Genomic DNA, 113,724 nt, shown 5'->3' with positions numbered 1-113,724 from the left:
CGCGAACTTCTCCAGCGAGCCCCACACGGGGAAGTTGAAGGCGTTGATCTGCACCGCCACCCCGGGCAGCCGGGTGTAGATGTGCCGACCGAGGAAGGAGCCGTCTCGCGAGAGGTTCTCCACGGCGCCGTCGACGTAGACCTTCGCGTTCGGCAGCTCCCGGCGGCCCTTGCTGGAGTACGCGAAGAGCACGCCGATGCCGCCGTCGATGTCGACCCAGGAGTCCTGCGCGGTGGCGCCGGTGCGGCTGGAGAGCGCGTACAGCTCCTCTTTGCGGGCGGTCAACGCGAGCGCGAGCTGCTTGAGCAGCACGGCGCGCTGGTGGAACGTGAGCTCCCCGAGGGACGCCTGACCGGTGGTGCGGGCGAAGTCGAGCGCCGCGCCGAGGTCGAGGCCGGTCGTGGAGACGCGGGCGACCGTCTCTCCGGTCGAGGCGTCGCGCACCTCGGTGGCGTCCGCATCGGAGGCGGGCGTCCACCAGGAGCCCTGCACGTAGCTGGGGAGGATCTCGGTCATCGGGGTTCCCTTCATCAGTCGTCCCATTCGTAGAAGCCGCGTCCGCTCTTGCGGCCGAGGTGTCCCTCGGCGACGAGGCGGCGCAGCAGGGTCGGGGGTTCGAAGCGCGGCCCGAGCTGTGCCGCGAGGTACTCGGCGATGCCGAGCCGGACGTCCAGCCCGACGATGTCGGTGAGCCGGAGCGGCCCGACCGGGTGTTTGTAGCCGAGGGTCATGGCGGCGTCGATGTCGGCGGCGGAGGCGACGCCGTCCTCGAGCATCCGGATCGCCTCGAGGCCGAGGGCGACGCCGAGGCGGGAGGACGCGAAACCCGGGGCGTCGGCGACGACGATGGGCGTCTTGCCCAGCGCGCGGACCCAGGAGGCCGCGCCCGCGATGAGGGACGGTGCGGTCGCGCCGCCGCGGACGACCTCCACGAGCGTGGAAGCGGGCACGGGGTTGAAGAAGTGCATCCCGAGGAAGCGTCCGGGGCGGTCGAGCACGGCTGCGAGCTCGTCGATCGAGATGGACGAGGTGTTGGACGCGAGCGCCGCATCGTCCGCGAGGTGCTGCTCGACACGGGTGAGCGCCTCGATCTTGAGCGACAGCTCCTCCGGGACGGCTTCGACGACGAGGGTGCAGTCCGCGAGCAGTGCGGTGTCGGTCCCGGTCGCGAAGCGGGCGCGATACGCCTCGGCGGTCTCGACGGCCGTGCCGCGGGAGAGCGAGGCGTCGATCGACGCGTGCACGCGGGCGGCGGCGGCCGCGGCGGCGTCGTCGTCCCGCTCGACGACGGTCACGGGGGATCCGGCGAGGAGGAAGGCGTGGGCGATACCGGCGCCCATGCGTCCGCCACCCAGCACGCCGACGCGGGCCGGGACTGCGGCCTCGGGGGAGGAGGGCGTGCTCATCGGTCTCTCCGTTCCAGGAAGGCGGTCATGCGACGGTGCTTCTCCGGGCTCTCGAACAGCGCGGCCTGCTCCTCGAGGTCGGCTGCGGGGTGCTGGTCGCGCGGCGCCCGGAAGACCCGCTTGGTCGCGATGGTCGCCGCGGGGTCGTTGCGGGCGATGCGGTCGGCGACCGCGTGGGCGGCGGCGAGGAGATCGGCGGGTTCGTGCAGCGAGGAGACGAGCCCGATGCGGAAGGCCTCCTCGGCGTGCACGGTGCGTCCCGTGAGCAGCAGTTCGATGGCACGGGCGTCGCCCACGATCTCCTTGAGCCGCCAGCTCGCTCCGGCGGCGGCGAGGATGCCCAGGCCGGTCTCCGGGTTGCCGATCTTCAGGGTCGGCGTCGCGAGGCGGATGTCGGCGGCATACGCGAGTTCCGCGCCACCGCCGAGCGCGTAGCCGTCGATCGCGGCGATCACCGGCATTGGCAGCTCCGCGACGCGGACGAACGCGTGGGCGTTGATGCCGCGACGGGCGTCGTCGGCGCGACGGTCCCGGAGCTCCGCGATGTCGGCGCCCGCCGCGAACACCCCGTCGGCGCCGGTGAGGATGAGCGTGCGCGGCATCTCCTCCAGCTCGGCGCACAGCGCGTGCAGGGCGTCGATCGTGGCCTGGTCGATCGCGTTGCGCTTGTGCGGACGGTTCAGGGTCGCGACGACGCGGTCCGCGGTCCGGGTGACGAGCAGCGGCTCGTCCGCGCCCCTCACACCTTCTCCAGGATCACGGCCGCGCCCTGGCCGACGCCGACGCACATCGTGGCGAGGCCGTAGCGGGAGTCCTCGCGCTCCATGCGTCCCATCAGCGTCACGAGCAGGCGTGAGCCGGATGAGCCGAGAGGGTGGCCGAGGGCGATGGCTCCGCCGTCGGCGTTCACGCGGTCCTCGTCGAGGCCGAGCCGCCGGATGCAGGCGAGCGACTGCGAGGCGAACGCCTCGTTGAGCTCCACCGCGCCGATGTCGTCGAGGGAGAGCCCCGAACGGCGCAGCGCCTTCTCCGTCGCGGGGACCGGTCCGAGTCCCATGATCTCCGGAGCCAGGGCGGCGGACGTGCCGACGACGATCCGCGCGCGGGGCGTCAGTCCGTCGCGCTCGACGGCTTCGGCGCTCGCCACGAGCACGGCCGAGGCGCCGTCGTTGAGGGCGCTGGAATTGCCGGCCGTGACGACCTCTCCGCCGGCCACGACGGGGCGGAGGCGCGCGAGCACCTCGAGGGTCGTGTCCGGACGCGGGCCCTCGTCGACGAGCACCTCGCCGTCGCGGACCGGCACGCCGACGATCTCCGGGGCGAAGCGGCCCGCGGCGATCGCGGCGGCGGCGCGCTGCTGGGAGCGGACGGCGAAGGCGTCGGCCTCGGCGCGCGTGATGCCGTCGACGCGGGCCACCTCCTCCGCCGTCTCCGGCATGGTGAAGGTGGCCTTGTCCCGCGCGGCGAGCCGCGGGTTCGGGAAGCGCCAGCCGATGGAGGTGTCGAAGGCGGCTCCGGGCTTCGCCCACGCCTTCTCCGGCTTGGCCTGCACCCAGGGGGCGCGGGTCATGGACTCGACGCCGCCGGCGACGAGGAGATCGGCGTCGCCCGCGCGGATCGCCTGCGCGGCCATGGTCACGGCGGACATCCCGGAGGCGCACAGGCGGTTGACCGTGATGCCCGGCACGGTGTCGGGGAGACCGGCGAGGAGCACGGCCATCCGGGCCACGTTCCGGTTGTCCTCTCCGGCCTGGTTGGCGGCGCCGAGGATGACCTCGTCCAGCTCGGTACGCGCCGGGTCGAGCCCGGCGCGGCGCACGGCCTCGCCGACCACGAGCGCCGCGAGGTCGTCGGGACGGACGGCGGAGAGGGTGCCGCCGTAGCGGCCCACCGGGGTGCGGACCCCTCCGACGAGGTAGGCCTCTGGCATGCGGATCTCCTGACTTCGTCGTCCTGGTGTGGTCCGGGAGCGGCCGGTCGTGAATTACTGACCGATCGTAAGGTAATTATGGCACAGGCGCACGGCCGGCCGCGATCCCGGACCGGGAGTCAGACGCTGAGATCCACGCCCTTCGTCTCCTTCACCAGCGAGACGCCGATGAGCGAGATGAGCGACGCGACCGCGATGTAGACGCCGATCGTCCACGCGGCGTGGAACTGGTTCAGCAGCGCCTCCGCGATCATCGGTGCGAATGCGCCGCCGAGGATGGCGCCGAGGGCGTAGCCGATCGAGACGCCCGAGTAGCGCACGTTCGCGGGGAACATCTCGGCGTACAGCGCCGCCTGCGGCCCGTACGAGAGTCCGAGCGCGAACGTCATGACGAACAGGGCGACGAAGTACCAGACGATGTTCGCGGTGTCGATGAGGAACCACATCGGGATGGCCCACACCGCGAGGGCGACGTACCCGATCTGGAACGTGCGGATCCGGCCGAGACGGTCGGAGAGCGCCCCGCCCCAGAGGGTGAAGATCAGCCACCCGAACGAGGCCAGCGTCGTCGCCAGCAGCACCGGCGGGCGCTCCATGCCGAGGCCCGTGACCGCGTACGTCGCGAAGAAGGCGATCAGCAGGTAGCCCGCGGCGTTGTTCGCGATGAAGATGACGGCCGTGAGCACGACCTTCTTCGTGTGCGCGCGGAAGAGCTGTCCGAGCGGGGCCGAGGCCTCCTTGCGGCGGCGGCGGAGGTCTTCGAACACGGGGCTCTCGTCGACGGCGCGGCGGATGACGTAGCCGACCGCGATGAGCACGATGGAGAGCAGGAACGGGATACGCCAGCCCCACTCGAGGAAGGCCTCGGGAGACATCGAACTCGTGAGCGCCCACAGGGTGAAGGTGGCGAGGATCATGCCGACCGGCACGCCGATCTGCGGGAACGCGCCGAACAGGCCGCGTCGCGCCGACGGGGCGTGCTCGACGGCCATCAGGGCTGCGCCGCCCCATTCGCCGCCGGCCGAGAAGCCCTGCAGGATGCGCAGGAGGATCAGGAGGATCGGGGCGGCGACGCCGATGGCGGCGTACGTCGGCAGCAGGCCGATGAGGGACGTGGACAGTCCCATCATCACGAGGGTGAAGACGAGCATCTTCTTCCGGCCGAGCTTGTCGCCGAGGTGCCCGGCGACGATCGCACCGAGCGGGCGGAAGAGGAACGAGATGCCGATGGTCGCGAACGAGAGCACCTGGGCGAGCCCGGGGCTCGACTCCGCGATGGGAGCGAGGAAGAGCGGGGCGAGCACGAGGCCCGCCGCCTGGGCGTAGATGAAGAAGTCGTACCATTCGATCGACGTCCCCACGAGGGTGCCGGCGAGGACGCGCCGCTCCTCTGCGGGCATCCTTCCGGTCGACGAGGCGGCTGCGGTGGCTGAGGTCATGCGAACTCCGTTGTTCTGCGAGGGGGGAGCACCGACGCGGGTACGTCGGCGATGACTTACCGAATGATCGGTCAGTAATCGCCGAGCGTAGCGTATCGGCGCTCCGCCCACGAGGGTTCGCCGGCCGGATCGACCTCAGACCCTCCCGAAGGCGCGGAGCGGATGCTCGATGAGCTCCACCACGCGGCGGAGGAATCCCGCCGCGTACCCGCCGTCGCAGACCCGGTGATCGAACACGAGGGAGAGCTGGACGATGCGACGCGGCACGATCGCCCCGTCCACGACCCAGGGGCGCTCGATGATCCGGCCGATGCCGAGGATCGCGACGTCGGGGTGGTTGATGATCGCCGCCGAGCCGTCGACCCCGAGCCCGCCGTAATTGTTGAGGGTGAAGGTGGATCCGCGGAGCCGCTCGGGCGGCAGGGTGCCGGCGCGCGCGGTGGCCGCGAGCTCGCGCAGGGCGGCGTCGAGGTCGGTGACAGTGAGCCGGTGCGCGTGCGGGACGACCGGGACGAGGAGGCCGCGTTCGGTGTCGGCGGCGACGCCGAGGTTCACGCCCTCGAACGAGATCAGCTCGGAGCCGTCGTCGCTGAGCCGCGAGGCGAGCACGGGGTAGTCCTCAAGCGCGAGCAGCACGAACCGCGCGAGCAGCGCCGTGATCGACGGGGCCTTCCCGCCGTCGGGAGCCATCTGAGCGCGGAGATTCCAGAGATCGGTGGCGTCGACGTCGACCCACACGGTGGCCTCGGGGATCTCGGACCGGCTGCGGGCGAGCCGGGCGCTCACGGTGCGACGCAGCGGGGAGAGGCGCTCCCTGCTGCGGACCGGGAGGCCGTCGATCTCGCCGGTGGGAGCGGTCGCGGAGGTCGGCGTCGGGCCCGCGGCGACGCCGTCCACGGCGTGGTCCACAGCGGCGCGGAGCACGTCGGCGCGGGTGATCGCCCCGTCCGCTCCGGTGGGGGAGATCGCGTGCACGTCGAGGCCCAGATCGCGGGCGAGGCGCCGCACGAGCGGCGAGCGTACGGCGACCGGCGCGGGTCGTGCGGCGTCGCGGGCGACCGGTGCGGCTGACTCCGGAGCGGTCGAGGCGGGTGCTGCGGGTGCGGGCGCTGTCGAGACCGGCGCCGGCGTGGGGCGTGACGCCGCGGGGCGCCGTCGCCGACCCGTCGAGGCGGACGCGGAGGTTCCGTACCCGATGAGGACGTTGCCCGACCCCGCACGCTCCTCCTGCCGGTACGCCTCGTGCTCGGGCTGTGTGGCGGGGGCCTGCGGCGCGGACGCGGTCTCCTCGCTGCCGGGGTCGGCGACTTCCAGCACCGGGGCTCCGACGTCGATGGTGTCGCCGGGCGTGCCGTGCAGCGCCGTCACGACACCCGCGAACGGCGAGGGCAGTTCGACGACGCTCTTCGCGGTCTCGACCTCGGCGATGGCCTGGTCGGTCGTGATCGTGTCGCCGACGGCCACCAGCCACTGCACGAGGCCGGCCTCGGTCAGTCCCTCGCCGAGGTCGGGCAGGCGGAACACGCGGGCGGCGGTCTTCACAGGCGTGCTCATGCGTCGTCCTCCCAGTGCAGCGAGTCGATCGCGTCGAGCACGCGGTCGACGTCGGGCAGGTACCAGTGCTCGAACTTGGGGGGCGCGTAGGGGGTGTCGAACCCGGTCACCCGCCGCACGGGGGCCTCCAGGTACTCGAAGCAGCGCTCGAACACCCGGGCCTGGATCTCGGAGGCGACGCTGACGAAGCCCGGGGCCTCGGCGATCACGACCGCGCGTCCCGTGGACCGCACCGCCGCGGTGACCGTCTCGTCGTCGAAGGGGGAGAGGGAGCGCACGTCGACCACCTGCACGCTGCGCCCTTCGCCCGCGGCGACCTCCGCCGCCTCCAGCGCGAGCGGCACGGAGGCCCCGTACGCGAGAAGGGTCACATCGGAGCCGTCCCTGGCGATGCGCGCCGAGCCGATCTCCGCGGTCACCGCGGTGTCGACCTCGCCCTTCGACCAGTAGAGCTTCTTCGGTTCCAGGAAGACCACCGGGTCCGGCGAGGCGATGGCCGCGCGGAGCAGCGAGTAGGCGTCCTGCGGGGTGGACGGGCTCACGACCGTGAGGCCGGGCGTGTGCGCGTAGTACGCCTCGGACGAGTCGCAGTGGTGCTCGACGCCCCCGATGCCGCCGCCGAAGGGGATGCGGATCACGAGCGGCATGCGCATCCCGCCGCGGGTGCGGTTGCCGAGCTTCGCGACGTGGCTGACGATCTGCTCGAACGCGGGGAGGGCGAAGGCGTCGAACTGCATCTCGACCACAGGGCGCATCCCGTTCATCGCCATGCCGACGGCGGTGCCGATGATGCCGGACTCCGCGAGCGGGGTGTCGAAGCAGCGGTCCTCACCGAAGCGGGCGGTGAGCCCGTCGGTGATGCGGAACACGCCGCCCAGGGCTCCCACGTCCTCTCCGAACACGACCACGTCGGGGTCGGCGGCGAGGGCGTCCGCGAGGGCGCGGTTGAGGGCGGCGGCCATGGTCATGGTCGTGGTGGTGCCGACGGTCGTCGCGACCGGCGTCTCGTGCTCGGCGATGGTCATCGGGCGCCTCCGGTCGTCATCGTCTCGGCGGGGTGGGAGCGGGCGATCTCGTCGCGGAGGAGCTGCCACTGCTCCTCCCGCTGGGGCGAGCGGGTCGCTGTCACGAAGCGGAAGAGGTCTTCCGGGTCGAGCTCCGCATCGGTGTTCAGGGCGGTGCGCATGGCGGCGGCGATCTCCTCCGCGCCCGCGGCGAAGCGCGTCTCGGCCTCGTCGTCCAGCGTCCCCGTCGCGGTGAGGTGCGCGCGCAGGCGGACCAGCGGATCGCGGGCGAGCCAGGCCTGCACCTCCTCGCGTTCGCGGTAGCGGGTGTCGTCGTCGGCGTTGGTGTGCGCCTGCATGCGGTACGTGTGGGCCTCGATGAGGGAGGGGCCGCCGCCGGCGCGGGCGCGGTCGACGGCCTCCGTGAGCACCGCGAGGACCGCGGCCACGTCGTTGCCGTCGACGCGCTGCCCCGGCATGCCGTAGCCGACCGCCTTGTGGGCGAGGGAGGGGGCGGCGGTCTGCCGGGAGAGAGGGACCGAGATCGCGAACTCGTTGTTCTGCACGAAGAACACGACCGGGACGTGGAAGACGGCGGCGAAGTTCATCGCCTCGTGGAAGTCGCCCTCGCTCGTCGCGCCGTCGCCGCAGAGCGCGAGCACCACGGTGTCCTCGCCGCGGTGCTTCGCCGCCTGCGCGAAGCCGACCGCGTGCAGGAGCTGGGTCGCGAGCGGGGTCGCCTGCGGGGCGACGCGGTGCGCGCGGACGTCGTAGCCCGAGTGCCAGTCGCCCTTGAGGAGCACCATCGCCTCCGCAGGCGCGACGCCGCGGGCGATCACGGCGACCGAGTCGCGGTAGGTGGGGAAGAGCCAGTCGGTGTCGCCGAGCACCATCGCCGCCGCCACCTGGCAGGCCTCCTGGCCGTGCGACGACGGGTAGACCGCGAGGCGGCCCTGGCGCACGAGCGCGCCGGCCTGATCGTTGATACGACGGCCTTCGACGAGGCCGCGGTAGGCCGCCAGCAGGACGTCGGCGGCGGGGAGCGCGTAGATCTCGTCGGGGAGGGTGGTCCCGTCCTCGGCGATCAGTCGTACCGCGGTGTCGCGCGGGAGCATGTCGTGGGGCTGCATCCGTCCGCCTTCCTTGCCGAACTCGATGAGGACAGCATGCCGCGCATGCGACACTCATCCAAGATCCGTCGGGTGATCGTGGACGAGTGCGCTCCACATGTCAGAATGGCGTCCGAAGTGTCAGGATTTCCCGGACGCGAGAGGGGTGTCATGGCGGCGCTGGACGAGACGGATCGCGCGATCCTCGCGGAGCTGCGGCGGGATGCGCGGGCGTCCATGACCGCGATCGCCGAGGCGGTGCACATCTCGCGGGCGGGGGCGCATGCGCGGATCAAGCGCCTCACCGACGCCGGGGTGATCACGGGATACACCGTGCGCACCGACCCCGTGCTGCTGGGTCATCACGCGAGTGCATATGTCACGCTCGCGATCGAGCAGGCCACCTGGCAGGAGGTGAGCGCGCGGCTCCGGGCGATCCCGGAGATCGAGCACATGGCGCTCGTCGGCGGCGACTTCGACGTGCTGCTGCTCGTGCGCGCGAACGACGCCCGCGACCTGCGCCGCATCGTGCTGGAGGACATCCAGGCGATCCCGTCGATCCGCTCGACGCGGACGATCCTGATCTTCGAGGACTCCGACCGGGCGTGACGTTCTCTCCCGCGGTCGAGGGTACGGGCTTCTCACTGGGGTGCGGCGGGCGCCGGTGAGGTGCGGGGGTTTCGGCGGCGGCGGGCGGTGTGGATGCTGCGGTGCTGGGGAATGTCGATCGCGGGTCTCCGTGGATGCAGGAAGAGTCCCTCGCGCGTATCGGAATATTGCGCTGAACGGGGATTATCGGGCCTCGCAATGTCGGTGGCCCTCTGTTGAATCGTCGTATGGAAAGCACCCCGGCAGCGGTTCTCGACGACACGGTCGTCGCTCTCGACGCCGTGCTGCGATCCGGCACGGTGGGCGCTCTCGACGCGCGGGAGATGATGGACCTGCTGCGGGTCGCGGGCGAGATCCAGCGACGCGTGGAGGCTGTGATCGTGGACGCGGTGGCGAGCGCCGATCCGCGTCCGGCAGGGTCCGGGGAACCGGCGTTCTGCGGACGTTTCGGCTGCCGCTCGAGGAACGAGCTGCTGCAGCGTGTGCTCCGCACTGACGGCGCGTCCGCCGCGCGCCTCGTGAAGAGCGCGCGGTTGGTGCGGCGCGAGGTCGACCTCTCCTCCGGGGAGTGGCTGCCGGCGCGGTGGCCGGCGCTGCGCGAGGCCCTCCTCGACGGGGCGATCGGCGTGACCGGGTTGCTGGCCGCCACCGGGCCGATCGAGCAGGCCGGCCCTCGCGTGCGCCTCGCCGACCGCTGGGAGGCCGACGCGTATCTGGCGGAGGTCGCGCGGGGCGAGGAGAGTTGCGGCGGCGCCGAGAACAGTGATGATGACGAGAACGAGACCGGGCCGGCACCGACGCCCGAGGACCTGAGGGTGCGGGCGCAGATGATCGTGCAGTACCTCGATCCGGACGGCGCGGAGCCGGCGGAAGACATCGCGCTGCGGGCCCGGGGCGTCGTGCTGGGCCGCGTCAAGGACGGCGTGATCCCGATCCGCGGCGCGCTGTTGCCCGAGGTCGCGGGGCAGCTGCAACGGATCTGGGACGCGTATCTGAACCCGAAGGTCGACGGTCCGCCGCTTCCCGGCGTCCACTTCGTGCCGTCGGAAGTGCGTGACGACGCTGCTGGGGAGCAGCAGGCACCGGTCTCCCCGGATGACGATGTGCTCCCGGCCGGCGACGTCGGCGGGATGGTGGATGGGCGCACACGCGCGCAGAAGCAGCACGACGCGCTCGCGGCGGCCCTGGGGATCGCGGCCCGTCATGACGACATGCCGCGGCTGGGCGGTGCCGCGCCGACGCTCGTGGTCACGGTCGCCGCCGAGGACTATGCCACGGGGCACGGCTGGGCGCGGGTCGAGGGCGTCGAGACGCCGGTGTCGACGCGGGTGGCCGCGCACACGGCGTGCGGAGGGACGGTCCAGCGCGTCGTGCTCGGTGCCGGTGGAAGGATCGTCGGGCTCGGGTCGAGCGACCGGATCTTCACCCCCGCACAGCGCCGGGCGATCGGCGTGCGGGACGGCGAGTGTCTGATCCCCGGCTGTCACGTCCCGGCCGCCTGGTGCGAGATCCACCACGTCACGGAGCACGCTCGCGGGGGTCCGACCCACACCGACAACGGCGTCGCGCTGTGCTGGCACCATCACCGCACGTTGGACACCTCGGGCTGGCAGATCCGCATGCGAGGGGGAGTGCCGCAGGTGCGAGGGCCGGCCTGGTGGGATCCGAGACGACGATGGCGCACGCCGCGCCCGGCTCTTCCCGGCTCTCCGGACCGGACGGGGGCCCGATTCGCTCACGCGGGACCGGTCCGCGGACGCATCCTTCGCGCGGGGACATCTCCGGCGCGCTCCGCGACAAGTGCGGCGGGAAGGGCCGACCGAGAATGAGAAGAAGACCGGCGTCCGCGCCGTGACCCGCTCGAAGGAGAGACACCGATGTCCGATTCCGCCGTTCCCGTAGCCGTCGACTCCGGATCCACCGATGCTGCGGCGTCCGCCGCCGCGGCGCTGCTCGACCGTATCCAGCCCCCGCGCGGCGAGGGTCGCGAGATCCCCGATGCCGCGACGCGGGAGGTCATCGGACGCGCGCCCGTGGCCACGGTCGCGGACCTCGACGATGCCATCGCCCGCGCGAAGGCCGCGCAGCCCGCGTGGGAGGCGCTGGGACACGAGAGGCGGAGCGCACTCCTCCTGGCCGCGGCCGACGCCATCGACGCGAACGCCGAAGGGCTCGCCTACCTTCTGTCGCGGGAGCAGGGGAAGCCGCTGAACGGCCCCAACGCGCGGTTCGAGCTCGGCGCCTGCTCGGCCTGGCTGCGCACCAACGCCACCACCGTCCTCGAGCCGCAGGTGCTCGTCGACGACGAGACGCTGCACGCCGAACTCGTCTACAAGGCCGCCGGCGTGGTCGGGGCCATCGGGCCGTGGAACTGGCCGCTCATGATCACGATCTGGCAGATCGGCCCGTCGCTGCGCATGGGCAACACGGTCGTCGCGAAGCCCAGCGAGTACACGCCGCTGAGCGTCCTGGCGATGCTCGCCGTCATGAACGACGTGCTGCCCGCCGACGTCCTCATCGGGGTCTCCGGAGACCGTGAGGTGGGTGCGCGCCTCGCCTCGCACCCCGACATCGCCAAGATCATGTTCACCGGCTCCACCGCGACCGGGCGCCGCATCATCGAGAGCTCCGCGGGCAACCTCGCCCGCCTCACGCTGGAGCTGGGCGGCAACGACGCGGGCATCGTGCTCCCGGGCACCGATCCCGCCGCGATCGCGGAAGACCTCTTCTGGGGCGCGTTCATCAACACCGGGCAGACCTGCGCCGCCATGAAGCGCCTCTACGTGCACGACTCCGTGTACGACGAGGTCGTGGACGCTCTCGCCGCGATTGCCGAGCAGGTGCCGATGGGCAACGGCCTCGACGAGGGCAACGTGCTCGGACCGCTGCAGAACCGCCCGCAGTTCGACATCGTCAGCCGCCTCGTCGACGACGCGAAGAGCCGCGGCGCCCGGATCGTCACGGGTGGCGAGCCGGCCTCCGACCTCGGCGAGCTGTTCTACCGGCCGACCATCGTCGCCGACATCGACAACGATGCGGCGCTCGTCCAGGAGGAGCAGTTCGGCCCGGCCCTCCCCGTCATCCGGTACAGCGACGTCGACGAGGCCTTCGCGCTGGCGAACGCCCTCGATGTGGGCCTCGGAGCCTCGGTGTGGGCGAGCGACCCGGAGGAGGCCCGCGCCGTCGCCGCGCGTATGCAGTCCGGCACGGTGTGGATCAACTCGCACGGCGGGCTGCACCCGATGGTGCCGTTCGGCGGGGTGAAGAGCTCGGGTTACGGGCTGGAGTTCGGCGTCGAGGGGCTCAAGTCCGTCGCGGTCACCCAGGTCGTCTCCGGACCCGGCCGGAAGGCCTGAGCGTGGCCGCGACGAACAGCGGCGCGGTGCGCTCCGCGATTGTCGTCGGAGCCGGTACGTCGGGCGCCATCGTCGCGCGGCGTCTCACCGACGCCGGTGTCGCGGTGACGCTCGTCGAGGCGGGTGGTTACGACACGAACCCGGCCATCCACGACCCCTCGCGGGCGGGCGAGCTCTGGCACTCCGCCGAGGACTGGGACTTCTTCACCGTGCCGCAGCCGCACGCGGCCGGTCGTCGTCTGCATCTGCCTCGCGGGAAGGTCACCGGCGGTTCGCACGCGCTGAACGCCATGATCTGGGTGCGCGGCGCGGCCTCCGACTACGACGCGTGGGAGGCGGCAGGGGCGACCGGATGGGGGTGGGCCGAGGTCGAGCCGATCTACGACGCGATCGAGAACGACCTGCTGCCCGTGACCGACGACTACGCGCTCTCGCCCATCCAGGCCTCGATCATCGACGCCGCGGTCGAAGAGGGGCTGCCGCGCAACCCGAACTACAACGGCGGCACGCTCGACGGGGTGTCGCAGGAGCAGGTCACGATCAGGGACGGCCGCCGCGTCAACACCTGGACCGCCTATGCGCAGCCCGTCGCCGACCGGATGACGATCCTCACCGGACGCGCCGTCCATTCCGTGATCGTGCGCGACGGGCGCGCGGTCGGCATCCGGCTCGGGGAGGGCGATGACACCGAGGAGGTGTTCGCGGACGAGGTCATCCTCTCCGCGGGAGCACTCGGCACGCCCGTCATCCTGCTCCGCTCGGGCATCGGTCCCGCTGCCGAGCTGAGTGCCCTCGGCATCCCCGTCGTGCTCGATGCCCCCGCCGTCGGCAAGAATCTGCACGACCACCTCTTGTCACCCGTGATCTTCGCGACCGAGAAGAAGCCCGTCGGCCCGCCGCAGCCGGGAGTGTCCGTCACGCAGAGCCACCTGTTCTGGCGCAGCCGCGACGGCCTCGCGCAGCCGGACACGCAGCCCATCCACTTCTCCGTGCCCATGTGGGGCGAGCTGGAGCCGCGCGGCACCGACGGGTTCACGCTCATGGCGGGCCTGGTGACGCCGTACAGCCGCGGCGAACTGCGCCTCACCGGCCCCGGCGTCGACGACCTGCCGCACATCGACCTGGCGGCGCTGGAGGATCAGCGCGACGCCGACGCCCTCGCGGCCTCCGTGCGCCAGTGCCGCCGCATCGGCACGCAGCCTGCGCTCGCCGAGGAGTGGGGAGCGGTCGAGGTCTACCCCGGCCTGGACGTGGCGGACGACGACGTGGAGGAGTGGGTGCGCCGCACGGCCATCACCTATCACCACCAGGTCGGCACCTGCCGCATGGGCTCCGACCCGGAGTCCGTGGTCGACCCGCAGCTCCGGGTGCGCGGGATCGAGGGGCTCCGGGTGATCGACGCCTCGGTCATGCCGACCGTGCCCACCGGCAACACCAACGCGCCCGCGGCCATGATCGGCGAACGCGGCGCGCGATTCATCCTCGCGGACTGAGGGAGGGCGGCGAGGGGACGCGGGGCGATCACGGCATCTGTCGCGATCGCCTCGCGCTCCTGCGCGTCAGCGCGTGAGCAGCGTCACGGCCACGAGCGCGAGGGCGACGATCCCGAACCCGGTCGCGAACACCGTCAGCGCGAGCGGGAGACCGCCGCCCGGCAGCGGGCCGCGCGCCCGCGCGGTGAGCACCGCGGTCGTCCGACGCTGCCGACGGCGCGCGGCGATCCAGAGCAGTGCCGCCGTGCCGACGCCCAGCACGCCAGGCACGAGGCCCCACCCCTCGGCGCCGCTCGGCAGCACGAGAGGGAAGACCCGCAGCGACAGCAGCGAGCCGACCGCGATCGCGAGGGCCGTGCGCCGCCAGGCCAGCTCCGTCCGCTCCGGCTGCAGCCCGGGGTCGTACAGATCGGGGGCAGGGGTGGCGGGCACCGGAGTATCGGGGGCGGTCATCGGCAGGCCTCGCTCAGCGCCACAGCACCCCGGCGAGGACGAGCAGCCCCGTCGTCACCACGACCACCGCGAGCACCACCGCCGACAGCGCGCCGGGCAGCGGTCGTCCCTGCCGGAGGGCGCGCTCCGCCCGCATCCACTCGAACCACGCGAGCGGCGCCACGGCCGTGCCGGCGATCATCAGCAGCAGCGAGGCCGCCAGCCGGAACCCGGGGTGCAGGTCGAGGCCGAGGACCTCGAGAGCGACGCCGCCCGCGATCAGCGCCAGGCCGGTCCGGGTCCAGGCCAGGAACGTGCGTTCGTTGGCGAGGGAGAACCGGGGGTCGGGCTCGTCCCCGACCCGATAGACGGAGGCGGGGAAGCGGCGCATGCGCCCATCGTACGGCGCGGCGCGGTCAGCGCTCGTGCACCGGGCGCCCGGCGAACCACGTCGAGACGACCTCGGTGTGCACGATCTCCTCCGCCGGTCCGCCGATCGCATCCCGTTCCAGGATCACGAAGTCGGCCGATTTGCCGGGGGTCAGGGACCCGGTCTCGGCGCCGAGCCCCATCGCCGTCGCGGCGTTGATCGTGAAGACCTCCAGCGCTTCCTCGGCCGAGATCGCCTGCTCCGGCCAGAGCGTGCCCGCGGCCCGACCGAGCGGATCGGCCCGTGTCACGAGCCCCTGCAGGCCCTCGAGCGTGTTCGGCGACTCGCTCACCGGCCAGTCCGAGCCGCCGGCCACGAGGGCCCCGGCGTCGAGGAGTGCGCGGTTGGGCTGCGAGTGCTCGGCACGCTCTCCCAGCACGTCCGCCAGCGCCTGGGGGATGACGCCCGGGTACCAGATGAACGGGGAGATGTCGGCGGAGACGTCCAGCGCCGCGAGTCGGGGGATGTCGCTCTCCGCGAGGAACTGCCCGTGCGCGATCTGCACCGGCGTCGTGAAGCCCTCCGCGCGCAGGCGCTCGGCGGCGTCCAGGACGAGGCGTGCCGACCCGTCGCCGGTGCAGTGCACCTTGGCCCCGAGACCGCGGGCGGCGACGGCCCGCAGCCAGTCGGTGAGCTCGTCGAGGGTCATGGTCGTCTCGCCGTGGAAGTGCGCCCCGTGCACCGGATCCGCCGGATACGGGTCGAGGAACGAGGCGGTGCGGGCGGGCGGGACGCCGTCGAGGAAGATCTTCACGAAGTCGGGACGGTGGTGCGGCGTGCGGAACTCCTCGCCGCGGTCGAGCAGGGGAGCGCCGATGGGGTCGAACCCGAAGATCTCGTCGTTGATGAGGAGCGAGGAGACCACCCAGGCGTGCAGCTCGTCGGCGCGGTCGAGTCCGGCGAGCGCGGCGAGGATGTCGACGGAGACCCCCGCGTCCTGGAACGCCGTGATCCCGAACGAGTTCAGCAGCTCGATCCCGCGACGGGAGGCGGCCGCGTGCTGCTCCGCGGTGAGTCCGCCGCTGCGGTCGTACGCCTCCTGCACCGGGATGCCGGCGGCTTCCAGGAGTACGCCGGTGGGGGTGCCGTCGTCGGGGTCGAGCAGCGTCACCCCGGAGGTCGGGATGCTGTCCGCCGTGATGCCGGCCAGCTCCAGCGCCCGGGTGCTGGCCCACCGGTTGTGGCGGGAGTCCTCCATGAGCGCCACCGGCCGTCCGCCCGCTGCCTCGTCGAGACGCAACCGCGTGGCGGTGTTGGCGAGGGTGGGAAGCAGGGTCGTGGCCACGGCGCCGCCGACGATCCAGGCGTCCTCGGGCAGGGTCTGTGCCTTCTCCCGCACCCGGTCCAGGATCTCGTCGAGCGTGAGCGAGGGGGCGAGCGACAGCTCGAACAGCTCGGTCCGTCCGGCGAGCGCGTGGTGGTTGTGCACGTCGACGAACCCGGGATAGACCGCCGCGTCGCCGACCTCGACCAGCCGCGTGCGACGGCCGCGGAACGCCTCCACGTCGGCGCGGTCGCCGACGGCGAGGATCCGTCCGTCTCGTACGGCGAAGGCCTCGGCACGCGGACGGGCGCGGTCCGACGTGCGGATCACGGAACCGGTGACGATGAGGTCGGCGACGTCGGTCATGTCAGGCATCTCCGAAGGTCGCGGGCTCGAGCGACGGCGTGTGGTGGGTGGTCGACAGCAGGCGGCCGTGTGCGCCGAACGTGAAGTGCGTCGGCACCTCACCGCTCTCGTCCAGTCCGAACAGCACGCCGTGGGAGCGGATCGCGTTCACGTCGCGGTGGTCGGCGATCGTCACCGAGGCGCACGGGATCACCTTCTCGCGCCACGCGAAGACGTAGATCCCGGGCCGCACCTCCCACACGCTGTTCTCGTCGGTGTCGGCGAGCCCGCGCTCGGGACCGGCGAGGCACTGCCACGAGTACCAGCGCGGGGAGAGGTACACGTGCTCGTAGGCGTGCTCCTCGCTGTAGACCCACTCCACGCGGCGGCCGATGAGCGTGGTCGTGGGGGCGGCCTCGGCACCGGTGACCGCGGCGCCCTCGATGGTGCCGGGGGCGAAGTGGTGCTGCACGCGGGTGCGGCCCTGCTCGGGCGCGGGGAGGATCTCGGAGATCACCGCGAGGGAGCGTCCGTGCCGCAGATCGAGCACGAGCGAGACCGCCTCGTTCGGGAGGTAGCGGTGGTGGAACTGCACGAAGTAGAGCTCGTCGTCGACCTCGAACGCCTCGTAGTCGTCGGTGTCGGACGCGGCCTCCGTGGGGTCCTCGGCGCCGGGCTGGTACTCCCAGGCGACCGTCGAGTCGTCGAAGCGGTGGACGATGCGGGTGCCGCGGGCGTCGACGACAGCGATCTCGCGACCGCTGAGCGCGGTGCTGTGCGGGGCCTTGTTGGCGTCGAAACCGGGCGCGAGGCCTTCCAGTGGCAGCCAGGTGGAGGTGTCGGCGGGGTTGAGGGTCGTCATGGGGATTCCTTCCTTCGGGGAACGGGGTCGGCGCGGGCGTCAGCGGTCGCTGAACCGCTCCAGGTCGGTGGCGAGGCCGTCGTAGACGGCGGGCTTGGCGCGGCGGAGGTAGGCGGCGTAGACGATGCCGCCGATCAGCGCGAGCACGAGCAGGAGCGGCATCAGGCGGATCGCGAGCTCCTCGGAGCCGGCCACGATGTTGAAGTTCACGATCGCCAGGATCGAGATGGCCGCGATGCCGAGGAAGCCGATGCCCGGCGCGATGAACGTGCTCCACCACCGCGGGTCGTTCCGGCGCCGGAAGTACACGACGATCGAGATCGCCGCGAGCCCCTGCAGGATCAGCACGCTGAGGGTGCCGAAGCCGAGCATCGCGGGCACGAGCGTGACGATGGGGTCGGCGCCGGCGAGGGCGAACAGGATCGCCACGATCGCTGCGAAGCTGGCCTGCACGATGCCCGCGAGCTGCGGGGCACCGTTCGGGCGGGTGCGAGCGAGGGCCTGGGGGAGGATCTTCGCGCGACCCAGCGAGTACAGGTAGCGGGTGGCCGAGTTGTGGAACGCGAGCATCGCCGCGAACAGGCTCACCAGGAGCAGCACCATCATCACGGTCGTGAGCGGACCGCCCAGGTACTGCTGCGAGAGCGAGAAGATGAGGTCGCCCGTGGGCAGGTGCTCCAGCGCCGTGGCCTGCGCCTGCGCGACGCCGGTCGCGCTCACCACGGCCCAGGTCGTGACGCCGAGGATCACGCCGATCGCGATGATCGAGGTGTAGGTCGCCCGCGGGATCGTGCGCAGCGGCTGCTTGGCCTCCTCGCTGAAGAGCGCAGTGGCCTCGAACCCGAGGAAGCCGGTCGCCGCGAGCAGCAGGCCGATGGGCAGCGAGCCGGAGAACACGGCCTCCGGGCTGAACGCGGCGACGTCGTACCCCGTCTGCACGAGGACGGAGACGTCGAACACGACGAGCATGAGCACCTCGAGCACGAGGCACACGCCGAGGATCTTCGAGCTGAAGTCGACGCCGATCCGGGCGAGGACGAAGCAGACGACGATCGACAGCAGGCCCCAGACGAGCCAGTGCACGTCGAGACCGGTGAGGTCGCGGATGATCGTCTGCATGAAGAAGCCGCTGGTGCCGATCGTGCCGACGACGAAGAAGTTGTAGCCGAGCGTCGCGATGAGGCCCGCGACGAGTCCGCCGGTGCGGCCGAGGCCCTTCACGACGAAGGCGTAGAAGCCTCCCGCGTTCACGAGCTGCTTCGACATCTGGGCGTAGCCGATCGCGAACAGCAGCAGGATCGCTGCGACGAGGAAGAACGACATCGGGGTGCCGCCGCCGTTGCCCAGGGCGATGGCGAGGGAGGCGACGACGACGATCCCGGTCAGCGGCGCGACGGCGGCCAGGACGAGGAAGACGATGCCGGCGACGCCGAGGGCGCCGGGGCGGAGGGAGGTGTGGTGCGGCGTCGTGGGTGCGGAGATCTGCTCTGCCACGTCGGCTCCTTTGCTCGGGTGACGGCCGTGCGGACACGGCATCGACGACGAGGGGAATCGTCGATAGAGCGAGTCTGCTCGCCGCCTCGATCCGGCGCTTGACCGTGAGCGAAGGACGATGGTGCCACCGCGCACACCCCGCCGGTGGGCGTGCGGCCCCTTCGCCCCGCGGAGCAGGATGACCGGGACGACACCGCTGTCTCGTCGGCGCCGCGCGGCGCCGGGCCGCGGTCGGAGGACGCGATGGACCTGCAGCTCGACGGCACGACGGCCCTCGTCACGGGGGCCGCCAGCGGCATCGGCCGTGCCGTCGTCCGGGCGCTCGCCGGCGAAGGGGTGCGGGTCGCGCTGCTCGACCGGGACGCGGCTGCGCTCCGGGACGCCGCCGCGGTCGCCGGCGCCGATCCGGTGCTGCTCGCCGCCGACGTCACGGACGAACAGCAGGTGGCCGCCGCGGTCGACGCCGGTATCCGCGCGCTGGGCGGTATCGATGCGGTGGTCTGCTGCGCCGGGATCTCGGGCCCGGTCGGCACGCCGATCGAGGAGACCGCACTGGAGGAGTGGAACCGCGTCCTCGCCGTCAACGTCACCGGCGCGTTCCTCGTGCTCAAGCATGCGATCCCGGCCCTCCGGGAGTCCGCCGCGGGGTCCGTCGTGCTGCTCGCGAGCGACTCGGCCGTCGTGGCCTCGCCGGGCATGGCTCCCTACGCCGCATCGAAGGCGGCGCTCGTGCAGTTCGGGCGGGCGCTCTCGGTCGACCTCGCCGGCACCGGGGTGCGGGTGAACGCGGTGGCACCGTCCATCGTCGACACTCCGATGAGCCGCGGGGATCTCGGTTCGGAGGCCTTCGCCGACCCCGCCTTCCCCGTGCAGAGCGCCGACGAGGTCGCCGGGCACGTGGCGTACCTCCTCTCCCCGCGGAGCCGGACCGTGAACGGCACCACCCTCCTCAGCGACTTCGGGTACACCGCCCGGTCGGGATTCCCCGCCTGACGCGACCGCGTCCGGCCCCACAGCGCACGCGCGCAGAACACACAGGAGCACACATGGCAACCGTGGTCGGATCAAGCGTCTCCGGACGCGTCGTCGTCATCACCGGAGGCGGCACGGGCATCGGCGCAGCGGTCGCGGAGCGGTTCGCGGCCGAGGGGGCGCACGTCGTCGTGGTGGGCCGCAGGCCGGAGCCGCTGCACGAGGTCGAGCGCGCGGTCGGAGCCCTGCCCGTCGTCGCCGATGCGGCGGACACCGCGTCGGCGCAGGCCGCGATCGCCGAGATCCTCGCGCGGTTCGGCCGGATCGACGTCCTCGTCGCGAACGCCGGGGGACACGGGTTCTCGCCGGTCGCCGAGACCGACGACGCGAGCTGGGACGCGGCGATCCGCGCCAACCTCACCACCGCGTTCGTGATGGCACGCGAGGCGCTGCCGGCGCTGATCGAGGCCAAGGGGCAGGTGGTGATCGTCTCGTCGCTGGCCGGACTCTTCGCGGGGCCGTCGGTGGCCGGATACACGGTCGGCAAGCACGCGCTCATCGGCCTCACGCGGACGCTCGCGCGCGACTACGGGCGCCACGGCGTCCGCGTCAACGCGATCTGCCCCGGATGGGTGCAGACGCCGATGGCCGACGAGGAGATGGACGAGTTCGCCGCGCATGCCGGCCTCGGCTCCCGGGAGGAGGGGTACGCGACGGTCACCGCCGATGTGCCGCTGCGCCGCCCCGCGCGTCCCGCCGAGATCGCCTCGGTCGTCCGCTTCCTCGGGTCGGGGGAGTCGTCGTACATCACCGGCGCCGTGATCGTGGCGGACGGCGGTTCGCACGTGGTCGACGTGCCGACCATCGCCTTCGACCACGCCGGGATGTAGCGCGGGGTCAGGGTCGAGCGGCGGTTCCGGCCCCGCGCCTCAGTCGATGCGGAGCTCGAAGCCGTCGTCGGTCGCGACCACGGCGACGTGCGTGAGGTCGTCGACGTGCGCGGTCGGGGCGTGGGCTGCGGCGTGCGGGCCGATGCCGATCACGCGCATGCCCGCGGCGTGGGCGGCCTGGATCCCGGCGCCGGAGTCCTCGAACACGACGCAGTCCGCGGGGTCGATGCCGAGCGTGCGGGCGGCGAGGAGGAAGCCCTCCGGATCGGGCTTCGAGGCGGAGACGTTCTCCGCCGTGACGGCGAGCCCGGGGACCGTGAGCCCGGCCTGGCCCATCCGCGCGGTCATGAGGGCGACGTTGGCCGAGGTGACCACGGCGTGCGGGAACGGCTGCAGCGCGGCGAGCAGGTCCTCGGCACCCGGGATGCCGATCACACCGTCCACGTCGGAGGCCTCGGTCGCGAGCATGACCTCGTTCTCGCGGAGGTTGATCGCGTGGTCGCGCTCGGGGAGCAGGATCGCCATGCTCTGATGTCCCTGCCGCCCGTGGACAGTGCGGAGCACGGTCTTCGGATCGATCCCGTGCGGCTCCGCCCAGGCGAGCCAGAGGCGCTCCACGACGGCGGTCGAGTCGACGAGGGTCCCGTCCATGTCGAGGAGGGCGGCGCGGGCGTGGAGGATCTCGGTCACTCCCTCAGGCTAACCCCCACGCCGCCGACCCACCCCCTTTCGCGCGCCCCGGCCCCCTGCGCACGTACGCACGGGGCCGGGAGGAACGCAACGGGGTGGGTCGACGGGGAAGTCAGCCCCCCAGGTAGGCGCGGTGGAGGAGGGCGGGGTCGTCTTGGAGGGCCTGCGGGGCGCCCTGGAACGACACGCGGCCGCCGGCGACGACCACCGCCTCCTGCGCGAGACCGAGCGCGAGCTGCGTGAACTGCTCCACCAGCAGCACCGCCACCCCGGACTCCGCGATCGACGACACGATCGGCATCAGACGCAAGAACACCACCGGCGCGAGGCCCAGGGACATCTCGTCGATGAGCAGCACCCGGGGTTTCGCCGCGAACGCCCGTGCCAGCACCACCATCTGCTGCTCCCCACCCGACAGCAGCGCCGTGGGGGAGTCGATGCGCTTCTCGAGCTCCGGGAACTGCGCCAGCACGGCCTCGATCTCCCCGGCGGTGCGTGCCGTGATGGAGAGGTTCTCGCGCACGGTCAGCGACGGGAACACGGCCCGCCCCTGCTCGATGTGCACGATGCCGCGCCGGGCTCGCGTCACCCGGGAGAGCCGGTCGATCGGCTCCCCGTCGAGGAGGATCGACCCGGCCGAGTGCGGTGTCACGCCGGACACCGCCTCGATCAGACTCGTCTTGCCGGCGCCGTTCGGGCCGACCAGCGCCAGGACCTCGCCGCCTGTCACCCGCAGCGAGACGTCCGAGATGACCGGCCCGGCGCCGCGGCTCACCGTCACCCCGTCGAGCACCAGTTCGCTCATTTCAGCAGCTCCGTCTCTCCCATGTACGCCTTGACGACGTCGGGGTTCGCGAGGACCTCGGCCTGCGGGCCGCTCGCCAGGACGCGGCCGAAGTCGAGGACCGTGAGGGTCGGGCACACCGAGCGGACGAGGTCCAGATCGTGCTCGATGATGATGAGGGCCACACCGTAGCGCCCGGGGAGCTCGCGGAGGCGAGCCGCGAGCGCCAGATGCTCCTCGTGGGAGAGGCCGGCGGCGGGTTCGTCGAGGATGAGCAGGCGCGGGCGGGCGGCGACGTTCGCCGCGACCTCCACGAGCCGCCGGGTGCCGACGTCGACGCTCGAGAGGCGCGCCCGGGCCGGCGGGCACCCGAAGAACGCGAGGACCTCGTCGATGTCCGCCGCGGCGAGGCGCCGCCGGGCCACGAAGCGCACATAGCCGCCCACCGTGAGCGCCGGCGGGACGCGGTCCTGCTGGAAGGTCCGTCGCAGTCCGAGGCGGGCGCGCCGGGTGGGGGAGAGCCCGGCGAGGTCGCGGTCGCCGAGGAGCACGCGGCCCTCGTGCTGGGGGAGGAACCCGCTGATGGCGTCGACGAAGGTCGACTTCCCGGCACCGTTCGGACCGATGAGCCCCATGATCGAGGCGGCGGGCACGGTGAACGAGACGTCGTCGAGGGCCTTGAGCGCCCCGAACTGCACGGTCAGCCCGTCGACCGTGAGCACCGGGGCGCCGTCGAGGGCGGCCTCGTCGACGGTGGCCGTCGTGGTCGTGGTGATCGCCGTCGCATCGGTTCCCGCGTCCGGCGGGAGCGCCGTGAGCTCCGCGGTGGCCGTGCGCCGGTCGGCCCGCCGGTACAGGAGGTTGCGGATGCCCTGGCCGAGGTTCGTGCCGCTCGTGAGGGCCTGGACGCCCAGCACGCCGAACACCACGAAGCCCCAGTCCTGCGGCACGCCCCAGCGCTTGAGCAGCTCCGGCACGAGCACCCAGAGCAGTCCGCCGAAGATGGCCATGTCGATGAGGTGCGCGCCGGACATGATCGCCAGCACGTACAGGGCGAGGGACTGCAGTGGTGTGAAGCTCGAGGCGAAGGGGAGCTGCACCTGTCCGGCGAGCAGCCCGCCGGAGACGCCGCCGAGGGCCGCCGACACCGCGAACGCCGTGAGCTTCGCGGTGCGCACGCTCTGCCCGGCCGCGGCCGTGCCCCGCTCGGAGAATGCGACGGCCTTCCAGCTGGCGCCCCAGCGTCCGCGCTGCAGGAAGAACACCGCCAGGCCGCAGACGGCGAGCACGACGATGGAGAGGAAGAAGAACTCCCGGTCACTGCCGAACAGCGCGGGCCGCTCGATCGCGATGCCGTCCGCGGAGCCGGGGAACTGGATCTGCACGAGCGTGACGTCCGCCGCGGCCGCGAATCCGAGCGTCACGACGGCGAGGTTCACGCCACGCAGCCGCAGGGCGGGGAGGCCGACGAGGATGCCGACGAGACCGGCCGCTACACCGCCGAGCGCGAGCCAGACGAGGAAGCCGCCGGGCGCCTGCATCACGTTCAGCAGGGAGACGATCCACGCCCCGACCGCGGCGAAGGTGAGCTGGCACAGGGCGATCATCCCGGCCGATCCGGTGACGATGCCCAGGCCGAGGATCGCGATCGCGGCCGTGACGGCGCTGATCGCGAGGAAGACGAAGTAGCCGGGAAGGGCGGCGCTGAGGAGCGCGCCCACGCCGATGCCGACGACGGCGACGGCGAACGGCCAGGTGATCCGGAACCAGGGGCGGTCAGCGAGCGGCATCCCACACCTCCTTGCGTTGCGTCCAGAGCAGCAGGACGACGATGAACAGGAACGGCAGGAAGTTGCGCACGAGCGCCACTTCGTCGATCTGCGCGACGAGTCCGCCGAGGACGCCGAGGAGCAGCCCGCCGACGACGGCGAGGTCGAGCCGGCGGAAGCCGCCCAGGAGCGCGGCCGCCGCAGCGGGGACGATGAGCATGGACAGGCTCGTGGCGTCGTTCGACTGGGAGGGCGCGACGATGATGATCGCGATGGCGCTGATGATCCCGGTGACGAACCAGACGGCGATCGACAGCGGCCGGGAGCGGATGCCGAGCAGCTCCGCCGTGGTCGGCCGCTCCGACAGCGCGCGCAGCTGGGTGCCGACCCTGGTGCGGCGCAGCACGATGCGGACGGCGACGGCGGTGACGACGGCCATCGCCACCGTCGCGACGGTGACCTGGCTGATGACCACGCCGCCGAAGGAGAACGCGGGCCCGGCGATGATCGGGGTGAACGGCTGCGGCTTGTTGCCGAACAGGATGAACGACAGCGAGATGAGCAGCAGGAGCGGGCCGACCGTCATGGCGGAGCGGGTCGTCGTCGAGGTCTCCGACAGCCACGTCGCGGCGATGAAGCCGATGGCCGCGGCGAGCAGGCCTGCGACGAGGACGCCGAGGATCGAGCCGAGCCAGATGGGCAGTCCGATCTCGCGCACGAACCACACGGCGGTGAACGCGCCGAACATGCCGGTCGCGGCCTGGGCGAAGTTCACGACGCGCACGAGGCGTGACATGAGGGTGAGGCAGACGCCGAGGACGGCGTAGAGGCCGCCGGCGGCGAGTCCGGCGATGGCGCCTTGGAGCATCAGGCGTCCTTTCTGGTGAGGGCCTTCGACAGGCTCAGGGACCCGGAGTGGGTCGCTGAGCCTGTCGAAGCGCGGGGACCCGGCGTGGGTCGCTGAGCCTGTCGAAGCGCGGGGACCCGGCGTGGGTCGCTGAGCCTGTCGAAGCGCGGGGACCCGGCGTGGGTCGCTGAGCCTGTCGAAGCGCGGGGACTATTCGCCGATCCGCAGCCAGTCGTCGGCGACCTTTTCCCAGGCGTTCGTGCCCGACTTCAGGATGATCGGCCAGCCCGCGGTGTTCTGCGTGCCGAAGGCGTAGGGCGTGCCCACCATCGGGTTCTCGATCGGGTCCATGCCCTTCAGCGCCTCGGAGACGCTCTCCCGGGTGATGTCGCCGTCGATGCTCTTCAGCACCTCGATGAAGTACGTCGCCGCGAGGTAGCCACCCTGGCTGAACGAGGTGAGGGGGATGTCGTTCTCCTCCATCAGCGTCCGCCAGTCCGCGTTGATGTCGCTGTCGTCCGTGAACGGGTAGAACTCGGCAGGAACGTAGATGCCGGCGCCCGCATCGTCGATCGCGTCGGCGAAGTTCTCGCTGTAGACGCTCGTGAGGTAGAGCCAGGTCACGTCGTCCCAGCCCTGCGCGTTCGCGGCCTTGACCTGTCCGATCGCGTCGGGCTCGACCGGGTTGATCGCGAGGGCCTTGCAGCCCTGGTCCCGCGCCTTGACGATGTAGGGCGTGTAGTCGGAGGCGCCGTACGGCACGGTGTCGTCGACGTACTTCGGCTCCTTGCCCGTGATCTCGGTCCATTTGTCGATCGCGGCCTGGTAGGTCGGGCGAGTGGAGCCGGCGATCTCCAGCAGGATGCAGATGTCGTCGAGTCCGAGCACCTCGGAGCCGTACTGCAGGGTGAGGGTCATGTCGTTGAACGGACCGACGTTGGCCGGCGAGATGTTCTCGCTGTCGAAGCAGCCCGTGTCGACGCCGATGCCGGGCACCGAGAGGATGCCCTCCTGCTCGTAGTATTTCGCGTTGATCTCGCACTCGATGAGGCTCGCGGAGCCCACGAGTGCGACGGCTTCGTCGCTGCCCACGATCTCCCGCGCCGAGGCGGTGGCCGTGGCCGGGTCGCCCTTGTCGTCGAGCATCTTGTACTCGATCGTGCGGCCGTCCAGGCCGCCCTCCTCGTTGAACGCGTCGAAGACGGCGGCAGCCGCCTGCGAGGCCTCCGGGAACGTCGCCGGGCCGCTGATCGTGTTCACGGAGCCGACGACGATGGGGGCACCGTCGCCCCCGGCTCCGTCGCCGCCGGCGCAGCCGGCGAGAGCGAGGGCGGCCACGGCGATGATCGCCGCGGCGCCGGATGCTCGTCTGTTCATGTGCTTCCTGCCTCTCCTGTTCGGGTCGTGCTGTCAGCTCGAAGGCTGGGTGTCGGTGCTCGTCGACGGCGCGCGCAGGGCGCGGTTCACGAGCTCCGTGTCGGTGAACTGCTCGAAGGCGACGATCTCGCCGCCCGCCACGCGCCAGACGTGGGCCACCCGGGCGGCGAAGAACCGACCGGTGCGCTTGTAGGTGCCGGAGTAGGTGCCGATGCCGACCACGACGTCGCCGCCGTCGACGACCTCGTCGATCGCGACGGTGTAGTCGTCCCACTCCTCCTGGATGCGGCCGAAGACGTTCTCGGCGACCGCGTCCGGGCCGATGTACGTTCCGGCGTAGGGGAATCCGGCGGACTCGGTCCATTCGATGTCGGCCGCGAAGGGCGCGAGCATGCCGTCCAGGTCGCCGCGGTCGTTGGCGGCGTAGTGGTCGCGGATCAGGTCTGCGTTGCTCATGTGCTCTCTTTCCGTGGTGGGTCGCTGCGCCCGTCTGGGTCCCTGAGCCCGTCTGGGTCCCTGAGCCTGTCGAAGGGTCGAAGGGTCGAAGGGTCGAAGGGTCAGGCGGGCTGTGCGTCGGGGTAGGCGACGGCGCCCAGCGGGTAGATGTGTCCGCCGGCGCGGGAGTGCTCCGACTCGCCGTCGCCGTTGAGTCCGAGGAAGATCCCCGTCGTCATGAGCTGGTAGCCGAGGTCGTGGAGCCAGACGCTCGCCACCGCGATCCGGAACTCGCGGAAGCAGAACAGGTAGAGGCCGTCCGCGAACTTCCACACCGTGGAGAGGTCCATGTCGCCGTGACCGCGCTGGACGCCCTCCAGGCACTGCCACGCGTAGCGCTGGCTGGAGACGTAGACGTGCTCGTACAGGTGGTGGGGGCTGTAGCGGTAGATGTTCCGCTTGCCGATGAGGTCACGGCTCGGACCGGGGACCTCGCCGGTCGCGGGTCCGGCGTCAGTGGTCGCGGCCCAGAAGTCCTGCCCCACCTGCGGGGTGCCCTCGACGGCCTCGGCGGCGATGCGGGAGCGGATGACGGTGGCGCGGTGGGTCGTGGTGGAGAACACGACGGTGAGGGCTTCGCGCTCGCGGGTCTCGAAGGGGATGTTCACGAAGACGACGTCGTCACGGACGCGGACGGCGTCGTACGGGTCGCGACCGGAGGAGCCCAGGCCCTCCCAGACCACGGAGTCCTCGTCGAAGCTCAGCGCGAGCGTGGTGTCGTCGTCGAGGGTGAGCGTGAGTGCGGTTCCGGCGAGCATCGTGTTCGGCAGGCGGAACGTGTCGATGCCCGCGGCGAACTCGTCGTACGTGCGCCATTCGTCCAGAGCGGGGTCGGCGGAGATGTCGGTCATGAGGGTCCTGACGTCGCACACGGCGGGGCCTCGTCGCCCCGGGCACCGCGTCGTCGCGATGCGCTTGCCTCATGCTCCGGCCGCACCGGGGGACCCCTCAAGCGCGCGGAGTCCATCCCGCACCGAGAGTCAACCGGCGTGCCCTCCCGGGCAAGCCCCGTCCCCGCGCAGCTCCGTCCCCGCGGTTCCGTCCCTGGATCCGCCCCTGGCCCCCGTGCGGGATCAAAACCGCCCCTGCCGGACGCGAGTGGGGTGCCTTCCTGATCCCGCACGGGCGTCCCGCCTGCGGCCGCCCCGGCGCGGGACGGAAACCGCCCCTGCCGGACGCGTGTGGGGTGCGTTCCTGATCCCGCACGCGGGCGCGGTGCCCTCTGGGGCGCGGGAGTCGTGTCCTCCCGCGCACGGCGTGCCGCTCGTCGGTGCGGGATCGAAAGTGCCCCTGCCCGACGGGAGTGAGGTGCGTTCTTGATCCCGCACAGGGGCGGGGGTGGAGGTGCGGGATCAGGAACGAGCGCGGGGCGAGCGCTGGCGGGGCGGTTTTAATCCCGCGCGCGACGGGGAGAATGGGAACAACAGGGTCAGTGGGTGGCGCGGTACTCGCTGGGGGAGACGCCGAAGGCGGTCTTGAAGGCGCGGCTGAAATGCGCCGCGTCGACGAAGCCCCAGCGGGCGGCGATGGCGGCGACGGGGCGGTCGGCGAGCATCGGGTCGAGGAGGTCGCGACGGCACTGCTCCAGGCGGCGGGTGCGGATCCACGTCGACACGGTCACCCCCTGCTCCTGGAACAGTCCGTGCAGGTGGCGGGTGGAGATGAAGTGCGCGGCGGCGATGGAGGCCGGTCCGAGGTCCGTGGAGGCGAGGTTGCGGTCGATGTGCGAGCGGATCCGCTGCATGAGGGCACGGTGCGGGTCGGCGGAGACCTGGTCGAGACCGAGCTCCCGCGTGAAGACGGTGGTCACGAGGTCGAGGGCGCTGTGCGCGAGCCGGGCTCCCGTCGTGCCGGCGAGTTCATCGAGGTTGCCGGCGAGCTGCGTCAGGTACGGCACGACCATGCCGCCGAGCCCTTCCTGACCCGAGATGCGGACGGCCGTGAGCTGCCCGATCATGTCCGGCGGGAGGCTGATCAGGTGCTTCGGGAACATGACGACCATGGTGCGGAAGTCCTGGTCGAAGACGAGGGAGTACGGCCGATCGGTGTCGTAGACGGCGAGGTCGCCGGGCTGCAGCACGGCCTCGCGGTCGTCCTGGATGAGCAGGCCCGTCCCGGCGAGCATCAGGCTCACCTTGAAGTACGAGCGGTCCCCGCGGGCGATGAGCTCGGTGGTGCGCTCGACGACGTGCGAGGTCGCGCGGATGTCGTTGACGTGCACCTCGTCGACGGCGGCGCCGCGGATCACGCCGCGGAACTGGTCGGCGCCCGCGGTGGACACCTGCAGCGGGACGAACGACTCGGAGACGGCGGCGCGGAACTCGCTGATGTTGCGCGCGACGAGCGTGGACACCGATTCGGCGGGGGTGGTGAGGGCACCGTTCATGACTGATCACCTCGGGCTGGTGGGAACGACGACGTTGTATACGATCCGTTCCGTGATGCTACCACCGGCGACGATCCTGCGGGGGTGCCGTCTAGGATGTGGTCCGTGAACGGCGGGATGATGTCGACGGTGACGCAGCGGATCCGGCAGGTGCTCCGCCAGGTGCGCGGACCCGCCACCTCCGACGCGGTGTTCGAGGCGACGGCGCTGATCGTCGGTGCGGCGTTCCTCCTCGTCGGGTTCCTCGGGGCGTTGCCGGTGTTCTGGGGGCGGGAGCTCTCGATCAGCGGCACCGGCTCGATCGGTATGTTCGCGGCCTACGGCGGCGCGATCGCGGCGGCGCTCGCCTTCGCCCTGGGGCGGCTCGCTGTGCGGGTTCCGGAGCCCGACCCCACCCGCGCCAGGGACGGATTCGCGGTACCCGGCGACCGCCTGCGCTGGTACGACCTCGCCGCCATCGCCTTCGCGCACGCCGCGATCGCCTACCTCGGCTGGTTGGGGATCGCGCAGCTGCTGGAGCAGAGCTTCGTGGACGCCCCCGTCTTCGCGTTCCCCGGAGCGATCCTGGTCGCCGTGGCGTTCGCGCTCACGGGCTACGTCGCCTTCCTCAGCGCCGTCGCTCTGACGCCGACCGTGCTGTCGCTGGTCCTGGCGGTGTTCCTCGTCGTCGGGGCGTTCGCGGCGATGCTGGCCTCCAGTGACGTGCACTGGTGGCGCGACAATCTGTCGGCGCTGGGCATGAGCAGCAACAGCGCCTCGGTGGCCTTCAACGTGACCCTCGTCATCGCGGGGATCATGGTGACGACCATCTCGCGCTATGCGACGGCGGGGCTGCCTGTCGACGACCCGGTCGACCGCCGTGGCCGGACCATCGTGCGCGGCGGGCTCATCCTGATGGGCATCTTCCTCGCGTGCGTCGGGATCTTCCCCGTCGACGAGTGCTTCGGTCTGCACAACACCGTCGCGACGGGCATGGTGGTGGTGTTCGCGGTGGTCGTCGTCGGTCTGCCGTGGTTCGTGCGCAGCATCCCGCGCGTCTTCGTCGGCCTCGGCTGGACGTACGTGCTGGTCATCGTGCTGCTCGGGGCGTTCTTCGCTGTCGGCTACTACAACCTCACGGCGGTCGAGCTCATCGCGGCCGTGCTGATCTTCAGCTGGATCATCGTGTTCCTGCGCACGGCGGGGACGATGGGCGGTCACGCGCCGCGGGCCGACGCCCTGACCGCTCCCGATGCCGCGGTCCGCTGACGCACCGGCGCTCGGCGGCGACGTCAGTCGCGGAGGAGGCGCGTCGCCTGACGCGTGCGCTGCAGGGCGTCGACGGTCTCGGCGTACCGCCGCTTGGCGACGCCGATGAACAGGCAGTCCACGAGGGCGAGCTGCGCGATCCGGCTCACCATCGCCCCGGCACGGAAGGTCGACTCGCGCACCTCGGTGAACAGGGCGTGGTCGGCGACCTGGGCGAGAGGGGAGTCCTTCACGGAGGTGACGGCGACGGTCGTCGCACCGTTGGCGACGGCGGCTTCGAGGAACCGCACCGTCTCGATCGTCGACCCCGCGTGCGAGAACCCGATGGCGACGGTGGTCCTGACGGGCAGGACCGCGGCGGCGATCGCCTCGTGGGGGTCGGCGAGGACGTGGGCGTTGCGGCCGACGCGGAGGAGCTTGTGCGCGAGGTCCTCCGCGACGAACTGACTGGCGCCGATGCCGTAGAGCAGGATCCGGTCGGCGCCGTCGATGGCCGCGACAGCCGCCGCCAGCACAGCGAAGTCGAGCTGGCCGACGGTCTCCTCGATGGCGAGGAGCTCCAGGGCCGCGAGCTTGGAGACCGCCTCCTCCAGAGAGTCCTCGTCGGAGATCTCCGAGCCGTAGGCGCCGCGGGCGGAGAACTGCGCGGCCTCCTTGCCGAGCTCGGTGGCCAGGGCCATCCGCAGCGGCGCGTATCCGGTGAAGCCGATCGCGCGGCAGAACCGCACGACGGAGGCGACCGAGGTGCGGCACTCCTCGGCGAGCTCGCTGATCGTCTTGTCGATCACGAGGGTCGGGTTCTCCCGCACGGCGGCCGCGACGCGCGCCAGCGACGGGGGCAGGGTCGCAGCGGCGGCTTCGATCGTGGACTGGATGCTCACGGTATCCTCCGGAACGGCGGAACGGGATGGTAAATTCTTTTCAGCGAGTCTACGTGTTGTGTAGTCGCTTTTCTTTCTTTCCGCCGGATCCGAGGAGTGCCGATGAGCGAGACGACCGCCACCGTCGACCTCGGCAAGTCCCGCTGCCGCCTCGTCGTGCACGGCGCGACGGCCGGGGAGCGCTCCGGGATCGGAGCGCCGGGCCTCGCCGCGGCGGGCGGAGTGGAGGCGGCGCTCACCGCGATTCTCCCGCTGCTCGACGGTGTCGAGCGCATCGACACGCTCGGCGTGGGGGCGGCCGGCGCCTGGTTCGCCCCGGAGGCGGCCGCGGAACTCGCCGCCGCGCTCGCCGCACGGACCGGAGCGCGCGTGGCCGTGGCGTCGGACGTGGTCACCGCCCATGCGGGCGCTCTCGACGGCGCGGCCGGCGTGCTGCTCATCGCCGGCACCGGAGCCGTGGCGCTGGGCGTCGACCCTTCCGGTGCGCGTCTGGTCGACGGCTGGGGTCCCGAGCTGGGCGACTTCGGCAGCGGATCCTGGCTCGGCCGCGAGGCGTTGCGCGCCGTGCTCCGTGCCCACGACGGGCTGGCCGCGCCCACCGCTCTCACCACGGCGCTCGCCGCCCCCGTCGGCCCGCCCTCGGCCGTGCAGGCCTGGCTCGCCGCCGACGGAGCTCTCGCCCGCCGCCTCGCGACCCTCGCGCCCCTCGTGCTCGCCGCCGCCGCAGACGACGACCCCGTCGCCCGCGGGATCGTCGAGGAGGCCGTCCGGCTCCTCGCTGCGACGACCGCTGCGGCCGCCGGGCCGACCGCGGACGTCGCACTGCACGGCGGCCTCACCGACCACGACGGATTCCGCGCCGCCCTCGCACGCGCGCTCGAAGGGAGCGGCCGTCGGGTCGTCCCCGCGCGAGGCGGCGCCATGGACGGGGCCCTGCTGCTGACCCGTCGCCTCGACCTCCCCCATGAAAGGTTCGTGCACCGTGCCGAATGACCCCCGTCTGACCACCCTTCTCGCCGAGCTCGCGGGCCTGGACACCGAGGCCTCGTCCACCGAGCGGGGCGATCTCGACCTGCTGAGCACCACTGAGCTCGTCGAGCGCATGAACGCCGAGGACCGTCGCGTGCCCGAGGCCGTGGCCGGTCGCACGCCGGAGATCGCGGCGGCGGTGGACGGCATCACGGAGCGCTTCCGACGCGGCGGTCGCCTCATCTACATCGGTGCGGGCACGGCAGGTCGCATCGGCGTGCTCGACGCGAGCGAGTGCCCGCCCACCTTCGGCACCGACCCGTCGATGGTGGTCGGACTCATCGCCGGCGGGGAGACGGCCATCCGCTCGGCGGTGGAGAACGCGGAGGACGATGATGAGGCCGCGGCCCTCGCCCTGCGCGACCTCGACCTCACCGAGCGGGACACGGTGGTGGGCATCTCGGCATCCGGCCGTACGCCCTACGTCATCGGCGGGCTGCGGTACGCCCGGGGCCTCGGCGCCCTCACGGTGGCGATCGCCTCGAACGCGGGGTCGGCGATCGGCGCGGAGGCCGACATCGCGATCGAGGTCGTCACGGGGCCGGAGTTCATCTCGGGCTCCACGCGGCTGAAGTCCGGCACGGCGCAGAAGCTCGTCGTGAACATGCTGACGACGCTCTCGATGATCAAGCTCGGCAAGACGTACCGCGGGGTCATGGTCGACCTGCTGGCCACGAACGAGAAGCTGCACGCGCGCTCGATCCGCACGGTGTCGCAGCTCGCGGATGTGGACGTCGACGCCGCGTCCGCCGCGCTGCAGGCCGCGGACGGTTCCGTCAAGCTCGCGCTGCTCCTGCTCGCGACGGGCGCCTCCGCCGAGACCGCCGCTGAGGCGCTGGCCGCGGCCGACGGCATCCTCCGCGACGCGATCGCCGCCCTCGCCTGACCCGCTCTCCCCTCGGCAGGGATGAGAATCGCGCCTGACGGGAGCGATCGGGGCACCTTTTCGCACCCGCGACGGGCTGCCCGCTAGCGTGAGGGCATGCCCCTCGCTCTCGTCACCGGCGCCGCGCGCGCGAACAGCATCGCCGCGGGTATCGTCCCGCGGCTCCGTGCCGACGGCTGGACCGTCGTCACCAGCGACCTCGACGACGCCGATCACCCCGCCGACCTCTCCACCGCCGACGGGCCGGAGCGCCTGATCGCCGAGGTCGCGGAGGCGCACGGCCCGATCTCCGCGCTCGTCCTCAGCCACGCGCACGACGTCGAGTCCGGCGTGCTGGACACGACGGCGGAGAGCTTCGACCGGCACGTCGCCGTGAACGCGCGGGCGAGCCTGCTCCTCATCGCGGCCTTCGCCCGGCAGGCCGATACGGGTGGCGCGATCGTGGCGCTCACGAGCGATCACGTGACCGGGAACCTGCCCTACGGGGCCTCCAAGGGCGCGCTCGACCGGCTCGTCATCTCCGCCGCGCGCGAGCTCGGTCCGCGCGGCATCTCCGCCAACGTCCTGAACCCCGGCCCCATCGACACCGGATGGATGGACGACGAGACGCGCGTCGGCCTCGCCGGGATGACACCGCTCGGTCGCCTCGGCACGCCGGGCGACATCGCCGCGGTCGTCTCGTTCCTCGTCTCGGATGAGGGACGCTGGATCTCCGGTCAGCTCCTCCACGCCGACGGGGCCTTCTCCGCCCGCTACTGATCGCGCGGCGGAGCGTCCCCGGGTGCGCTCAGTGGCCGCAGGCGCAGGAGTCGCCGCCGCAGCAGGAGTCCGTCGCCGTCGCGCCGCCGTGCGCCTGGGAGGACTCCGGCACGTCCATGGCGGGGTTCTGGTCGAGGAAGCCGTAGGGCTTGAACCAGAATCCCGCGTAATCCACGGGCATGATCGGCCAGTCCTCCGGGCGGGGGAAGTGCGTGAGCCCGAAGGTGTGCCACAGCACCATGTCCTCGCCGTCGATCCGGCGGTCGTCGGCCGTGTACTCCGGGAGGCCGGCGCCGCCCTGGTGCGCGTTGGGGTAGCGCCCGGCCGGCCAGATCTGCCCGTGCTCGTACCGGGTCGCCCAGAGGTGCTTCGTGGCGAAGGCCGCGCGCGCGGCGACGGAGGAGGCGGGGTCGGCCATCAGCAGGGCGGTCGACTCCGGGACGAGGTGGTAGGCGGTCGGGCGGCCGACGTGGTTGGTCCGCGAGGCGCTCTGCACCTCCCACACCCGGGCGGCGGAGGAGTCGGCCTCACGCTGGGCGGCGTGCTCGGTCTCGAGCACCGTCTCCGACCAGGTGAACGCGTTGCCGAACGGGTTGTCCGGCCCCATCGGCACCCGCTGCGCGTCGACCTCCACGAGGCGGTTGTCCTGGCCGTCGATAGCCACGTCGAGCCGCGCGCAGAACAGATGCTGGTGGACCGGGGCGAAGACGCCGGGGGCGAGCTCGGTGGCGTGCTTCTGACGGACGCCCGGCTCCCCGGCGCCGGCGAACACGATGCCCGTGGCCTTGGCGACGACCTCGATGGAGCCGTCCAGTCCGAAGTTCCAGTAGAAGCCGTAGTCGTAGTTGCCGATCGTGGAGAAGTACGAGACCACGAAGCGCCGTGAGCGCCGCACGTCGGACCGTCCCGAGAGGTCGGTGTGCTTCCAGAGGATGCCGAAGTCCTCCTCGTGCATGCAGATCACATTCGGGATGCGCACCGGGTGACCGTGGTCGTCGGCGACGTAGCCGTCGAGATACCGGATCACGCCGAGGCAGTCGCAGCCGAGCTCCAGGTGGTTGGCGTTCTTGCCGAGGAGGTACTCGCCCGCGTCGAAGTAGCTGATCCAGAAGCGCCCGGGGGCGGTGTCACCGTACGGCACGACCATCTCCGGCACGCTCGCCCGGTGCAGCACGGAGCGCCCCTGGAACGACACGTCGTGCAGGACGAGGCCTTCGCGGGCGTTGAAGCCCACGCGCATGGACCAGCCCTCCCACTCGACGAGCGATCCGGACACGGCGAAGCTCGGCCCGTCCGGCTGGGTGATCTCGATGGGCCGCAGCGTCGTCCGTGCCGCGCCCTGCACCTCCGGGTAGTAGTTGCCGTGCCCGGCGGGCACCGGCACGTCGCCCTCGTCCTCGACGCGGATCACGCTGTCCGTGGTGAGGTCGATGTGCACGATCAGCCCCTCGACGGGGTGGGCCCACGGGGAATCCTGCTCGTCGTATCGGAGGAAGGTGAGGGACCGGATCACGCGGCGGCCCACCTCGTCGGCCCGGCCGGTGTAGCCCGGGGCCAGGGGGGAGCAGAAGGCGAGGGCCATGTGGTCCGCCAGGCCCCGCCGCCGCATGGCCGCCTGCCAGTCCGGGGATGCCTTGGCGATGGCCTCTGCCCGCTCGTACTCCTCGAACAGGTACTGCGGCTGGCCGTACGGCGGGGCGTCGTTCGGCACTCGCTCCTGCCGCACGACCTCGCCACGGGTGATCGAGACGATCAGCTCGGTCGCGACGCCGGTGGCGGTGTCGAGCAGCGTCACGTCGACACGGCGGTCGATGGGAGAGCCGGGACGCCAGCCCGCGAGCTCCTCCTTCGTGGCTTCGTCGGGGAGCACCATCGGCACGCGGGTGGTCGCCGTCAGCAGGCCGGCTGCGTCGAGCACGGCGCGGGCGGCGGCGATCTCGGCACCGGTGAGCGGGTCGAGCGGGTGCGGGACGGCGATCGGCTCGAGGGAGACGGGCTGGGGGGAGTGCGGGGACATCGTTGACCTCACTATTTTCGAGCAAGTGCTCAAGAAACGGGTTGGCACGATGATACGACGGCATGCACGGGCGCACAACCGTGGCGTGTGGGCGATGTCGAGGTCAGCGACGCCAGGGGGCGAGGATGCTGTCGAGGACCGCGAAGTGCGCCGCCGCCGTCTGCGGTTCGGTGACCTCGACGACCTGCTGGCCGTACGTGATCGAGCGCAGGAGGGCGAGGAGGTCGCCGGTGGGGGTGTCCGGGCGCAGCTCTCGGTCGCTCACCGCCTCCTCCAGTGCCTCGCGGATGCTGCCCTGCCACGTCGCGAGGGTCGGCGCTCCGGCGTCAGGAGTCGGGGCGAGGGTGGCCAGGCGCCCCCAGAAGCCGACGACGACGTGCGCCTCGGTGCGAGTGCGCTCGTCGACGGGGAGCACCTCGCCCATCAGGGCCCGCAGGCGCGCCAGGCCGCGGAGTCCGTCCGTCGCCGCGGCGATGCGCTCGTCGGTGCGACGGGTGACCTCGGCCGCGGCGGCCCGGACGACGTCGTCGAAGCCGTCGAAGTAGTGCCAGAGCGAACCGGTCGCGACGCCGAGCTCCTTGGCGACCGCCCGTGAGGACACGCTCTCATGACCGTCTCTGGCGGCGACGACGAGCAGCGCGTCGGCGATCTGACGGCGACGCTCATCATGGTCGACGATGCGGGGCACGTGCTCATTGTGTCGTATGACGAGGGGTCTCGCTTTTTTGAGCGAACGATCAATATACTTCGGCTGTGGACCTCCTGCTCCCGGCAGCATCGTGGCTGATGGCGGCGGCGGCGCTCGTGTCGGCCGGCGCCTGCCTCGCTGCGCGGCGCGCTGTGCCGTGGCAGGGACGCCAGGCCGCGGTGGTGATGGCGGCGGGGATGCTGCTGATGGCGACGGGCGGGACCGGGCCGCTGGGTGCCCTGCTGATCGGTGCCCTGCTGCTCGTGTCCGGCATGATCGGCACGATGGGCGTTCGCGGGGCGACGTCCGCGGCCCCCTGCTGTCACCGCGCTCTCGGATCGCTCGTGATGGCGATCTGCGCCTTCCACGGCGCGGCGGGATCGGTCGGTCAAGGCGTGGTGACGTCCGCGGGGCACGGGGGTCATGGACTCGGCGGCGCGCTCGGCGCGCTCGTCCTCCTCGGCACTCTCAGCGTCGTCGCCTGGACGATCGCCGCAGGGTGGCGGACGACGGCGCATCGGGGCCGCGCCGCCCGGCTGCTCGCGGTGGAGTCCTGGGCGATGGCGATCGGGGTCGTCGCGATGAGCATCGCGGGCTGACCGTCCGGTGCGAGGGTCTCACTCCCGCGCCGCGGGGCGGACGAAGGCCCAGGCCGCGATCGCCGCGACGGCGGCGGCCAGGGTCATGGTGACCGCCATCGTGACGGCGTTCGTGCCCCCGATCCCGGCGGCGACCGGGGCGAGCACCGGGCCGAACAGGAACGACGACATGCCGAGCAGCGCGGACGCCGTCCCCGCCCTGGCGCCGTGATGCGCGAGGGCGAGTGTCTGGCCGTTCGGGCCGCCGAGGCCCGCGCACAGCATGAACCCGACGAGTGCCGCCACCACGCCCGCCACCCCCGTCCCGCTCAGTGCCAGGACGAGGAAGGTCGTGGTCGCGACGAGCGTCGCCGTGACCCCGCCGAGGTAGACGCGGAGGGGGCCGAAGCGGCGCACGACCAGGCGGCTCGACTGGCTGCCGACGATGCTCGCGAGGGCGCCGGCGGCGAAGGCGAGACTGAAGCTCTGCGGGCTGAGGCCGAACTCGTCCTGCAGGACGAAGGACGACATCGAGAGATAGGTGAAGAACGCCACGCCCGCACCGGCGGAGGCGCACAGGACCGCGGCGAAGAGCCGGTCGCCCAGCACGGCGCCGGCATGCGCCCGCAGCACGCGGAGGCCTCCGCCGTGGCGCGCCTCCGGTCGCAGCGTCTCCGGCAGGAGGAAGACGACCACGAGCAGCAGGATGACGCCGATCCCGCTGAGCACCCCGAAGATCCCGCGCCAGTCCATGATGCGGGCGAGCTGGCCGCCCACCACCGGCGCGATGATCGGCGCGGTGCCCGAGACGAGGAACAGCAGCGAGAGCATGCGGGAGAGCTCGATGCCCTCGAACTGGTCGCGGGCGATCGCCAGGCAGATCACGATGCCCGCCGATCCCGCCAGCCCCTGCAGGAAGCGGGCGACGAGCAGCAGCTCGATGGTCGGGGCGACCGCGCACACCGCGGAGAGCACCGCGAACGCCGCGACGCCGACCAGCAGCGGCAGACGTCTGCCCAGCCGGTCGCTGAGGGGACCGGCCACGAGCTGCCCCAGGCCGAGGCCGATCATGCACGCCGACATGGTCACCTGCGCCAGGGCCTCGGTCGTGCCGAGCGACGCCGCGAGCTGGGGGAGCTGGGGCAGGTAGAGGTCCATCGACAGCGGACCGAAGGCTTCCAGCATGCCGAGCACCAGCATCGCCCGCAGCGTGCCCATCCGCGCGGGCTCACCGCGCGCCGGGAGACTCATCCGCCCAGGCGCAGCACGCGGCGCAGCCAGCTCTCCCGCGCGGCCACCGCGGCCTGCGAGACCTCGGCCTCGGGGGAGAACCCGGAGAAGCCGTGGTAGCCGCCCGCCCAGACGTGCAGTTCGGCCTGACCGCCCGTGGCCCAGATCCGCGACGCGTAGTCGACGGCCTCATCGCGGAAGGTCTCCGCGGCACCCACCTCGATGAACGCCGGAGCGAGTCCCGACAGATCCGTGGCCCGGGCCGGCGCCGTGTACGGCGACACGCGGTCGGTGAACCGGTCGGCTCCGGCGATCGCGTCCCACGCGGTGTCGTTGTTGTTCCGGTCCCAGGCGCCGAAGCCGTCGTACTGCCGGCTCGACGGGGTCTCGTTGCGGTCGTCGAGCATCGGGCAGCCGAGGAGCTGCCCGGCCAGCCGTGGTCCGCCGCGGTCGCGGGAGAGCAGCGCGACCGCCGCCGAGAGTCCGCCGCCGGCGCTCTGCCCGGACGCGATGACGCGGGAGGTGTCGATGCCGAGCTCGTCGGCGTGGGCGACCATCCACTCCAGTGCCGCGTAGCAGTCCTCCGCCTGCGCCGGTCCGGGGTGCTCCGGGGCGAGACGGTACTCGACCGCGACGCCGACGACACCGTGCCGCTCGGCGAGGTCGATGAGCTCGGCGGTGCCGAAGAAACGCGTGCCGAGCACCATGCCGCCGCCGTGGATCGACAGCACCGCCGGTGCCGGGTCTGCGGGCGCCTGCGCCGGGCGCACGATGGTGATCTCGAGGTCCGGAGCCCCGACGGGGCCGGGGATGACCCGGTCCTCCCAGGTCACGGCGCGACCCTCCGCCTGCACGGCCATCGGCGGGATGATCGTGGCGAAGTGATCGCGGTTGGCGTGGATGGTGTCCGCGCGCAGCGGGATGACCTCGACGAGGTCGACGAAGGCGTCGAGTCCGGCGACGAGCTCCGGGTCGTAGGGCACCGGTTCGGGCGTGCTCATGCGGCGGTCCGCCAGATCCGTCGCAGCCAGGAGGCACGTGCGGCGAGGGCAGCGCGGGTGATCTCGGCGTCCGGCATGTACATGTCGAAGCCGTGGGCGCCGCCGCCCCACACGTGCAGCTCGGCCTGACCGCCGGTCTCCCAGATCCGGAGGGCGTACACGGTGTCCTCGTCGCGGAACATCTCCGCCTCGCCGACCTCGATGTAGGCGGGCGGAAGGCCGGAGACGTCTGTCGCCCGGCTCGGCGCGGCGTAGGCGGGAGCCTCGACGCTGAAGGCGAGCTCCTCGCCGAGGACGCACGACCAGGCGAGGAGGTTCATGTCGCGCTGCCAGGTGCCGATGCCGTCGTACTGCCGACTGGCCACCGTGGTGTTGGTGTTGTCGATCATGGGACACAGCAGCAGCTGCCCGGCCATGACGGGGCCCCGCCGATCACGCGCCAGCAGGGCGACGGCCGCGGTGAGGCCCCCGCCCGCGCTGCCGCCGCCCACGACGATGCGCGCGGGGTCGATGCCGAGCTCCGTGGCGTGGGTGTGCGTCCACACGAAGGCCGCGTAGCAGTCCTCCACGCCCGCGGGGTACGGGTCCTCCGGGGCGAGGCGGTACTCGACGTTCACGGCCACGACGCCGTGCTCCGCGACGATGTCGACGACTCGAGCCGTCTCCCAGGAGCGGTGGCCGACGATCATGCCGCCGCCGTGGATGTTCACGAAGCCGGGGAGCGTCGAGGTCTCCGAGCCGGCGGGGCGGAAGATCGTGACCTCGATGTCCGGTGCTCCGGGCGGGCCGGGGATGACGCGGTCCTCCCAGGTGATGTCCCGGCCGGCGATCACGGCGTCGTTGTCCGGGAACATCCGGTTGACGCCGTCGCGCGGCAGGGTCTCGCGGGTGAGGGCGGGCTGCGGGTTCTTCGCGATCTCGTCGAGCACGGCCTGCACGTCGGGATCGAAGGGGACGGGGATGGTCATGGTTCTCCTCGGGTGGGACGGCGTCAGGGGCCTTCGGGGTCGACGACCCCGCGGTCGGCCCAGAAGGGCTCGACGAGACGGCGCAGCTCGGCGGCGCCGACGCGGTCGACGAGGGCGGCCGCGTCGAGGTTCGCCCGCAGCTGCGCGACGCGGGAGGCGCCGAACAGCGTCGTCGTCAGGGCGGGGTGGGTGAGGGTGAACGCGATGCCGAGCTGGGCGGGGGTCACGTCGAGGTCGTCGGCGACCGCCGTGAACGCGGGGACGTCGGCGATGATCCGTTCGCGGATGCCGCCGGGGTCGCGCCCGATCTGCCGGTCGCCGTTCACCTTCCCGGCGAGGATCCCGCCCTCCAGGCAGTCCGAGGCCTGCAGCGTGAGGCCCTGCTCCCAGAGGCGCGCGAAGGGTTCGCCGTCCGGGATCGACCGCCGCGAGACGCTGTACTTGAGCTGCGCGATCTGCGGACCGGGAACGCCTTCCGCGGCGGCGAGGTCGATCAGGGCCTGGATGCTCGCCGCCGACCAGTTGTTCACGCCCCACGCGCGGATGAGGCCGGCGTCGGCGAGCGCGGCGAGGTCGAGCACGAGATCGCGCAGCTCGAGGTCGTCGCGGCGGAGGTCGCCGAGGATCACGAGGTCGGCGTGCTCGACTCCCACCCGCATCAGCGCGTTCTCGAGCTGTGGACGGAAGCCGTCGGCGCCGAAGGCCTCGAGCCAGAGCTTCGACGACAGCAGCCACTCCTCTCGGCGCAGCCCGGCCGCGCGCACCATCGCCGAGAAGATCACGTCGGTGAAGACGGGCGGGGCGCCAGGCGCGGAGTACACGCCCACGTCGAAGAGGTTCACGCCGCGGTCGGTGGCCTCGCGGAGGAGCGCCACCGCGTCGGCGAAGTCCATGCGGTCGTAGGTGTGCCAGGAGCCGAGGGAGAACAGGGAGGCGTGCAGGCCGCTGCGGCCGATCTCGCGGAGGGGGAGGGGAGTGGTCATGGTGCTCCTCAGAGGCTCGGGTCGATGACGGCCTTGACCTCATCGAGGTGGTGCATGTGGGCGATCTTCGCGGAGGCGTCGGCGAGCCCGACCGGGGCGCTGAACAGGTCGTCCCAGGGGAAGCGGTCGGCGAACGCCATGAAGAAGTCGATCGCACGGGCGTAGTCGGAGATGTCGCCGTTGAGCGAGCCGACGACCGTGAGCTCCTTGCCCATGATCGTGCTGAGGGCGAAGCCGTCTCCGGCCGGACCGGTCGAGCCCACGATCGCCACGGTGCCGCGTTGGGCGGCCATGCCGACGGCGTCCGGGCCGACGCTCGGGGCTCCGGCGAAGTCGAACACGTGGTCCGCCCCCTCGCCTCCGGTGAGCGCCAGGACCTGGTCGACGACGGGCCCGTCGCGGAAGTCCACGACGGCGTCGGCGCCGAAGCGGGCGGCGAGCTCCAGACGAGCCGCGGGTGCGCCGACGGTGATGACCTGCCCGGCACCCGCGATCCTCGCGACTGCGGTGGCGAAGATGCCGAGGGCGCCGGAGCCCTGCACCACCACGCGGGAGCCGGGACGGATCCGGCCGGCCCGCTCGAACGCGCGGAGGACGGTCTTCGCGGCGCAGCCCGCCATGGAGGCCCAGGTGTCTTTGACGGTCGCCGGGAGCAGGAGCGTGGCGGCACCCGGGGTCACGTACGCGTACTCGGAGAGCCCGGCCGTCGCGAACGGCGGAACGTCGGCGCGCTGGAGGAAGCCGTAGCCGCGGCGGGAGCACGCGACCGGCTCGCGCAGCACGACGCAGCCGTGGCACTCGCCGCAGGTGGACTCCGACCAGCCGATCCGGTCGCCGGGGGAGAGCGGGCGGCCGAGCGCGTCGCGGGTGTCCGGCCCGGTGGCCACGATCTCGCCGACCATCTCGTGACCGAGGACCATGGGCAGCATGCCGGGGAACGACATCTTCCCCTCCCAGATCTCGATGTCCGTGCCGCACAGCGTCGTGCAGGCGATGCGGACGAGGGCGGCGCCGGGTTCGATCTCGGTGGGCAGCGGAAGCTCTTGCAGGGTAAGCGGCTCGCCGTGCGCGGTGAGCACCGCGGCGCGGGTGGTGGTGGGGAGGGTCATGGTTCTCCAGTCGCGGGGCGGGTGGCGGGATCGAAAACGGTCCTCCGCGGTGCCAGGGAGGGGCGGAATCGATCCCGCACGGAGGGGGACGGGGATCAGACCAGGAGCTGGCCGCCGTCGACGGGGACCGAGACCCCGGTGATGTGGCTGGCGGCCTCGCTCGCGAGGAAGAGCACGAGCGGGGTGACCTGGTCGACCTCGGCGATGGTGCCGAGCGGGATGCGCGATTCCCAGGCGGCGCGGGCATCGGGGTTCGAGGCGAAGTCGGCGGTCAGGGGCGTGAGCACGGGACCGGGGGCGACGGCGTTGACGCGCACCCCGGAGCTGGCGAGCTCGATGGCGGCCGTCCGGGTGAGCGCGTCGACCGCGGCCTTCGTGGCCTCGTAGTGTCCGAGGCCCGGGGTGGGCTGCCGGGCGCCGATGGAGGAGATGTTGACGATGGCCCCGTGGCCGGCGGCCGCGAGCAGCCCGCCGAAGACCCGCAGCATGAGGAACGTGCCGCGGACGTTGACGCGCAGGGCCGCGTCGACCGCGTCGACCGCGACCTCCTGGAGTGTGCCTCCGCCGGCGACGACGCCGGCGTTGTTGACGAGGACGTCGAGCCCGCCGGCGTCCGCGAGCTGCGCGGCGGCGGTGGTGACCGCGCCCTCGTCGGCGATGTCGAGGGGGAGGGCGGTGGCGCCGATCTCGGCGGCGACGGCCCGGGCGGCCTCGAGGTTCACATCGCCGAGGAACACCTCGTCCCCGGCGGCGCGGAAGGCGCTGGCGATGCCGCGGCCGAGCCCGGAGGCTCCTCCGGTGACGAGGATGCGGCGCGGGGAAGCGGTCATGGTCGTCCTCACTGACGGTGTTCCGATGGGATTCCTCCGTTATATTCTACAAACATAGAAAAACGCAACCCCGTGCCCCGAGACGGCGAAGGAGCCCTCATGCCCGATGTGACATACCCCCGCAAGCCGCTGTCTCCTCGGGGTGCGACGGTGCCGCCGCTCGCCCTCGGATCGTGGAACACCTGGGACCGCATGGGCTTCGACGATGCCGTGCAGCTCATCCAGCGGGCGGTCGACCTCGATGCCGGATTCTTCGACATCGCGTACTACAACATGGGGCCGCATGCCGAGAACTCCCGGACCGACATCCTCTTCGGAGAGGCCTTCCGGGCGAGCGGGGTGGACCGTGTCGACGTCGTGCTCTGCGGCAAGCTCTGGCTCTGGGACTGGCCGCACCAGGGCTTCCGCGGGCAGATCGAGGAGTCGCTCGAGCGGGCCGGCCTCGACCGCTTCGACACCCTCGTGGTGGGGGACTACCTCGACGCCCCGGACATGCCGCGACTCGTCGCCGACGTGAACGCCCTCATCGCCGACGACCTGGTCGACTCGTGGGGGATCAACAACTGGCGGATCGCGGACACCGGGGCGGCGCTCGCCGAGGCAACCGCTCAGGGGGCGGTCGGCCCCGCGTTCGCGCAGCTCAAGTACGGCATCGCGCGCCGGGCCATGGCGGAGGGCGACGCCTATGGACCCCTGTTCGCCGACGGAACCCTCGCGCTGCAGGCCTCCGACGTGTTCGAGGGCGGAATCCTCGCCACGGGATGGATGCCCCAGCGCAAGATCGGTGCCGATGTCGGGGGTATCCGTGAGCGGATCCTCGCCGTGTACCCCCAGGTCGCGCGGGTCGCGGGGGAGTTCGGGGTGACGCCGGCTGCCCTCGGCATCGCCTTCTGTCTGGCGAACCCCGCGACGGCCAACGTACTCTTCGGTGCCTCTCGCGTCGCGCAGCTCGAGGACAACCACGCCGCCCTCGCCCTCGCCCGAGACTACGGCGCCGAGGTCCGCGCCGCCCTCGCCGACTGCCGCGTCGACCACGCCGTCCGCCCCGACGGCACCTGGTGACCTTTCGTATCTCCCACGGCTTCCCCGGCGTCCGCCCCGCCCCCGGCGTCCGCCCCGCCCCCGGCCGCCGGTCTCCGGGATCACTTCCGCACCTCCCGCGCGCCCCGCAGGCACGTTCCTGATCCCGCCTCGCTCCGCCCCCGCGTCCCACTCCGCGTGCGGGATCAGTTCCGCACCTCGCAGGCGCCCAGCAGGCACGTTCCTGATCCCGCACTCGCTTGGCCCGCGTCCCACTCCGCCCCCGCGTCCCACTCCGGGCGCGGGATCAGTTCCGCACCTCGCGCGCGCCCCACGGGCACGTTTCTGATCCCGCAGGACGTGACGTTCTGCGTGCCGATTCGAGAACGCGCCGAGTAGGGAGGGCGTGCGGCCGATTCTGATCCCGCTTCTGGTGGCGGCTGTGTGGCGGTCGCCGGGCCCGCCGCTCGTGCGCGACCGGACCGCTCTCCGGAGCCCCGGATCAGAAGTGCTCCTCGTGTTCGCAGCAGATCGTAAGCGCTCCTCGCCTCCGTGCTGGATCGGAAGTGCCCCGCGCACGCTCCGGATCAGAAGTGCTCCTCGGATCCGGGTGGGAGGTGCGTTCTTGATCCCGGGAAGGGGTGCGGTGGCCCTCGGGAGCGGCAGTGTGGCCCGTTCGCGCCGTCGTTCACCCCGGTGCGGGATGAGAAGGGTGCCGAAAAGGCGTCGCCGAGGGGTGTTTCTGATCCGGTCGGACGGGTGGGCGCAGTGGCGGGATCAGAAGTGGGCCGCGCGGGGAGGGCAGGGGTGCGTTATTGATCCCGGTACCCGCACCTGCACCCGCGGGGTGCGGGCGGGTGGGGTACGGGATGCGCCGGGGTGTGCGCGGGGGAGCAAGGCGGGTGCGCGCTGAGGCATCGGTCCGCGCGGCCAGAGGGCGAAACGCGCTTGCGCTCTTTTTCCACGCATGTAGACTAACCAGCACGACACATCGAAGTGGCGTCGGTCCCGGTCTCCGGTCAGCGGCTCTTCGAACCTTCTTCACCACCCCCTGCACCCGAGAGAAGGAACCATGAAACGAATGCCCCTCGCGGTCGCCGCCGCCGTCGCCGCGACCCTCGCGCTCGCCGGCTGCAGCGGCGGCGGAACGCCCTCGCCGTCCGAGGGCGGTGGCGCCGAAGGCCCCGACGCCCTCAACATCGGCAACTTCCTCGACGTCACCTCGTGGGACCCGTCCCTCGCCGACATCGGCTTCGACGGCCCCTACCTGTCCGCGGTGTACGACGCCCTCATCGCCCTCGACAGCGACGGCACCCCGATCCCGTCGCTCGCGACGAAGTGGACCGTGGCCGACGACGACCTCAGCATCGACCTCGACATCCGCACCGACGCCGTGTTCAGCGACGGCACCCCGGTCGACGCCGACGCCGTCGTCGCGAGCCTCGAGTACCTCAAGGCCGGCGCCCGGTCCGGTGAGGCCTACGTCAAGGCGAAGGGCTTCGAGAAGGTCGATGACGACACCGTCCGCATCGCCCTTACGCAGCGCGACGACACGATCCTCTACCTGATGGGCCTCGGCCGCAGCTACGTCATGCCCCCGGCGTCCATCGAGGCGGGCACGGTCGGCAGCGACCCGATCGGCTCCGGCCCGTACGTGCTCGACAGCGACACCAGCGTCGCGGGCGCCGAGTACCACTTCACCAAGACCGAGGACCACTGGGACGCGAAGACGTACCCGTTCGCCGAACTCGCGATCTACCCGATCACCGACGCGACCGCCCGGCACAACGCGATGCTCAGCGGACAGATCAACGTGCAGTACGGCGACGTGGCCAACCTCGACCAGGCCGAGCAGCAGGGCTGGAACACCGCCCAGCGCGTCTCCGGGTGGGCGGGCCTCGTCATCACCGACCACACCGGCGCGAAGAGCGAGCCCCTCGGCACGCTCGAGGTCCGCCAGGCGCTGAACTACGCGTTCGACGGTGCGGCCGTCCTCGCGGCGGTCGGCAGCGGTGCGGGCGTGGCCACCAACCAGGTCTTCCCCGACGGCGGCGACATCAACGACCCCGAGCTCAACGATGCCTACGCGTTCAACATGGATAAGGCGAAGGAGCTCCTGGCCGACGCCGGCTACCCGGACGGCTTCGACATCTCGATGCCGATGTCCCCGATCTTCGAGATGTGGAAGCCGTCGGCCGAGCAGGCCCTCAACGAGCTCGGCATCACCGTCACCTGGGACAACATGCAGATGCCGGACTACCAGCTCAACGCCCCGAACTACCCGATGTTCATCTCCTTCCTCGCGATGGACGGCAACGACGTGGCCACCGTCTCCCGGCAGCTGACGAGCGTGCAGTGGTTCAACCCGGAGCCCGACTACGCGAAGAACGAGGTCATCGCCCCGCTCGTCGAGAAGGTGCAGACGGAGCGCGGCGACGCGCAGACCGCCGCCATCAAGGAGCTCAACGAGGCCCTCGTCGACCAGGCCTGGTGGTCGGTCTGGTACCAGGCGAACAACATCTACTACACGGCGCCCGGCATCCAGCTGCAGCCCGTCGTGGGGATGATGTTCCCGACGCTGCGGTACATCACGCAGGGCTGAACGCCCGCCGGGGCGGTCGCCACGCGGCCGCCCCGGCACCCCTTCCCTCCTCCTCACCCTCGAGAGGCCCCCATGCTCCTCTTCACGGCGAAGCGGGTGCTGTCCGGCATCCTCCTGCTCGTCGCGGTCTCGATCGGCACGTTCTTCCTCGCCCACCTCGCGATCAGCGACCCGACCGCCTCGCTCCTCGGGACCACGGCGAGTCCCGCGCAGCAAGAGGCGCTGGCGGCGAAGATCGGACTCGACCGCCCCCTGATCGTCCAGTTCTGGGACTGGTTCTCCCACGCGGTCCTGCTCGACTTCGGCGTCTCGTGGCGCAACTTCCAGCCGGTCGGCGCGCAGCTCGCGGTGAAGGTCCCCGTCACTCTCTCCGTCGTGACCCTCGCGACCCTCATCACGGCGGTCATCGGCGTCGCCTTCGGCATGATCACCGGACTCCGCCCCGGCACCTGGTTCGACCGCATCATCAAGGGGATCTCCGTCGTCCTCTTCGCACTTCCCGGGTTCTGGGTGAGCCTGGTCCTGGTGATGTGGCTGGCGGTGCAACTCAAGTGGTTCCCCGCCGTGGGCTACGTCCCGCCGACGCAGTCCGTCGAAGGCTGGCTGCGCTCGATCACGCTGCCGGCGATCTCCCTCGCCCTGGGCGGCATCGTCGCCGTGTCGGAGCAGCTGCGCAATGCCGTGATCGCCCAGAGCCGCCAGGACTGGGTGCGCACCCTCCGCAGCCGCGGCCTGTCCGCCGCCCGGGTGAACCTGCACATCCTCCGCAACGCCTCGCCCGCCGCGCTCACGGTGATCGCCCTGATGTTCGTGGGCCTGCTCTCCGGGGCGATCGTGGTGGAGCAGATCTTCAGCCTCCCCGGTCTGGGGCAGCTCACGAACCAGTCGTCGCAGAACGGCGACATCCCGATGCTGCTCGGGATCACGGTGGTCTCCATCGTCTTCGTCGTCCTCATCAACCTCCTGCTCGACCTCGTGCTCGGCTGGATCAACCCGAAGGTGCGCGTCGCATGACCACGACAGACATCCGCGTCGCCTTCGACCGGGCCGCCCAGAAGCGCCGGTCGAGCCTGTTTCGACGCTTCCTCCGTCACCCCGGCGGCTACATCCCGCTCGCGATCTTCGTGCTCATCGTGCTCGTCGGGGTGTTCGCGCCGTTGCTGGCGCCGATGGACCCGAACCTCGTCGACCTCGCGGCAGCCAAGGCCCCGCCCTCGCCGGAGCACCTGCTCGGCGGCGACTCCACCGGCCGCGACATCCTCAGCCGCCTCATCTACGGGACGAGGACGACACTGTGGGGTGCGCTCATCACGATCGTCACCGCGCTCGTCGTCGGGGTCCCGTCGGGTGTCGCAGCCGGGTACTTCGGCGGCGTCTTCGACCGGGTCGCGACCTGGATCAGCGACGCCCTCCAGTCGATCCCCGGGATGATCATCCTCCTCGTGGTCGCCGCCGGCAGCCGCAACAACTTCGAGCTGCTGATGGTCACCGTCGGTGTCTTCATGGTGCCGGGGTACTTCCGCATCGCGCGGTCGCAGACGCTCGCCGTCCGCGGCGAGGCGTACATCGACGCCGCCCGCGTGTCGGGCCTGTCGGACGCGCGCATCATCTTCCGGCACGTCATCACGGCCGTCTACCCGCCCGTCATCATCCAGACCGCGCTCACGGCCGGCATCGCGATGGGCATTCAGGCGGGGCTCCAGTTCCTCGGCATCGGCGACTCGAACGTGCCGAGCTGGGGCGCGATGATGCTCGAGGGCTTCCGGCTCATGCTCACCTACCCCCTCATGCTCCTGTGGCCCTCCGCCGCGCTCGGTCTCACGATCGCCGTCCTCGCGATCATGGGCTCCACGCTCGCCGAGCTCGTGCAGGTGCGCACGCCGCGGGCGGCCCGACGGCGGCGGCGCGGTGTGCTCGAGACCGGCGACGAGGTCGCCGCGGCTCCCGCCACGGGCAGCGTCCGCCACGAGGCGCCGGCGTCGGCCCTCCGCGTCGAGAACCTGCACGTCGTCCACGCGACGCCGACGGGGGAGACCGAGGTCGTGCATGGCGTGACCCTCGACGTCGCGCCAGGCGAGGTCGTCGGGATCGTCGGCGAGTCCGGGTCGGGCAAGTCGCAGACAGTGTTCTCGGTGCTCGACCTGCTCCCCGCGACCGGCCGGGCGACCGCCGACGCGATCTGGGTCGGCGGCGCGGAGGTCACCCACGCGACGCCGAAGGAGCGCCAGGCCCTGCTCGGACGCACGATCGGGTACGTGCCGCAGGAGCCGATGAGCAACCTCGACCCCTCGTACACGATCGGGCATCAGCTCATCGAGCCGCTGCGCCGGACGCACGGGCTCGCGAAGGCCGCCGCCCGGCAGCGCGCGCGGGAGGTGCTCCTGCGGGTCGGGCTGTCCGATCCCGATCGCGTGATGCGCAGCTACCCGCATCAGGTGTCCGGCGGCATGGCCCAGCGCGTGCTCATCGCCGGCGCGATCGCCGGTCGACCGTCGCTCCTCGTGGCGGACGAGCCCACCACCGCCCTCGACGTCACCGTGCAGGCCGAGGTGCTCGAGCTGCTGCGGGAGCTGCAGGCCGAGTACGGGATGGCGCTGCTCATCGTGACGCACAATTTCGGCGTCGTCGCCGACATCTGCGACCGCGTGATCGTCATGCGCGGCGGCGACATCGTGGAGTCGGGGCCCGTGGACGAGCTTTTCGCCGCGCCCACCCAGGAGTACACGCGCGAGCTCATCGCCGCGTCGCTCGATGATGCCGAAGGGCGCGCCGCGCTCGACAGCCGCCGGACGGAGGTCCCCGCATGAACGCCGTTCCGGTGAACCCCCTGCTGCAGGTCGACGACCTCGTGGTCGAGTACGGCCGCGGAAGACACGCCTTCCGCGCGCTGCACGGCGTCTCCCTCGACATCGCCCCCGGTGAGTGCCTCGGCCTGGTCGGCGAGTCCGGATCGGGAAAGTCGACCCTCGGCAAGGCCATCCTCGGCCTCGCCCCGGTGACCGCGGGCCGCATCCGCTTCGACGGCCGGGACATCGGCGGCCTCGGCCGCAAGGCCCGACGGGAACTCGCCGATGATGTGCAGGTCGTGTTCCAGGACCCGTACGGTTCCCTCAACCCGGCACTGACCATCGGCGACATCCTCGCCGAGCCGCTGCTGACGACGGGCATCGGAGCGAAGGCAGCCGACACGCGCGTGCGCGACATGCTCGACCGCGTGCGGCTGCCTTCCACGAGCATGGACCGGTATCCGAGCGAGTTCTCCGGCGGGCAGCGGCAGCGCATCGCGATCGCCCGCGCCCTGGTCCGCGGACCCCGGCTGATCGTGTGCGACGAGCCGGTCAGTGCACTCGACCTCACCACGCAGGCGACCATCCTCGACCTCTTCATCGAGTTGCAGCGCGACACCGGCGTGGCCTACCTCTTCGTCTCGCACGACCTCGGCGTCGTCCGGCGGGTCTGTCACCGGGTCGCCGTGATGTACCGGGGGGAGATCGTGGAGATCGGGGACGGCGAGCAGGTCACCCGCGCGCCGCGTCACCCGTACGCCGAGCGCCTGCGACTGGCCTCACCCGTCGCCGACCCGGTGGCGCAGCGGGAACGCCGGGCGCAATGGCTCGCTCTGCGGGAGGTGCCCGATGCGGCGGTACGGTAGCTCCAGGCCGGAACACGCCACACCCCGGACTCGGCCGGAAGGACGCCATGCCGAAGATCATCGACCACGACCAGCGGCGACGGGACATCGTCGAGGTGGCCAAGAGCATCATCCTGAAGGGTGGGTTCGAGGCGGCGACCATGCGCAGCATCGCCGCGGAGGCGGGCTTCGCGAACGGCGCGCTGAAGCACTACTTCCCCGGGAAGGAGAGCATCGTCGCGGCGACGTTCGAGACGATCCTGCAGCAGATGTCCGAGGGCGTGGAGGCCGCGGGGCAGGAACCGGTGGCGGCGGACGACGCGCTGCGGGGCTTCCTGCAGGCCACCGTGCCGCGCGACCCGGAGCAGATCGCCGCGGGCCGGGTGCTCCTGGCGCTCTGGGAGTACGCGATGGCGAACGAGTCGCTGGCCGAGCTCTACCGCGGACACCTGGGTTCGTGGCGATCCTCGCTCATCGCGCGCATGGAGGCGGCCCGCGACGAGGGATCGATCCGCGATCAGGACTACGGCCCGCTCGCCGACGAGTACATCTCCGCGGCGGTCGGGGCGACGGTCATCAACCTCATGTACCCGGACGGCGACCGCATCGCCGACTACGAGAACTACATCGACCGGTTCCTCGCGCGGCTGCGCTGAGGGCGAGGGGCCGGTCCCGAGAGGACGGCCCGTCATGACCCTTCCCCCTGAACGACCCGTGGTGTTCTTGCACGGCCTCGCCTCGCGCGGCACGCAGGACTGGCCGGAGAGCGAGTGGGCGGCGGTGCTCGGCGACCGACCGCGCCGCGTCCTCGACCTGCCGGCGCACGGCGACGCCCCCGGGCTCGGAGCCGTGCCGACCTCCGCGGTGCTCGACGCGCTCGCCGCAGCGATCGGCCCGGACGAGGTCGACCTCGTCGGCTACTCGCTCGGTGCCCGGCTCGCGTGGGACCTCGCCCGGCACGCGGGTGTCGCGGTGCGGCGTCTCGTGCTCGGCGGCCTCAGTGCGGGGGAGCCCTTCGCGCTCGTCGACCTCTCCGCCGCTCGGGCCGCGATCGCCGGCGGACCGGCTCCCGTCGATCCGCTGTCCGGGATGATCGTGCACATGGTGAGCCTGCCCGGGAACCGCCCGGACGATCTGCTCGACCTCATCGAGGGGCTCGCGACCGAGCCGTTCGCGCCCGAGGCTGCTGCCCCGGCGATGCCCGTGCTGCTCCTGGGCGGTACCGATGACCCGATGGCCGCGGGCATCGACGAGCTCGCCGCGCGGCTGCTCGACGTCCGGGTGCGACGCGTCCCCGGGGATCATCTCGCGGCGCTGCACACCGCCGCGTTCCGCGACGCTGTGCGCGGGTTCCTCGCGGACTGACCCGCCCGATCGACGCCCAGCCCCCTCCTGTCCTTTATTTCCAACATTCGTAGACATATCGAAAGGCATCCGCCATGACCGACACCCCCACTCCCGACACCCCCACTCCCGACGCCGCCCGCATCCTCGACATCGCCACCGGCTACATGGCCGCGAAGCAGCTCTTCCAGGCCAGCCGCATCGGTCTGTTCGCCGCCGTCGCCGCCGGCGCCGACACGGCCGTGGCGATCGCCGAGCGCTGCGGGGTCAGCGAGCGGATCGCCCGGCTGCTCGCCGACGCCCTCGCCGCGAAGGGTCTCCTCGTCCGCACCGAGGGGCGCTACGCGCTGGCCCCCGACGCGTCCGCCTACCTCACCGGGGAGGACGCGGTGATCGACCTCGCCCCCTTCCTCACCTTCCTCGACGAGATCAGCTACCCGCACTGGCTGCAGTTCGCCCACACGGTGGACACCACCCAACCGGGCGACCTGCAGATGGACGACGCGCGGTGGGGCACGTTCATGGCCGGCGTCATGACGTACAACCGCCTGCACGCGCAGGAGTTCGGCCGGCTCGTCGACCTCGCCGGCGCGACGAAGGCCCTCGATTTCGGCGGTCTGTCCGCCGAGTTCGCCCTCGCCGTCATGGCACGCAACCCGCAGCTGCACACGACCTTCGTCTACGCTCCCGGGTTCGAGGACGGCGTGGCCGAGGCGGTCGCGGCGGCGGGCGTCGCCGACCGGGTCGCCATCGAGGTCGGGGACACGGCGACCACGGCTCCCGAGGGCGCGTACGACGCGGTGTTCGCCAACCACGTCATCCACCGGTTCTCCGCGGAGGAGAACGCGCAGATCTTCCGCCGACTCCGTGCGGCGGCGGCCGACGGGGCGACGCTGACGGTGCTCGACTTCTTCCTCGACGACGACGACGAGCAGCGCGCCCTGGATGCCCTGCACGCGGGGGAGTATCTCGTGATCGACGGCACCGTGGTGTACCCCGAGTCCGAGGTGCGCGGTTGGCTGTCGGATGCCGGGTGGGCGGTGCGCGACACCGTCGCCCTGCCGGGGAGCCCGCGCGTGCTCCTGGCCACCGCGGTCTGACGACCGCGGTCCGAGACTGGTCCGAGGGGGATCAGAGGCGGGCGGCATGCGTGAACATGCCGCCCGCCGTTTTCGTGGGCGCGGGTGGTCAGTCCCGGGTGAACACCGTGCGACCGTCGACGATCGTCCGCTCGACCTGGAGGGCGGCGAACGGGCGCCCCGGGGTGCACGGATCCTCGTCGAGCACCGTGACGTCCGCGACCCTGCCGAGTTCGAGGGTTCCCTTCCAGGTCGCGGCACCGTCCTGGATCGCGGCGTCCGCCGTCATGGTGCGCAGCAGCCGGCGCCGAGTCGCGGCGTCGTCCGCTCGACCGTCGGCGGCGAGGAGGGCGAGGGAGGCGTCGAGGCTGGGTCGCCAGTCCGGCGTGGCGATCGGCGCGTCGCTGGTCACGGTGGTCAGCGCCCCCGAGCAGAGCATCTCGGCCAGCGGCCAGGCGGCGGCGACCCGGGCCTCTCCGAGCTGCACGGCCGCCCAGGAGTGCGTGTGCGCGGCGATGAGGGGCTGCACGGCGAACCCGACGCCGAGACGCTCCGCGCGGCGGATCTGCGCCGGCGTCGCGAGGTCGCCGTGCACGACGTGGTGGGGTGCCGGCGGCGGGGGAGTCTCGCCGGCGCGTTCCAGTGCGGTGAGGAACTCTTCGATCGAGCGATCGCCGGTGGCGTGCACGGCGATCTGGAGTCCGCGACCGGCGGCCAGGGCGATCATCTGCTGGAAGGCGCTGAGCGGATCGGCGTCGCCGCGGGTGAGCAGGTGCCCGGTCGTCCCGTCGGGGTACGGGTCGGACGTCCATGCGGTGGCCATCGGCGGGATGCCGTCGGCGAAGATCTTCACGCCGGGGATCGCGAGCCAGCGCGGGTCGGTCGTCGGCGGCGGCACCGGGAGTCCGGCGGCGAAGTCCTTTAGGGAGCTCTCTCCGTCGATCGTCCCGAACAGGCGCAGCAGCGTGACGCGCGAGGTCTGGGCCCCCTCGCGGTGCAGCTCCACATACGACTCGAGCATGTCGGTGCCGAAGCAGCCGGTCTCCCCGTCGTCCTCCCCGGGGCCGATGCCCGGCTCCGTGTAGCTCGTGATGCCGAGCTCCGCGAGCAGAGCCCAGGCGCGGCGCAGGGCGCTGCGTCGCTCACCGGCCGTGGTCACGAGGCGGCCGGTCGGCTGCTCCTCGGGCGGGGTGTCGGAGAAGAAGAGGTGCGGCCAGCGTGCGCCCAGCCACGCGGCGTGGAGGTGCGCGTCGTTGAGGCCGGGGATCGCGGTGCGGCCGTCGAGCTGCACGATCTCGCGGGCTGGGAGGGCTTCGGCCGCGGCATCGGTGGCGACGATCATCCCGTCGCGGACGGCGATCGCGGTGGCGACGGAATCGGTGGCGTCGAAGGTGTGGATGCGGCCACCGCGGAGGAGGAGGTCGGCGTCGTCGCCGAGGAGTGCGCTGCTCATTATTCCACCAGTGTAGACGTAAAACTCGCGCACTCGGGATGTCCCGCGCCGACCGATTCGGCGCGCGGTTCCGCGGCTTGTACCCTGGAGTCATCCCCCGAACACCCCGGCAACCTCGCGCGCGCCGGCGACCTCGGCGCGCGCTCACACATGCAAGGACGCAGATGAACGATTCCGCGGCACACCGCGACGAATGGACGGCGAGCGAAGAGCTGGCGGAGCGGATGATCCCGCTCATCGGGGCTCTCAAGCGCGAGCGCGACGTGGTCACCTCGCTGCACGGCCACCGCCTGCTCGGCCTCTCGGCCACCGGCCTCGTCGAGGTGCACGAGCGCGTGGCCCAGCTCGGCCACGAGCGCCTCGAGGTCGAGGACAGCCTGGCGGTGCTCGAAGGCATCCACGCTCTCGCCCCCGGCGCCTCGTCGATCGACGTGGCCCGCCTCGTGGAGGGGCATGCGGAGAGCGGCCGCCCGCTGGAGGAGTACCTGGCCGAGACCCTGGCCCCGGCCGTCGGCGCGGTCCCGGCGCCGCCGACCGACGTGGTGCTCTACGGCTTCGGGCGCATCGGCCGGCTGCTGGCCCGCATCCTCATCGCGCACACCGGCGGCGGGAGCGGACTCCGGCTCCGCGCCATCGTCGTGCGCCGCGGCTCCGAGAACGACCTCGTCAAGCGCGCGTCGCTGCTGCTGCGCGACTCGGTGCACGGCCGCTTCGCGGGCTCGGTCACGGTGGATGAAGAGGCCGAGCAGATCATCGCGAACGGCACGCGCATCCAGGTCATCTACTCCGACGACCCGGCGGCGGTCGACTACACCGCCTACGGCATCGATGACGCGATCGTCGTCGACAACACGGGCCGCTGGCGCGACGAGGCCGGACTCTCCCAGCACCTCCGTGCGAAGGGCGTCGCCCGCGTGCTGCTGACCGCCCCCGGTAAGGGCCCGCTGAAGAACATCGTGCAGGGCATCAATGACGACACGATCACCGACGAGGACCGCATCGTCTCCGCGGCGTCGTGCACGACCAACGCCATCACCCCGGTGCTCGCCGCGATCGACGAGGCCTTCGGTGTGGTGAAAGGCCACGTCGAGACCGTGCACTCGTTCACGAACGACCAGAACCTCATCGACAACTTCCACAAGGGCGACCGTCGCGGCCGCTCCGCCGTGCTGAACATGGTGATCACCGAGACCGGCGCGGCGAAGGCCGTGGCCAAGGCCCTGCCCCAGCTCGAGGGACGGCTCACGGGCAGCGCGATCCGCGTCCCCACGCCGGATGTCTCGCTCGCGGTCCTGCACCTCACGCTGGAGCGCCCCGCCACCAAGGATCAGGTCAACGACTACCTGCGTCGTGTCTCGCTGCACTCGAAGCTCCGTCAGCAGATTGACTACGTGGAGAGCCCCGAGGTGGTCTCGACGGACTTCGTCGGCTCGCACCGCGCCGGCATCGTCGACGGTCTGGCCACGATCGCCGACGAGGACACCCTCATCCTCTACGTCTGGTACGACAACGAGTTCGGATACTCCTGCCAGGTCATCCGGGTGCTGGAGACCATGGCGGGTTCGCACCCCGTCGTCCTCCCCACCCGCCGCGAAGTCACCCTCTGACCTCTCCCGTCGACCCACCCCCTTCCGCTCGACCCGGCCCCCTGCGTCCGCACGCACGGGGCCGGGGCACGCGAAAGGGGGTGGGTCGCGGCATGATGAGGGGCATGAAGACCTCACAGTGGCGGGAGGAGCGGCTGCGGTGGCAGGGGCTGACGGCGCCGGAGGCGGACGTGGCGGGGGCGGCGGCGCGGCTGCTCGCGGTGCAGAGCCAGGACTTCACGGCCGGACGGTGGGCGCTGGCTGTGCGGACGAAGGGCGACGTACGCCTCCGCGACGTCGATGCCGCGTTCGACCGCGGGGACCTCGTCCGGGCCTGGACCATGCGGGGGACGCTCCACACGATCCCCGCGCGGGATCTCGGGTGGGTGCTGGAGGTCACGGCCGCGCGACAGCAGCAGCAGGCGGCCTCCCGACAGCGGCAGCTCGGCATCGACGACGCCATGATCGACGCGGTCGTCCGGGAGCTCACGCCGCGGCTCCGTGACGGCGGCCTCACCCGGAGCGAGATCTTCGCGGTGCTCGAGGGCATCGGCATCGACCCCTCGGGGCAGCGCGGCATCCACCTGCTGTTCGCGATGACAGTCTCCGGCGTGCTCGTGCAGGGGCCGGTCGTGCCGCGGGAGGGCATCACGCGGGAGCAGCGGTTCGTGCTCGCGGCGGACCACATCCGCGACCACGCCCGCCCGGACGACCCGCTGGCCGAGCTGTTCGTCCGCTATGTCGAGGGGCACGGGCCCGCCGGGGTCGCGGACTTCGCGTGGTGGTCGGGGCTGACGCTCGGGCGGTCCCGGGAGGCGGCGGAGCGGGCGGCACCCCGGGTGACCGAGGTCGAGGAGGGGGTCTTCGTCGGGAGCACCCCGCCCCGGCGCGCGGCGGGCCGGCCGTCCGTGTTCGCCCTCGGTGCCTTCGACGAGTACTACATCTCTTATGCCGACCGCACCGTCGTGTGCGCTCCGGAATACCTCGCCGCCGTCGGGCCGGGGAAGAACGGGATGGTCCGGGCGACCGTGGTGGAGCACGGCCGCGTGATCGGCTGCTGGACCCACGCCGCCGCCGCGCACACCACCCCTCCGACTCTCTTCGAGCCCCCCGAGGACCCCGCCGCCGTCACCGCCGCACTCGCCCGCTTCGCGGCCTTCATCGCCTGAGCCCCTCGTCGACCCACCCCTTTCCGTGCCTCCCGGCCCCCTACGGCAGCGCGTAACGGGCCGGGGTGGACGCAAGGGGGTGGGTCGGCGGGTCACTCACTCGCGTGGCGGCCGAGGAAGTTGTAGACCTCGTTGTCGTCCACGCCGGGGAACATGCCGCGGGGGAGCGGCGAGAACATGTGGGTGTGCACGCGGGCGCTCGGCCACGCCCGTCCCTTCCAGCGCTCCGTGAGCTCGGCCGACGGGCGGCGGCAGCACGCCTCGTCGGGGCAGGTCGACACCGCCCTGTCGTTCGTCTCGCGTCCCCGCCACCACCGGGCGTCGTCGAACGGCACGCCGACCGTGACGGAGAACTCGCCCTCGCTCGACGACCCGGTCTGCGTGGAGCACCAGAACGTGCCGGACGGGGTGTCCGTGTACTGGTGGTGCTCGACGGTGCGGTTCTGCTCCGTGAAGGCGGAGCGGGCCTGGAACTTCCGGCACACGCGCTGCCCCTCCACCGCTCCCGTCACGTCCATCGGCAGGGGCAGGTCGTCGTTCTCGTAGACGCGAGTGATGGCTCCGGTCGAGTCGACGCGCAGGAAGTGCAGCGACATGCCGAGGTGCTGCGTGAGCAGGTTCGTCATGCGCATGCCGGCCGCTTCGTGCGTCACGCCGAACCCGTCGCGGAAGTCCTCCACCGCGAGGTTGCGGTCCTTCTTCGCCTGCTGCAGGAAGGCCACCGCGGCGGTCTCCGGCATCAGGCAGCACGCGGCGAAGTAGTTGATCTCCAACCGCTGCTGCAGGAAGTCGGCGTAGTCCGTCGGCGGGGTGTGCCCGAGCAGTCGATGCGCCATGGCCTGCAGTGCCATCGACCGCAGGCCGTGTCCACCGGGGATCGAGGCGGGGGGCAGGTAGATGCGGCCGTTCTCGAGATCGGTGACCGAGCGCGTCGAGTGCGGCAGATCGTTGACGTAGATGAGTTCGAAGCCGAGCTTCTCGGCCATGATGCTCACGGTGCGGTGGGTCAGAGCGCCCTGCGAATGGCCGGCGGCCTTGAGCTGCTTCTCCGCGAGCTTCTCGATGTCCGGGAGGTAGTTGTTCTGCGCGCGCATCCGCAGTCGCAGCTCCGTGTTGGCGCGGCGGGCCTCCTCCGGGGTGGCGATGGCCTCGCGCTCGCGGCGCTGCAGCTCGCGGTGGAGGCCGAGGATGGACTCGATGGTCTCGTCGCTCATGCCCTTCGTGACGCGGACCGGGGAGACACCGAGCTGACGGAACACCGGGCTCTCCTGGGCCCGCTCCAGCTCGATCTCCAGAGCGGCACGCCGGTTCGGCGGCTCGCCGGAGATGAGGTCGGTCACTTCGGTGCCGGTGGCCTGGGCGATCGCCTGGAGGAGGGAGAGCTTGGGCTCGCGCTTGCCGTTCTCGATGAGGCTGAGCTGGGAGCCGGCGACGCCGACGAGGGCGCCGAGCTCGTCGAGGGTGTACCCCTTCTCCAGGCGGCGGTGCCGGATGCGGTGGCCGAGGGTCGTGAGGTGGATGCCGGAGGACGCCATTGTTTGAGTCTAGCGAAAGAACAGCGATTCTTATCGTTCGGTTTGGCCGAAAGTCCGCGTCAAGGGCGAAGAAGATGGAAGCAACGCCCCACACTTCGAAGGAGCAGTCATGGCCATGGCCGAAGTCCTCACCCCTCGCACGTCCCCTGTCGCCCCGACGCGCACGTTCGGCACCGCCCCTTCCTACGACACCCCCGCAATGGCCGAGCTCGCCGCCTGGGTGGAAGAGATCCGCGCGCTCACGCAGCCGGACGCCGTGCACTGGGTGGACGGCTCGCGCGCCGAGAACGACTGGCTGCTGCGCGGACTCGTCGACGAGGGCAAGCTCATCAAGCTGAACCCCGAGTGGCGCCCCGGCTCGTACCTGGCGCGCTCGCACCCCAGCGACGTCGCCCGCACCGAAGCCCGCACCTTCATCGCCTCGGAGCGCGAGGAGGACGCCGGGCCCACCAACAACTGGGCCGACCCGGAAGAGATGCACGCGAAGATGGACGAGATCTTCGAGGGCTCGATGCGCGGCCGCACGATGTACGTCGTGCCGTTCTCGATGGGTCGCGTCGGCGGACCCCTGTCGCACATCGGCGTGCAGATCACCGACAGCGCCTACGCCGTCGCATCGATCGGCATCATGACCCGCGTGGGCGACGAGGTCACCCGCCAGATCGCCGAGGGCGCGCCGTGGGTCAAGACGGTGCACTCCGTCGGTGCTCCGCTGGAGGCCGGCGAACCGGACGTCGAGTGGCCCTGCAACGACGACAAGTACATCGTGCACTTCCCGGAGACGCTCGAGGTCTACTCGTACGGCTCGGGCTACGGTGGCAACGCCATCCTGGCGAAGAAGTGCTTCGCGCTGCGCATCGCCTCGGTGATCGCGCGTGATGAGGGCTGGCTCGCCGAGCACATGCTCCTCATCCGCGTGATCGACCCGCAGGGCAAGGCCTACCACGTGGCTGCGGCCTTCCCTTCGGCCTGCGGCAAGACGAACCTCGCGATGCTCCGCCCGACGATCCCGGGCTGGAAGGTCGAGACCCTCGGCGACGACATCGCCTGGATCCGTCCCGGCGAGGACGGCCGCCTGTGGGCCATCAACCCCGAGGCCGGCTTCTTCGGCGTCGCGCCCGGAACGGGTGAGTCGACCAACGTCACCGCGGTCGAGACGCTGTGGGGCAACACGATCTTCACCAACGTCGCGCTCCGCCCCGACGGCGACGTGTGGTGGGAGGGCCTGACCGACGAGGCGCCCGCGAACCTCATCGACTGGGAGGGCAACGACTGGACGCCCGACTCCGGTCGTCCCGCGGCGCACCCCAACTCGCGCTTCACGGTGTCGGCGGCTCAGTGCCCGCAGATCTCCGAGGACTGGGAGGAGGCCGTGCCGCTCGACGTCATCCTCTTCGGCGGACGCCGCGCGAGCAACGTGCCGCTCGTAGTCGAGGCCACCGACTGGACGCACGGCGTCTTCCTCGGCTCGAACATCTCCTCCGAGCGCACGGCGGCGGCCGAGGGCACGGTCGGCGAGCTGCGCCGCGACCCGTTCGCGATGCTGCCGTTCTGCGGCTACAACATGGCCGACTACTTCGGTCACTGGCTCAAGGTCGGCCGGGGCCTGCGCTTCGACCGCGCGCCGCGCATCTTCCAGGTGAACTGGTTCCGTCGCGGAGCGGACGGCCGGTTCCTCTGGCCCGGGTTCGGCGACAACTCCCGCGTCGTCGACTGGATCATCCGCCGCGTGGCCGGTGACGTGCCGGCGGTGGACAGCCCCATCGGACGCCTGCCGCGCGTGGAGGACCTCAACCTCGACGGGCTCGACATCCCTGCGGAAGACCTCGACGAGCTCTTCTCCGTCGACCCCGAGGCGTGGAAGGCCGAGGCCGACCTCACGGAGGAGTTCTACGACACCTTCGGCGACCGGGTGCCCGCGGCCCTCCGCACGGAGCTCGCGTCGCTGCGCTACCGCCTCGCGAAGGCGTAGCCCCCAGACCGGTGCCGGTTCGGGGGAGCCGGCACCCTCGGCCTCCGGGTCGAGCCCTACCCGCGAAGGCGGGGCATCAGAGACGAACCCATGGCTGAGTGGTCTCCGACGCCCCGCCTTCGTGGCACCCACTCCCCAGACCCCGGTTTCGCGTCGAGACCCCGCCCCGCATTCGTGCGGAAGGCGGGGTCTCGGCAGAAAGCCGGGGTCTCGGCGGTGTACAGGGGGGACAGGGAGCTAGGCGAGGAGCTGGTGGCGGGCGAGGTCGCGGTAGAGCGGGGTCGACTCCACGAGCTCGGCGTGGGTGCCCTGTCCCACGACCACGCCGTCCTGCAGCACGACGATGAGGTCGCTGTCGACGACGGTGGACAGACGATGGGCGATCACGACGAGCGTGCGGTCTGTGGCGACCGCATCGATGGCCTCGCGCATGCGCTGCTCGTTCACGCCGTCGAGCGAGGAGGTCGACTCGTCCAGCAGCAGGATCGGGGCGTCGGTGAGGAGCGCCCTGGCGATCGCGAGTCGCTGCCGCTCGCCGCCGGAGAGCATCACGCCGTCCTCGCCGACGGGAGCGTCGACGCCGAGCGGGTTCCGTTGGAGCACGTCGCCGAGGTTCACGGCGCGGAGCACGCGGGCGCAGTCCTCGTCCGTGGCCGTCGGTGACGCGAGCCGCAGGTTCTCGGCGAGGGTGCCGGCCAGCGTCGGGGCGTCCTGCTCGACGTAGCCGAAGTGGGCGCGGAGCTCGTCCCGCGGATAGGTGCGCGTGTCGTGCCCCTTCAACCGGATGGATCCGCCTGTCGGGTCGTAGAAGCGCTCGATGAGGGAGAGGATCGTGCTCTTCCCCGCTCCGCTCGGACCGACCAGCGCCACGCGTGCCCCACGAGGGACCGCGAACGACACCCCGCGGAGCACCTCGTGGTCCTGGGGGTCGGGTGCGGCCTCGGTCTGCTCCAGGTGCGCATCGGCGAGCAGGGTCTGCGCCTCCCTCGCGGCGGCACGGCGGGCGGCGACGACGTTCTCCGGGTAGCGGAAGCGCACGTCGCGGAACTCCAGAGCGGGGGCGTCCGGAGCCGGTTCCTCCTCGCGGGGCAGCGCCGCGGCGGTGGCCGCGTCGTCCTGGGTCTCGGTGGGCAGGTCGAGCACCTCCTGGATGCGGCCGAGCGCGCCGAGGGCCTGGTTGACGGAGGTGATCGCGCCGAACGTCGAGGCGAGGGGCATCACCAGCAGGAAGAGGAACATCACGAACGAGATGAGGGCCGCGATCGAGATGGCTCCGGCCGCGACGCGGAAGCCGCCCACGCCGAGCACGACGAGCAGGGAGAGCTGAAGGGCGATGCCGGCGACGGGCACCACGAGCGAGGAGATCTTCGCGATGCGCACGCCGATGCCGTACGCCTCGGAGGCCCGCTCCGTCACCGCCGCGGTCTCGCGTTCGGTCGCACCGGAGGCGCGGATGGTGCGGATGGAGCCGACGGCCCGCTCCACGCCCGAGGCCAGCTCGCCGACCTTCTCCTGCTGGGCCGTGGACGCCGTCCGGATCCGGCCGCTGAGGGCGACGACGACCACGACGGAGACGCCGATGACCAGGACGATGAGCAGGAGCAGAACGGGGTCGATGAGCAGCATCGCGATGAGCGCGCCCGCGAAGAGCACGACGTTGCCGACGGCGTCGGCGAGCCCCTGCGTGAGGACGGCGTAGAGGAGCGTGGTGTCGGTGCCGACGCGGGAGACGAGATCGCCGGTGCGCCGTGCGTCGAACTCGGACGTCGGCAGGTGCAGGATGCGGGCGATGAGCTTGCGGCGGCTGGAGTAGACGACCGCGGTGCCGGTGCGCTGCAGCAGATAGTGCTGGAACCCGGAGATGATCGACGACACGATCACGAAACCGACGAGCAGCCACACGAGGACGCCGATCGTGCCGTCGGATTGCACGGCCTCGATGACCTGTCCGACGAGGAGGGGCTGCACGAGCGAGGTCGCGGCGCCGAACACGCTGAGGACGGCGACGACGACGAGGGTGCGCTTGTGCTCGAAGAGGAAGGGGAGGAGCTGGCGGAAGGTGGCGCGCGGCACGTCGGCCGGTGCGCCCCGTCCGCGTCGGCGTGCTGTCGCCGTGCGGGACATGGGGGACCTCGATCTGGAGATGGTACTTCGACCGTACTCGGGGCGCGGTCATTTCCTATGGGGTGGCTGTATGGGCTCAGGTGCGACCGAAACGGCGATGTGCCGCCTGCTTGGTGACGCCGAGGGCGCTCGCGATCGCCTGCCACGAGTAGCCGCTCGTGCGAGCGCGACGGACCTGGGCCTCTTCGGCGCGCGCGAGCTCCTTGCGTAGCGCCGCCAGGCGGTGGAGCTCGGCGAGGGGTTCGCCGCCCTCGGCCGCGGCGATGGTGGTGGGGTGAGACATGGAGACCTCCTTCGCGTCAATGTTCGTTGACGCTTGGGACGGTGTCAAGAAGTGTTGACGTGCGCGTTGTCCACAGGGGCGCCCTTGTCCGCATGTGTGGCGCATGCGATGCTGACAGGATGGCTCGCATGCTGCAAGTGAGGAATCTGCCCGACGACGTGCATGCCCGGCTCAAGGAGCGTGCCGCGGCGGAGCGCATGAGCCTGTCGGACTACGTAGCGCGCGAGTTGGAAGACCTCGTCCGCTACCGCAGCAATGCCGAGATCCTCGAGGCGTCGCGGTCCCGGGCGCGCGCGGCCGGTATCTCCCTGACGCGCGAGAGCATCCTCGCCGCCCGCGATCGTGAACGGGACGAGCGCGAGGGAGAGGACCAGACGTGAGCAGGACGGCCGACGCGGTCGTGCTCGATGCCTCGGCCGCGATCGAGGCGCTGCTCGGCGAGGAGGTCTGGACGCACGGCGAGGGGTTCCATGCGCACGCGGGCCTCGACATCGAGGTCCTCTCCGTGCTCCGACGCCTCACGATGCGGAATTCGGTGCCGGCGCATGCTGCTCGTGAGGCCCTCGAGGCGTTCGCGGCGCTGCAGATCACCCGCCATCCGCTGCGTCGGCTCATCCCGCGGATCTGGTCGCTGCGCGAGGACGTCTCCGCGTACGACGCCGGTTATGTCGCGCTCGCGGAGGCCCTCGACGTCCCACTGCTCACGGCCGATCGCCGGCTGGCGAAGACGGCGACCCGGTACTGCGATGTCGTGGTGCTGTGAGCGTCTGACCAGGAAGACGAGAACGGCTGCACCCCCGAGGGAGTGCAGCCGTTCCGTTCGGTCGGTTCTAGAGCTCGACGGCGGAGGCGAGACCGAGGTCGTCCTCGTAGTCGTGGTCCTTCGTCTCGGGAGTGAAGATGAGCGCGATGAACGTCAGCACCGCCATCGACGACAGGTACAGTCCCACGAGCCAGGGCTCGCCGCCGACCGCCGCCCACAGGGCCACCGCGATGAACGGCGCCACGGCCGCACCGAGGATCGATGACACGTTGTACGCGATCGCCGAACCGGAGTAACGCACGTTCGTCGGGAACAGCTCCGGCAGGAGCGCCCCCATCGGCCCGAACGTCGTGCCCATGAGCATGAAGCCGAACACGAGGAAAGCCTGGGTGAGGGCCCCGGTGAACTTCGGGTCGGCCTGCGGCAGCAGGAAGAGGTTGAACGACAGACCGAAGACGACGATGAGTCCCGTGACCCACAGGAGCAGCTTGCGGCGCCCGATGGCGTCGGCGATCGGTCCGGACAGCAACGTGAAGATGCCGAAGAACACGACGCCGATGATCTGCATGAGTACGAAGTCGGTGTAGCCGAAGCCGAGGCCCGGGTAGAATTGCGCCGCGAACACACTCGGGTCGAAGTCCTTGCCGGTCGCCTCGGCCGCAGCGCGGGCGGCGGCCGACGCGGTCTCGAGGTCGGCGGCCTTCGTGCCGTAGGTGAGCGTGAAGTTCGTCATCAGGTAGAACAGCACGTACGTCGCCAGCATGATGAACGTGCCGAGGATGAGCTGCTTCCAGTGGTGCCGGAACACGGTCGCGAGCGGGAGCTTGCGGATCGCGCCGGTCTTCTCCGCCTTCTTGAACGTGTCCGACTCGACGAGGCGGAGCCGCACCCACAGACCGATGATGACCATGACGGCGGAGAACAGGAACGGCACGCGCCAGCCCCAGGAGAGGAAGGCCTCCGACTTCAGCGCCGAGTCCTCCGGGTGCGGGAGGGCGAAGTTGATGGCGAGGAAGATGCCGTTCGCGATGATGAAGCCGAGCGGCGCCCCGAGCTGCGGGAACGAGCCGTACCAGGCACGCTTGCCCTTCGGGGCGTTCTCGGTGGCCACGAGCGCGGCGCCCGACCACTCGCCGCCCAGCGCGAAGCCCTGGGCGAGACGGAGGATGAGCAGGAGCAGCGGGGCGACCCAGCCGATCTGCTGGAACGTGGGCAGGAGACCGATCACGAACGTCGCGATGCCCATGGTGAGGAGCGACGCGACGAGGGTCGCCTTGCGTCCGAACTTGTCGCCGAAGTGCCCGAAGACGACGGCGCCGATCGGGCGGGCGACCATGGCCGCGCCGAAGACGGCGAACGACGACAGCAGCGACGCGGTGTCGTTCGTGCTCGGGAAGAAGAGTGTGGGGAAGACGAGCACGGCTGCCGTCGCATAGACGTAGAAGTCGTAGAACTCGATGGTGGTGCCGACGAGGCTCGCGGTGATGACGCGCGAGCGGGGGTTCGCGGGGGTGGTGGCGGTGCTCAAGGGGTCTCCGATCCTCCGCCGGTATACCGACGGACTCGGGCGAGTCTACGCCTTCCTGGGAGTTCCCTGGACGTTGATGACGGACCGGGTCGAGGGCGTCGGTGCCCGCGCGTAGAGTCGGGGGAGACCGGCCGGAGGGGGATCATGACGACACGGATGCTGCTCCTCGCCGATACGCACGTCCCGAAGCGGGCGAAGCGGCTGCCGGACGCGGTGCTGCAGGCCATCGACGAGGCCGACGTCGTCGTGCACGCGGGGGACTGGGTCGATCTCCCCACCGTCGAGCTGCTCCAGTCCCGCGCGCGCGTGCTCCACGGTGTGCACGGCAACAACGACGGCCCCGAGATCCGCCGGGTGCTGCCGGAGATCGCGCGGTTCACCGTGGAGGACACCGCCGTCGCCGTCATCCACGAGACGGGCGCCGCGACCGGGCGGGAGAAGCGGATGGATCTCGCCTTCCCCGATGTCGACGTGCTGATCTTCGGACACTCGCACATCCCCTGGGACACCGTCACGCCGAACGGTCTGCGGCTGCTCAACCCGGGCTCTCCGACCGACCGGCGTCGACAGCCCGTGCACACGATGATGCGCGTCGTGGTCGACGGGCGCGATGTCGAGGCGACCCTCGTGCCGCTCCCATGACGGACGATGGCCCCGGCGAACCGCTCGCCTACCGCGCACCGATGCGCTCTCGCGACGATGCCGTCGCGCCGGGAGTCGCGGTCGAGCGTGCGCTCGCCGAGGGCGTCTGCGGCATGGGTGGGCGGCTCGACAGCACGCCCGGCTCTCTGACTGCGGCGCTCGCCGCCGTCGACGCCCGCCATGGAGAGCGGGCCGCGCGGCGGCTGGAGCGCTTCGCGGCGCTTCCGACGGGAACCCTCGTCTGGACCAGGGACGTCGACGGACTCTTCTGGCTCGGGCGGCTGACGGGACCGTGGCGCTACGACGACGATCCGGCCGCGGTGGCGGCAGACCTCGTGCACGTGCGCGCCTGCACCTGGTCGTCGAGCCCGGTGGCGGCTTCCGACGTCCCGCCGGGCGTCACCGCCACGTTCGCCCGCGGGGGACGCAACGGCCAGCGCATCCGTACGGATGGGGCCGGGGAGCAGTCATCCGCGCTCTGGGAGCGCAGCCGGCGCTGATCCGCGCGTCAGCGCCAGATCGCGGCGATGGCGGCGTTCACGGCCGTGAGGATGCCCACGAGCCAGAAGATCGCGGGCGGCACGACCTGGTCGCGCTTCTGGCGCGCCGTGCCGATGCCGAGCAGGGCGCCGATCACGAGGAGGATGACGAGCTTCGTGCCGATCTTGGCGTAGTTCATCTCGACGCCCTCCGGGAGGCCCCACGGGGCGGAGAGGGCGAGGCCGGCGACCGCGGCGATCGTCATGCCGATGGTCATCAGACGCGTGAACACCCGCTTGCCGCCGAACGCCTGCGCCGCCCAGGCCCCGAAGAGCAGGGCGAAGCCGATGAGGTGGACGAAGAGCACGATGTGGCGCAGGGTCTCCATGCCCTCACCGTACGAGAGCGCGGCATTCCGCGCCACCAAGGCACGCCTGACCTCGCGCCCGCGATCGGGCGCGAGGCGGAGGGAATCAGCCGCGGAGCTCGCGGATCACGAGGGCGGTGCGCAGCGCCGCGTCCGCGGCCTCCGCGCCCTTGTCCTCCTTCGAGCCCTCCAGGCCTGCGCGGTCCAGTCCCTGCTTCTCGTCGTCGAGCGTGAGCAGCCCGAACCCGACCGGCTTGCCGGCATCGAGGGAGACACGGGTGAGGCCGTCGGTCGCCGCGGCCGAGACGTACTCGAAGTGCGGCGTGCCGCCGCGGATGATGACCCCGAGGGCGACCACCGCGTCCGCACCGCCCGCGAAGGCGGCCTGCGCGGCCACGGCGAGCTCGAACGAGCCGGGCACCCGCACCAGGCGATGCGTCGCTCCGGCCTCGTCGAGCACCCGCTGGGCGCCGGCGATCAGGCCGTTCGAGATCACCTCGTGCCAGGTGCCGGCGATCACGACGACCTCCAGCCCTCGCCCGTCGATGTTCCCCGTCTTGGGTGCTCCGGCGCCGCTCATTCCTCGTCCTTTCCTGCCGCGAGGGCCTCGGCGAGCTCTGCTTCGCCGATGATGTGGCCCATGCGGTCGCGCTTGGTCTCCAGGTACTGGTGGTTGTTCGGACCCACGCCCACGATCAGCGGCACCTGCTCGACGACGTCGAGGCCGAGCTCACGCAGCTTGTTCACCTTGTCGGTGTTGTTGGTGAGCAAACGGACCTTCGAGACCCCCAGATCGGTGAGGATCCCGGCCGCTGCCGCGTAGTCGCGGGCGTCCGCCGGGAGGCCCAGTGCCAGGTTCGCATCGACGGTGTCCAGGCCGTCCTCCTGCAGGCTGTAGGCGCGCAGCTTGTTGATGAGACCGATGCCCCGGCCCTCGTGTCCCCGCATGTAGATGACGATGCCGCCTTCGCGGTCGATGGCGTCCAGCGCGGCATCCAGCTGCGGGCCGCACTCGCACTTCTGGGACCCGAACGCCTCGCCGGTCAGGCACTCCGAGTGCACGCGCACGAGGGCGGTCTCGGTCGGCTCGCCCGATACGACCGCGATGTGGTCGGTGCCGGTGACGCGGTCCTTGTAGGCCAGGAAGCGGAACGTGCCGTGGTCGGTGGGCACGGTGGCGTCAGCACGGAGGCTCACCCGGCGACCGCGCTGGGCGGCCGGGGTCGCCCCCTCCGGGTCGATCTCGTTGAGGTGTGCGATGAGCTGCTCGATCGTGATGACCGGCACGCCGTCGCGGGCGCCGAGTTCGAGGAGCCCGGGAAGCCGCATCATGCTGCCGTCTTCGGCGACGACCTCCGCGATCGCGCCGACGGGCCGGAGGCCGGCGAGCTTCATGAGCTCGACCGCGGCCTCGGTGTGACCGCTGCGCTCGCGCACGCCGCCGTCCACGGCCCGGAGCGGGAGCACATGGCCGGGGCGGATGATGCTCGTCGCCGTCGAGTCGGGGTTCGCCAGCACGTTGAGGGTGCGGGCGCGGTCGCTGGCGCTGATCCCGGTCGTCACCCCTTCCGCGGCGTCGACGCTGACGGTGTAGGCGGTGGAGCGCGCGTCTTCGCTGGCCGCGACCATCGGCGGGAGGTTGAGGCTGTCCGCGAGGTCGGTGGGCATCGGCGCGCAGATGAACCCGGAGGACCAGCGCACGGTCCAGGCGACCCACTCGGGTGTGGCGAGTTCGGCGGAGAGGACGACGTCGCCCTCGTTCTCCCGATTCTCGTCGTCGGCCACGAGCACGGGGCGTCCTGCGCGCAGCGCCTCCAGGGCTTCGGGGATGGTTGCCAGGCTCATCGCGAGCCCCCTTCCGGTGCGGCGCGGAATGCGAGCAGTCGCTCGACGTGCCGCGCGAGGATGTCGGTCTCGAGGTTCACGCGGTCGCCGACCGCGCGGGTGCCGAGGGTGGTCGCCGCCAGGGTCTCCGGGATGAGCGACACCTCGAACCAGTGCCCGCCCCCGGTGCCCGAGCCCTCCTGGGTCCCTGAGCCCTCCCGGGTTCCTGAGCCCTCCGGGGTCCCTGAGCCTGTCGAAGGGGTCGAAGGGGTCGGAGGGCTCACTGCGCTCACCGTCAGCGAGGTGCCGTCGACGGAGATGGAGCCCTTGTCGACGACGAGCGGCGCGAGGTCGTCGGGAAGGCTGATGCGCAGGACGCTCCACTGCGCGCCGGGGCGCACCTCGAGCACGGTGCCGGTGCCGTCGACGTGGCCCTGCACGATGTGCCCGCCGAGCCGCGCCCCCACGGGCATCGCCTTCTCGATGTTGACCCTGGTGCCGACGGTCGCCGCGCCGAGGGCCGCGACGTCGAGCGTCTGCTTCATGACGTCGGCGTCGAAGGTCTCGGCGGTGGAGCCGACGACGGTCAGGCAGACGCCGGAGACCGCGATCGACTCGCCGTGCACGGCGTCGGCAGCGGCCTTCGGGGCGCGCACCGTGAGGCGCCAGCCGTCGCCCGACTCCGCGATGGCGGTGATCTCGCCGATCTCCTCGATGATTCCGGTGAACATCAGAGGGTTCCCTCCTTCTCCGGGCCGGTGCGGTCCGGGTCGTCCGCGTCCGCAGGATGCGCGATCGCGAGCAGGTCTGCACCCAACGGCAGCCACTCGTCCACGACGAGGCGACGTGCCTGGTCGATCGAGCGGACACCGACGTCGGTCACGGCCAGGCGGCTCCCGCCGAGCAGGACGGGGGCGACGTACGCGAGCACGCGGTCCGCGAGCCCGGCGGAGAGGAACGCGCTGGCGAGCGTCGGGCCGCCCTCCACGAACAGCGTCTGGATGCCGCGCGCATGCAGCTCGGCGAGGACCGCCGACAGGTCGTGCGTGTCGAAGAACAGTGGCGTGTGCGGATGACGATGCACCGCCGCATCCGCAGGGGTGGGTCTGGTGCCGATCACGACCGGGACGGGCTGGTGCGTCAGGAGCTCGTCGCCGGCGCGGGCGGTGAGCGCGGGGTCGTCGGCGAGCACGGTGCCGGTACCCACCGCGATCGCGTCGGCCTGGGCGCGTCGCCGGTGCACGTCGGCGCGGGCCTCCGGGCCGGTGATCCACTGACTGGAACCGTCGTCCGCCGCAGCCCTGCCGTCGAGGCTCTGCGCCCACTTGACGGTCACGTGCGGACGGCCGAGGCGCGACGCGGTGAGCCAGTCGCCGATCACGGCGCGGGCCTCGGTGGCGCGCTCGCCGGACTCCACGCTCACGCCCGCGGCGCGCAGCCGCTCCGCGCCGCCGCCGGAGACCTCACCGGGGTCGTCGAGCGCGTAGACGACCCGCGTCACGCCGGCCTCGATGAGCGCGAGCGCGCAGGGGCCGGTGCGACCGGTGTGGTTGCAGGGTTCCAGCGTCACGATCGCCGTCGCGCCCCGTGCAGCGCCCGGCGCGAGCTTCGAGAGGGCGTCGACCTCGGCGTGCGGGGTGCCGGAGCCCCGATGCCAGCCTTCGGCCAGCACCTCGCCGTCGGGGGAGAGGATCACGGCGCCCACCTGCGGGTTGACCCCGCGCGGGCCGCGGGTCGCGAGGGCGAGCGCACGATCCATCGCACGGCGCTCTGTCGCGGTCACTGCCATCCGTCGTCGTCCTCTCTGCGGCTCGGGGTCGCTGCAGGCTGGCGGAACGGACGCACGCGCGTGCGCCTCGTGCTGCCTCCCTTCCGGACTAGCGAGGTGTCCCTCGCATCACCGTCGGTTCCGGAATTCCACCGGATCGGCATCCCGATCACTCGGAACGCTCGCGGACTGTCACCGCCGGTTCGGATTCCCACCGACCCCGGAGCACGTTGCTGCTCTGAGTGTACTCAACGCGTCTGCGCCCGTTTCATTCCGTGGCAGGGGCCGTGCCCGGCCCTCACTTGAGCAGGCGGGACAGTCGCCGGTCGGCGAGGACCTTGCCGCCGGTCTGACAGGTGGGGCAGTACTCCAGCGAGCGGTCGGCGAAGAAGACGCTGCGCACCTCGTCGCCGCAGACCGGACACGCCTCGCCCCGGCGGGCGTGCACCCGCATGCCGCGGCGCTTGGCGTCCTTGAGGTCGGCCGGAGGTTTGCCCGCGGCAGCAGCGACGGCCTCGGCGAGGGTCTCCTGCATCGCCGCGAACAGCCGGTCGATCTCGGCGTCGTCCAGCGTGCCGGCGATGGCATACGGCGACATGCGGGCTGCATGCAGGATCTCGTCGGAGTAGGCGTTGCCGATACCCGCGATGACGCCCTGGTCGCGGAGCAGCCCCTTGATCTGCATCCGGCGGTCGTCGAGCAGCGCGGCGAAGGCGTCGCGGGTGAAGGACGGGTCGAGCGGATCGGGGCCGAGGCGGGCGATACCCGGCACCTCGGCGGGGTCGCGGACGACGTACACGGCGAGCGACTTCTTCGTCCCGGCCTCGGTCAGGTCGAAGCCGCTGCCGTCGTCGAGGGCGATCCGCAGCGCAATGGGCGACTTGCCCGGCTTGAGGAGCGTGGTGGGCAGGGTGTCGTACCAGCGCAGCCATCCCGCCTTCGCCAGGTGGAAGACCAGGTGCAGCTCGGACCCGCAGGACAGCACCACGAACTTGCCGCGGCGCTCCGCCCCGGTGATCGACGCGCCTTCCAGCGCCGAGATCGGCGGGTCGTAGGTCTTCAGCGCGGCGATCGCGGCCACGGAGGCACGGGTGATGGTGCGTCCGGTGGTGCGCTCGCCGAGGAACGCGACGAGTCCTTCGACCTCCGGCATCTCAGGCATGCAGCCATCCTGTCACCGGGGTCCGACGCTGTCACGCGTGGCGTGCGCTCAGAGCACCGGCCACTCCACCGGCGTCCGGTCATCGTCGCGCAGCAGCCCCGCGAGCCAGCCGTCGTCCCGACCGCGCTGGCTGGTGAGGCCCTGACGCATGGTGCCCTCGAAGCGGAAGCCGAGGGCGCGGGCGGCGCGGGCGGAGGGGACGTTGCCCACGACGGCCTGCCAGCGGATCCGCGCGAGACCGAGCTCCGCGAAGCCCCAGTCGAGCACGGCACGCGCGGCCTCGACGAGGTAGCCGCGGCCGCGTGCGTCCGCGACGACCCAGTAGCCGAGCTCGGCATGACCGCCGGCCGGATGCTCCCCGATGTGGTGGAGGCCGACCATGCCCACGAGGACGTCGTCGGCGTAGACACCCCAGACGGTCTGCGAGCCGTCCTCCCACCACTGCTCCACGAGGGCGACGAAGTCCTCCGCGTCCTGGCGGAAGTAGGGGGAGGGCACCGTCGTCCACCGCCCGATCTCGGGGTCCTGGCAGGCCTCGGTGATCGCGTCGACGTCGGCCTCCGTCGGAGCGTGGAGGACGAGTCGTGCGGTGGTGAGGGTGACCGGAGGCATCCCTCCAGCCTAAGACGCTCGACCCGGCCCCTTCGGTCCGCCCCGGCCCCTTCCGCGCGTCCGTAACGGGGTGGGAGGCACGGAAAGGGGTAGGACAGGGAGAGTCGACCGCAGTGTCCGTGGGCGCGATTAGGCTTGTCCGGTGACTGTTCCGGGGATTCTGCGCGCCTTGGAAGAGGCGTCTCTGTATCGTGACGCTCTCGCTTGGGCGCACACCGACGCCGACCTCGGCCTGGTCGACGGGCTCGACGCGCCCGTTCTCGCCGGTCTGCTCGCCAAGCGTGCGGCGGCCGGCCACCCGGCGGCGCTGCTGGCCGTGGTGCCCACGGGGCGCCGCGCGGAATCGGTCGCGCAGGCCCTGGAGACCTACGTCCCGGATGCCGAGGTGCTCACCTTCCCGGCCTGGGAGACGCTGCCGCACGAGCGCCTCAGCCCCAGCCCGGACACGGTCGGCCTGCGACTGCAGACCCTGCGCCGCGTCGCCGAATGGAGAGGCGAGCGCCCTCTCGTGGTCGTCGCCTCCGTGCGCGCCGCGCTCCAGCCCATCGCCGGGAACCTCGGCGACATCGTGCCGCTGGAGCTGACGGTGGGCAGCCGCGGCAACGAGCTCGACCACGTCGCCGAGCAGCTCGTGGAACGGGCCTACTCCCGCGTCGACATGGTGTCGCGACGGGGCGAGTTCGCCGTCCGCGGCGGCATCCTCGACGTCTTCCCTCCCACGTCCGAACACCCGTACCGCGTGGAGTTCTTCGGCGACGAGATCGATCAGATCCGCGCGTTCTCGGTGGCGGACCAGCGCTCGCTGCCCGGCGACGTGCCAGGCGTCGACCTCCCGCCCAGCCGCGAGCTCCTGCTCACCGCCGAGGTGCGGGAGCGGGCCAGGGCGCTCATCGGGGGCTTCCCCGCCATCAGCGGCATGCTCGAGAAGATGGCCGAGGGCATCCCGGTCGAGGGCATGGAGTCGCTGCTGCCCGCGGTCGCCGGTCCCCTCAAGTCGCTCGTCGAGTACCTGCCCGAGGGCACGGCGACCGCCGTCATCGACCCGGAGCGCTCGACCGCCCGCGCCCTCACCCTCGGCGAGACGAACCGCGAGTTCCTCGACGCCGCCTGGAGCGCGGCGACCTCGGGAGCCTCGGCCCCCATCGACCTCGGCGCCGGCGACTTCCTCACCATCGCCGATCTGCGCGAGGTCGTCCGCGACCGCGGCGGCGTGTGGTGGCGCCTGAGCCCCTTCGGGATCGGCGACGCGACCGCGGAGAGCGTCGAGGCGGCCACCGTCATCCCCTCCTTCCACGGCAACGTCGACGGCGCGATCGCCTTCGTGGAGGCGAAGGTCGCCGACGGCTGGCGGGTGGTCGTCCTCGCGACCGGTCACGGCCTCGTCGACCGCGCCCGCGACGTGCTCTCCGACCGCGGCATCGCGGCCCGGGTCGTCGAGACCATCGCGGCCGCACCGGACCCGGGGGTCGCGACCCTCACGGTGGGCGGGGTCGAGGCCGGCTTCCAGGTGCCCGAGGCGAAGCTCGCCGTCCTCACCGACAACGAGTTCTACGGCCGCACGATCGGCGGCGACCAGCGCGTCGTCAAGAAGCTCGCGTCCCGTCGGAAGAACGTCGTCGACCCGCTGCAGCTCAAGCAGGGCGACTTCGTGGTGCACGCCACACACGGCATCGGCCGGTTTGTCGAGATGACCCAGCGCGAGGTCTCCACCGGCGGCCGCAACGCCGCGAAGTCGATCCGCGATTACCTCGTGCTGGAGTACGCGCCGTCCAAGCGCGGCTACCCCGGCGACAAGCTGTACGTGCCCACCGACCAGCTCGACCTCCTGTCGAAGTACGTCGGCGGCGAGGCCCCGACGCTGTCGAAGATGGGCGGCAGCGACTGGGCGCAGGCCAAGGGCAAGGCGCGCAAGGCGGTCCGCGACATCGCCGTCGAGCTCGTCAAGCTCTACTCCGCCCGGATGAGCGCCAAGGGGTACGCCTTCGGCCCTGACACCCCCTGGCAGCGCGAGCTGGAGGAGGCGTTCCCGTTCGCGGAGACCCACGACCAGCTGCAGACCATCGACGAGATCAAGGCCGACATGGAGCGGCCGATCCCGATGGACCGGCTGCTTTCGGGCGACGTCGGCTTCGGCAAGACCGAGGTCGCGGTCCGGGCGGCGTTCAAGGCCATCCAGGACGGCAAGCAGGTGGCCATGCTCGTCCCGACGACCCTGCTCGTGAAGCAGCACCTCGAGACGTTCACGGAGCGCTTCGCGGGGTTCCCGGTCAAGGTGCGGCCGCTGTCGCGGTTCCAGACCGACAAGGAGGCGCGGCTCACCCTGCAGGGCCTGCTCGACGGCTCCGTGGACATGGTGATCGGCACGCACCGCATCCTCACGGACCAGGTGCTGTTCAAGGACCTCGGCCTCATGATCATCGACGAGGAGCAGCGGTTCGGCGTCGAGCATAAGGACGCGCTGAAGAAGATGAAGACCAACGTCGACATCCTCGCCATGAGCGCCACCCCGATCCCGCGCACCCTGGAGATGGCGGTCACCGGCATCCGCGAGATGTCGACCCTCGCCACGCCGCCGGAGGATCGGCACCCGATCCTCTCGTTCGTCGGCCCCCGCAGCGACAAGCAGATCGCCGCCGCCATCCGCCGCGAGATCCTTCGCGAGGGCCAGGTCTTCTTCGTGCACAACCGCGTGCAGTCGATCCAGCGCGTCGCGGCGGAGCTCGCCGAGCTGGTCCCCGAGGCGCGGATCGCCGTCGCGCACGGCCAGATGGGCGAGCACGCGCTGGAGCAGGTCGTCGACGACTTCTGGGAGCGCAAGTTCGACGTCCTGGTGTCGACCACGATCATCGAGACCGGCCTCGACATCTCCAACGCGAACACGATCATCATCGACCGCGCCGACAAGTACGGTCTGAGCCAGCTCCACCAGCTCCGCGGACGCGTGGGTCGCGGACGGGAGCGCGCCTACGCGTACTTCCTCTACGACGACATGAAGCCGCTGAGCGAGACCGCGGCCGACCGGCTGCAGACCATCGCGGTCAACAACGACCTCGGCTCCGGTATGCAGGTCGCCCTCAAGGACCTCGAGCTGCGCGGTGCGGGCAACCTCCTCGGCGCCGAGCAGGCCGGACACATCGCGGGGGTCGGCTTCGACCTCTACCTGCGCATGATCGGCGAGGCCGTCGCGACCTTCCGGGGCGAGGAGGTCGAGACCGGGCAGGAGCTCCGACTCGAGCTGCCGCTCGACGCCCGCATCCCGGAGGACTACATCGACAGCGAACGCCTCCGGCTCGAGGCGTACCAGAAGCTCTCCGCCGCCTCAGCCGCGACCGCGAAGGACGACGCGATCGACCTCGTGGTGGAGGAGCTCGTCGACCGGTACGGCACGCCGCCGGACGAGGTCACCGGACTCGTGTCGATCGCGCGACTGCGGCGCCGGGCGGCCAGGGCCGGGCTCACCGATGTCGTGGCCATGGGCTCGAACCTGCGCCTCGCGCCCGCCCGCCTCGAGGACTCGATCAAGGTCCGGCTGCAGCGGCTCTATCCGAAGGCGAAGCTCGTCTCCGGCGGGGAGGCTCTCGTCGTGCCGATGCCCACGGTGCCCGCCGCGGTCGGCGTGGGCGTGGAGCCGCTGCCCGACGCGGAGCTGCTCGCCTGGGTCGACCAGCTGTTCACCGCCATCTTCCCCGAGCCCGCCAAGCCCGAGTGACCCGGCCGGCGGTCGCGGCCGCCTCCGCCGTGCACGACTGCGGAGCCCGCGGACGACACGCCGTCGCCGGCGGCTCGGGTCCGGCGTGTCGGTGATGATCTCCGAAGTCGTGCACGCCGCAGACGCCCGGGGCTAGTCTGGCCGCATGTTGTACGAGCACCTCGGGGCTCGCCCCCGCATCCACGACACCGCCGTCGTCGCTCCCACCGCCGTCATCTCCGGCGACGTGGAGCTCGGACCCGGCTGCCAGGTGCTGCACGGCGCCGTCATCACTGCGGAGGGCGGCCCCATCACCCTCGGGGCGCACGTCATCGTCATGGAGAACGCGCTGATCAGGGCGACCGCGGCCAACGCCGTGCACATCGGTGCGCACACCCTCGTCGGCACGCTGGCGAGCATCGCGGGGGCCACCGTGGGCGAGGAGGTGTTCTTCGCGTCCGGGGCCCGGGTCTTCAACGGGGCGCTCGTCGGGGACCGCTGCGAGGTGCGGGTCAACGCCATCGTGCATCGCCGGGCCGTGCTGCCGTCGGGGACGGTGGTGCCGATCGGCTGGGTCGCGGTGGGGGATCCCGTGCAGCTGCTCTCACCCGACAGGGACGCGGAGATCGCGGCGGCACAGCCCGAGCTCGACTTCCCCGGACACGTCTTCGGCGTCGACCGGGACACTCCCGACCTCATGGTCCAGCTCACGGAGCGCTACGGCAGCTCCCTCGCGCGGCACGCCGACGACCGCCAGGTCTGACCGCACACCCTTCGAATCGTCCGATTGGTCGCATTCCGGCCGGATTCACGACCAATCAGGCGATTCGAACCGGGTCAGATGACGCCCTGGGCGAGCATCGCCGCAGCGACGCGCTCGAAGCCGGCGATGTTGGCGCCGGCCACGTAGTCGCCGGGGACTCCGTGACGCTCGGCGGCCTCGAAGGCGGCACGGTGGATGTCGCCCATGATCTCGCGGAGCTTGTTCTCACTGTCGCCGAAGCTCCAGCGCTGCCGCGAGGCGTTCTGGCTCATCTCCAGCGCGGAGGTCGCGACACCGCCCGCGTTCGCTGCCTTGCCCGGGGCGAACAGCACGCCCGCCTTCTGGAAGGCCTCGACGGCCTCGGGGACGCACGGCATGTTGGCGCCCTCGGACACGGCACGCACGCCGTTCGCGATGAGGGCCTCCGCATCGGCGAGGCTGACCTCGTTCTGCGTGGCGGAGGGCACCGCGATGTCCACGGGCACGTCCCACACGCTGCCGCTCTCCACGAAGCGGGCGCTGGGGCGGCGGTTCGCGTACTCGACGATGCGGGCGCGCTCGACCTCCTTGAGCTGACGCAGCAGGTCGAGGTCGATGCCCGCGTCGTCGACGACATAGCCGGAGGAGTCGGACGCCGTGACCGCGGTCGCGCCGAGCTGGGCGGCCTTCTGGATCGCGTAGATCGCCACGTTGCCGGAGCCTGAGATGCCGACGCGCTTGCCCTCGAGGGAGTCGCCGTGCACGCCGAGCATCTCCTGCGCGAAGAACACCGCGCCGTAGCCCGTGGCCTCCGTCCGCACCTCGGCGCCGCCCCACCCGGTGCCCTTGCCCGTGAACATGCCGGACTCGTGGCGGTTGGTGACCTTGCGGTACTGGCCGAAGAGGTAGCCGATCTCGCGGCCGCCGACGCCGATGTCACCCGCGGGGACGTCGGTGTGCTCGCCGAGGTGCCGGTAGAGCTCGTTCATGAACGACTGGCAGAACCGCATGACCTCGGCGTCGGACTTCCCGTGCGGGTCGAAGTCGGAGCCGCCCTTGCCGCCGCCGATGCCCTGACCGGTGAGCGCGTTCTTGAAGATCTGCTCGAAGCCGAGGAACTTGATGATCGAGAGGTTGACCGACGGGTGGAACCGCAGGCCGCCCTTGTACGGGCCGAGCACGGAGGAGAACTGGATGCGGTACCCGCGGTTGACCTGCAGCTTTCCGGCATCGTCGACCCACGGCACGCGGAACATGATCTGCCGCTCCGGCTCGACCAGGCGCTCCAGGATCCCGCCGTCCACGTATTCCGGGTGGCGCTCCAGCACCGGGGCGATGGAGTGCAGCACCTCGTGGACGGCCTGGTGGAACTCCGGCTCGTGCGGGCTGCGTGCCAGCACCGTGTCGAAGACGGGCTGCACGGAGTCGGCGAGCGGGTGGAAGTCGGTGGGGGTGGTGACGGTCACGCGGGAGGGCTTTCTGATGGGGGATGGGGTGCGGGCGATCGTGTCGCGCGCGAAAGCAGAGCCGGGTGAGGCGGAGGTTTCACTCTAGCGTCGGCGACGAGGGCCTCCGCGCACGCGGAGGGAGGGCTCGGGTCACCCGGTGTTCTGCAGGCCGGCGGCGACCCCGCTGACGGACAGGAGGAGCAGGCGCTGCTGTTCGGCGTCGGCCCCCGAGCCCTCCGGCTGCTCCGGTGCCGACCGGAGAGCGCGGAGCGCCCGCAGCTGCAGGAGCGAGAGGGCGTCGACGTACGGGCTGCGCAGCTGCACGGCCCGCTGCAGCACGGGCTTGTTCTCCAGCAGGCCCTCGCCACCGGTGAGTCGGATGACCCAGCGGCGGGTGAGCGCGAGCTCGTCGAGCACCAGGGCGGCGAGGTCGTCGCGGTCGCCGAGGGCGAGGTACTGCCGGGCGATGCGCTCGTCGGTCTTGGCGAGGCTCATCGCGACGTTGTCGACCATCGTGCGCAGCAGCGGCCACTCGCGGTAGGCCTCCGCCAGCAGCTCCTCGTCGCCGACGGCCTCGAGCGCGGTGCCGAGCCCGAACCAGCCCGCGAGGTTGATGCGGGCCTGCGTCCACGCGAACACCCAGGGGATGGCCCGGAGGTCCTCCAGCGACTCGACCGAGAGGCCGCGGCGGGCGGGTCGCGAGCCGAGCGCGAGCAGGCCGATCTCCTCCATCGGGGTCACGGTGGCGAACCACGGGGCGAAGCCCTCGGCCTTGACGAGCGCGAAGAACCGCTCGCGCGAGGCGGCGTCCATGGTTGCGGCGACATCGGCGTAGCGGGCTGCTGCGCTGCTGGTGCGTTCCTCGACCGTGGGGGACGAGGCGAGCAGCGTCGCCGCGGCGACCTGGTCGATGTGCCGCATCGCGATCGCGGGCTCGCCGTAGCGGGCGAAGATGACCTCGCCCTGCTCGGTGAGCTTGAACCGGCCGTCGACCGAGTGCGGGGGCTGCGCGAGGATCGCCGAGTTCGCGGGACCGCCGCCGCGGCCGAGCGCACCGCCGCGGCCGTGGAAGAGGGTCAGTTCGATGCCGGACTCCTGCGCCCAGCGGGCGATCTTCTCCTGCGCCGTGTACAGCGCCAGGTTCGCGGCGACGGGCCCGACGTCCTTGGAGGAGTCGGAGTAGCCGAGCATGACCTCCAGCCGGTTCCCTGTTGCGGCCATCCGCTCGCGGAACTCGGGGAAGGTGACGGCCTCGGCGAGGATCTCCGGGGCGGCCTGGAGGTCGGCGAAGGTCTCGAACAGGGGCACGACGTCGAGCACCGGGGCGTCGTCGCCGAGCGCGTGGCGGGCGAGGCGGTGCACGTTCGCGAGGTCGGAGGCCGCCTGTGTGAAGGAGACGACGTAGCGGCCCGCGGCGCGAAGCCCCCGGTCGCGCTGGATGTCCGCGATCGCGCGGAACACCTCCAGCACCTCCTCCGTCTGCGTGCTGATCGCCCCGCCGGCCTCCAACTCGGCCAGAGCCTTCGCGTGCACCTGGGAGTGCTGGCGCACCTCGAGCTCCGTGAGGTGGAAGCCGTAGGTCTCGACCTGCCAGATCAGGTGCTGCACGCCCCCGAAGGCGTGGCGGCGGGCTCCGGCGGCGACGAGGGAGGACTGCACGGCGCGCAGCTCCGCGAGCAGCTCTTCGGGACCGGTGTAGCCCTCGTCGTCTCCGCGGCGGGTGGCCGCCACGCGGCGGGCCATGACGAGGACGACACGGCGGTGCGGCTCGTCGGGCGAGCGGGCTGCGAGTTCGTCGGCGACCGCCGGCTCTGCGGCCGCGAAACGCTCCCAGAGCGCGATGACTTCGGTGCTGGGCGGGGTGTCGTCGGCGGCGAGCGTGAGGGTGCGGCCGATCCGGTCGAGTGCCCGCTCGAGCCCGCGGAGCACGTGGTCGGAGGCGATCTGCGAAGCCTCACGGGTCACGGCGGCGGTGACGAACGGGTTGCCGTCGCGGTCGCCGCCGACCCAGGAGCCGACACGCACGAACGCGGGGACGACCGGAGCGCTGGCGCCGGACTCCTCGCCGCGGAGGGCGTCGTCGATCCGGCGGTAGACGTGCGGGACCGTGGTGAACAGCGTCTCGTCGAAGACGCCCATGACGGTGCGCACCTCGTCGGTCGGGGAGGGCTTCTGTGCGCGCAGCGGCGCCGTCCGCCAGAGGGTGTCGATCTCCTCGAGCATCCGGCGGCGGGCCCGGTGCTCCTCGGAGCCGCCGACGCTCGCCGCGTCGTGCTGGGTGAGCAGCTCGGAGAGGCGGCGGATGCTCGACGAGACGGCGCGTCGACGGGCCTCGGTCGGGTGCGCCGTGAAGACCGGGTGGAAGCGCAGGCCGTCCAGACGCCGGCGGGCCTCGTCGTCGCCGACCTCCTCGCGCAGCCGCGCATACGCCCCCGCGACCGTGTCCGTCGCCTGGGTCCCTGAGCCTGTCGAAGGGCCCGAGCCTGTCGAAGGGCCCGAGCCCCCCTGGGTCCCTGAGCCTGTCGAAGGGCCCGTGCCCCCCTGGGTGCCTGAGCCTGTCGAAGGGCCTGAGCCTGTCGAAGGGCTCGGCTGTCCCGCCCGCTCCCGGAGCACGCGCACGCGCTGGTGCTCCTCGGCGAGGTTCACGAGGTGGAAGTAGCAGGTGAACGCCCTGGCGACCTCGTCGGCGCGGGCGATCGTGAAGGAGTCGGCGATCGCCGCGGCGCGGTCGAACGCGTCGGAGCTGTGGTCCTCGTAGGCCTGGATCGTCGCGAGGCGCAGGCGCTCGACGTCCTCGAAGAGGTCGTCGCCGCCGGCTTCGCGGAGCACCTGGCCGAGGAGCTGGCCCAGCATCCGCACGTCGGAGCGCATGGCATCGGGGATGCCGCGACCGGCTTCGAAACGACCGATCACGCGGATGGCCTCGGTGGGCGTCGGCTCGGAGAAAGCGGGGGAATCGGGGATCACCCTCCGAGAGTAGCCGGGTGGATCGGGGTGTCCCGCACGCATGACGACCGTGTGACATCCCGGCCTACGATGGACGGGATGCGCATCACAGCGAACCCCCTCCGCGGGCAGCAGTTCCCCGCCGTCCTCCTGCTCGTGGCCGCCGGCCTCGGCCTCCTCTTCGCGAACCTGCCCACGCACGACGCGATCGCCGGACTGCTGGAGACGCATCTCGCGGTCCCGGGGACGGCGCTGGACCTCTCGATCGCGCACTGGGTGTCGGACGGCCTGCTCGCGATCTTCTTCCTCGTCGTGGCGATCGAGCTGCGGCACGAGCTCACCCACGGCGAGCTCGACTCCCCGCGGAAGGCTGTGCAGCCGGCCATCGCGGCGACCGGCGGCGTGCTCGTGCCGATCCTCGTGTACCTGCTGATCGCGGGCGGGCCGGAGACGGCGTCGGGCTGGCCGATCCCGACCGCCACCGACATCGCCTTCGCCCTCGGCGTGCTGGCGATGTTCGGTCGCGGCCTGCCCTCCCGGGTGCGGGTGTTCCTGCTGGCCCTTGCGATCCTCGACGACATCATCGGCATCATCTTCATCGCGGTGCTCTTCGCGCACGACGTGCAGTGGCTCCTCTTCGGTCTCGCGATCGTCGGGGTGGCCGTGTTCTGGTTGCTGAGCCGCCTGCTGCATGCGACCGGCCACACACTCGTCGCTGTCGCGATGGCCGTCGTCGGCGTCGTCACGTGGGGCCTCGTCGCCTCGTCCGGCATCCACGCGACCATCGCCGGCGTGATGCTCGGCCTCGTCATGGCGCCGGTACCCGCCGGACGCACCCGGCATGCGCTGGAGCCGACCGTGAACGGGGCGATCCTGCCGCTGTTCGCGTTCGTGGCGGCGTTCGTCGTGATCCCGGCGGTCTCGCCGACGGCCCTGTCCCCGGCGTTCTGGGCGATCGTCGTAGCGCTGCCGGTCGGGAAGATCATCGGCATCTCCCTGTTCGGCTGGCTCGCCATGCGCATCCGGCCGAAGGGCGCCGACCCGGCTCTGCCCTTCGCGGACATCGTCGCCGCTGGCGCCCTGGGCGGTATCGGGTTCACCGTCTCGCTCCTGCTCGCGAACCTCGCGTTTGAGGGCGATGCGGTCATCCGGGACCAGGCGATCCTCGGCGTCCTCGTGGGGTCGCTGCTCGCGCTCATCCTGTCCGGCATCGTCGTCACCCTGCGCGCCCGGTGGTACCGTCGCGCTGCGCCCATTCCCGCGTGAGCCGGAGTCCGGAGGAAGCATGACCAGCGAGCAGCGAGGACCCGAGGGCATCGATGATCCGCTGCGTGCGGCCGCGGAGACCATGCGCACGGTGCGGGAGCGGTGCGTGTGGTCGCAGCGCATCACGCATCGCGATCTCGTGCCGTACCTCATCGAGGAGTCCCACGAGGTGATCGACGCGGTCGAGGACGGGTCTCGCGCCGACCTCCGCGAGGAACTCGGCGATCTGCTGTGGCAGGTGCTCTTCCACGCCGCCATCGCGGCGCAGGATCCGGACGACCCCTTCGACATCGACGATGTGGCCCGCACGCTCACCGAGAAGATGGTGCGGCGGCACCCGCACGTGTTCGGCGACGAGGTCGCGGAGACGCCGGAGGAGGTGCTCGTGCACTGGACCGCGGCGAAGGCGGCGGAGAAGCGCACCCGCCGCAGCGTGCTCGACGGGATCCCGCGCGCGATGCCGGCCCTCGCCCGCGCCCAGAAGATGTCGGGCCGTGCCGCCGGTGCCGGCGTGGTGCCCACGCATCCGTCCGCCCTGCGCCCGTCTTCGGAGGAGGAACTCGGCGATGCCCTGCTCGCACTCGTGGACACCGCCAGGGCCGAGGGCTGGGACGCGGAGCGCGCGCTCCGGGAACGGCTGACGCGCCTGGAGGACGAGGTCCGCGCCGCCGAGGCCGGCTGACGCGACGCGGACACCGCCGCCGACCTGGGAAGATGGACGGGTGGCTACCGTGAACGCGCCGCGCGGCATGCGCGACTTCCTCCCCGCCGACAAGGCCCGCCGTGAGCGGGTGCTCTCCGTCATCCGCGACCGCTATCGCGCGCACGGATTCGATGAGATCGAGACCCCCGTGGTCGAGGAGTACGACCGGCTGCATGCCGGCATCGGCGGCGACAACGAGAAGCTGTCGTTCAACATCCTGCGCCGCGGCCTGGATGCGGAGGCCATCCGCGCCGCTGCCGATGACCCCGCCGAGCTCTCCGATCTCGGCCTGCGCTACGACCTGACGGTGCCGCTCGCCCGCTTCTACGCGAGCAACCGCGGGCAGCTCCCCGGTGTCTTCCGGTCCATCCAGATCGGGCCCGTGTGGCGGGCCGAGCGCCCGCAGAAGGGGCGCTACCGCCAGTTCGTCCAGTGCGACATCGACATCATCGGCGACGCGTCGGCGCGCGCGGAGGCCGAGCTGCTGGCGGCCTCGCTCGACACCGTCGACGCGCTGGGTCTGGAGGGCGCGAGCGTGCGGATCAACGACCGCCGCGTCCTGGAGTGGATGCTCGAGCACTTCGGCTTCACCGAGGACGAGCGCCCGCAGGTGCTGATCACGATCGACAAGCTCGACAAGATCGGACCGGAGGGCGTGGCCGCCGAGCTCCGCGAGCGGGGGGCGACGGCCACGGCGGTCGACGCGTTCCAGGCCTTCCTCGGTCGCCCGCAGACGCTCGAGTACCACCCGTTCGGCGACAGCCAGATCCGCAAGGCGCTCCCGGACGGCGCGCCGGACGAGCTCGTCGCCCACCTTGTCGGCATCGGCGAGGCGGTCGCGGCGGGGCGCGGGCAGGACGACATCCCTCTCGTGTTCGACCCCTTCCTCGTGCGGGGCATGGGCTATTACACGGGGACCATCTTCGAGCTCGCGCACCCCTCCGTGACGTACTCGCTCGGCGGCGGTGGACGGTACGACGGCATGATCGGCCGGTTCCTGCAGCAGGAGGTCCCCGCGGTGGGCTTCTCCCTCGGCTTCGAGCGCCTGGTCGACCTCGTCTCGACGGATCCGGCGACCGCCGCGCAGGCCATCGTGCTCGTCCACGACGCCGCCGTCCCCGTGGCGGAGCTCGTGGCGCACAAGACGGCTCTCGTCGCCAAGGGCGCGCGGGTGCGACTCGAGCAGCGGACGAAGAACCTCAAGGCGCTGCTGGAACGGTCGGCGGCGGACGGGTACACGCACTTCGCGAGCGTGCGACCGGGAGACGACGAGCTCGAGATCAAGACGCTGGCCTGAGTCGCCCCCGTCGGAAGACGCGTTCACCGGGCGTTCACGGCGGTCGGCTCGAATCGGGCCGTGCGCCGCCTGCCTCTCTTCACCGTCATCGCGCTCGCCGCGGCCCTGCTCGTGGGCGCCCGCACGGTCCTCGACCGGCAGGCCGCCGTCGCGCGCCGGCGCATCGGGAAGCCGCTGGGGGAGCAGTCGCTCGACGCCGACCGTGTCTGGCGCCCAGGGCTCGAGGGCGAGCCGCTCGACCTCCTGCTGCTGGGCGACTCCCTCGCCGCCGGGCTGGGAGCGGCACGGCGGAAGGAGACCCTCGGGGCGCGGCTCGCGAAGGCGACGGCACGCCGACTCGGGCGTCCGGTGCGGCTGCGCACCGCCGCGGTCGTGGGCGCGGAGTCGCGGGATCTCGCCGGGCAGATCTCCCGGCTCCCCGCGGACTATCGCCCCGACGTCGCCGTGATCGTGGTCGGCGGAAACGACGTCACCCACCGCCTCCCGCCCGCGGAGTCGGCACGGCATCTGCGCGAGGCCATCGTCCGCCTGCACGCGCTCGGCGCCCGCGTCGTCGTCGGCACCTGCCCCGACCTCGGCGCCCTGCGTGCCGTGCCCCAGCCGCTGCGCCGCATCGCCTCCGGTCTGTCCCGGCGGCTGGCCGAGGTGCAGGCGGAGGCGGCAGGCCGAGAGGGCGCGGAGACGGTCGACCTGCGGCGCGCCGTGGGGCCGATGTTCTTCGACGAGCCCGAGGAGATGTTCAGCCTCGACCGCTTCCATCCGAGCGCCCTCGGCTACCGCCGCACCGCGGAGGCGCTGCTGCCCGCGGTCGAGCGCTCCGCCGTGGCCGCTTTCAGCTCTCGGCGCCCTCCGGTGCCGCAGTGAAGGAGGCAGCCCACGCGGCCACCCGTCGGGCGCTCTCCTCGTCGGACAGATCCTCCACGCGCGTCATGATCGACCACCGCACGCCGAACGGGTCGCGGATGCTCGCGTAGCGGTCGCCGGAGACGAACAGGGACGGCGCCTCGCGGACGGTCGCCCCCGCCTCGACGGCGCGCGCGACGACGGCGTCCACATCCGGGACGTAGAGGCCCATCGAATAGCAGTCGTCGTCGCCGGAGGGGGCGGGCACGAGGTGGTACTCGGGACTGGGTTCGCCGAGCTGCAGCCGGCCGAGTCCGAAGTCGAGGTCGGCGTGCGCGACGGTGCCGCCGAACTCCGTGACGTCGACCACGCGGGCGCCGAAGACGTCCCGGTAGAACTCGACGGCGCGGGCGGCGTCGGGGATCGCGAGGAAGGGGGTCAGCGAGGTCGCGCTGTGGGGGCGGCCGTCGGTCGTGTGCGCGCCGGTCACGCCGGCCGGAGGTGTCTGATCTGTCATGTCGCCACGGTAGGACGGGGAGGGCGACAGCCGCTTGAAGATCCGCGACACGTCCTCGACGACACGTCGGTGGCGCGCTCTACGCTGGGGGCCATGGTGGACCGGACGCGCGGAGTGCTCTACCCCGCGCGGCTGCCCGCGTTCCATCGGCTGCCCCCGCCCGAAGACGCCGCCGCGCTCGTCGCCTGGTTCTGGATCCCGGAGTGGAGCCTTCCGGAGGGCGAGGTGTCCCGGCAGGAGATCGTCGCGTATCCGGCCGTCAACCTCGTCGTCGCCCCCGAGGGCGTGTCGATCTCGGGCGCCACGACACGGGCGTCGACCAGGGAGCTGCGGGGGTCGGGGTGGGCTGTCGGCGCTCTCCTGCGCCCGGCGGCCGTCGTGGCCCTCACCGACGACCCGCCGGGTCTGATCGACGCGGAGCGGTCTTTCGACGCCCCCGATCTGCACGAGGGGGTGACGGCGGCGATGCGGTCACAGCCCGGGCGACGGGAGCGCGCCGTCGCGGTCTTCTCCGCGTGGCTGTCTCAGCGCGTCGGCCCGGTCGACGCGGTGGGGCGGCAGGCCAACGCGATGCTCGACGTGCTGCTGGGGGAGGGGGCGGCGCTGACTCCGGAGGAGGCGGCGACCCGACTCGCGGTCTCGGTGCGCACGCTGCAGCGGCTCACGCACCGCACCGTCGGGCTCTCGCCGGGCGCGATCATCCGCCGCCGCCGGTTGCAGGAGGCGGCACAGCGTCTCCGCGAGGAGCCGGAGACGGATCTGACGTCGCTCGCCGCCGCGCTGGGGTACGCCGACCACGCCCATCTCACGCGCGACTTCGCGGCCGTCCTCGGTCTGCCACCCCGCGACTATCGCGCGGGTGTCTCCGGCTGAGACCGATCAGGGCCGCCCGCGCTGCGGCCACCGCATCCGCAGGGCCCGTCCGGCGATGCCGAGCAGCACGACGCCTGTGCCGAGGAGCGAGGCGAGGACGGGGAGCGTGCTCACCAGCACGAGACAGCCGAGCGCTCCTCCCACCTGCAGCATCCGCGGGTAGCGTCGGGCGGCCCCCTGCTGGCGGAACGCGGCGGCGTTCGCGATGAGGTAGTACAGCAGCACGCCGAAGGACGAGAACCCGATCACCTCCCGGAGGTCTCCCACGAGCACCAGCCCGATCACGATGACGGCGAGGGTGATCTCGGCACGGCGCGGCACCTGGTGCCGGTCGTCGATACGGGCGAGGACCCGAGGGAGATCGCCTTCCCGCGCCATGGCGAGCGTCGTGCGGCCGATGCCGGTGAGCAGGGCGAGCAGCGCGCCGAGGGAAGCGGCCGCCGCGGCGATCCGCACCACGGGGGCGAACGCCGACCAGCCGGCCGCGGTCAGGACGTCGGCCAGGGGCGCGGCCGCTCCCCGCGCGTCGCCGCCGAGGACGAGGAGCACCACGAGGCCCACGAGCGCGTAGACGACGACGGCGCCGCCGAGAGCGAGCACGATCGCGCGCGGGATCGTCCGCGCGGGGTCCACCACCTCCTCGCCCATCGTGGCGATCCGGGCGTAGCCCGCGAAGGCGAAGAAGAGCAGCCCGGCGCCCTGCAGCACCCCGTAGACGGTCGCGTCAGGCAGCGGTGCGGGCGAGGCGGTCGGGGCGGCGCCGAAGCCGACCGCCACCACGACCGCGAGCCCGAGGAGGGAGCACGCCACGAGGATGCGGGTCGCCAGCGCCGTCCGGGTCACGCCCAGGCAGTTCACGACCGCGAGGGCGGCGACGGCGATCACGGCGACGGGGGTCTGCCATCCCGCCGGCGCGGCGTAGGCGGCGAAGGTCATGGCCATGGCGGCGCAGCTCGCGATCTTGCCGATCACGAAGCTCCATCCGGCGACGAAGCCCCACCACGGTCCGATCTCCGCCCGCGCATACGCGTACGTGCCGCCGGCGACCGGGTGCACAGCGGCGAGCTGCGCGGAGGCGGTGGCGTTCGCGTAGGCGACCGCGGCGGCGATCGCGAGGGCGACGAGCGTCGCGTTTCCGGCGACGTCGACGGCCGGACCCCAGACCGCGAACACGCCGGCGCCGATCATCGATCCGAGGCCGATCGCTACGGCGTCCGGCAGCGTCAGGCGGCGGGCGAGGGGCATCCGGTCATCGTCCCACGCCGGGGTGAACGGCGGGTGACGGGTCATCCCCGCGCTGCGGTGACGCGCTTCTTCTCGCGGATGTAGACCTCGCGGCGCACCTTCGCCACGACGTCCCCGTGGCGATCGGTGATGACGGTCTCGAACCACTCGAGCACCTTGGCCCCGCCGTGGGCACGCTGTCGCAACTCCTCGGCCTTCTCCCGCGTCACCTCGAACTCCGCGGTCAGCACCCCACGCCCCGGCTTGAGGAACTCGATCTCGCCGCGCGTGTCCCATACGACGTAGTCCCGCCCGAGCTGGTGCATGACGAGCATGAAGAAGTAGGGATCGGTCATCGCCGACATCGACCCGCCGAACGCGGTCTTCACATAGTTGCGGGTGAGGAGGTTCACGTGCAGCTCCACGGTGGCGCGCGTCCAGTCGTCGCTGAACCGGCGGACACGGATGCCGCTGCACAGGTTGGGGATCCAGAGGCTCATGCCGAGGGCGAGGCGGCGGGGCGTGATGCGCATGAGGTCAGTGTGGAGGATGCGCGCGGCTGCGACGAAGACGACTGGAGGGTTGGCACAGTTGTTCTAGTTCACATAGAATAACTAGGGAAGGGAGGCGCCATGCTCATCCGCGTCGATGTCGACAGCCCGCACGCGCTCTACGACCAGGTCGCCGCCTCGGTGCGCGCCGACATCCTCTCCGGAGCCCTCGCGCCCGGCGACCGTCTGCCGGCCGCCCGCGACGTGGCGGCTGCGCTCGACATCAACCAGCACACCGTCCTGCACGCCTACCAGCGCCTGCGCGACGAGGGCCTGGTCGACCTCCGGCGGGGCAGGGGCGCCGTGATCGCCGCCTCCGCCGCGCCCCTCGCGGAGCTCTCGCACGAGATCGACGGGCTGATCCGACGGGCCGCCGCCCTGGGGGTCTCCGCCGACACTCTCGCCGGAATCGTCCGCACGCACCGCGCAGAAGCCGAACCGCCCACTCCCGCCGCGACTCCCCAGGAGGCCCCCGATGACGACGCCTGACCCCACTCGCACCCCTCCGGCCACCCTGCGCCGCGCGCGACGGGCCTTCGTCCTCGTGGCGTCGGTCCTCCCCGTGCTCATCGTCGCGATCTCCGCTCTCGTGCTGATGACCTGGCTCCCGTCATTCCCCGCCGACGTCGCGATCCACTGGGGCGCCGACGGGGCGGACGGGTTCGGCCCGGCAACCACCTACCTCTGGGTGCTCCTCGGGGTCGGTCTCGGCATCCCGGTGCTCCTGACCATCACGACGCTCGTCGCCGTCGGGGCGCACTGGGGCGCCACCGCCCGGCTGCTCGGGGCGACCGCAGCCGGCATGTCGGCGTTCGCGGCCGTGATCTGCCTGGGTTCCCTCGCGATCCAGCGCGACCTGCCGCCCGCCGGTGACGTCCCTGGCATCGCGGGGGTGATGGGGCTGGCCTTCGCGGCCCTGCTCGGCGTGGGCGCGATGGCGTGGTTCGTGCAGCCGCGCGTCCGTGCGATCCCCGGCGCCGCCCTCACGCCGCGACACGACGTGCGGGTCGGCGAGGGGGAGCGCGTCGTGTGGGTGGGGACGACGACCATGCCCACCGGTGCTCTCGTCTTCCTGCTGCTCGTGCTGCTCGGGCTCGTGGCGCTCGCCGTGATCATGGTCGTCACCCGAACCCCGATGGCCTGGGTCTCGGCCCTGGTGGCGCTCGTCGTCGGATTCGCGCTGGCGGCGACCACGTCGTTCCGGGTGCGTGTCACGCCGGACGGCATCGACGCCCGCGCCGTGATCGGGTGGCCTCGCAGGACCATCCCGGTGGCGGAGATCGTCTCGGTCCGGGCCGTGCGCATCTCGCCCTTCGGGGAGTTCGGCGGCTGGGGCTGGCGTCTCGCCCCGGACGGCCGCAGCGGGATCGTGATGCGGCAGGGGCCGGCGATCGAGGTGCATCGCCGCGACCACGGTCCCTTCGTCATCACGATCGACGGCGCGGAGGAGGCGGCAGCGCTCCTGCAGACGTACGTGGACCGGTCTGCGGGGCCTGCAGTCTCCGGGGAGACGGAGAGGACGGAGCGATGACCACCACGACACCGACGCGCGTCCCGTGGCGCGCCGTCCTCATCTTCACCCTCACGGCCTGCGGGCTCGCCGCTCTCGTCTGCCTGCCCCTCTGGCTCGGCGACGGCCTCGCCGAGCCCTTCGCGGGGGCGATCCTTCCCGTGATGATGTTCACCCCGGCGGCCGCGGTGCTCGTCGTCATGCTCACCACGGGCGTGCCGGAGAAGGGCGTCCGCGCGCGCTTCCTCGGGATGTGGCCCCTGCGGCCCGCGAAGCGCGTCGTCGGCCTGCTGGTCGCGGCCTGGCTCGTGCCGCCGGTGCTCGTCGCCCTCGGCATCCTCTTCGCGGCCGTGCTCGGGTGGGTGCGACTCGACCTCACCTTCTCGGCGTTCGCGGACCAGCTCGCCGAGGCCCTCCCTGCGGGCGCACCCGTGCCGCCGGTCGGCGTGGTCGTGTTCGCGCAGCTCGCGGCGATCCCCGTCGGCGCCCTCGTGAACAGCGTGCTCGCCTTCGGGGAGGAGCTCGGGTGGCGCGGCTGGCTGCTCCCGGCGCTTCGTCCGCTCGGCACCTGGCCGGCGCTCCTGCTCACCGGAGCGATCTGGGGGCTGTGGCACAGCCCTGTCATCCTGCTCGGCTACAACTTCGGCCGGACGGACGTCACCGGCGTGCTGTTCATGATCGGCGGCTGCGTGGCGTGGGGCGTGCTGTTCGGCTGGCTCCGGCTGCGCTCCGGCTCGCTGTGGCCGGCGGTCGTCGCGCATGGATCCCTCAACGCCGCCGCGGGCATGATCATGATCGTCGCCGCCGTGCAGCCCGACCTCGCCCTGGCCGGGCCGCTCGGCGTGGCGGGCTGGATCGTCGCCGCCGTCGTGGCCCTCGTCCTGGCGCTCACCGGGCAGTTCCGCCGTCAGCCGGAGCTCGCCGCGCCGCGGACCCCTCCGGCCCCGCCGACGCTTGACGGCCGACCGGCGCCGGGGGTTGGCTGAGCACATGGAATCCACTCCCGCCGCCTGGGCCCGCGCCGACACCTTCCTCGCCGACACGCTCGTGGGCACGGACCCGGCCCTGGAGGCGACGCTCGAGGCGCAGCGGGCCGCGGGGCTCCCCGAGATCGAGGTCGCCCCGGTCGCGGGGAAGCTGCTGAACCTCCTCGTGAGGATGAGCGGTGCGCGCCGCGTGCTGGAGATCGGCACCCTCGGCGGCTACTCGACGATCTGGATGGCGCGAGCGGTGGGACCGGACGGACGAGTGGTGACGATCGAGGCGGAGGCCGACAACGCCGCCGTCGCCCGCGCGAGCATCGATGCCGCCGGAGTGGGGGATCGGGTCGACATCCGGATCGGGCGCGGAGCCGACGTGCTGCCGACCCTCACCGGCGCCTTCGACCTGGTCTTCATCGACGCCGACAAGGAGTCGAACACCGTCTACCTGGACTGGGCCGCGAAGCTCGGTCACCCCGGCACCGTGGTCGTGCTCGACAACATCGGCCGCGACGGCGAGATCGTCCGCGACGACTCGACGGACTCCAAGGTCAACGGCACCCGTGCGGGCCTGCGGATGCTGGGGGAGGACCCGCGCTTCGACGCCACGGCGCTGCAGACGGTCGGGATCAAGGGGTGGGACGGCATCGCGCTCGCCCTCGTCGTGTGACTCCGGCGCATCGCGCCGCTTCATCTCCGGGAGCCGTCCGATGCCGGGGATAGACTGGGCGCGGATCGACGACGCTCCACACACCCTTCCATCCTGAACAAGGAGCACATCAGTGGCACTGATCGAGGCTGTAGGCGCACGCGAGATTCTCGACTCGCGCGGAAACCCGACCGTCGAGGTGGAGGTGCTCCTCGACGACGGCATCGTGCAGCGCGCGGCCGTCCCCTCCGGCGCCTCGACCGGCGCCTTCGAGGCGTACGAGCTGCGCGACGGCGACAAGAGCCGCTACTCGGGCAAGGGCGTGCTCAAGGCCGTCGAGGCCGTCATCGACGAGCTCGGCCCGGCCATCGAGGGCGTGGAGGCGAGCGAGCAGCGCATCGTCGACGAGATCCTCATCGAGGTCGACGGCACGGACAACAAGAAGCGCGTCGGCGCCAACGCCATCCTCGGCGTGAGCCTCGCCGTGGCCAAGGCGGCCGCCGACTCCGCCGACCTGCCGCTGTTCCGCTACCTCGGCGGTCCCAACGCGCACGTGCTGCCCGTGCCGCTGTTCAACGTCATCAACGGCGGCGAGCACGCCGACAACGGCATCGACATGCAGGAGTTCTTCCTCGCGCCCATCGGCGCGGAGACCTACTCCGAGTCGCTGCGCTGGGGCGTGGAGACCTACCACGTGCTGCGTGCCGAGCTGAAGGCCGCGGGCTACGCGACCGGTCTCGGCGACGAGGGCGGCTTCGCCCCCGACCTGCCCAGCAACCGCGAGGGCCTCGACTTCCTCGTCAAGGCGATCGAGAAGGCGGGCTTCACCCCCGGCACCGACATCGCGCTCGGCCTCGACGTCGCTGCCACCGAGTTCTTCACCGACGGCGTCTACCGTCTCGACAACAAGGACTGGGACGCCGAGGCGCTCACCGAGTACTACGTCGGTCTCGTCAACGACTTCCCGATCGTCACGATCGAGGACGCCCTCGCGGAGGACGACTGGGACAACTGGAAGCACCTCACCGACGCCCTGGGCTCGAAGGTGCAGCTCGTGGGCGACGACCTGTTCGTCACGAACCCGCAGCGTCTGGCCGACGGCATCACGCGCGGCGTCGCCAACTCGCTCCTGGTGAAGGTCAACCAGATCGGCACGCTCACCGAGACGTTCGACGCGGTCAGCCTCGCGCAGCGCTCGGGCTACACCGCCATGCTCTCGCACCGTTCGGGTGAGACCGAGGACACGACGATCGCCGACCTCGTGGTCGCGACGAACGCCGGCCAGATCAAGGCGGGCGCCCCGGCGCGCAGCGAGCGCGTCGCGAAGTACAATCAGCTGCTGCGCATCGAGGAGGAGCTGGGCGACGCGGCGGTCTTCGCCGGCCGCTCGGCCTTCCCGCGCTACCAGGCCTGAGCGCCCGAGACAGCGACGCCGCTTCCGCGGCACGACCGCGCCGCCCGGAAGGCGGCAGAGACGAAGGAGGAGCCGTGGCACGACGACCGGCTCCTCCTTCGCCGTCTCCCGGGGCGGCCCCTGCCCGCCCCACATCGTCCAGGTCGCGACGGCCCCGCGAGGCCGCCACGACCGCGCCACGCGTGGACGTGCGCGAGTGGGCATCCGGCATCCGGCTGTCCGCGTTCTCGGTGATCATGCTGTCCCTCGTCGTGCTGGGCGCCTGGGTGCTCGTCCCCACGCTCGGGACCTTCATCGACCAGCGGCAGAAGATCGCCGCGCTGGAGCAGTCCGTGCAGGTGAGCGAAGACGAGATCGCGGCGCTGACCGCGGAGCGCGAGCGGTGGGACGACCCCGCGTACATCACGACGCAGGCCCGTGAGCGGCTCTACTACGTCAAGCCGGGCGAGGTCGTGTACCTCATCGACAACGACCTCGATCCTTCCGCCCTCCCGCGGGAGCAGGAGCCGGTGAGTGACACGCTCGAGGAGAAGCCGGCCGACTGGATGCCGCAGCTGCTGCGCACCCTCGTCTCCGCGGGACTGAGCGACACCGCCGCCACCGCCGGCTGAGGGTCCGGCTCCGAGCATCCTCCCGGACGGCTCCCCTACGCTGGTGGGGTGACCACTCCGCCGTTCCCCGCGCCCACTTCCGCCGAGCTCGCCGTCGTGTCGACCCAGCTCGGACGGCCCGCCCGCGGAGTCGTCGGCATCGCGGCCCGTTGCCGGTGCGGCAACCCGACGGTGGTGGCCACCACTCCGCGCCTGCCGGACGGCACGCCGTTCCCCACCTTCTACTACCTGACGCACCCGGCCGCGACGGCGGCGATGTCCACGCTCGAGGCGAACCAGGTCATGCCCGAGCTGGCGGGGCTGCTCGCCGAGGATGAGACCGTGGCCGCGGCCTATCAGGCGGCGCACGAGGCCTATCTCGCGGACCGGGCGCAGTTCGGCGAGGTGCCCGAGATCGACGGGATCTCTGCCGGAGGCATGCCCACGCGGGTGAAGTGCCTGCACGCTCTCGCCGGGCACGCCCTGGCGGCGGGTGCCGGTGTGAACCCGATCGGCGACGCCGCGCTCGCCCGCAGCTCCTGGTCTCCCGAGGTGTGCCGCTGCGAGGAGCCCGGCGCCGCCCTCCGCGACGATCCGGCACGCTCGGCATGACGCGGCGGCGGGTGCTGCGCGGCGCCGTCGCCCTCGTGGCGGTGGCGGCATCCGTCCTGCTCCTCGGATCGACCGCCACGCCGACCCCCACGCCGCCGCCGGTCGCCGACGACCCCGCCGACCCGATCCGCGCGGCGGAGTACTGGCTGGACGGCGCCGGCATCAGGGAGGCCTGGCAGACCACGCGCGGCGAGGGCGTGACCATCGCCGTCATCGACACGGGCATCGGCAAGGTGCCGCAGGTCTTCGGCGAGGCGGTCGTCGGCGGCACCGACGTGTCCGGCGCCGGCACCCCCGACGGCCGCACGCCGCTCGGTGCGGTGGACGGCAACCACGGATCCTGGGTCGCGTCGCTCGCGGCCGGGCGAGGCAAGCCCGACGGCACCGGGATGATCGGCGTCGCCCCGGAGGCGGACCTGCTCTCGGTCTCGGTCGGCTTCGGCGCCGCGGCGGCCGTGCCGTTCACCGAGCAGGTGGCCAAGGGCATCCGATGGGCGGTCGATCACGGCGCCGACATCATCAACCTGTCGTTCACGACGAACACCCTCGACTGGGACGAGAGCTGGGACGACGCGTTCCTCTACGCCTTCGAGCATGATGTCGTGGTCGTCGTCGCGGCCGGCAACCGCGGGAGCGGCACGAACATCATCGGCGCTCCCGCCACGATCCCCGGCGTGCTCACGGTCGGCGGTGTCGACCAGACCGGAACGGCCAGCATCGAGGCCTCGACCCAGGGCATCACCATCGGCATCTCGGCGCCGAGCGAGGGCCTGCTCGGCGTGTCCGCGGACGGCGAGGTCGTCTCCTGGAGCGGGACCAGCGGCGCGGCCCCCATCGTGGCCGGTGTCGCCGCACTCATCCGCTCGGCGCATCCCGACATCTCGGCCAACGACGTCATCAACCGCATCATCAAGACGGCGATGCCGGTGGCCGATGCGCAGAAACCACGGGACCCGCTGTACGGTTTCGGGCTCGTGGACGCGGACGCGGCGATCTCGGCGAACATCCCGACCGTCAGCGAGAACCCGATGGGCGACCTGGCCGAATGGGTGCGGCTGTTCCGCCGCGCGGACAGCGCGCCGACCCCCGAGCCCACACTCGCCCCCGTGGACATCCCGCCGCTGCCGGATGCGGATACACCGACCGAGCCCGGTTCACCGCTGCTTCCCAGCGCCGATTCCCTGCGCTACGGTACCCTGCCGCTCATCGCCCTCACGGTCCCTGGTATCCTGGTAGCGCTTGGCGTCACCGCAGCTGCCCGGCGCATCCGATCGGCGCGCGTTCCCGTACGCCACAATCCCGACTCCGAGGAGTAGTTCTTCTGTGCCTCAGAACAGCACTGTGCCCAAGATCCTGATCGTCGGCGGAGGGTACGCGGGTTTCTACACCGCGTGGAAGCTCGAGAAGCACCTGCGCAAGGGTGAGGCCGATGTGACCATGGTCGACCCGCTGCCGTACATGACGTACCAGCCGTTCCTCCCCGAGGTCGCCGCCGGATCGATCGAGGCCCGGCATTCGGTCGTCGCGCACCGCCGTCACCTGAAGCGCACGCACGTGCTCACCGCCAAGGTCACGAACATCAACCACGCGCAGAAGGTGGCCACCATCACGCCGCCCGTCGGCGAGCCGTACGAGTTCGCGTACGACCAGATCGTCGTCACCGCGGGCGCCGTCTCGCGCACGTTCCCGATCCCGGGCATCGCCGACAACGCCATCGGGCTCAAGACGATCGAAGAGGCCGTCGCGATCCGCGACAAGGTCATGTCGAACTTCGACAAGGCCGCCTCCCTCCCGGCCGGCCCCGAGCGCGACCGCCTGCTGACCGTCGTCGTCGTCGGCGGTGGCTTCGCGGGTATCGAGGTCTTCGCGGAGCTCCGCTCGCTCGCCTCCTCGCTGGTGAGCAAGTACCCGCAGCTGAGCTTCGAGGACACGCACTTCCACCTCATCGAAGCCATGGGGCGTATCATGCCCGAGGTCTCGCTGAAGACGAGCGAGTGGGTTCTCAAGGACCTCGCCAAGCGCGGCGCGAACGTCCATCTCGACACACAGGTCACCGGTGCCATCGACGGCAACGTCGAGCTCTCGACCGGCGAGGTCATCCCGACGGATGTCATCGTCTGGACCGCCGGTGTCATGGCCAACCCGACCGTCGTGCGCGGCGGCGATCTGCCGGTGGAGGAGCGCGGTCGCATCCAGACCCGTGCCGACCTCCGCGTCGGTACGCCCGAGGCGTTCGTCGAGGGCGCCTGGGCCGCCGGTGATGTCTCGGCCGTCCCCGACCTCTCGGGTGGCGGCGTGGGCGGCTTCTGCGTCCCGAACGCCCAGCACGCCGTGCGTCAGGCGAAGCTTCTGGCCAAGAACGTCGTCGCCGTGCTCCGCGGCGAGAGCCCCAAGGAGTACTTCCACAAGAACCTCGGCGCTGTCGCGGGCCTCGGTCTGTACAACGGCGTCTTCCAGTCCGGCAAGATCGCGCTCAAGGGCTTCATCGCCTGGCTCGCGCACCGCGGCTACCACGGCCTCGCGATGCCGACGTGGGAGCGCAAGTGGCGCGTGCTCTGGGGCTGGTGGAACAACCTGTGGCTGGGCCGCGACCTCGTGAACCTGCAGACGGTGCAGAACCCTCGCTACGTCTTCGAGGAGTTCGCCGCCCGCCCGCGTCCCGCCGCACCCGCGGACACTGCTCCGGCGTCTGGAGCCCCGGCGGCGAAGGCCCCGGCCGCCGAGAAGCCGGCCGCTGCCCCCGCGGCGGAGACGCCTGCAGAGATCAAGAAGCCGGCCGCCAAGCGGCCCGCAGCCAAGAAGGCTCCGGCCTCTTCGTCGAAGGACTCCGCGGAGACCGCTGCGGCGAAGTGACCACCCGGTTCTGAGGAGAAGGCCCTGAGCGCGTGAGCGCCGGGGCCTTCTTCCGTTCGCGGCGCGGCGAGAGTTGGCGACGTAACATCTCACATTGTACGCTCGCAGGGTGCTCGGGAAGGGCGTGTCACTCACCCCCGGACGACGCTGGGAGGAGGTCCGGTGAGCGCGCACGGGGGAGAGTCGCCGACCGTCAGTGTGTCGATCCGGACGGCGGCGGGCGACGAGGAGCGGGCGGAGCGCCTCGCGGAACAGCTCGACGGCGCGCTCGTCCGCATCAGCCGCACGAACACGGAGGCGGATGTCGGCGCCGAGGCCGGGGCGTGGCAGCCATGGACACGACGAGCCACGCACCATCTGGTACTCGACGCCGCGGTGCGCCCGCACCCGCGTCTCATCGCGCAGGTGCACGAGGCGATCGCCGGACGGCCCGGGGCGGCCCTGAGACTCTTCACCCCCGGAGACGGCTACGCCTCGCACGCCCTCCGGGTGGCGGCGTTCTCCGGCCGCCCGTGGCTCATGCCGCCCGGACCCGACCCGTCGGCGGTCGCCGTGGTGCTCCCGCTCCCCGAGGCCGCGGAGTTCGCGCGTTCCCTCCAGGTCGCCGAGGTCGCCCCTGCGGGAGTGCTGCTGCATCGGTTCGCGAGGGAACGCGGCCTCGCTCTGCTCGCCAGTACCGCCGATCTCGTGCAGCCCGACCGGCCGGGGACGCACGCTCCGGGCACCGCCTTCCTCCCCGCCGCGGTCGCTCCCGCGGACTGGTGGCAGCGCGAGACGCTCCTCGCGCCGCCCTCGATCCCGGTGGTGCATCTGCGGGATGGAGAGCCGCTCTCCTACGAGGCCGTGCCGGGCGCGGCGGACAGCTGGCGCCTTCGCGCGCGGCGAGACGTTCCGACGCCGCATGCCCGCCGATTCGCACGCATGATGCACGACCGCCTTCTCGGCACGGAGGTCGCTCGCAGCCACCTGCGCGCGGCCGCCGTGCTCCTCGGGGTGGCGGGAGTGCTGCGCGACCAGCTCGTCCTGGCATCGGATCGGGGGCGGCCGTCCGACGGCTTCGGCGCGGCGGTGGCACGGGAGGCGGCGGCGACCCTCGCCCTCGGGACGCTGCCGGAGGCGGTACCGGCCGCGGGGCGACCGGATGGCGCTGCCGAGCTCCGCGACGCGTTCCAGACGCTGTATGAGGAGATGACCGGGATCCTCGGCGGCTCCCTCCCCGTGCCGGAGCATGGAGCCGATCCATAGGCCGCCTCGCTAGCGTGTCGAAGGCAAGGGGAGTACTCCCGTCTGCAGCGACGTCGTCATGACGGGCATGTCATCGTGCCCCGGCCCGCTGGCCCGCGAGGGTGGAGGAGACCTTGGCACCCGAATCGCGGGCTGCCCCGAACCCTTGTCGTCGCCCGACGTCGCGGAGAACGGCGGCCCGTCCCACGAAGGGACCCCCATGTCGAAGCTCTCCCGCCTGATCCGCCTCGCCACCGATGCCATCGACGCGAAGGGCGGAAGCCCCGGTGCGCGTGCCGGCGACGGCACTCGCCCCTCGACGGACTGGAGCGGGATGATCCGGGGCGCGGTGGACGCCGTCCGAGCCCAGGACCCCCAGCCGCAGCGCCCGACCACGCCTCCTCCCGCCTCCTCGGCTGCGGACGCCCGTCCGGGTGGCGCACGAGCGTCCACCTCGGGCACGTACGCCCCACCGCCGGCCCCCGGTGTCGCCGGCGGGCGCGACGTCGCCGCGGCGGACCGTGCGGCCATCGCCCGGTACGACTACCTCCTGCAGACGGCCGACCCCCACCGGATCGAGCAGATCCATCGAGAGGCCTTCACGCGCCTCACGCCGACGCAGCGGGAGCACGTCGAGGCCCGCATGCGGGCCGAGCTCCCCACGGAAGAGCAGCCGCGCTCGTCCTCCCCTGACGACCTCGCGCGCGCGGCCGGACGGGCCGAGGCGATGCGACCGGGCCGTCTGCGCGGGCTCCTCTCCCGTGTCCGCGGCGGCGGTGCGGGCGGGGCCGCGGTCGCTGCGGGCGGCGCGGCGGTCGGCGTGTTGGGCGTCGTGGCCGGCGGCGCCGTCGTGAGCACCGTGGCCGCACCGCTCCTGGAGCAGGCGGCGGGGCTCGGCGTGGACTTCGAGGCCCTGGCCTCCGGCGTCGACCTCGATGCTCTGGCCGGCGGCGCCGACGAGATCCTCGGCTCGGCCGGCGAGGCGGCGACCGGTTGGGGGGAGCGGCTCGGTGATCTCGGCATCCCCGGGATCGGAGACATCCTCGGACGGTGACGGGTGCCCCCGCTGGGACTCGAACCCAGACTGAAGCGATTTTAAGTCGCCTGCCTCTGCCATTGGGCTACGGGGGCCGCGCGGCCAGCCTATCGTCGGCGGGGTCGTGACCCGGCGGGGCTCAGGCCATAGGGTGGGGGAGTGCTCGACCTCACCGACGAACTGAGCCCCGTCCCGGGCGGCCCCGCGGTCGCCCCCGAATGGGAGGACCCGGGCCGCTACTGGCCGCGCTTGTCGGCGGCGACCGGGCATCTTCCGGCGCCGGTCGCGGTGATCGATCGCGAGGCCCTCCGCTACAACGCGATGGACCTGCTCGTCCGTGCGGGCGGTCTGCCGATCCGGGTGGCGTCGAAGTCGGTGCGGGTGCGTGCGGTCCTCGATGCCGTGCTGCGCCTCCCGGGTTTCCGCGGCATCCTCGCGTTCACGCTGGAGGAGGCCCTCTGGCTCGCGGAGACGCACGACGACATCGTGCTGGGCTACCCGACGGTCGACCGGGCCGCCCTCGAACGGCTCTGCGCCGACGAACAGGCGGCGCAGCGCATCACTCTCATGATCGACGACCCGGTGCACCTCGATCTCGTCGACAGCGTTGCGGCTCCTTCGGCGCGGCCCGAGCTCCGGGTGGCGATCGACGTCGACGCGTCCTGGCGATCGGCGCTGCTCGGACACATCGGCGTCCGCCGCTCGGCCCTCTTCTCGGCCGGTGAGGTCGCGGCGTTCGCTCGGAAGGTCGCGGCGCGCCCCGGCTTCCGTCTCGTGGGGCTGCAGATGTACGACGCGCAGATCGCGGGACAGGGCGACGCCGGCCCCGATGGGCCGCTCATCCGTCGAGTCCAGGCCCGGTCGCGTGACGAGCTGCGGGAGCGGCGGGCGGCGATCGTCTCCGCGGTCGGCGCGGTGACGCCCCTCGAGTTCCTCAACGGCGGGGGGACGGGCTCCCTCGAGTTCAGCAACAGCGACGAGTCCCTCACCGAGGCCAGCGCGGGCAGCGGCCTGCTCGGGGGACACCTGTTCGACGGGTACCGGTCCTTCCGGCCCGCACCGGCCGCCGCGTTCGCCTTCGACGTCGTGCGCCGTCCCGCGGTGGACATCGCCACCGTGCTGGGCGGCGGCTGGATCGCCTCCGGTCCCGCGGTCGCCTCGCGGCAGCCGCGCCCGGTGTGGCCGGCGAACCTCCGCACGCTTCCGCGGGAGGCGGCCGGAGAGGTGCAGACGCCGGTGCAGGGGCCGACCGCCGCGACCCTGGGCGTCGGCGATCGCGTCTGGTTCCGTCACGCCAAGAGCGGTGAACCGGCAGAGCGCATCGCCGCCTACCACCTCGTCTCCGGCGACGAGGTCGTCGACGAGCTGCCGACGTATCGCGGCGAGGGGAAGGCGTTCCTGTGACGAGGATCGGCGGCACCTGGCAGAACTGGGGCCGATCGGCGTCCGTCCGCCCGGTCCGGGTCGAGCGCCCGCGCAGCCCCGAAGGCGTGCAGCGCGCCGTGCGGGCAGCGGCGCGGCAGGGGCTGACGATCAAAGCGGTCGGCGCCGGTCACAGCTTCACCGGGATCGCCGTCGCGCCCGGTGTGCTCCTCGAACTCGATGATCTCCAGGGCCTCGTCTCGGCGGACGTCGCGAGCGGACACGTCACGCTCCTCGCCGGCACGCGGCTGCATCGCATCCCCGGGCTGCTCGCGCGCTACGGTCTCGCGATGGAGAACCTCGGCGACATCGACCGGCAATCCATCGCGGGCGCGATCTCCACGGGCACGCACGGGACCGGCGTCGGCTTCGGCGGTCTCGCCACGCAGGTGGTGGGGGTGACCCTCATCACCGCGGACGGGGAGTTCCTCCGCATCGATGAGGCGCACAGTCCCGAGCTGCTGCCGGCGGTCGCCCTGGGGTTGGGTGCGCTCGGCATCATCGTCGAGGTGACGTTGCAGTGCGTGCCGACGTTCGTGATGCATGCGATCGACGAGCCGGTGCCCCTGGACGAGGTGCTCTCCACGATCGACGAACGCGTCGCCGCGGCCGACCACTTCGAGTTCTACTGGTTCCCGCACACCGACGTGGCGCTGACCAAGCGGCAATCGCGGCTGCCCGAGTCGACGCGGAGAAAGCCTCTGCCGATCGTGGGCCGGTGGGTGGACGAAACCCTTCTCGCCAACGGGGTGTACCGCGTCGTCTGCGCGGCGGGACAGGCCGTCCCGGCGATCACGCCGCCGTTCAACCGGCTCGCCGTGCGGCTCACCGGGGACCGCGAGTACACCGACCTGTCGAACCGCGTGCTCACCCAGAGTCGGACCGTGCGGTTCCGCGAGATGGAGTACGCGCTGCCGGCCGCCGAGGTCGTGCCGGCGTTCCGCGCCCTCCAGGAGCTCATCGCACAGCGCGGCTGGCGCATCGAATTCCCCGTGGAGGTGCGGTTCGCGGCGGCGGACGACCGCTGGCTCTCGACGGCGCACGACCGCGCGACCGCGTACATCGCGGTGCACCGGTACTGGCGGGCGGACCCGACCGTGTACTTCGGCGCGGTGGAGGAGATCATGCTGGCGCACGGCGGCCGCCCGCACTGGGGCAAGCTGCACACGCTGACGCACGAGACCCTGCGTGACCGGTATCCGCGCTTCGACGACTTCGTGGCAGTGCGCGACCGCCTCGATCCGGAGCGCCGGTTCACGAACCGGTACCTGGAGCGGGTTCTGGGCAGCTGATGCGCGGGCCGGCGAGCTGTCGCGTCCCCAGTCCACGTGCAGGCACCGCGTCTAGGATGAGAGAAACACGGGAAAGGGTGGGGCACTGATGGAATGGCTCGTGCCGGTACTGATCGTCGTCGGGGTGATCCTGCTCGTCGGCGTCTATCTCTGGGCGACGTACAACTCGCTGGTGCAGCTGAACGTCCGCGTAGACGAAGCCTGGAGCGGCATCACGGTCCAGCTCAAGCGCCGTGCCGACCTCATCCCGAATCTCATCGAGACGGTCAAGGGCTATGCCTCGCACGAGAAGGCGGTGTTCGAGAACGTCACCCGCGCCCGTGCCGAGACCCTCTCCGCCGGCAGCCCCGGTGAGGCGGGGATCGCCGAAGGGCACCTGCAGCAGGCGCTGCGCAGCCTCTTCGCCGTGGCCGAGGCCTACCCGCAGCTTCAGGCGAGCCAGAACTTCCTGCAGGTGCAGCAGGCCCTCGTCGACACCGAGGACAAGATCCAGGCCGCGCGGCGCTTCTACAACGGCGGGGTGAGGGAGCTGAACACGAAGATCAAGGTGTTCCCCAACAACCTCTTCGCCAAGGGGCTCGGCTTCACGGAGCGCGAGTTCTTCGAGGTCGCCGACAGCGGCGCCATCTCCGAGCCGCCGCGCGTGCAGTTCTGATCCTCGCCCTCACCACACGGTGAGGGCGAGTTCGTCTGCGGTGATCTCGACGCCTCCGCGCACGCTCCATGCGGTGCTGCGATAGGTGACCGAGCGCGTCGTCCCGTTCTGTCCGGTGCCGGTCACGGTCGCCTCGAGGACGCCGTCGTCGGCGGCGAACGTCGTCGGGGTGAGGGTCACCATCGGGAACCGCTCGACGCGGAAGGCGACATCGGAGACCTCTCGGAACTCCGTGCCCCAGGGGATCCGGATGCCGCAGTTCTCGGGAATCGCGCTTCCACCGGCCGTGCAGGTCTCCAGGTAGGCCTCGAGCTGCGACTGTGCGGCCTCGGTCGCCTCGGGGCGGAGCGCGGCGGTCACTGTCGCCGTGGCGTCGCCGCCGGGCAGCACGACGGCCTCGGTCGTCCCCGTCAGCAGCGTCAGGGGCGCGGCCGCCACGGCATACACGGCAGGCAGCAGCGCCGCATCCTCCGCCACCGGGAGGACGGCATCGCCGACCTGCACGGCCGTCCCGACCGTCGTCGTGGCGCGGAGCGTGCCGAGGCCGGAGGCGTCGACGACCCAGCGCCCGTCCTCCTGATCCAGCCTCAGCCGAGCCTCGTGCTCGTCCCCGTCGAGCCGGAACGTCACGGTCGCTGACACCTCGCCGTCGCTGTCGCGGACCCCCGTGACCTGGGCGTCCTCGATGGTCGAGGCTGCCCCGGCGAACGCGGCGAGGGCGCGGTCGGACACCGCGGTCCCGGTCGCCGTGACCGCCTCCGGATCGCCCGTCTCCAGAGCCCGGAGGTAGTCCCGCACGGCCTCTTCCGGTGTGGGCGAGCGGAGCGTGGAGACACCCCACCACACCCCTGCCGCCACAGCGACGACCGCGACGAGACCGGCCAGGAGCCACCGGCGACGACGGGTCATGCGACACCCTCGCGCACGTGGACATGACGCCGCACCACGCCCGGCGCGGTCGAGGCGAGCGCCGCGTGGACGGCTGCGGTCGCATCGCCCCACCCGGAGACCGACACCTGCTCGAGGCCCTGCCACTGCGCGGCCCGCAGGAGCTCCGCGGCGATCGCCTCGGCATCACCCGGGCGAGCCTGCGGCTCCCACCACGCCGACTGCACCTGGAGGGTCGAGGTGCCGCGGTCGGCCTTGAGGTCGACGCGCGCCACGATCCGGTCGCCGACGAGCACGGGCAGCGAGTAGTAGCCGTAGCGGCGCTTCGCAGCCGGGACGTAGATCTCGATGCGGTAGTCGAGCTCGAATGCCCGCAACGCGCGTTCCCGGAACCACACCACCGGATCGAACGGGGTCAGCAGGGCGGCGGTCTCGACCCGGCGTGGGAGCACGGCGTCCCGGTGCCGCCAGGAGGGGAGAGGTCTGCCACCACGCTCCCAGCCGCGGACGCTCACCGGCTGCACCTCTCCGGTGTCCACGAGGTCGGCGATCGCCGCCGTCACCGCAGCGCGGTCTCGGAGACGGTAGTAGTCCGCGAGATCGGCCGCGGTGCCGACGCCGCTGGAGCGCGCCGCACGCCGGACGAGCTCGCGGATGGCGTCCTCCCGCGGGATCTCCCGGGACCGGATGCCGTCCGGGATGACCTGCTCGGCGAGGGCGTACGTGCGTTCGAACCCCCGGCGCCCGCCCACGGCCACATCGCCCGTGCGCCACAGATGCTCGAGAGCGAGCTTGACCTCGTCCCAGTCCCACCAGGTGCCGCGCTCGCGCGGGGCATCGGCACGGAGGTCGACGGGGCGCAGGGGTCCGCGCGCGCGAAGCTCGTCCTGAACCCACTCCACCGTCCGGGCATTCGAGCGGAGCCAGGAGTCCTCCGCGGACCAGCGTCGCCGGAAGTCGTCCATGCGGAACCGCCACAGGGGCCAGTCTTCGACGGGGATAAAAGTCGCCTCATGGGCGAGATACTCCACGTAATGGGTCGTGCGGGACAGGAAGAGGCGGTCGAGGAGCGCGGGATCATAGGCGCCGAGACGGGAGAACAGCGGGAGGTAGTGCGACCGGGCGAACACGTTGACGGAGTCGATCTGCAGCACGCCGAGCCGGTCCATCACGCGGTGCAGATGGCGCCCGGAGACGGTGGCCGGACGTGCGCGGGTGAAGCCCTGGGCGGCGAGGGCGATCCGGCGTGCCTGAGCGGGACTGAGGGTGTCGGTCACGCCGCCAGCGTATCCCCGGTATCCGACATCGTCGCCGCGCGCAAGATGCGTCGAACGGCATACGGCATGACCGTAGACTGAGGCGATGAGCGAGGACCAGCGACCCCGGCTGCGCGATCTGTTCCGTCCGCGCCCCGTGGTGACCGATCGGACCGTGACCACCGAAGCCGACGAAGCGGTGCCGCTGCCTCTGCGCATCACGGCGAGCTACGCCTGGCGCCTGCTGCTCATCGCAGCGGCCATCGGCGTCTTCATCTGGCTGGTGATGCTGCTCAAGCTCCTCGTCATCCCGCTCATGGTCGGGATCCTCATCACCGCCCTGCTGTGGCCGGCGTTCTCCTGGATGCTGCGCCACGGGTTCCCGCGCTGGCTCGCGATCGCCGTCTCGCTCATCGGCACCGCGGCGATCGTCACGGGACTCATGTGGCTCGTGGTGTGGCAGGTGCGCGCCCAGCTCCCCGACGTGCAGCAGCGCACGACCGAGGCCTTGGACCAGTTCCAGGTCTGGCTGCACGAGGGCCCGCTGAGTCTGTCGGATACGCAGATCGCGGACTATCTGCAGCAGGGCCTCGACTTCATCAGCGAGCAGGCGCAGGTCCTCTGGACGGGGGCCCTCGCGATCGGGACCACCGTGGGGCACGTCGCCACGGGGGCGCTGCTGTCCCTGTTCATCCTCATCTGCCTCCTCGCGGACGGCGCCGGTATCTGGCGCTGGACGCTCCGGATCTTCCCGCGGAAGGCCCGTCCCGCTGTCGACGGTGCCGCGCGCAACGGCTGGACGACGATCGTCAACTACGCCAGGACGCAGCTGTTCGTGGCGACGATCGACGCGATCGGCATCGGCCTCGGTGCCTTCCTGCTCCAGGTCCCGCTCGCGCTGCCCGTCGCCGTCCTGGTGTTCCTCGGCTCGTTCATCCCGATCGTCGGTGCGGTCGTGACCGGTGCGGTCGCCGTGTTCCTCGCGCTCGTCTACAACGGCCCGTGGATCGCCCTCTGGATGCTCGTGGTCGTGCTGGCCGTGCAGCAGATCGAGGGTCACATCCTGCAGCCGATCATGATGGGTTCCGCCGTCAAGGTGCACCCGCTCGCCGTCGTCCTCGTGGTCGCGGGCGGCGCGATGATCGCGGGGATCCCCGGCGCACTCTTCGCCGTCCCGCTGGCCGCGTTCGTGAACGTGGCGGCGGTGACCATCAGCTCGGGATCCTGGCGCACCGGCGTCGGGCCGAGCGGAGACCTGATCTGGAGCACAGTTCCGCGCGAGCGGAGACGGAGGAATCGATGAGCGCAGTCCCCAGCCTGACCGAGTTCCAGGACGCGGCTCGAAGTCTGGCTGAGGTGATCTCGCACACCCCGACCCTGCCCTCGCGGGCGCTGTCCGATGCGCTCGGCGCCCCGGTGCTGCTGAAGATGGAGAACCTGCAGCGCACGGGCTCCTTCAAGATCCGCGGTGCGGCCTACCGCCTCTCCCGGCTCAGCGCGGAGGAGCGCTCCCGCGGCGTCGTGGCGGCCTCGGCCGGGAACCACGCACAGGGCGTCGCCCTGGCCGCCCAGGCACTCGGCATCCCCGCGACGATCTTCATGCCGCTCGGGGTCCCGGTTCCGAAGCTCCTCGCCACACGCGGGTACGGCGCGGACGTGGTGCTCGAGGGGGAGACGGTCGCCACCTCGCTGCGCCTGGCCGCCGAGTTCTCGGAGCGCACCGGTGCCGTGCTCATCCATCCCTTCGATCACCGTGACATCGTCATCGGGCAGGGCACGCTCGGCCTGGAACTGCTGGAGGATGCGCCCGAGATCGACACCGTCGTCCTCGGGATCGGCGGCGGCGGGCTGATCGCCGGCGTCGCCGCAGCGGTGAAGGCCAAGGCCGCGGAACTCGGTCGCACGATCCGCGTGATCGGCGTGCAGGCGGAGAACGCGGCCGCCGTCCCGCCGTCGCTGGCGGCCGGGGAGCCGGTCGACATCGTCACGCGCCCCACCATCGCGGACGGCATCCTCGTCGCGCGACCGGGCGCCGTGCCGTTCGAGATCATCAAGGAACTCGTCGACGAGGTCGTCACGGTCTCCGACGACGACCTCGCGCGCGCGATGCTCGTGCTCCTGGAACAGGCGAAGGTCGTGGTCGAGCCGGCCGGTGCGGCAGGCGTCGCTGCCGTCCTCTCCGGACGCGTGTCGGCGACCGGCACGACGATGGCGGTGCTGTCCGGCGGCAACATCGACCCGCTCCTGCTGCAGCGGGTGGTGTCGCACGGCCTCGCCGCCTCCGGGCGGTACCTCACGATCCGCATCCCGCTACCCGACCGTCCGGGTCAGCTCGCCCGCGTGTCCGAGCTCATCGCGGAGGCGGGAGCGAACGTCATCGAGGCCATGCACACCCGTCACGGCCACGGACTCCAGATCAGCGAGGTCATCCTCGAACTGAGCGTGGAGACCCGCGGGGCGGAGCACTCGGCCCACACGCTGGACACCCTCCGTCGCGCCGGGTTCGCGCCCATCGTCGTCCCGGACTGAGTCCGCCCGATACGACGCACCCCCTCGACCGTCGCGGTCGAGGGGGTGAGTCGTGACGAACAGGCGTCAGCCCGTGTAGGTCTCGACCTTCACGATCTCGACGCTGATCGAGCGGCCGTTCGGCGCCTCGTACGACGAGGACTCACCGACCTTGAGGCCGAGGATCGCCTGGCCCAGCGGGCTGGCCTCGCTGTAGACGTCGAGGTCGCTGCCGGCGGCGGCGATCTCGCGGCTGCCGAGGAGGAAGACCTCCTCGCCGCCCGCGACGACCGCGGTCACGACAGTGCCTGGCTCGACGATGCCGCGGCTGGCGGGAGCCTCGCCCACCTTCGCGGTCTTCAGCAGCGCCTCCAGGGTGCGGATGCGCGCCTCCTGCTTGCCCTGCTCGTCCTTCGCCGCGTGGTAGCCGCCGTTCTCCTTGAGGTCGCCCTCCTCGCGGGCCGCCTCGATGCGCTTGGCGATCTCGTCGCGGCCGACGGTGGAGAGGTGTTCCAGCTCGGCGACGAGCCGGTCGTAGGCTTCCTGCGTGAGGAAGGGGACCTGAGCATCGGTGGACATGACGAAGCTCCTTCTATCGGGATCCCGCCGAGATGCCGCGGGGGATATGCCAAGACGCCCCGGCACGGTGCCGGGGCGTCGTCTGTCTGGCATCAGTCTAGGCGACCCAGCAGGTGTTCACCAAACCTGTCGTGGCCTCCGCGACGGTCGGGATGCGCTCCGCACGGGTGAGCGAGTGGGCGTCTCCGGCCGGGATCTCCACGATCTTCCAGCCCACGACACCGAACTCCTCGTCGAGGGCTTCGAGCACGCAGACGACGTCCTTGCCCTGGACGCCGGTGACCTGGAAGCGGAGGTCGACGGCATGCTCGTCCACGAGTTCGAAGCCCAGGTCGTCGGCATCGACGGAGCTCATCGACTGACTCACGGTGGACCAGGCGAGGGCGGCGAGGAGGAGCAGGGCGACGGCCCCGGCGAGGAACCACGGCCACCGGCGGCGGCGGGTGCGGCCGTAGCGTTCGTCGAGCTGGAGGGCGGTCGTCACAGGTGAGGTCTTCCGGTCGTTAGGCTGGTGTTACCAGGTTATGCGACCTGCGTACGAAAGGCCGATTCATGCGCTTCCTCTCCGAGACTCCGATGCCGACACCGTCGATGACGGTGGCTCCGGAGTCGGTCACGCCGGGCTTCGCCGGCTTCGCGGTGATCGTCTTCGTGCTCATCGCCGTGATCCTGCTGATCTGGGACATGAACCGCCGGATCCGCCGGGTGCGGTACCGCGAAGAGGTCCGCGAGGAGCTCGACGCGGAAGAAGCCGCCCGCGCCGCCGAGAACGCCGCGGACGACGGTCGCACCGCACCGGAAGCTCCGGCCGCGTCCGATGAGGAGCCGCGCGAGCGCTGACCCCGGCTCAGGGCGCGCCGAGCGACGGCGACAGCGGGTGCAGGGCGATCAGCAGGCACGCGGTCCAGTGGCACAGGAACGCCAGAACAGTGCACACGTGGAAGATCTCGTGGAAGCCGAAGTGTCCGGGCCAGGGGTTCGGCTTCTTCAGCGCGTAGACGATGGCGCCGCCCGTGTAGAGCAGACCGCCCACGATCACGAGGACCATCATGGCGACGTTGGCGTCGAGCAGGTCGACGATGTACATCACCGCGGCCCAGCCGAGCAGTAGGTACAGCGCGACGTAGAGCCAGCGCGGCGCGTGGATCCAGAACACCCGGAAGAGGATGCCGAGCAGGGCTCCGCTCCAGACCAGCGTCAGCAGCAGGACGCCCTTCGCCGGCGGCAGCGCCAGGGTCGCGAGCGGCGTGTACGTGCCGGCGATGAGCAGCAGGATGTTCGCATGGTCGATCCGCTTGAGGATGCCCTTGACCCGCGGCCGCCAGTTGAAGCGGTGGTACACGGCCGAGTTCCCGAACAGCAGCAGCGAGGTGGCCATGAAGACCACCGCGGCCCACTTCGCCGCGGCGCCCTGCGACACGGCGACGAGGACGATGCCGGCGACGAGCGCGACGGGGAACGTGCCGGTGTGGATCCAGCCGCGCCAGGTCGGTTTGATCTCGGTCGTCGCATCGGCGGCCGCGGCTTCGAGCAGCGGCAGCTGTGGGACGTCGGCGCCGGTCTGGTCGGAAGTGCTCACGTGCTCACTCTAAGCGGCTGCGCATGCCCCGCCCCGTACATGTCCCCAGGTTCTGCACCGGCGCGGAAGACCGGGGCAGGGTAGCGTAGGTGGGTGATGTCACGCGAGAGCCCGGGGCGGGGACCGCTGTACCGGCTGTACACCAGCCGGCTGCGTCGTCAGCTCGATCCGGCCTCCGTTCCGCACCATGTCGCGATGATGATCGACGGCAATCGCCGGTGGGCGCGGCAGCTCGGATTCGACACCCCGGCCGAAGGACACCGTGCGGGGGCGGCCAAGATGCAGGAGTTCCTCGGCTGGTGCGATGAGCTCGGGGTACGGGTCGTCTCGCTCTACCTCCTGTCCAGCGACAACCTCCGCAAACGGGACTCGGCCGAGCTCGCCGATCTCATCGAGATCATCGCGGAGCTCGCCGAGGCGCTATCCCAGAAGGGGAACTGGCGGGTCAAGCACGTCGGCCGCTCCGACATCCTCCCCGTCGAACTGGCACGGGTGCTCGCCGACGCGGAGGAGCGGACGAAGGACCACACCGGACTGCACGTGAACCTCGCGGTCGGCTACGGCGGCCGGAACGAGATCGTCGACGCGGTGCGCAGCATCATCACGAAGCATGAGGCATCGGGTGGCACGCTGGAAGACCTCGCGGCGCACCTCACTCCGGAGATGATCGGGGAGCACCTCTACACGGGCGGCCAGCCCGACCCCGACCTCGTGATCCGCACAAGCGGCGAGCAGCGGCTGAGCGACTTCCTGCTGTGGCAGAGCGCGCACAGCGAGTTCTACTTCGTCGAGGCCTTGGGGCCGGACCTCCGCCAGGTCGACTTCCTCCGCGCGATCCGCGACTACGCCGACCGCGACCGCCGATTCGGACGCTGATCCGGGAACCGCGCGCGCGTGTCACAATGACGCAGTGAGCTCCTTCGACGACTACATCGGAACGTTCGACGCCGAGCCCGGCTACCTGAACTGGGCGGCGTTCGGCCCCGTGTCACCCTCGGTCCGTGCCGAGGTGTTCGCGGACGCGGACCTGCTCGGCAGCGGTCGGCCGTCGTCGCTGGCCCTCGTGGGAGAGCGGATCGGGCAGGCGCAGGAGGTCATCGCCGAACTCCTCGGCGCCGACGCCGCGGAGGTCACGCTGCAGCCGTCGTCGACGCACGGCCTCATGCACGCGCTCTACGGGGTCTCCGGCGCGGTCGTCGCGAGCACGGCGGAGTTCCCGAGTGTGAGCCTCACTCTGGAGCGCGCGGCGACCGCGTCCGGCCGCGCGGTCACACCACGGTGGATCACGCCCGAGGACGGACGGGTCACTCCCGACGCCGTCAGTGCTGTCCTCGACGACGAGGTCGTCGCCCTCGCCGTCAGCCACGTCGACTTCCGCACCGGCTACCGTGCCGACCTCGCCGCGCTGCGTGACGTCCTCGGCCCTGATCGCCTCCTCATCGTCGATGCCGTGCAGTCCTTCGGTGTGATCGACGCCGACTACAGCGTCGCGGACGTCGTCGTCGGGCACGGGTACAAGTGGCTGCGCGCGGGCCGGGGCACCGGGTTCGCCTGGTTCTCGCCGCAGGCGCGCGAGCGCATCGCACCCGTGCTCTCCGGCATCACCGGGACGACGGCGAGCGGACTCTTCGTCGACGAGCTGCCCGCCCCGGCACCGGACGCGAAGGCGTACACGATCAGCGTGCCGGACACGCTCGCCGCCGGCCGGCTCTCAACCGGCGCACGCGATGTCAGGGACGCCGGCGTCGCGGCCATCGAAGAGCGGGTCTCCGCGCAGGTGGACGCGGTGATCGAGACCGCCGACCGCCATGGGATCGCCGTCGTCTCCCCGCGCGACCGCACCGAGCGCGCGGGGATCGTCGCCCTCGCACCGGAGGAACCCGCTCGGCTCGCGGCGGCCCTCGCGAACGCCGGACTGGTCGTCACGGCGCGTGGCGAGTCGATCCGCGTCGCACCGCACGCGGGCACCGACGCCGAGACCCTCGCACTGCTCGATGAGACCCTCGGCGCGTTCGGCAAGGAATCGTTCATCGTCCCGTAACGAATCGCTGGCGTGTCTTGTCCGTGGAAAACGCCCGGGCGGTCGTACCTTCAAGGCATCGGGCAAGGCGCCCGGTCGGGTCGGCCTCAGGTTCGCGACTCGTGACCCCCTGGTCGACTCGTTCGAATAGCCGGGAATCCCCGGGTCGGGAGTGGGTCGTGACCACACGTTCAGCGCAGCAGTCCACCAGCACCGCGCAGCAGTCCACCCGTCAGACGACGAGACAGGCCGCGGCCGCAGAACCCGATCAGGATCTGCGCACCTACGTCCTCGACACCTCGGTCCTGCTGAGCGATCCGCAGGCGCTCTTCCGCTTCGCGGAGCATTCCGTGGTGCTCCCGGTGGTCGTCATCACCGAACTCGAGGGCAAGCGGCACGACCCGGAGATCGGCTACTTCGCCCGCCAGGCGCTGCGTCACCTCGACGACCTCCGCGTCGAGCACGGCCGCCTCGACTTCCCGGTGGAGGTCGGCGAGGGCGGCACCCTCCGCGTGGAGCTCGGCAACGCCGACCTCTCGGTGCTCCCGGCCGGCATCCGCCTCAGTGACAACGACAGCCGCATCCTCTCCGTGGCGATGCACCTCGCGCAGGACGGCCAGGACGTGACCATCGTGTCGAAGGATCTCCCGATGCGGGTGAAGGCGGCGTCCCTCGGGCTGCGTGCCGAGGAGTATCTCGCGGAGCAGGCCGTCGACTCGGGCTGGACGGGCATCGCCACCCTCGACCTCTCCGGCGATGACATCAGCGACCTCTATGAGAGCGAGGTCGGGATCAGTGAGGACGTGCACGGGCTCCCCGTCAACACCGGCCTCATCATCCACTCCGAGCGCGGATCGGCCCTCGGTCGGGTCACCGGCGACGGCGAGTTCCGGCTCGTCCGCGGGGACCGGGACATCTTCGGCATGCACGGGCGCTCCGCCGAACAGCGCATCGCGATCGACCTGCTCCTCGACCCCGAGGTGGGCATCGTGTCGCTGGGCGGACGCGCAGGCACCGGCAAGTCCGCGCTGGCGCTGTGCGCCGGTCTGGAGGCCGTGCTGGAGCGGCAGCAGCAGAAGAAGATCATCGTGTTCCGTCCGCTGTTCGCCGTCGGGGGCCAGGAGCTCGGATACCTCCCGGGCGACCAGGGGGAGAAGATGAACCCCTGGGGCCAGGCGGTGTACGACACCCTCGGCTCCGTCGTCTCCGGGAACGTCATCGACGAGGTCGTGGAGCGTGGGTTGCTGGAGGTCATGCCGCTCACCCACATCCGCGGACGGTCCCTGCACGACGCCTTCGTGATCGTGGATGAGGCGCAGTCCCTGGAGCGGAACGTGCTGCTCACGGTGCTCAGCAGGATGGGCCAGAACTCCCGGGTGATCCTCACCCACGACGTCGGGCAGCGCGACAACCTCCGGGTCGGTCGGCACGACGGCATCGCGAGCGTCATCGAGACCCTCAAGGGACACGGCCTCTTCGGACACGTCACGCTGACCCGCTCGGAGCGCTCCGCCATCGCCGCCCTCGTCACGGACCTCCTGGAGGGCGGCGAGCTCAGCTGACCCGATCCGTGCGGGCGGGCTCTGCACGACCCGGGCCCGCCCGCACGATCGCGTCCCGGCCGCACGATCTCGTCCCGCCTGTTGGCCCCACCGGCCTCTTCGATCGTGCATCCATGTCGGGCTCGTGCACCTGGAGGTCCAGACGTCACGTCACGCGAGCGGGTGGATACACGGTCCCGTCGGGATACACGATCTCCCGGATGCACGATCCGACGACAGTGGTGGGTCGATCAGGGGTGTTCCGTCGTGCAGGCGTATCCAGCTCGTGCATCCGTCCCGCGGGCCCTCGGACGTCGGTAGCGACACCTGCACGATCCTGCACCGTCGGCCGGCTGCCGGGACCGGAGGGGTCGTGCACGCGGAACGGGGCCGTGCGGGCGGAACGGGGCCGTGCGGGCGGAACCGCGGTCAGACGCGGTCGCGGGCCCGGCGCAGAGCCCCTTCGATCGCAGCCTGAACCATGGGCCAGTCGTGCACGACCTGGGCGTAGTCGAAGCGCAGCGTCTCGTACCCGAGTCGCGATGCCGCAGCATCGCGGGAGAGATCGCGGTGGCGCATCTCGGGAGCACCGTGGTGCTCCCGGCCGTCGACCTCGATGATGAGTCGGCCGTCGACCACGAAGTCGACGCGGCCGACACCGGGGATCGAGACCTGCGTCGCGAGGTGCACGCCGAGGATGTGGAGACGGAGGCGCAGGAGGGATTCCAGACCGCTGTCCGCGTCGGACCGGGCGAAGTCCACGAGCCAACGCGCGGACCGGGGCAGCGCGGCGCGGATCCGGGCTCGTGACGCGCTGCCGATCAGACCCAGGCGCCAGGCGGACTCGAACGAGACGAAGAACGACTCGTCACCCTCGCAGGCGTGCAGATGCCGGAGCGCGTCCTCGACAGCCACGATGCCGAACCGGGT

General features: G+C 71.7%; 106 protein-coding genes, 1 tRNA gene and 1 riboswitch (2 of these 108 cut by a window edge). Of the genes, 53 read left to right on the top strand and 54 right to left on the bottom strand.

Annotation, left to right across the window (positions count from 1 at the left end):
* From paaZ to AB1285_RS10510, 8 genes are all read right to left on the bottom strand, one after another.
* Positions 1-516: the 5' portion of a phenylacetic acid degradation bifunctional protein PaaZ gene (gene paaZ / locus AB1285_RS10545; protein WP_292797692.1), read on the bottom strand. 1,569 nt of this gene lie to the left of the window's left edge; only the first 516 of its 2,085 coding nucleotides appear in the window; it begins with the start codon at positions 514-516; its stop codon lies off the left edge, out of view.
* A 14-nt stretch (positions 517-530) separates the two neighbouring features.
* Complete coding sequence (locus tag AB1285_RS10540; RefSeq protein ID WP_292797695.1) at positions 531-1,406, bottom strand: 3-hydroxyacyl-CoA dehydrogenase family protein; 876 nt, start codon at positions 1,404-1,406, stop codon at positions 531-533.
* Positions 1,403-2,149 carry an enoyl-CoA hydratase/isomerase family protein gene (locus tag AB1285_RS10535; protein WP_259952026.1) on the bottom strand — a complete coding sequence of 249 codons (747 nt, stop codon included), beginning with the start codon at positions 2,147-2,149 and terminating at the stop codon, positions 1,403-1,405. Before AB1285_RS10535 ends, AB1285_RS10540 begins: the two co-directional genes overlap by 4 nt.
* Positions 2,146-3,336 (bottom strand): thiolase family protein, encoded by a 1,191-nt coding sequence (locus tag AB1285_RS10530; protein WP_259952028.1) that lies wholly within the window; start codon positions 3,334-3,336, stop codon positions 2,146-2,148. The genes AB1285_RS10535 and AB1285_RS10530 overlap by 4 nt, the downstream gene beginning before the upstream one ends.
* Positions 3,337-3,455: 119 nt before the next feature.
* Positions 3,456-4,775, bottom strand: a complete 1,320-nt coding sequence (locus AB1285_RS10525; protein WP_370428290.1) for an MFS transporter — start codon at positions 4,773-4,775, stop codon at positions 3,456-3,458.
* 135 nt (positions 4,776-4,910) lie between these two features.
* Positions 4,911-6,329: a dihydrolipoamide acetyltransferase family protein gene (locus AB1285_RS10520; protein ID WP_370428289.1), complete on the bottom strand. Its 1,419-nt coding sequence runs from the start codon at positions 6,327-6,329 to the stop codon at positions 4,911-4,913.
* Positions 6,326-7,354 (bottom strand): alpha-ketoacid dehydrogenase subunit beta, encoded by a 1,029-nt coding sequence (locus AB1285_RS10515; protein WP_370428288.1) that lies wholly within the window; start codon positions 7,352-7,354, stop codon positions 6,326-6,328. The genes AB1285_RS10520 and AB1285_RS10515 overlap by 4 nt, the downstream gene beginning before the upstream one ends.
* On the bottom strand, positions 7,351-8,463 hold the full coding sequence (locus AB1285_RS10510) for a thiamine pyrophosphate-dependent enzyme (protein WP_292794331.1): 1,113 nt from the start codon (positions 8,461-8,463) through the stop codon (positions 7,351-7,353). The genes AB1285_RS10515 and AB1285_RS10510 overlap by 4 nt, the downstream gene beginning before the upstream one ends.
* A 150-nt stretch (positions 8,464-8,613) precedes the next feature.
* Between AB1285_RS10510 and AB1285_RS10505 the strand changes: the two genes are divergently transcribed.
* The 4 genes from AB1285_RS10505 (at position 8,614) to AB1285_RS10490 (ending at position 13,900) form a co-directional block, all read left to right on the top strand.
* On the top strand, positions 8,614-9,051 hold the full coding sequence (locus AB1285_RS10505; protein WP_187663516.1) for an Lrp/AsnC family transcriptional regulator: 438 nt from the start codon (positions 8,614-8,616) through the stop codon (positions 9,049-9,051).
* 227 nt (positions 9,052-9,278) lie between these two features.
* Positions 9,279-10,880: an HNH endonuclease signature motif containing protein gene (locus AB1285_RS10500; RefSeq protein WP_370428287.1), complete on the top strand. Its 1,602-nt coding sequence runs from the start codon at positions 9,279-9,281 to the stop codon at positions 10,878-10,880.
* A 48-nt stretch (positions 10,881-10,928) separates the two neighbouring features.
* Complete coding sequence (locus tag AB1285_RS10495) at positions 10,929-12,407, top strand: aldehyde dehydrogenase family protein (RefSeq protein ID WP_292794322.1); 1,479 nt, start codon at positions 10,929-10,931, stop codon at positions 12,405-12,407.
* Between the two features lie 26 nt (positions 12,408-12,433).
* Positions 12,434-13,900 (top strand): GMC family oxidoreductase, encoded by a 1,467-nt coding sequence (locus AB1285_RS10490; protein ID WP_429977495.1) that lies wholly within the window; start codon positions 12,434-12,436, stop codon positions 13,898-13,900.
* Positions 13,901-13,966: 66 nt separating this feature from the next.
* On the opposite strand, the gene AB1285_RS10485 is transcribed toward AB1285_RS10490, so the two are convergent.
* Genes AB1285_RS10485 through AB1285_RS10465 form a run of 5 tightly spaced genes read right to left on the bottom strand, consistent with a single transcriptional unit; the run spans position 13,967 to position 18,727 of the window.
* Positions 13,967-14,353, bottom strand: a complete 387-nt coding sequence (locus AB1285_RS10485) for a DUF202 domain-containing protein (RefSeq protein WP_232089193.1) — start codon at positions 14,351-14,353, stop codon at positions 13,967-13,969.
* Positions 14,354-14,366: 13 nt separating this feature from the next.
* Entirely contained in the window at positions 14,367-14,723 is a 357-nt protein-coding gene (locus tag AB1285_RS10480; protein ID WP_025103854.1) for a YidH family protein, read from the bottom strand.
* Between the two features lie 25 nt (positions 14,724-14,748).
* Entirely contained in the window at positions 14,749-16,392 is a 1,644-nt protein-coding gene (locus tag AB1285_RS10475) for an amidohydrolase (protein WP_187663519.1), read from the bottom strand.
* A gap of 1 nt (position 16,393) precedes the next feature.
* Positions 16,394-17,233, bottom strand: a complete 840-nt coding sequence (locus AB1285_RS10470) for a molybdenum cofactor biosynthesis F family protein (protein WP_268777130.1) — start codon at positions 17,231-17,233, stop codon at positions 16,394-16,396.
* A 39-nt stretch (positions 17,234-17,272) separates the two neighbouring features.
* On the bottom strand, positions 17,273-18,727 hold the full coding sequence (locus tag AB1285_RS10465) for an APC family permease (protein ID WP_292794308.1): 1,455 nt from the start codon (positions 18,725-18,727) through the stop codon (positions 17,273-17,275).
* A 243-nt stretch (positions 18,728-18,970) separates the two neighbouring features.
* On the opposite strand from AB1285_RS10465, the gene AB1285_RS10460 reads away from it, so the two are divergent.
* Positions 18,971-19,720 (top strand): SDR family NAD(P)-dependent oxidoreductase, encoded by a 750-nt coding sequence (locus AB1285_RS10460; protein WP_370428286.1) that lies wholly within the window; start codon positions 18,971-18,973, stop codon positions 19,718-19,720.
* A 53-nt stretch (positions 19,721-19,773) separates the two neighbouring features.
* The gene (locus tag AB1285_RS10455; protein ID WP_259952053.1) at positions 19,774-20,589 is read left to right on the top strand and encodes an SDR family NAD(P)-dependent oxidoreductase; all 816 of its coding nucleotides are present in this window, start codon (positions 19,774-19,776) and stop codon (positions 20,587-20,589) included.
* 39 nt (positions 20,590-20,628) lie between these two features.
* On the opposite strand, the gene AB1285_RS10450 is transcribed toward AB1285_RS10455, so the two are convergent.
* The 8 genes from AB1285_RS10450 to AB1285_RS10415 all read right to left on the bottom strand — a co-directional run bounded on the left by AB1285_RS10450 (position 20,629) and on the right by AB1285_RS10415 (position 28,937).
* A complete protein-coding gene (locus AB1285_RS10450) occupies positions 20,629-21,279 on the bottom strand; it encodes an HAD-IA family hydrolase (RefSeq protein ID WP_292795859.1) in 651 nt (216 codons plus the stop codon).
* A 112-nt stretch (positions 21,280-21,391) separates the two neighbouring features.
* Entirely contained in the window at positions 21,392-22,084 is a 693-nt protein-coding gene (locus tag AB1285_RS10445) for an ABC transporter ATP-binding protein (RefSeq protein ID WP_292795862.1), read from the bottom strand.
* Positions 22,081-23,853, bottom strand: coding sequence for an ABC transporter permease subunit (locus tag AB1285_RS10440; RefSeq protein WP_292795865.1), 1,773 nt, complete (start codon positions 23,851-23,853; stop codon positions 22,081-22,083). The genes AB1285_RS10445 and AB1285_RS10440 overlap by 4 nt, the downstream gene beginning before the upstream one ends.
* On the bottom strand, positions 23,840-24,700 hold the full coding sequence (locus tag AB1285_RS10435) for an ABC transporter permease subunit (protein ID WP_370428285.1): 861 nt from the start codon (positions 24,698-24,700) through the stop codon (positions 23,840-23,842). The genes AB1285_RS10440 and AB1285_RS10435 overlap by 14 nt, the downstream gene beginning before the upstream one ends.
* A 189-nt stretch (positions 24,701-24,889) precedes the next feature.
* Positions 24,890-26,056 (bottom strand): ABC transporter substrate-binding protein, encoded by a 1,167-nt coding sequence (locus tag AB1285_RS10430; protein ID WP_292794756.1) that lies wholly within the window; start codon positions 26,054-26,056, stop codon positions 24,890-24,892.
* Positions 26,057-26,089: 33 nt separating this feature from the next.
* The gene (locus AB1285_RS10425; protein WP_292794758.1) at positions 26,090-26,512 is read right to left on the bottom strand and encodes a nuclear transport factor 2 family protein; all 423 of its coding nucleotides are present in this window, start codon (positions 26,510-26,512) and stop codon (positions 26,090-26,092) included.
* A gap of 101 nt (positions 26,513-26,613) precedes the next feature.
* Complete coding sequence (locus AB1285_RS10420) at positions 26,614-27,402, bottom strand: MoaF C-terminal domain-containing protein (RefSeq protein ID WP_292794760.1); 789 nt, start codon at positions 27,400-27,402, stop codon at positions 26,614-26,616.
* Between the two features lie 578 nt (positions 27,403-27,980).
* Entirely contained in the window at positions 27,981-28,937 is a 957-nt protein-coding gene (locus AB1285_RS10415; RefSeq protein ID WP_187663531.1) for a helix-turn-helix domain-containing protein, read from the bottom strand.
* Between the two features lie 105 nt (positions 28,938-29,042).
* Here AB1285_RS10415 and AB1285_RS10410 point away from each other — a divergent pair, with 105 nt between their 5' ends.
* Entirely contained in the window at positions 29,043-30,185 is a 1,143-nt protein-coding gene (locus AB1285_RS10410; RefSeq protein ID WP_370428284.1) for a DUF998 domain-containing protein, read from the top strand.
* A gap of 23 nt (positions 30,186-30,208) precedes the next feature.
* Here the strand turns inward: AB1285_RS10410 and AB1285_RS10405 are convergent, their stop codons facing one another.
* Positions 30,209-31,066 carry a MurR/RpiR family transcriptional regulator gene (locus AB1285_RS10405; protein ID WP_280566649.1) on the bottom strand — a complete coding sequence of 286 codons (858 nt, stop codon included), beginning with the start codon at positions 31,064-31,066 and terminating at the stop codon, positions 30,209-30,211.
* A gap of 102 nt (positions 31,067-31,168) precedes the next feature.
* Between AB1285_RS10405 and AB1285_RS10400 the strand changes: the two genes are divergently transcribed.
* The 3 genes from AB1285_RS10400 (at position 31,169) to AB1285_RS10390 (ending at position 33,740) form a co-directional block, all read left to right on the top strand.
* On the top strand, positions 31,169-32,059 hold the full coding sequence (locus AB1285_RS10400; protein ID WP_366236421.1) for an N-acetylglucosamine kinase: 891 nt from the start codon (positions 31,169-31,171) through the stop codon (positions 32,057-32,059).
* Entirely contained in the window at positions 32,049-32,981 is a 933-nt protein-coding gene (gene murQ, locus AB1285_RS10395) for an N-acetylmuramic acid 6-phosphate etherase (protein ID WP_366236422.1), read from the top strand. Before AB1285_RS10400 ends, murQ begins: the two co-directional genes overlap by 11 nt.
* Positions 32,982-33,077: 96 nt before the next feature.
* A complete protein-coding gene (locus tag AB1285_RS10390; protein ID WP_292793911.1) occupies positions 33,078-33,740 on the top strand; it encodes an SDR family oxidoreductase in 663 nt (220 codons plus the stop codon).
* A 28-nt stretch (positions 33,741-33,768) separates the two neighbouring features.
* Here the strand turns inward: AB1285_RS10390 and AB1285_RS10385 are convergent, their stop codons facing one another.
* A complete protein-coding gene (locus tag AB1285_RS10385) occupies positions 33,769-35,757 on the bottom strand; it encodes a primary-amine oxidase (RefSeq protein WP_292793914.1) in 1,989 nt (662 codons plus the stop codon).
* Positions 35,758-35,860: 103 nt separating this feature from the next.
* Positions 35,861-36,445: a TetR/AcrR family transcriptional regulator gene (locus tag AB1285_RS10380; RefSeq protein ID WP_259952075.1), complete on the bottom strand. Its 585-nt coding sequence runs from the start codon at positions 36,443-36,445 to the stop codon at positions 35,861-35,863.
* 65 nt (positions 36,446-36,510) lie between these two features.
* Here AB1285_RS10380 and AB1285_RS10375 point away from each other — a divergent pair, with 65 nt between their 5' ends.
* On the top strand, positions 36,511-37,044 hold the full coding sequence (locus AB1285_RS10375; RefSeq protein ID WP_187663538.1) for a hypothetical protein: 534 nt from the start codon (positions 36,511-36,513) through the stop codon (positions 37,042-37,044).
* Between the two features lie 18 nt (positions 37,045-37,062).
* On the opposite strand, the gene AB1285_RS10370 is transcribed toward AB1285_RS10375, so the two are convergent.
* From AB1285_RS10370 to AB1285_RS10345, 6 genes are all read right to left on the bottom strand, one after another.
* A complete protein-coding gene (locus AB1285_RS10370; RefSeq protein ID WP_232089195.1) occupies positions 37,063-38,274 on the bottom strand; it encodes a multidrug effflux MFS transporter in 1,212 nt (403 codons plus the stop codon).
* The gene (locus AB1285_RS10365) at positions 38,271-39,254 is read right to left on the bottom strand and encodes an alpha/beta hydrolase (protein ID WP_268777114.1); all 984 of its coding nucleotides are present in this window, start codon (positions 39,252-39,254) and stop codon (positions 38,271-38,273) included. Before AB1285_RS10365 ends, AB1285_RS10370 begins: the two co-directional genes overlap by 4 nt.
* Positions 39,251-40,222 (bottom strand): alpha/beta hydrolase, encoded by a 972-nt coding sequence (locus AB1285_RS10360; RefSeq protein ID WP_292793929.1) that lies wholly within the window; start codon positions 40,220-40,222, stop codon positions 39,251-39,253. Before AB1285_RS10360 ends, AB1285_RS10365 begins: the two co-directional genes overlap by 4 nt.
* Before the next feature lie 23 nt (positions 40,223-40,245).
* On the bottom strand, positions 40,246-41,205 hold the full coding sequence (locus AB1285_RS10355; RefSeq protein ID WP_280569807.1) for an aldo/keto reductase: 960 nt from the start codon (positions 41,203-41,205) through the stop codon (positions 40,246-40,248).
* A gap of 8 nt (positions 41,206-41,213) precedes the next feature.
* Positions 41,214-42,314: a zinc-binding dehydrogenase gene (locus tag AB1285_RS10350; RefSeq protein ID WP_292793935.1), complete on the bottom strand. Its 1,101-nt coding sequence runs from the start codon at positions 42,312-42,314 to the stop codon at positions 41,214-41,216.
* A gap of 95 nt (positions 42,315-42,409) precedes the next feature.
* Positions 42,410-43,144 carry an SDR family NAD(P)-dependent oxidoreductase gene (locus AB1285_RS10345; RefSeq protein WP_268777110.1) on the bottom strand — a complete coding sequence of 245 codons (735 nt, stop codon included), beginning with the start codon at positions 43,142-43,144 and terminating at the stop codon, positions 42,410-42,412.
* 99 nt (positions 43,145-43,243) lie between these two features.
* Here AB1285_RS10345 and AB1285_RS10340 point away from each other — a divergent pair, with 99 nt between their 5' ends.
* From AB1285_RS10340 to AB1285_RS10305, 8 genes are all read left to right on the top strand, one after another.
* Positions 43,244-44,206, top strand: coding sequence for an aldo/keto reductase (locus tag AB1285_RS10340; protein ID WP_292793940.1), 963 nt, complete (start codon positions 43,244-43,246; stop codon positions 44,204-44,206).
* Positions 44,207-45,236: 1,030 nt separating this feature from the next.
* The gene (locus AB1285_RS10335) at positions 45,237-46,766 is read left to right on the top strand and encodes an ABC transporter substrate-binding protein (protein ID WP_292793943.1); all 1,530 of its coding nucleotides are present in this window, start codon (positions 45,237-45,239) and stop codon (positions 46,764-46,766) included.
* Between the two features lie 72 nt (positions 46,767-46,838).
* Entirely contained in the window at positions 46,839-47,780 is a 942-nt protein-coding gene (locus AB1285_RS10330) for an ABC transporter permease (RefSeq protein WP_247642057.1), read from the top strand.
* On the top strand, positions 47,777-49,573 hold the full coding sequence (locus tag AB1285_RS10325) for a dipeptide/oligopeptide/nickel ABC transporter permease/ATP-binding protein (RefSeq protein WP_370428660.1): 1,797 nt from the start codon (positions 47,777-47,779) through the stop codon (positions 49,571-49,573). The genes AB1285_RS10330 and AB1285_RS10325 overlap by 4 nt, the downstream gene beginning before the upstream one ends.
* Positions 49,570-50,418 (top strand): ATP-binding cassette domain-containing protein, encoded by an 849-nt coding sequence (locus AB1285_RS10320; protein ID WP_292793949.1) that lies wholly within the window; start codon positions 49,570-49,572, stop codon positions 50,416-50,418. Before AB1285_RS10325 ends, AB1285_RS10320 begins: the two co-directional genes overlap by 4 nt.
* A 47-nt stretch (positions 50,419-50,465) precedes the next feature.
* A complete protein-coding gene (locus AB1285_RS10315; protein WP_101846902.1) occupies positions 50,466-51,053 on the top strand; it encodes a TetR/AcrR family transcriptional regulator in 588 nt (195 codons plus the stop codon).
* A 34-nt stretch (positions 51,054-51,087) separates the two neighbouring features.
* Positions 51,088-51,762 (top strand): alpha/beta fold hydrolase, encoded by a 675-nt coding sequence (locus AB1285_RS10310; RefSeq protein ID WP_429977466.1) that lies wholly within the window; start codon positions 51,088-51,090, stop codon positions 51,760-51,762.
* A 74-nt stretch (positions 51,763-51,836) separates the two neighbouring features.
* The gene (locus AB1285_RS10305; protein ID WP_292793960.1) at positions 51,837-52,841 is read left to right on the top strand and encodes a methyltransferase family protein; all 1,005 of its coding nucleotides are present in this window, start codon (positions 51,837-51,839) and stop codon (positions 52,839-52,841) included.
* 88 nt (positions 52,842-52,929) lie between these two features.
* Here AB1285_RS10305 and AB1285_RS10300 read toward each other — a convergent pair whose 3' ends face one another.
* Positions 52,930-54,273: an amidohydrolase family protein gene (locus AB1285_RS10300; protein ID WP_292793963.1), complete on the bottom strand. Its 1,344-nt coding sequence runs from the start codon at positions 54,271-54,273 to the stop codon at positions 52,930-52,932.
* A gap of 164 nt (positions 54,274-54,437) precedes the next feature.
* On the opposite strand from AB1285_RS10300, the gene AB1285_RS10295 reads away from it, so the two are divergent.
* Positions 54,438-55,880, top strand: coding sequence for a glyceraldehyde-3-phosphate dehydrogenase (locus AB1285_RS10295; protein WP_292793965.1), 1,443 nt, complete (start codon positions 54,438-54,440; stop codon positions 55,878-55,880).
* Between the two features lie 104 nt (positions 55,881-55,984).
* Positions 55,985-57,028, top strand: a complete 1,044-nt coding sequence (locus AB1285_RS10290; protein WP_292793968.1) for a winged helix DNA-binding domain-containing protein — start codon at positions 55,985-55,987, stop codon at positions 57,026-57,028.
* A 92-nt stretch (positions 57,029-57,120) separates the two neighbouring features.
* Here the strand turns inward: AB1285_RS10290 and AB1285_RS10285 are convergent, their stop codons facing one another.
* Positions 57,121-58,563 carry an XRE family transcriptional regulator gene (locus AB1285_RS10285; protein ID WP_071328117.1) on the bottom strand — a complete coding sequence of 481 codons (1,443 nt, stop codon included), beginning with the start codon at positions 58,561-58,563 and terminating at the stop codon, positions 57,121-57,123.
* 109 nt (positions 58,564-58,672) lie between these two features.
* Here AB1285_RS10285 and AB1285_RS10280 point away from each other — a divergent pair, with 109 nt between their 5' ends.
* Complete coding sequence (locus tag AB1285_RS10280) at positions 58,673-60,535, top strand: phosphoenolpyruvate carboxykinase (GTP) (RefSeq protein WP_370428661.1); 1,863 nt, start codon at positions 58,673-58,675, stop codon at positions 60,533-60,535.
* Positions 60,536-60,772: 237 nt separating this feature from the next.
* On the opposite strand, the gene AB1285_RS10275 is transcribed toward AB1285_RS10280, so the two are convergent.
* Together AB1285_RS10275 and AB1285_RS10270 are read right to left on the bottom strand one after the other, a co-directional pair.
* The gene (locus AB1285_RS10275; protein ID WP_370428662.1) at positions 60,773-62,659 is read right to left on the bottom strand and encodes an ABC transporter ATP-binding protein; all 1,887 of its coding nucleotides are present in this window, start codon (positions 62,657-62,659) and stop codon (positions 60,773-60,775) included.
* A 76-nt stretch (positions 62,660-62,735) separates the two neighbouring features.
* Positions 62,736-62,942: an AsnC family protein gene (locus AB1285_RS10270; protein ID WP_187663555.1), complete on the bottom strand. Its 207-nt coding sequence runs from the start codon at positions 62,940-62,942 to the stop codon at positions 62,736-62,738.
* 128 nt (positions 62,943-63,070) lie between these two features.
* Here AB1285_RS10270 and AB1285_RS10265 point away from each other — a divergent pair, with 128 nt between their 5' ends.
* Positions 63,071-63,322 carry a FitA-like ribbon-helix-helix domain-containing protein gene (locus tag AB1285_RS10265; protein ID WP_429977465.1) on the top strand — a complete coding sequence of 84 codons (252 nt, stop codon included), beginning with the start codon at positions 63,071-63,073 and terminating at the stop codon, positions 63,320-63,322.
* Positions 63,319-63,705 (top strand): type II toxin-antitoxin system VapC family toxin, encoded by a 387-nt coding sequence (locus tag AB1285_RS10260; protein WP_370428664.1) that lies wholly within the window; start codon positions 63,319-63,321, stop codon positions 63,703-63,705. Before AB1285_RS10265 ends, AB1285_RS10260 begins: the two co-directional genes overlap by 4 nt.
* Before the next feature lie 67 nt (positions 63,706-63,772).
* On the opposite strand, the gene AB1285_RS10255 is transcribed toward AB1285_RS10260, so the two are convergent.
* Positions 63,773-65,233 (bottom strand): MFS transporter, encoded by a 1,461-nt coding sequence (locus AB1285_RS10255; RefSeq protein WP_187663556.1) that lies wholly within the window; start codon positions 65,231-65,233, stop codon positions 63,773-63,775.
* Positions 65,234-65,377: 144 nt separating this feature from the next.
* Here AB1285_RS10255 and AB1285_RS10250 point away from each other — a divergent pair, with 144 nt between their 5' ends.
* Both AB1285_RS10250 and AB1285_RS10245 read left to right on the top strand, forming a co-directional pair.
* Positions 65,378-65,875, top strand: coding sequence for a metallophosphoesterase family protein (locus AB1285_RS10250; protein ID WP_259952106.1), 498 nt, complete (start codon positions 65,378-65,380; stop codon positions 65,873-65,875).
* Positions 65,876-65,916: 41 nt separating this feature from the next.
* Positions 65,917-66,375: a GAF domain-containing protein gene (locus AB1285_RS10245; protein WP_280567469.1), complete on the top strand. Its 459-nt coding sequence runs from the start codon at positions 65,917-65,919 to the stop codon at positions 66,373-66,375.
* Between the two features lie 8 nt (positions 66,376-66,383).
* Here the strand turns inward: AB1285_RS10245 and AB1285_RS10240 are convergent, their stop codons facing one another.
* The 7 genes from AB1285_RS10240 to AB1285_RS10210 all read right to left on the bottom strand — a co-directional run bounded on the left by AB1285_RS10240 (position 66,384) and on the right by AB1285_RS10210 (position 72,088).
* The gene (locus AB1285_RS10240) at positions 66,384-66,743 is read right to left on the bottom strand and encodes a Fe-S protein (protein ID WP_366236436.1); all 360 of its coding nucleotides are present in this window, start codon (positions 66,741-66,743) and stop codon (positions 66,384-66,386) included.
* An 85-nt stretch (positions 66,744-66,828) separates the two neighbouring features.
* Positions 66,829-67,302, bottom strand: a complete 474-nt coding sequence (ribH, locus tag AB1285_RS10235) for a 6,7-dimethyl-8-ribityllumazine synthase (protein ID WP_025103903.1) — start codon at positions 67,300-67,302, stop codon at positions 66,829-66,831.
* Positions 67,299-68,567 carry a GTP cyclohydrolase II gene (ribA, locus tag AB1285_RS10230; RefSeq protein WP_187663560.1) on the bottom strand — a complete coding sequence of 423 codons (1,269 nt, stop codon included), beginning with the start codon at positions 68,565-68,567 and terminating at the stop codon, positions 67,299-67,301. Before ribA ends, ribH begins: the two co-directional genes overlap by 4 nt.
* Positions 68,564-69,277: a riboflavin synthase gene (locus tag AB1285_RS10225; RefSeq protein WP_370428665.1), complete on the bottom strand. Its 714-nt coding sequence runs from the start codon at positions 69,275-69,277 to the stop codon at positions 68,564-68,566. Before AB1285_RS10225 ends, ribA begins: the two co-directional genes overlap by 4 nt.
* A complete protein-coding gene (ribD, locus tag AB1285_RS10220) occupies positions 69,277-70,335 on the bottom strand; it encodes a bifunctional diaminohydroxyphosphoribosylaminopyrimidine deaminase/5-amino-6-(5-phosphoribosylamino)uracil reductase RibD (protein ID WP_370428666.1) in 1,059 nt (352 codons plus the stop codon). Before ribD ends, AB1285_RS10225 begins: the two co-directional genes overlap by 1 nt.
* Before the next feature lie 66 nt (positions 70,336-70,401).
* Positions 70,402-70,546, bottom strand: a riboswitch (FMN riboswitch).
* 66 nt (positions 70,547-70,612) lie between these two features.
* Positions 70,613-71,476, bottom strand: coding sequence for an Fpg/Nei family DNA glycosylase (locus AB1285_RS10215; RefSeq protein WP_370428667.1), 864 nt, complete (start codon positions 71,474-71,476; stop codon positions 70,613-70,615).
* 48 nt (positions 71,477-71,524) lie between these two features.
* A complete protein-coding gene (locus tag AB1285_RS10210) occupies positions 71,525-72,088 on the bottom strand; it encodes a GNAT family N-acetyltransferase (protein WP_187663564.1) in 564 nt (187 codons plus the stop codon).
* Positions 72,089-72,230: 142 nt separating this feature from the next.
* Here AB1285_RS10210 and mfd point away from each other — a divergent pair, with 142 nt between their 5' ends.
* Positions 72,231-75,797, top strand: coding sequence for a transcription-repair coupling factor (mfd, locus tag AB1285_RS10205; RefSeq protein WP_370428668.1), 3,567 nt, complete (start codon positions 72,231-72,233; stop codon positions 75,795-75,797).
* A 145-nt stretch (positions 75,798-75,942) separates the two neighbouring features.
* A complete protein-coding gene (locus tag AB1285_RS10200) occupies positions 75,943-76,539 on the top strand; it encodes a gamma carbonic anhydrase family protein (protein WP_025103909.1) in 597 nt (198 codons plus the stop codon).
* A gap of 74 nt (positions 76,540-76,613) precedes the next feature.
* On the opposite strand, the gene gdhA is transcribed toward AB1285_RS10200, so the two are convergent.
* Both gdhA and AB1285_RS10190 read right to left on the bottom strand, forming a co-directional pair.
* Entirely contained in the window at positions 76,614-77,984 is a 1,371-nt protein-coding gene (gdhA, locus tag AB1285_RS10195) for an NADP-specific glutamate dehydrogenase (protein WP_259952120.1), read from the bottom strand.
* A 132-nt stretch (positions 77,985-78,116) separates the two neighbouring features.
* Positions 78,117-80,933: a phosphoenolpyruvate carboxylase gene (locus AB1285_RS10190; protein ID WP_370428669.1), complete on the bottom strand. Its 2,817-nt coding sequence runs from the start codon at positions 80,931-80,933 to the stop codon at positions 78,117-78,119.
* Between the two features lie 78 nt (positions 80,934-81,011).
* On the opposite strand from AB1285_RS10190, the gene nhaA reads away from it, so the two are divergent.
* The 4 genes from nhaA (at position 81,012) to AB1285_RS10170 (ending at position 85,042) form a co-directional block, all read left to right on the top strand.
* Entirely contained in the window at positions 81,012-82,178 is a 1,167-nt protein-coding gene (nhaA, locus tag AB1285_RS10185; RefSeq protein ID WP_259952122.1) for a Na+/H+ antiporter NhaA, read from the top strand.
* Positions 82,179-82,197: 19 nt separating this feature from the next.
* Positions 82,198-82,860 carry a MazG family protein gene (locus tag AB1285_RS10180; protein WP_259952124.1) on the top strand — a complete coding sequence of 221 codons (663 nt, stop codon included), beginning with the start codon at positions 82,198-82,200 and terminating at the stop codon, positions 82,858-82,860.
* Between the two features lie 67 nt (positions 82,861-82,927).
* A complete protein-coding gene (gene hisS / locus AB1285_RS10175; protein WP_259952193.1) occupies positions 82,928-84,178 on the top strand; it encodes a histidine--tRNA ligase in 1,251 nt (416 codons plus the stop codon).
* Positions 84,179-84,238: 60 nt separating this feature from the next.
* Positions 84,239-85,042, top strand: a complete 804-nt coding sequence (locus AB1285_RS10170; RefSeq protein WP_370428670.1) for an SGNH/GDSL hydrolase family protein — start codon at positions 84,239-84,241, stop codon at positions 85,040-85,042.
* Here AB1285_RS10170 and AB1285_RS10165 read toward each other — a convergent pair.
* On the bottom strand, positions 85,011-85,538 hold the full coding sequence (locus tag AB1285_RS10165) for a VOC family protein (RefSeq protein ID WP_259952128.1): 528 nt from the start codon (positions 85,536-85,538) through the stop codon (positions 85,011-85,013). The genes AB1285_RS10170 and AB1285_RS10165 overlap by 32 nt on opposite strands.
* Before the next feature lie 93 nt (positions 85,539-85,631).
* Here AB1285_RS10165 and AB1285_RS10160 point away from each other — a divergent pair, with 93 nt between their 5' ends.
* Positions 85,632-86,411 (top strand): AraC family transcriptional regulator, encoded by a 780-nt coding sequence (locus AB1285_RS10160; protein WP_370428671.1) that lies wholly within the window; start codon positions 85,632-85,634, stop codon positions 86,409-86,411.
* A 6-nt stretch (positions 86,412-86,417) separates the two neighbouring features.
* On the opposite strand, the gene AB1285_RS10155 is transcribed toward AB1285_RS10160, so the two are convergent.
* Both AB1285_RS10155 and AB1285_RS10150 read right to left on the bottom strand, forming a co-directional pair.
* Entirely contained in the window at positions 86,418-87,656 is a 1,239-nt protein-coding gene (locus AB1285_RS10155; protein WP_315637508.1) for an APC family permease, read from the bottom strand.
* 41 nt (positions 87,657-87,697) lie between these two features.
* The gene (locus tag AB1285_RS10150) at positions 87,698-88,168 is read right to left on the bottom strand and encodes a PaaI family thioesterase (RefSeq protein ID WP_187663573.1); all 471 of its coding nucleotides are present in this window, start codon (positions 88,166-88,168) and stop codon (positions 87,698-87,700) included.
* Between the two features lie 99 nt (positions 88,169-88,267).
* On the opposite strand from AB1285_RS10150, the gene AB1285_RS10145 reads away from it, so the two are divergent.
* The 11 genes from AB1285_RS10145 (at position 88,268) to AB1285_RS10095 (ending at position 99,072) form a co-directional block, all read left to right on the top strand.
* Entirely contained in the window at positions 88,268-88,675 is a 408-nt protein-coding gene (locus tag AB1285_RS10145) for a GntR family transcriptional regulator (protein ID WP_187663574.1), read from the top strand.
* Positions 88,662-89,717, top strand: coding sequence for a DUF1648 domain-containing protein (locus tag AB1285_RS10140; RefSeq protein WP_366236447.1), 1,056 nt, complete (start codon positions 88,662-88,664; stop codon positions 89,715-89,717). Before AB1285_RS10145 ends, AB1285_RS10140 begins: the two co-directional genes overlap by 14 nt.
* Positions 89,714-90,682: a CPBP family intramembrane glutamic endopeptidase gene (locus AB1285_RS10135; protein ID WP_366236448.1), complete on the top strand. Its 969-nt coding sequence runs from the start codon at positions 89,714-89,716 to the stop codon at positions 90,680-90,682. Before AB1285_RS10140 ends, AB1285_RS10135 begins: the two co-directional genes overlap by 4 nt.
* Before the next feature lie 4 nt (positions 90,683-90,686).
* Positions 90,687-91,346 (top strand): O-methyltransferase, encoded by a 660-nt coding sequence (locus tag AB1285_RS10130; RefSeq protein WP_187663577.1) that lies wholly within the window; start codon positions 90,687-90,689, stop codon positions 91,344-91,346.
* A gap of 112 nt (positions 91,347-91,458) precedes the next feature.
* Entirely contained in the window at positions 91,459-92,739 is a 1,281-nt protein-coding gene (gene eno, locus AB1285_RS10125; protein ID WP_259952141.1) for a phosphopyruvate hydratase, read from the top strand.
* 182 nt (positions 92,740-92,921) lie between these two features.
* Entirely contained in the window at positions 92,922-93,350 is a 429-nt protein-coding gene (locus AB1285_RS10120) for an FtsB family cell division protein (RefSeq protein WP_259952142.1), read from the top strand.
* Between the two features lie 48 nt (positions 93,351-93,398).
* Positions 93,399-93,941 (top strand): DUF501 domain-containing protein, encoded by a 543-nt coding sequence (locus AB1285_RS10115; protein WP_187663580.1) that lies wholly within the window; start codon positions 93,399-93,401, stop codon positions 93,939-93,941.
* Entirely contained in the window at positions 93,938-95,257 is a 1,320-nt protein-coding gene (locus AB1285_RS10110) for a S8 family serine peptidase (RefSeq protein WP_370428672.1), read from the top strand. Before AB1285_RS10115 ends, AB1285_RS10110 begins: the two co-directional genes overlap by 4 nt.
* A 25-nt stretch (positions 95,258-95,282) precedes the next feature.
* The gene (locus AB1285_RS10105; protein ID WP_259952145.1) at positions 95,283-96,794 is read left to right on the top strand and encodes an NAD(P)/FAD-dependent oxidoreductase; all 1,512 of its coding nucleotides are present in this window, start codon (positions 95,283-95,285) and stop codon (positions 96,792-96,794) included.
* 162 nt (positions 96,795-96,956) lie between these two features.
* Complete coding sequence (locus AB1285_RS10100; RefSeq protein ID WP_370428673.1) at positions 96,957-98,039, top strand: hypothetical protein; 1,083 nt, start codon at positions 96,957-96,959, stop codon at positions 98,037-98,039.
* Positions 98,040-98,238: 199 nt separating this feature from the next.
* Complete coding sequence (locus tag AB1285_RS10095; protein WP_370428674.1) at positions 98,239-99,072, top strand: cation-transporting ATPase; 834 nt, start codon at positions 98,239-98,241, stop codon at positions 99,070-99,072.
* 4 nt (positions 99,073-99,076) lie between these two features.
* On the opposite strand, the gene AB1285_RS10090 is transcribed toward AB1285_RS10095, so the two are convergent.
* A tRNA-Leu gene (locus tag AB1285_RS10090) sits at positions 99,077-99,149 on the bottom strand.
* Between the two features lie 64 nt (positions 99,150-99,213).
* Here AB1285_RS10090 and AB1285_RS10085 point away from each other — a divergent pair.
* The 3 genes from AB1285_RS10085 to AB1285_RS10075 all read left to right on the top strand — a co-directional run bounded on the left by AB1285_RS10085 (position 99,214) and on the right by AB1285_RS10075 (position 102,423).
* Positions 99,214-100,458 (top strand): alanine racemase, encoded by a 1,245-nt coding sequence (locus AB1285_RS10085; protein WP_370428675.1) that lies wholly within the window; start codon positions 99,214-99,216, stop codon positions 100,456-100,458.
* Positions 100,455-101,768, top strand: a complete 1,314-nt coding sequence (locus tag AB1285_RS10080; protein WP_370428676.1) for a D-arabinono-1,4-lactone oxidase — start codon at positions 100,455-100,457, stop codon at positions 101,766-101,768. The genes AB1285_RS10085 and AB1285_RS10080 overlap by 4 nt, the downstream gene beginning before the upstream one ends.
* Before the next feature lie 88 nt (positions 101,769-101,856).
* On the top strand, positions 101,857-102,423 hold the full coding sequence (locus tag AB1285_RS10075; RefSeq protein WP_136051621.1) for a LemA family protein: 567 nt from the start codon (positions 101,857-101,859) through the stop codon (positions 102,421-102,423).
* Positions 102,424-102,432: 9 nt separating this feature from the next.
* Here AB1285_RS10075 and AB1285_RS10070 read toward each other — a convergent pair whose 3' ends face one another.
* Both AB1285_RS10070 and AB1285_RS10065 read right to left on the bottom strand, forming a co-directional pair.
* Positions 102,433-103,332: a hypothetical protein gene (locus AB1285_RS10070; protein WP_370428677.1), complete on the bottom strand. Its 900-nt coding sequence runs from the start codon at positions 103,330-103,332 to the stop codon at positions 102,433-102,435.
* On the bottom strand, positions 103,329-104,588 hold the full coding sequence (locus tag AB1285_RS10065) for a winged helix-turn-helix domain-containing protein (protein WP_280566551.1): 1,260 nt from the start codon (positions 104,586-104,588) through the stop codon (positions 103,329-103,331). Before AB1285_RS10065 ends, AB1285_RS10070 begins: the two co-directional genes overlap by 4 nt.
* An 85-nt stretch (positions 104,589-104,673) precedes the next feature.
* Between AB1285_RS10065 and AB1285_RS10060 the strand changes: the two genes are divergently transcribed.
* Together AB1285_RS10060 and ilvA are read left to right on the top strand one after the other, a co-directional pair.
* A complete protein-coding gene (locus AB1285_RS10060; RefSeq protein WP_187663589.1) occupies positions 104,674-105,870 on the top strand; it encodes an AI-2E family transporter in 1,197 nt (398 codons plus the stop codon).
* Positions 105,867-107,096, top strand: coding sequence for a threonine ammonia-lyase (gene ilvA / locus AB1285_RS10055; protein ID WP_370428678.1), 1,230 nt, complete (start codon positions 105,867-105,869; stop codon positions 107,094-107,096). Before AB1285_RS10060 ends, ilvA begins: the two co-directional genes overlap by 4 nt.
* Positions 107,097-107,162: 66 nt before the next feature.
* On the opposite strand, the gene greA is transcribed toward ilvA, so the two are convergent.
* Together greA and AB1285_RS10045 are read right to left on the bottom strand one after the other, a co-directional pair.
* Positions 107,163-107,654: a transcription elongation factor GreA gene (gene greA / locus AB1285_RS10050; RefSeq protein WP_136051615.1), complete on the bottom strand. Its 492-nt coding sequence runs from the start codon at positions 107,652-107,654 to the stop codon at positions 107,163-107,165.
* 97 nt (positions 107,655-107,751) lie between these two features.
* Positions 107,752-108,138, bottom strand: coding sequence for a DUF4307 domain-containing protein (locus AB1285_RS10045; protein ID WP_187663591.1), 387 nt, complete (start codon positions 108,136-108,138; stop codon positions 107,752-107,754).
* Positions 108,139-108,206: 68 nt separating this feature from the next.
* Here AB1285_RS10045 and AB1285_RS10040 point away from each other — a divergent pair, with 68 nt between their 5' ends.
* On the top strand, positions 108,207-108,494 hold the full coding sequence (locus AB1285_RS10040) for a hypothetical protein (protein ID WP_187663592.1): 288 nt from the start codon (positions 108,207-108,209) through the stop codon (positions 108,492-108,494).
* Between the two features lie 7 nt (positions 108,495-108,501).
* Here AB1285_RS10040 and trhA read toward each other — a convergent pair whose 3' ends face one another.
* Entirely contained in the window at positions 108,502-109,233 is a 732-nt protein-coding gene (gene trhA / locus AB1285_RS10035; RefSeq protein WP_370428679.1) for a PAQR family membrane homeostasis protein TrhA, read from the bottom strand.
* Between the two features lie 96 nt (positions 109,234-109,329).
* On the opposite strand from trhA, the gene AB1285_RS10030 reads away from it, so the two are divergent.
* From AB1285_RS10030 to AB1285_RS10020, 3 genes are all read left to right on the top strand, one after another.
* On the top strand, positions 109,330-110,109 hold the full coding sequence (locus AB1285_RS10030) for an isoprenyl transferase (protein ID WP_187664116.1): 780 nt from the start codon (positions 109,330-109,332) through the stop codon (positions 110,107-110,109).
* 34 nt (positions 110,110-110,143) lie between these two features.
* Positions 110,144-111,274, top strand: a complete 1,131-nt coding sequence (locus AB1285_RS10025) for an aminotransferase class V-fold PLP-dependent enzyme (protein WP_280566561.1) — start codon at positions 110,144-110,146, stop codon at positions 111,272-111,274.
* Positions 111,275-111,432: 158 nt separating this feature from the next.
* Positions 111,433-112,815, top strand: a complete 1,383-nt coding sequence (locus AB1285_RS10020; RefSeq protein WP_370428680.1) for a PhoH family protein — start codon at positions 111,433-111,435, stop codon at positions 112,813-112,815.
* 408 nt (positions 112,816-113,223) lie between these two features.
* Here AB1285_RS10020 and AB1285_RS10015 read toward each other — a convergent pair whose 3' ends face one another.
* Positions 113,224-113,724: the 3' portion of a DUF559 domain-containing protein gene (locus AB1285_RS10015; RefSeq protein ID WP_280566563.1), read on the bottom strand. The gene runs 336 nt beyond the window's last position; the window shows 501 of its 837 coding nt (coding positions 337-837); its start codon lies beyond the right edge, outside the window; the stop codon is at positions 113,224-113,226.

This window comes from Microbacterium sp. NRRL B-14842, from assembly GCF_050470785.1.
This window is presented reverse-complemented; position numbering and strand designations above follow the sequence as displayed.

Coding starts and splice junctions, on each gene's coding strand:
- AB1285_RS10430 (WP_292794756.1), bottom strand. CDS start 26,056: ATGAACAGACGAGCATCCGGCGCCGCGGCGATCATCGCCGTGGCCGCC.
- AB1285_RS10160 (WP_370428671.1), top strand. CDS start 85,632: ATGGTGGACCGGACGCGCGGAGTGCTCTACCCCGCGCGGCTGCCCGCG.
- ribA (WP_187663560.1), bottom strand. CDS start 68,567: ATGAGCCTGGCAACCATCCCCGAAGCCCTGGAGGCGCTGCGCGCAGGA.
- AB1285_RS10070 (WP_370428677.1), bottom strand. CDS start 103,332: ATGACCCGTCGTCGCCGGTGGCTCCTGGCCGGTCTCGTCGCGGTCGTC.
- AB1285_RS10425 (WP_292794758.1), bottom strand. CDS start 26,512: ATGAGCAACGCAGACCTGATCCGCGACCACTACGCCGCCAACGACCGC.
- AB1285_RS10520 (WP_370428289.1), bottom strand. CDS start 6,329: ATGAGCACGCCTGTGAAGACCGCCGCCCGCGTGTTCCGCCTGCCCGAC.
- ilvA (WP_370428678.1), top strand. CDS start 105,867: ATGAGCGCAGTCCCCAGCCTGACCGAGTTCCAGGACGCGGCTCGAAGT.
- AB1285_RS10280 (WP_370428661.1), top strand. CDS start 58,673: ATGGCCATGGCCGAAGTCCTCACCCCTCGCACGTCCCCTGTCGCCCCG.
- AB1285_RS10330 (WP_247642057.1), top strand. CDS start 46,839: ATGCTCCTCTTCACGGCGAAGCGGGTGCTGTCCGGCATCCTCCTGCTC.
- AB1285_RS10155 (WP_315637508.1), bottom strand. CDS start 87,656: ATGCCCCTCGCCCGCCGCCTGACGCTGCCGGACGCCGTAGCGATCGGC.
- AB1285_RS10145 (WP_187663574.1), top strand. CDS start 88,268: ATGCTCATCCGCGTCGATGTCGACAGCCCGCACGCGCTCTACGACCAG.
- AB1285_RS10415 (WP_187663531.1), bottom strand. CDS start 28,937: ATGAACGGTGCCCTCACCACCCCCGCCGAATCGGTGTCCACGCTCGTC.
- AB1285_RS10180 (WP_259952124.1), top strand. CDS start 82,198: ATGACCAGCGAGCAGCGAGGACCCGAGGGCATCGATGATCCGCTGCGT.
- AB1285_RS10215 (WP_370428667.1), bottom strand. CDS start 71,476: ATGCCTGAGATGCCGGAGGTCGAAGGACTCGTCGCGTTCCTCGGCGAG.
- AB1285_RS10495 (WP_292794322.1), top strand. CDS start 10,929: ATGTCCGATTCCGCCGTTCCCGTAGCCGTCGACTCCGGATCCACCGAT.
- AB1285_RS10505 (WP_187663516.1), top strand. CDS start 8,614: ATGGCGGCGCTGGACGAGACGGATCGCGCGATCCTCGCGGAGCTGCGG.
- AB1285_RS10030 (WP_187664116.1), top strand. CDS start 109,330: ATGTCACGCGAGAGCCCGGGGCGGGGACCGCTGTACCGGCTGTACACC.
- AB1285_RS10225 (WP_370428665.1), bottom strand. CDS start 69,277: ATGTTCACCGGAATCATCGAGGAGATCGGCGAGATCACCGCCATCGCG.
- AB1285_RS10480 (WP_025103854.1), bottom strand. CDS start 14,723: ATGCGCCGCTTCCCCGCCTCCGTCTATCGGGTCGGGGACGAGCCCGAC.
- AB1285_RS10355 (WP_280569807.1), bottom strand. CDS start 41,205: ATGACCACTCCCCTCCCCCTCCGCGAGATCGGCCGCAGCGGCCTGCAC.
- AB1285_RS10130 (WP_187663577.1), top strand. CDS start 90,687: ATGGAATCCACTCCCGCCGCCTGGGCCCGCGCCGACACCTTCCTCGCC.
- AB1285_RS10420 (WP_292794760.1), bottom strand. CDS start 27,402: ATGACCGACATCTCCGCCGACCCCGCTCTGGACGAATGGCGCACGTAC.
- AB1285_RS10110 (WP_370428672.1), top strand. CDS start 93,938: ATGACGCGGCGGCGGGTGCTGCGCGGCGCCGTCGCCCTCGTGGCGGTG.
- AB1285_RS10525 (WP_370428290.1), bottom strand. CDS start 4,775: ATGACCTCAGCCACCGCAGCCGCCTCGTCGACCGGAAGGATGCCCGCA.
- AB1285_RS10270 (WP_187663555.1), bottom strand. CDS start 62,942: ATGTCTCACCCCACCACCATCGCCGCGGCCGAGGGCGGCGAACCCCTC.
- AB1285_RS10340 (WP_292793940.1), top strand. CDS start 43,244: ATGCCCGATGTGACATACCCCCGCAAGCCGCTGTCTCCTCGGGGTGCG.
- AB1285_RS10285 (WP_071328117.1), bottom strand. CDS start 58,563: ATGGCGTCCTCCGGCATCCACCTCACGACCCTCGGCCACCGCATCCGG.
- AB1285_RS10440 (WP_292795865.1), bottom strand. CDS start 23,853: ATGCCGCTCGCTGACCGCCCCTGGTTCCGGATCACCTGGCCGTTCGCC.
- ribH (WP_025103903.1), bottom strand. CDS start 67,302: ATGAGCGGCGCCGGAGCACCCAAGACGGGGAACATCGACGGGCGAGGG.
- AB1285_RS10290 (WP_292793968.1), top strand. CDS start 55,985: ATGAAGACCTCACAGTGGCGGGAGGAGCGGCTGCGGTGGCAGGGGCTG.
- AB1285_RS10250 (WP_259952106.1), top strand. CDS start 65,378: ATGACGACACGGATGCTGCTCCTCGCCGATACGCACGTCCCGAAGCGG.
- AB1285_RS10350 (WP_292793935.1), bottom strand. CDS start 42,314: ATGACCCTCCCCACCACCACCCGCGCCGCGGTGCTCACCGCGCACGGC.
- greA (WP_136051615.1), bottom strand. CDS start 107,654: ATGTCCACCGATGCTCAGGTCCCCTTCCTCACGCAGGAAGCCTACGAC.
- AB1285_RS10095 (WP_370428674.1), top strand. CDS start 98,239: ATGTCGAAGCTCTCCCGCCTGATCCGCCTCGCCACCGATGCCATCGAC.
- AB1285_RS10435 (WP_370428285.1), bottom strand. CDS start 24,700: ATGCTCCAAGGCGCCATCGCCGGACTCGCCGCCGGCGGCCTCTACGCC.
- AB1285_RS10315 (WP_101846902.1), top strand. CDS start 50,466: ATGCCGAAGATCATCGACCACGACCAGCGGCGACGGGACATCGTCGAG.
- AB1285_RS10365 (WP_268777114.1), bottom strand. CDS start 39,254: ATGAGCACGCCCGAACCGGTGCCCTACGACCCGGAGCTCGTCGCCGGA.
- AB1285_RS10475 (WP_187663519.1), bottom strand. CDS start 16,392: ATGACCGACGTCGCCGACCTCATCGTCACCGGTTCCGTGATCCGCACG.
- AB1285_RS10240 (WP_366236436.1), bottom strand. CDS start 66,743: ATGGAGACCCTGCGCCACATCGTGCTCTTCGTCCACCTCATCGGCTTC.
- AB1285_RS10360 (WP_292793929.1), bottom strand. CDS start 40,222: ATGACCATCCCCGTCCCCTTCGATCCCGACGTGCAGGCCGTGCTCGAC.
- AB1285_RS10075 (WP_136051621.1), top strand. CDS start 101,857: ATGGAATGGCTCGTGCCGGTACTGATCGTCGTCGGGGTGATCCTGCTC.
- AB1285_RS10135 (WP_366236448.1), top strand. CDS start 89,714: ATGACCACCACGACACCGACGCGCGTCCCGTGGCGCGCCGTCCTCATC.
- AB1285_RS10460 (WP_370428286.1), top strand. CDS start 18,971: ATGGACCTGCAGCTCGACGGCACGACGGCCCTCGTCACGGGGGCCGCC.
- AB1285_RS10320 (WP_292793949.1), top strand. CDS start 49,570: ATGAACGCCGTTCCGGTGAACCCCCTGCTGCAGGTCGACGACCTCGTG.
- AB1285_RS10345 (WP_268777110.1), bottom strand. CDS start 43,144: ATGACCGCTTCCCCGCGCCGCATCCTCGTCACCGGAGGAGCCTCCGGG.
- AB1285_RS10275 (WP_370428662.1), bottom strand. CDS start 62,659: ATGTCCCGCACGGCGACAGCACGCCGACGCGGACGGGGCGCACCGGCC.
- AB1285_RS10265 (WP_429977465.1), top strand. CDS start 63,071: ATGCTGCAAGTGAGGAATCTGCCCGACGACGTGCATGCCCGGCTCAAG.
- ribD (WP_370428666.1), bottom strand. CDS start 70,335: ATGGCAGTGACCGCGACAGAGCGCCGTGCGATGGATCGTGCGCTCGCC.
- AB1285_RS10470 (WP_268777130.1), bottom strand. CDS start 17,233: ATGACGACCCTCAACCCCGCCGACACCTCCACCTGGCTGCCACTGGAA.
- AB1285_RS10140 (WP_366236447.1), top strand. CDS start 88,662: ATGACGACGCCTGACCCCACTCGCACCCCTCCGGCCACCCTGCGCCGC.
- AB1285_RS10515 (WP_370428288.1), bottom strand. CDS start 7,354: ATGACCATCGCCGAGCACGAGACGCCGGTCGCGACGACCGTCGGCACC.
- AB1285_RS10060 (WP_187663589.1), top strand. CDS start 104,674: ATGAGCGAGGACCAGCGACCCCGGCTGCGCGATCTGTTCCGTCCGCGC.
- AB1285_RS10165 (WP_259952128.1), bottom strand. CDS start 85,538: ATGACAGATCAGACACCTCCGGCCGGCGTGACCGGCGCGCACACGACC.
- AB1285_RS10455 (WP_259952053.1), top strand. CDS start 19,774: ATGGCAACCGTGGTCGGATCAAGCGTCTCCGGACGCGTCGTCGTCATC.
- AB1285_RS10300 (WP_292793963.1), bottom strand. CDS start 54,273: ATGAGCAGCGCACTCCTCGGCGACGACGCCGACCTCCTCCTCCGCGGT.
- AB1285_RS10200 (WP_025103909.1), top strand. CDS start 75,943: ATGTTGTACGAGCACCTCGGGGCTCGCCCCCGCATCCACGACACCGCC.
- AB1285_RS10390 (WP_292793911.1), top strand. CDS start 33,078: ATGCCCCTCGCTCTCGTCACCGGCGCCGCGCGCGCGAACAGCATCGCC.
- AB1285_RS10245 (WP_280567469.1), top strand. CDS start 65,917: ATGCGCTCTCGCGACGATGCCGTCGCGCCGGGAGTCGCGGTCGAGCGT.
- AB1285_RS10325 (WP_370428660.1), top strand. CDS start 47,777: ATGACCACGACAGACATCCGCGTCGCCTTCGACCGGGCCGCCCAGAAG.
- AB1285_RS10540 (WP_292797695.1), bottom strand. CDS start 1,406: ATGAGCACGCCCTCCTCCCCCGAGGCCGCAGTCCCGGCCCGCGTCGGC.
- hisS (WP_259952193.1), top strand. CDS start 82,928: ATGCGCGACTTCCTCCCCGCCGACAAGGCCCGCCGTGAGCGGGTGCTC.
- AB1285_RS10305 (WP_292793960.1), top strand. CDS start 51,837: ATGACCGACACCCCCACTCCCGACACCCCCACTCCCGACGCCGCCCGC.
- AB1285_RS10445 (WP_292795862.1), bottom strand. CDS start 22,084: ATGAGCGAACTGGTGCTCGACGGGGTGACGGTGAGCCGCGGCGCCGGG.
- AB1285_RS10150 (WP_187663573.1), bottom strand. CDS start 88,168: ATGCGCATCACGCCCCGCCGCCTCGCCCTCGGCATGAGCCTCTGGATC.
- AB1285_RS10400 (WP_366236421.1), top strand. CDS start 31,169: ATGAGCGAGACGACCGCCACCGTCGACCTCGGCAAGTCCCGCTGCCGC.
- AB1285_RS10040 (WP_187663592.1), top strand. CDS start 108,207: ATGCGCTTCCTCTCCGAGACTCCGATGCCGACACCGTCGATGACGGTG.
- AB1285_RS10485 (WP_232089193.1), bottom strand. CDS start 14,353: ATGACCGCCCCCGATACTCCGGTGCCCGCCACCCCTGCCCCCGATCTG.
- AB1285_RS10500 (WP_370428287.1), top strand. CDS start 9,279: ATGGAAAGCACCCCGGCAGCGGTTCTCGACGACACGGTCGTCGCTCTC.
- AB1285_RS10385 (WP_292793914.1), bottom strand. CDS start 35,757: ATGTCCCCGCACTCCCCCCAGCCCGTCTCCCTCGAGCCGATCGCCGTC.
- AB1285_RS10310 (WP_429977466.1), top strand. CDS start 51,088: ATGACCCTTCCCCCTGAACGACCCGTGGTGTTCTTGCACGGCCTCGCC.
- AB1285_RS10530 (WP_259952028.1), bottom strand. CDS start 3,336: ATGCCAGAGGCCTACCTCGTCGGAGGGGTCCGCACCCCGGTGGGCCGC.
- AB1285_RS10295 (WP_292793965.1), top strand. CDS start 54,438: ATGAACGATTCCGCGGCACACCGCGACGAATGGACGGCGAGCGAAGAG.
- nhaA (WP_259952122.1), top strand. CDS start 81,012: ATGCGCATCACAGCGAACCCCCTCCGCGGGCAGCAGTTCCCCGCCGTC.
- AB1285_RS10210 (WP_187663564.1), bottom strand. CDS start 72,088: ATGCCTCCGGTCACCCTCACCACCGCACGACTCGTCCTCCACGCTCCG.
- AB1285_RS10510 (WP_292794331.1), bottom strand. CDS start 8,463: ATGCAGCCCCACGACATGCTCCCGCGCGACACCGCGGTACGACTGATC.
- AB1285_RS10335 (WP_292793943.1), top strand. CDS start 45,237: ATGAAACGAATGCCCCTCGCGGTCGCCGCCGCCGTCGCCGCGACCCTC.
- AB1285_RS10370 (WP_232089195.1), bottom strand. CDS start 38,274: ATGAGTCTCCCGGCGCGCGGTGAGCCCGCGCGGATGGGCACGCTGCGG.